The organism is Actinoplanes sp. NPDC051470 (assembly GCF_040682035.1).
GTDB lineage: Bacteria > Actinomycetota > Actinomycetes > Mycobacteriales > Micromonosporaceae > Actinoplanes.
Genome location: NZ_JBFBAA010000022.1, coordinates 58,606 through 169,799 on the forward strand (window position 1 = coordinate 58,606; position 111,194 = coordinate 169,799).

Below are 111,194 nucleotides of genomic sequence, written 5' to 3' on the forward strand. Positions count from 1 at the left end.
GAGCGGGCGACGCGGACGGAGCGGGCGACGCGGACGGAGCGGGCGACGCGGACGGAGCGGGCGACGCGGACGGAGCGGGCGACGCGGACGGAGCGGGCGACGCGGACGGAGCGGGAGACGCGGACGGAGCGGGAGACGCGGCGGATGGCGAAGGCAAGGTCGCGGCGGGCGGCGAAGGGGCGTCGAAGGATCGCGGCGGAGAGGGGTCTGGGGTGGGGAAGAGGGGCGGTGCGCCGGGGATCGTGACCGGGACGGCCGGACCTGCCTCGACGGGACGGTCGTCATCGGGGTCGCCCGAGGCGGAGGAACCTGCGGCCGAGGAATTCCCAGCCGGGCCGGCTGCGGCGCGGGAGTGGCCGGTCGAGTTGCCTGCGGCTGACGCGCCCGCCCCCGCCGACGGGCCGGATGTCGGAGACCCTTGCGCCCGCGAGCCGGATGCCGCCGGGCCGGAGGCCGGAGACCCGGGCACTGACGAGCCGGATGCCGGTGACACGGACGTCGAGGTGGCAGATGCTGGCGAGCCCGCCGTCACGGCGCCGGGCGCGGGCGGCCCGGATGTCGGGGTGGCGGTGGAAGGGGATCCGGCCTTCGCGGGTGAAACGGCCGTGGGCTCCTGGGGCAGGGCGATGCCCGCGGGGAGGGGGCGCACGCGTTCGGCGGCCCAGGTCGGGCGCGGGCCGGCCTCGCCGTCGTCGTCCCAGGAGTGGCGCGGACGGGAGGTGGCGATGCGTGGGCCCGCGGACCCGGGCGCCGCGTGGCGGCCGACGGATTCGGTCGGGAAGAGGTCCTCGCCCGCGTACTCGGCCAGGCCGGCCCGTTCCTGCAGGCGCCGCAGGGGGCCGGGCGCCCACCAGGCCGCGTTGCCGAGGAGGCCCAGGACGGCGGGGACCAGGAGCATGCGGACGACGGTGGCGTCGAGGATCAGGGCCAGGATCATGCCGACGCCGACGAAGCGCATCGTGGTCACCGAGGACAGGGCGAAGGCGCCGGTGACGACGATCAGCAGGACGGCGGCGGCGCTGATCACGCGGCCGGTCCGGGACAGGCCGGTGGTGACCGCCTCGGTGGTGGTGGCGCCCCGGGTGCGGGCCTCGACCATGCGGGAGAGCAGGAAGACCTCGTAGTCGGTGGACAGGCCGAACACCACGGCGGCCATCAGCACCACGATGCCGACCTCGGGTGGCGCCGGGGTCACATTCAGGAGGCCGGCCAGGTGGCCGTCCTGGAAGATCCAGACCAGCACGCCGAAGGTGGCGGCCAGGCTGAGGGCGCTCATCACGACGGCCTTGATCGGCAGCAGGATCGAGCCGAAGGCCAGGAACATCAGCACCAGGGTGGCCCCGGCGAGCAGCCCGATCATCAGCGGCAGGCGGTCGACCGTGGCGTCGAGGCTGTCCACGTTGCGGGCCGTGGCGCCGCCGACCAGCACCGTGGCCCCGGCGGGTGGGGTCAGGTCGCGGATGCCGCGGACGGCGTCGCGGGCGGCCTCACTGAACGGGTCGGTGTCGGCGGGGGTCGCGGTCAGCACGGTCACGCCGTTGGCCGCGCCGGACGGGGTGACCGAGACGACGCCGGGGACCTTGGCCACGGCCTGGGGGAAAGTGCCGGGCTTTCCGCGTACGACGACCTGAATGCCCGCGCTGCTCATGGCCGGGAAGTCGTCGCGCAGGGTCGCCAGGGCCTGCCGGGCCGCCGACGACGCGGGCAGCACCCGTTCGTCGGCCTCGCCGAAGTGCACGCCGCGCACCGGATTGGCCAGCACCAGCAGCCCGGCCACGATCGGCAGCACGAACAGCACCGGCCGCTTGAGCACGATGCCGGCGAGCCGCGCCCACCCGGTTCCGGCCGGGCGATCGCCGCCCCGGAACGAAGCGGGCAGCCGCACCGGAAGTTTGTCGACGCGGGGGCCGAGGGCGGCGAGCAGGGCCGGCAGCAGGGTCAGCGAGAGCAGCGCGGCGAGGCCGACGGCGGCGAGCCCGCCGTACGCCAGGGATTGCAGGAAGCCTTGCGGGAAGAGCAACAGACCGCCGAGCGCGATCATCAGCAGGGTCGCCGAGAACAGCACGGTACGCCCGGCCGTGGCGACGGTCCGGGACACCGCCTCGGCGGGGGAGCGGCCCTGGGCCTGTTCCTCGCGGAAGCGCCCGACCATGAACAGCCCGTAGTCGATGGCCATGCCGAGGCCGAGCAGGCTGGCCACGTTGACGGCGAACGAGTTCACGTCGTGGGTCATGGTGACGGCATGCAGGATGCCCAGCGAGCCGAGCACCGCGCACCCGCCGACCAGCACCGGCAGCGACGCGGCGACCAGCGAGCCGAACAGGAACAGCAGCAGGATCAGCACGATGGGCAGCGAGACGGCCTCGGCCTTGGCCAGGTCGCTGGTGGTGATCTCGCTGGTCGCGTCGCCGAGCACGACCCCGCCGGCGACCTGGACGGTGGCGCCCTCGACGCCGAGGTCGTCCTCGATCTCCCGGTACGCGTCCATCTTCGCCGCGTCACCGTCGCCGGCCAGGGTGAGCATGGCCAGGGCGCTCTTCCGGTCGGCGGACAGCAGAGATGGCGCCTTCTGCTGCCAGTAGCTGACGCTCTTGGTGACGGCCGACGCCGGCAGGTGGCCGAGGCTGTTCTCGACCCGCTGGGCCAGCACCGCGTCGTCGACCGGGCCCTTGGCCGGGGTGTAGATGACCAGCACGTCGCCGCCCTGGGCGCCGAGCGCCTGCTGGGCGACCTCCGCCGCCCGGGCCGACTCGCTGCCGGGGTCGCCGTACCCGCCCTCGACCAGCTTGCCGAACACGCCGAAGCCCCAGACGCCGGCGCCGAGCACCGCGAGCAGCGTGCCGATCAGGACGGGCGCCCGGAACCGGGCCATCGCCCCGCCCCAGGCCTGGAACAGGCTCACCGCAGCGTCGCGGCCTGCAACGCCACACCGCCGCAGCCGTCACCGAAGGTCTCGGTCGTGGTCCAGGTCAGGTTGAGCTTGCCGCCCTGGGCCGATCGGTAGGTGATCTTGAAGACCGCGGTCGCGAAGCCGTCGCCGCGCTCCTCGAGGGTGCCGGCCTCGGTGCTGCCGCCGGTGGACAGCTTGGCCCCGAGCGTGCCCTTGGCCTTCTGCACGCCGACGTAGAGCCGCAGCGTGCGGTCGTCCTTGGCGGCCGGGACCGAGAGCGTGAAGCCGTTGCCCTTGTCGCAGGTGTTGATGCCGACCACGGTGCCGCCGGAGCTGGCCACCGGCGAGCCGTCCTGCCAGCTGAACTGTTCCTTGGCCCGGGTCTGCCGGAACCGGGGCGCGGTCGGCGCGCCCTCGAGGATCTGGAAGTCGCCGTCCTTGGCCCGTTCCAGCGAGAACTTGCCCTCCTGACCCCAGTGCACCCAGTCGCGGTCGCCCTCGTCGGAGAGGTCGACCTTGCCGGGCACCGCGGCCTTGGCGATCGTGACGGCGTTGGGCGGCGGAGCCGGCGGCCGGGTCTTGCGCGCCGGCGGGGTGGTGCTGGGCCGGGCCGGCGACGGGGTGCCGGCCGACGGCGGGTCGCTGGGCAGCGGGATGACCGCCTGATCGGAGGCCGGCGGGATGTCGCCCAGGGCCGGCGGGGGCGGCGCGGGCAGGGCGGTCGGCTCCTTGCCCCGCACCACGCTGTTGATCACGATGCCGAAGGCCACGACGAGCAGGATGCCGGCCACGATGATGGCGGCGGGCATCAGGTATTCGGCCATCGGCCGGCGGCGGCTGTCACGCAGGAGCGCGGCCGGCAGGGCGGCTGAGGGGTGGGGCCGCCGCGGCGCGCTGGTGTCGTCCGGCAACCGATCCTCCTGGTCACTGCTGTGGGGGGAGTCAACGATCTCATCCCGGTGGATGCCGATCCACCCCTGTGAAGGTTATCGGCCACACGGCCGAGGACCAGCATCGGTGGTTCGTCGGAGATCATCGCCGGGTGGCCGAGTAGCGTGTGCGGAGTTTTCGCCGAATCATCCGGACAAGGAGCGCGTGTTCCCCATGACTGATCGAGTCCAGACCACGGCCGGGCGGGGCCGGGCCATAGCGGGAGCGCTCGCCGGTGCCGCCGTGGTGGTCGTGCTGATCGTGGTGTTCTTCGTAGTGCGGGGCAACGACAAGGACGACGACGCCGGTACGCCGGCCGCGGCCCCGGCCGGCGGGGTGTCGGCTCCGGCCGAGCCGCCCGCGGAGCAGCCGTCGCCGCAGCAGGGCCAGCCGTCGGCGCCGCCGGTCGACCCGCGTCTGCAGCAGGAACCGAAGATCACCGCCGGTAAGGGCAAGGTGACCAAGCTCGTCGTGACGCCGCTGGTGCCGGGGCGTGGGCCGCGGGTGAAGGCCGGGCAGCAGCTGACGGTCAACTACGTCGGCGCCACGTTCTCCGACGGCAAGGTGTTCGAGTCGTCGTTCCAGACCGGTCAGACGGCGACGTTCCCGATCGGCACCGGCAACCTGATCCCGGGCTGGGACCAGGGCCTGGTCGGCGTGCCGGTGGGCAGCCGGGTGCAGCTGGACATCCCGTCCGACCTGGCCTACGGCGACAACCCGGGCGGCGGCCGGCCGGGCGGCGACCTGCGCTTCGTGATCGACGTCCTGCAGGCCACCTGACCCAGGCCCAGTGGTGGCCCAGGGCGGCCGGGCTGTCACTTCAGGTCGGCGACGACCAGATCGAGCTGTCGGGGACGGCCCGCGGGGGCGGGCCGTTCCTCGACGGTGTACTTCAGGTCGCGCAGCGCCTCGATCAGGTCGTCCACCGAGGCCGGCGCGGCCCGTTCCAGCGCGAGCGACCGCACCACGCGGCCCTTGGTGGCCTTGTTGAAGTGGCTGACCACCGACCGCCGGGCCACGCCGCCGACGACCTTCTCGTGCAGGACCCGCACCGAGGCGCTGCCCGGTGGCGGCGTCCACATCGCGGCGTAGGCGCCCGAGCGCAGGTCGAGCACCGGCCGGTCGGCGGCGGCTTCGTCCAGCAGCGGCGTCAAGATCTTCTTCCAGTACGGCGTGAGCCCGCCGACGCCCGGCAGCGTGACCCCGGCCGAGCACCGGTACGCCGGGATCCGGTCGGAGAACCGCACCACACCCCACAGCCCGGAGAACACCACCGCGCGCGCCGACAGCCAGTCCCGGGCGTCGGCCGGGAGGCCGGGGAAGGCCAGCGCCTCGTAGAGCACCCCGCTGTACACCTCGGCGGCCGGCGCGGCGGGCGCCGTCGGCAGGCCCGCGTTCCGGGTGACCTCGGCGTGCTGTCCCGCGGTCAGCCCCAGCGTGGCCAGCGACGCGTTCCGGCCGCGGGTGCTGCTCCGGGCGCACATCGCGGCCAGCTTGGCCAGAACGCGGCGACGATGGCGGGCCAGCGACGGCAGCCAGAGCGCGTCGTGGTCGACCGGGTCGCCCGCGGCCGGCGCGGACTTCCCCTCCGAGGGCGGCAGCAGGATCAGCACGCCCGGAATGTTAATTCCCCGGCCGGTCGGCGAGCGCCTCGGCCACGCTGGGATAGACGCCGAGCGACCCGGTCACCCCGACCGTGTCGAGCAACCGGCCCATCCAGGCGCCGGGCGAGGCGAGCCGCAGCCAGCCACCGGCCGCGTCGGCCCGGCGGTGCCCGACCACGAACGCGCTGAGCCCGATCGAGTCGCAGAACTCCACCCCGGACAGGTCGACCACGATCCGCGGGCCGGGCCGGTCGAGCACCCGGTCGAGGGTGGTGGACAGCACCGGGGCGCTGTCCAGGTCGAGGTGCCCGCGCACGGTGACGACGACGGAGTCGTCCGGGTTGCCGATCACCGATACGTGCATCGGGGACGCCTCCTGAGGTTGGTGACCCTCAGTCATTCCCCGGTGAGGGCCGGATCTCACCTCCGGGACGGGTCCGGGTGGCGGGAACGTTCACGGTCGTCCGGACGGTCGCCTGGTCGATCTCGGTGGTGCGGATGGTGAAGGTCAGCTCGTAGGTGCCGGGCAGCGGGAAGGTGAGCGAGCCGAGGGCGTCGTTGCGCCCGGGCAGCGGCAGCATCGGCTGCTTGACCGCCTCGATGCCGGTGGCGCCGGTGTACCGGGTGGTGACCGTCCACTCGGCGGCCTGGATCGGCTTGCCCTCGGGCGTGTAGGTGGAGCCGTGCACGGTGTTGTACTCGCCGATCTCGACCGGGTAGATGTTGTACTGCAGCGTGTAGAGCGGCGAGGTGAGGGTCTGCGAGACGCCGTCGCCGACCGGTTCCCTCGGTTCGCTGTCGCGCGCGTTGCCCGGGGTGGTGCCGACCAGCACGGCGCTCAGGGCCAGGATCGCGGTGGTCGCGCCGAGTTCGATTCCCACGGTACGGATCAGCCGGCCCGGTCCGGCGGCGGGCACGTGCGACTTCCGGACCAGACTTCGCGCGTACGCGGCCACGGCGAGCACCCCGGCCAGGATGGCGGCCTTGGCGATGATCAGCCGTCCGTACCCGGTCTGCCAGAGCGCGGCGGGCGTGCCCACCTGGACCACCGCCTGCACCAGCCCGGCCCCGGCCAGCCAGACCACGGCCAGGGTCGCCCAGCGTGACCAGACCGGCAGGATCACGCCGAGCACCCGCTGGTGCCGCCGGCGCAGCAGGAAGACGGCCAGGGTGACCAGGCCACCGAGCCAGACGGCCATGGCCGCGATATGCACGATGTCGGCCGCGACGATCGCCCCGGACAGCGGCGACACCACGGCGTGCCCGGTCAGCGGCCAGGTGGTCAGGGCGAGCAGCCCCACGACGATGACCGCGGCGCCCCGCACCCGGGTCGCGCCGCCGCGCAGGACCGGGGTGAGCAGGCCGGCGACCACCGCCAGCAGGGCGAGCCGGGTCAGCAGGGTGAGGCCGAAGCTGCCCGCGAGCACCTGGCCGAGCTCGGTGAACGACACGTCCCAGATCGGGGCGCCGCTCTCGTACGGCGCCTGGGTCCAGAGCGCGCCCAGCGTCGACAGCGCGGTCAGGCCCAGCCCGGCGTACACCAGGCGGATGGCGCCCCGCCTCGAACGCCGGCGCGGCCAGAGCAGGGCCAGGAACATCGCCGGGCCGACGGCGAGGGTCAGCCCGGCGTACCCGAGGAACTTGAAGGCCGGGACCGCGGCCGTGACCGAACCGTCGACCCGGCCCGGATCGGTCTCGGCCGGCCGGGCCGACGGCGCGCCGACCGAGAAGACCAGCGCGTTGCCGACCGGGTGGCTGTCGCCCGAGATGATCCGGTAGCTGACCAGGTAGGTGCCGAGCGGCCGGTCGGCCGGGCGCAACGTGATCCGCAGGACCCTGCCGTCGGAGGTGACCGACTCGCTGATCCGCTTGCCGTCCGGGGCGAGGACCTGGGTGCGGGACGGCAGCGCGGTGATCGGCTCGTTGAAGGTCAGCACGATCTCGGCCGGCTGGCTCTTCAGGACCGCGCCGCCCTCGGGGGAGGAGGAGACCAGGCTGGAGTGTGCGCTCGCCGGGGAGGCCGGCAGCAGCAGAACGCCGAGGACGAGCAGCAGCACCCGCGCCGCCCCGCCGAGCACGCGGGTCGCTGTCACACCGGGTAGTTCGTACGGGGCCGGCGAAAGGTTCAACGGCTTACCGTTCCGGGGTGGCGGGTAGGGAGCGACGATACGATCCGGTCAGGTCCACGCTCCCCAGGAGGCCACTCATGTCCGCCCATCCCCGCGCCGGCGAGCCCGCGCAACCCGGTGACCTGATCGACGTCCCGCACGTGGTGTCGGCCTACTACACCGGCCACCCCGATCCGTCCGCCACCGGTGAGCGGGTCGCCTTCGGCACGTCCGGGCACCGCGGGTCGAGCCTGAACACCGCCTTCAACGAGGATCACATCGCCGCGACCAGCCAGGCGATCGTCGAGTACCGCCGCGAGCAGGGCACCGACGGGCCGCTCTACCTGGGCCGGGACACCCACGCGCTGAGCGAGCCGGCGATGGTCACCGCGCTCGAGGTGTTCGCCGCCAACGACGTCACCGTGCGCGTCGACAGCCGGGACAGCTGGACGCCGACGCCGGCCGTGTCGCACGCGATCCTCGCCTACAACCGGGGCCGGAGCTCCGGCCTGGCCGACGGGGTGGTGGTCACGCCGTCGCACAACCCGCCCGCGGACGGCGGCTTCAAGTACAACCCGCCGCACGGCGGACCGGCCGACACCGACGCCACCAGCTGGATCCAGGACCGGGCCAACGAGCTGATCGCCGCCGGGCTGGCCGGGGTCCGCCGGGTGCCGGCCAGCCGGGCGCAGACCTCCGACCTGGTCACCGGGTACGACTTCCGCGGCGAGTACGTCAACGACCTGGGCTCGGTCATCGACCTGGAGGCGATCCGGGCGGCCGGGGTACGCATCGGCGCCGACCCGCTGGGCGGGGCGAGCGTCGAGTACTGGGGCGCGATCGGCGAGCGGTACGGCCTCGACCTGACCGTGGTCAACCCCGAGGTCGACCCGACCTTCCGGTTCATGACGCTGGACTGGGACGGCAAGATCCGGATGGACTGCTCGTCGCCGTACGCGATGGCCTCCCTGGTCGCCCAGAAGGACCGCTTCCAGATCGCCACCGGCAACGACGCCGACGCCGACCGGCACGGCATCGTCACCCCCGACGCCGGCCTGATGAACCCCAACCACTACCTGTCGGTGGCCATCTCCTACCTGTTCCGGGTGCGCACCGGCTGGCCGGCCGGCGCGGCGATCGGCAAGACGCTGGTGTCCTCGTCGATGATCGACCGGGTCGCCGCCGACCTGGGCCGCCGCCTCGACGAGGTGCCGGTCGGCTTCAAGTGGTTCGTGCCCGGGCTGCTGGACGGCTCGGTCGGGTTCGGCGGCGAGGAGAGCGCGGGCGCGTCGTTCCTGCGCCGCGACGGCAGCGTCTGGAGCACCGACAAGGACGGCCTGCTGCTCGACCTGCTCGCCTCCGAGATCCTGGCCACCACCGGCCGCACGCCCAGTGAGCACTACCGCGACCTGGTCGGGAGGTTCGGCGATCCGGCGTACGCCCGGATCGACGCGCCCGCCGGCCGGGAGGAGAAGGCCATCCTGGCCAAGCTCTCGCCCGAGCAGGTGACCGCCAAGGAGCTCGACGGCGAGCCGATCACCCAGGTGCTGACCAGCGCCCCCGGCAACGGCGCGGCGATCGGCGGCCTGAAGGTGGCCACCGGGTCGGGCTGGTTCGCCGCCCGCCCGTCCGGCACCGAGGACGTCTACAAGATCTACGCCGAGTCGTTCAAGGGGCCGGACCACCTGGCCACCATCCAGGAGGAGGCGCGGGCCGTGGTCTCGGCCGCCCTCAAGGGCTGAGCACCTTCCAGCCCCCGTCGACCGGCTCGATCCGGCCCTCCCGGGCGCGCAACCCGGCGGCGATCTCGCCGTCCGGGTCGTCCGGGGCGGGCCGGATCGTGATGTGGACCCGGCCGCCGGTCGCGTCGACGTCCACCTCGGCCGGGCCGGTGTCGGCCGCCAGCAGCAGCTCGACCAGCCGGTAGCCGTCCTTGTGGTCGCCCTTGACGTGCAGGGTCACCTCGCGGCCGTGCGACCGCCACTTCTCGGCCAGCGCGGGCAGGTCGTCGAGGGTGGGCTGAGGCCGCACCGGCTCCTGTGCGCGCCGCAGGTCACGCAGCAGGTCACGCATCGCGGCCAGGGCGGCCCGGGCCCCGGTCTGCACCTCGGCCAGCGACCCCCGCTCGGCGGCGTCGATCATGTCACCGGTGTGCCGGAGCACGGCCTCGCTCAGCCCCTCGGCGATGCGGGCCCGTTCGGCGGTCGCCGCCACCGACGCGTAGTGCGCCGACCAGGCCAGCCACTCCTCCTCGTTGCTGGTGACCCGGGCCCGGCGCCGCCGCACCAGCCAGCCGGTGAGCCAGGCCAGGCCCAGCGGAACGGCCATGACCAGCGCGAACAGGAGGCTGAAGAGGATCAGCAGGATGATCCACGGCGCCTGGCCGGACCCCTGCTGCGGTTCCGCGGCGAAGGCCAGGCCGAACGAGATGCCGGCCGGCGCCACCCCGGCCGGCAGGGCCAGCCAGTCCCGCCGGGGGCGGTGGCCGTACCGGGCGACCGCGTGCACGGCGAGCAGGTCGGCGCCGATCGCGGTGACCGGGATGTAGCCGGACTCGGCGGGCAGCAGCCCGGCCCCGATCGCGGCCGCCCAGAGAGTGCCGGTCCCGGCGACGACGGCCAGCGCCGGCCACGGCCGGGTGCGGCGCAGGGCCAGCGGGAGGGCGTGGATGGCCACGATCGCGGCCATCAGCGCGGCGCCGCCGGGCACGGCCGGGTCGTCGCCGGAGACGTAGTCCTGCACCGCCCAGGCCGGCGGGAGCGCCACCAGGGCGATCAGGATCGCGTCGATGACATGCGCCGACCAGGCCCGGCCGGGCGGGCCGGGCTCAGCTTCGCCGGCGGGGGAGGTCAGGGCCAGGCCGGACAGTGCGGCCGGGGCGGGCAGGGTGGCCCGGACCCGCCAGCCGCCGCCGGGGCGCGGGCCCGCGGTGAGGTCGCCGCCGGCCGATCGGGCCCGGTCGCGCATGCCGGCGATGCCGTGGCCGCCGCCGATCGCCGGGCCGGTCGGTGGCACGGCCGGGGCGTCGTTGTCGACGGTCAGCTCGAGCCCGGCCGGGGTCACGGCGACGACCACCCGGGTGGGCGCGCGGGGCGCGTACCGCAGCGTGTTGGTCAAGGCCTCGCGGGCGATCGCCGGAACCGCGTCGGGCAGCGGAAGCTCGGGGGCGCTCAGCGTGACCGGCTGGCCCGCTTCCTGGAACGAGGCGACCAGGGCGGGCAGCGCGGGCGGGGGCGGGGTCTGCATGATCTCGACCAGGCGGCGCAGGGCCTCGAGCGTCGACCGGCCGGTCCGCGCCGCGTGGTCGAGGGTCTCGGCGATCAGGCCGGCGCTCTGATCGGCGAGCCGCTCGGCCGCCGTGGCCCCGACGACGATCGAGGTCAGGTGATGGGCGGTGATGTCGTGCAGTTCCTGGGTCAGCCGCAGCCGCTCGACCTCGGCGGCCCGCGCGCGGCGCAGCTCGGCCTGCACGAACCGCTCGGCCGCGGCGGCCCGCTCGGCCCGCCACCGGGCATGGCGGCGACCGGCCGCGAGCACGATCAGGTAGACGGTGACGACCAGCGCGATCTCGGCGCCGACCGGCATCTCCTCGGAGCCGTCGAGGATCAGCACCACCGACTGCGCCACCATCATGGCCCCGGTGACCGGCAGCGAGATGCGCGGCGGCCGGCGGGCGGCGACCGAGAACAGGGCGACCAGGTCGGCGAAGGCGATCACGGTGAGGGCGTCGGACGGCAGGCCCCAGGCGCCCGCGGTCAGCGACGCGCTCACGACCACGGTCGCCGCCACCGGATTGGTGCGCCGCCAGAGCAGGGCGACCGCCGCGGCGATGGTGATGGCCAGGACCGCGGCGATCGCGGCGGCCGGCGGGGGTGACCCGCGCAGCACCGGCCAGCCCGGCCAGGCCACCAGTTGCCCGGCGGCCAGCAGCGCAGGCAGGATCCAGACCCAGCGACGGCTCATGATGGCCTCAGGTTATCGGTCCCGGTCCCGCCCCCGGGGCCCTCAGGTGTGCGGGCGGACCAGGCCCAGGTCGTAGGCGACGATCGTGGCCTGCACCCGGTCCCGGACGCCGAGCTTGCCCAGCACCGCGTTGACATGCGCCTTCACCGTGCCGACGGTGATGGCGAGGTGGGCGCCGATCTCGGCGTTGGACAGCCCCCGGGCCACACCGAGGAGCACGTCCCGTTCCCGCGGGGTGAGCGCGTCCAGCCGGGCCGGCTCCGGCGCCGCCCGCGGCGTGTCGTGCGCGAACCGGTCGATCAGCCGCCGCGTGACGGCCGGGCTCAGCATCGCCTCGCCCTCGGCGACCACCCGGACCGCGGCGAGCAGGTCGGCCGGCAACGCGTCCTTGAGCACGAACCCGGCCGCCCCCGCGCGCAGCGCCTCGTAGACGTACGGGTCCTCGTGGAAGGTGGTCAGCACGAGCACCCGCGGCGGGTCGTCGGTGGCGGTCAGCCAGGCGGTGGCGGTCAGCCCGTCCATCCCCGGCATCCGGATGTCCATCAGCACCACGTCGGGCCGGGTGGCCGCGGCCAGGGCCAGCGCGGCCGCACCGTCGGCGGCCTCGCCCACCACGGTCAGGTCATCCTCGGCGTCGACGATGGCGGCGATGCCCGCCCGGACCATCACCTGGTCGTCGACGACGATCACACGGACGGCGATGACGGCACCTCCACGCTCAGCTCGACGGTCAGCCCGCCCGGGATGATAGTGATCCGCCCCCCGCGGGGCCTCGCCGACCTGCTTTTCTTCGGCGCGGTGGCTGGTCCTGCTCCACGCCGTCGTGGTGAGCCGCCTGGCGCCGCGCCGGTGCGGGAACCGGCGCCGGTCCTGGCGTAACGGGCGAAATTCTCAGATCACGCGGTACGGTGCCGAAGGGGAGGGCGTCCAGCCGACAGGGAGCCGTACGCCGAGATGAGCCGTCCTCCGGGCCGCCGCAGCGGTCTCGTCCCGCTCGCCGTGGCGATCGTGAGCACGGTCGCGGCGGCGGTGTGGCTGATGGTGCGCGACGACGCGATAGCCCCCGGCCTGCTCCCGGGCACGTTCGCCTGCCTCGCCGCCGCCTACCTCTGCGGTCGCATCGGCTCCCAGATCAAGGTGTCGCGCCAGGTCCGGGGTTTCTGGCGGCGGCACTCACACGCGGCGTTCTGCCTGTTCCTGTCCTCGTTGCTGGCCGTGGTCGTCTACGGCTCCGACCGGCCCGCGCTGGCGCCGTACCTGTTCGCCGGCCTGGTGCTCGCCGTGGTCATGTCGATGCTCGGCTTCCTGCACCTGCCGCTGGGCGAGCGGTCCGTCCTGGCCGTGGTGCGGGTGCTGCTGGACGGCCTGACCGTCGCGGTGGCCGGCTCGCTGGTCTTCTTCGCCGTCGTCATCGACTACACCGCCCCGGGCGTGACCGAGGCCAACCGGATCGGGATGTCCCTGGTCGGCGTGGGCGGCCTGATCGCGCTGGTGGTGATCGGCCGGGCGGCGGCCGCCCCGGCCGGGCCGGTGGACTCCAAGGCGCTGCGGCTGCTCACCGTCGCCCCGCTGTTCGGCGTGGTGATCGCGGTGCTGCAGATTACCGGCGGGGCGCCGACACGTACGGTGCTGACGGTGCTGGCGCTGCCGGTGGTGGGCACGGCGATCTGCGCCGCGGCGTACCGGCAGATCTGGGTCCTGGGCCGGACCACCGCCGCGCCGGAAGCGGAGAGACCGCGCCGGAACCTGTTCAGCCTGCTGCCGTTCCTGGCCGTGGCCAGCACGGCGGGGCTGCTGGTGCTGCTGTCGGCCCGGGAGATGAACTGGCACCAGCGGCTGGTGATCATCGGCGCGGTGCTGATCGCCGGGTTCGTGGTGCTGCGCCAGCTCACCGGCCTGTACGAGAACCGCCGGGCGCTGCGGGGCATCCGCCGCCAGCAGGACGAGCTGGAACACCTGGCCATGCATGATCCGCTGACCGGCCTGGCCAACCGGGCCCGGTTCGGCACCGTCCTGACCGAGCGGCTGGAGGCGCACCTGCCCGCCGCGGTGCTGCTGATCGACGTCGACGACTTCAAGATGGTCAACGACACCATGGGTCACGCGCTGGGCGACCAGTTGCTGTACGAGGTGGCCCAGCGGCTGCGGCACAGCAGCCGGGCCGAGACCGACGTGCCGGCCCGGCTCGGCGGCGACGAGTTCGCGGTGCTGCTGAGCGCCGACGACGCCGAGTACGCCGAGCAGGCGGCGGCCCGCATCCTGCAGGTGCTGTCGGCGCCGTTCGCGGTCGGCGAGCACCAGCTGCTCGCCCAGGCCAGCATCGGCGTGGCGCTGGCCGGGCCGGGGGACAGCGCCGACGAGGTGCTGCGCAACGCCGACATCGCGATGTACGCGGCCAAGGACGCCGGCAAGGCGGCGTGGGCCCGGTTCGAGCCGCGGATGCGCGCCGACGTGGTCAACCACGCCCGGCTGGGCAGCGAGCTGCACAACGCGATCATCCGGCACGAGCTGTTCCTGCTCTACCAGCCGGTGTTCGACCTGACCACGGGCCGGATGTCGGGCGCCGAGGCGCTGGTGCGCTGGCGGCACCCGGACCGCGGGTTCGTGCCGCCGGTGGAGTTCATCCCGGTCGCCGAGCGGTCCGGGCTGATCATCCCGCTGGGCCGGTTCGTGCTGCGTGAGGCGTGTGCCCAGCTCGCCCGCTGGCAGGCCGAGCTGGGGCCGGTGGCGATCCGGTCGGTCAACGTGAACGTGGCGGCCCGGCAGCTGCGGGACGCCGGGTTCGTCGACGAGGTGTGGTCGGCGCTGGGGGATTCCGGGTTGCGGCCGGAGAACCTGGTGCTGGAGGTGACCGAGTCGTCGGTGCTGGACGGGCGCCGGGTGCGGGAGACCCTCGAGGCGTTGCACGCGATGGGCGTACGGCTGGCCCTGGACGATTTCGGCACCGGGCAGTCGTCGCTGAGCCTGCTGCGGGCGTTCCCGGTGGACGTGCTGAAGCTGGACAAGTCGTTCGTCGACGGGATCAGCGAGGGCGCCGACCGGGGCCGGCTCGCGGTGGCCGCGGCGGTGGCCCAGCTGGCGGAGTACCTGCAGCTGTCGGCGGTGGCCGAGGGCATCGAGACGGAGGCGCAGGCGAACCGGCTTCGGGAGATTGGTTACCGGCTGGGCCAGGGGTACTACCTCGCCCGGCCGATGCCCGCGCACGAGGCGGCCGCGCTGATGGCGGCCGCCCCGGTGGCGCTGAACAACTAGGCGTCTGTCTCGTTGCGGTCGTCGGTGGCCCACATGATGTGGAACGAGCCGTCCTTGTCGACGCGGCGGTAGGTGTGCGCGCCGAAGAAGTCGCGCTGCCCCTGGATCAGGGCGGCCGGGAGGCGCTTGGCCCGCAGCCCGTCGTAGTAGGCCAGCGACGACGCGAAGCCGGGCGCCGGGATGCCCTGCTGGGCGGCCAGCGCGACGACCCGCCGCCAGGCCTCCTGGGCGCCGCTGACGGCGTCGAGGAAGTAGTCGTCGACCAGCAGGGTCGGCAGCGACGGGTTCTTGTCGTAGGCCTGCTTGATGTAGTCGAGGAACTTGGCCCGGATGATGCAGCCGGCCCGCCAGATCTTGGCCATCGCGCCCGGGTCGATCTCCCAGTCGTACTCCTTGCTGGCCGCCTGGATCTGCTGGAAGCCCTGCGCGTACGCGACGATCTTGGACGCGAACAGCGCCTGCTCGATGTCGGCCTGCAGGTCGGCCCCACCGGCCCCGGCGGTCGCCGTCGGTCCGGGCAGCCCGGCCGCCGCCTCGCGCACCGACGCCCCGCCGGACAGCGCGCGGGCGAACACCGACTCGGCGATGCCGCTGATCGGCACGCCCAGGTCGAGCGCCGACTGCACGGTCCAGCGGCCGGTGCCCTTCTGCTCGGCCTGGTCGAGCACGATGTCGACGAACGCGTTTCCGGTGGCCGGGTCGTTCTGCTTGAGCACCTCGGCGGTGATCTCGATCAGGTACGAGCCCAGCCGGCCCTCGTTCCAGCCCTTGAAGATCTCGGCGATCTCGGCCGGCGAGTGTCCGCCGACCTGCCGGAGCAGGTCGTACGCCTCGGCGATGAGCTGCATGTCGGCGTACTCGATGCCGTTGTGCACCATCTTGACGAAGTGGCCGGCGCCGTCCGGGCCGACGTGCACGCAGCACGGCTCCCCGTCGACCTTGGCCGCGATGTCCTCGAGCAGCGGGCCGAGCGACTCGTAGGACTCGACGGGCCCGCCCGGCATGATGCTCGGGCCGTGCAGCGCGCCCTCCTCGCCGCCGGAGACGCCGGCGCCGACGAAGTGCAGGCCCTTCTCGCGCAGCGCCGCCTCGCGCCGCCGGGTGTCCAGGTAGTGGGCGTTGCCCGCGTCGATGAGCATGTCGCCCTCCTCGAGCAGGGGGGCGAACTCGTCGATCACGGCGTCGGTCGGTCCGCCCGCCTTCACCATGATCACCACGCGGCGCGGCCGTTCCAGGCTGGCCACGAACTCCTCGGCGGTCTCGGCCGGAAGGAACTTGCCCTCGTCGCCGTACTGCTCGACCAGTTCCTTGGTCCGGCCGTAGCTCCGGTTGTGCACCGCGACCGTGTGGCCGTGGCGGGCGAAGTTCCGGGCCAGGTTCCGGCCCATCACCGCCAGGCCGGTGACCCCGATCTGCGCCTTGTCCGTCATCTGCACGTTCCTTCCCTAGTCCGTCCCGCTCATTGTTACGCGTTCGCGACCGGCGCAGTTCGATCGGGTCGGATCCCGCGGTTCATCCTCCTCCCTGGTGAGCGAACTGGGGAGGGGACAAGCCGGTCGTGGGGGAAGATCGGCCCGACGGTACGCTGCCACGCATGGCGTCGGCGGGGGGACGGTGGGGCGTGGCCGCGTCCACCAACGGGCCGGCCGAGGGGACACGGCTGCGATGAGGCGTGGCGAGATCTGGACCATAGGCAGCCGGACCGATCTGCGATACCGGGTGCTGGTGCTGTCCGGTGACGCGTACAACGACCGCAAGAACGCGGCGCCCTTCTGCGCGCCCATCGTGCGTCAGCGCGGCGCGACCGAGTTACCGCCGTTCGCCGTGGCCCTCACCGAGCAAGACCCGATCACCGGTGTCGTGGTGGTCAACCGGATGCGCCGGCTGCCCGCGTCGATCGGCGCCGAGCTGCTCGGCATGGTCACCGGCTCGAGCATGGTGCGCCTCAACGAGGCCGTGCGCGACCTCTTCGAGATTTGACTGTTCACCCACCTCTCCGAGTCCCCGATCGGGTGACCTTGATCCCGCATATCCACAGCTGAGAAGGCATGGCGGATGTTCGGGGGATGACGCTTGCCGTTCGTTCCGCGTATGCAGGAACCGGGCGACATGCGACAAGGGGAGGCGATACGTGGGAGCCGCGGCTTCTGCCGAGACGGTGACGGGGCGCCGGGGGGAGGCCACGGTCGACCGGGCGGTCGGGCTGCTGGCCGGCCGGGTCCGCTGCCGGCTGGCCGACGCTCACCGGCACCTGCTGCGGATGGCCGAGGAGCAGAACCGCGACCTGGCCGAGGTGGCCGCCGGCGTGATCAACCTGCTGGACATCCCCGACCTGGCCGAGATGGGCCGGACCCCGCAGCCGAACCTGGTGAGCTTCCCGGCGCCGCCCGGCCTGCCCCGCCGCGACCCGTGGCCGACCGCGGCCCAGCGGATCCTGGACGCCCTGCCCGGGGCGTCGGCCCTGTTCACGCCGGTCCGGGACGCCGAGGGCCGGCTGCTCGACCTGGTCTTCGCCGCGGTCACCCCGGAGGCGGTGGCGCCGGACGGCCGCCGGGGCCGCGAGCTGATCGGCACCACCATGTCGGGCTGGTTCCCGAGGACCATCACCAGCGACCGCTGGAACATCTACGCCGAGGTGCTGGCCACCGGCGATCCGGCCGACGTGCCGCCGTTCCCGTACTTCGACTCGATCTACTCGGTCCGGGCCCACCGGGTGGGCGGCGGGCTGCTGCTGACCTGGTTCCGGCACGAGGACCCCGGCGACTCCGACCGGGTGGACAGCACCGAGCGGCTGGGCAACCTCGGGTGGGGCGAGGCCGACCTGGTCAGCGGGGTGGTGCGCTGGTCGGACCAGCTCTACCGGATCTACGAGCGCGACCCGGCGCTCGGCCCGCTGACCCAGCCCGAGCTGGACGCGATGACGCTGGCCGAGGACCTGCCGCTGCGCACGGCGGCGGAGGAGGCTTTCGCGCGCTTCGAGCGGGTCGATCTGACCCTGCGGGTACGGGTGAACGGCCAGGTGAAACATCTGCGTACGGTGGCCGACGCCGCCCGGGACGCCACCGGCCGCCCGCTGCGCGTGTTCGGCATCGTGCAGGACATCACCGAGCGGGAGACCAGCGCGCAACGCCTGGCCGAGGTCGAGCGGCAGCTCGCCGACCAGCGCCGTGACCTGGCCGCCGAGCACGCCCTGGCGGCCACCCTGCAGCAGATCATCCTGCCGTTGCCGGACGGCCCGCTGACGCTGCCCGGCCTCAAGGTGGCGCTGCGCTACCTCCCGGCCGGGCAGGAGAGCCTGGTCGGCGGCGACTGGTACCACGCGGCCCAGGCCCGGGACGGCTCGGTGCTGCTCGCGGTCGGCGACGTGGCCGGCCACGGCACCCAGGCCGCCACCACGATGGCCCAGCTCCGGCACGCCCTGCGCGCGCTGGCCGTGGTGACCACCGACCCGGCCGTGCTGCTGGGCCACCTGAACCGGCTGACCTGCGAGCTGGAACGCGATCGCCCCGAACTGGCGGCGACCGCCGTGGTGGCCCGCTTCGACCCGATGACCCGGCGGCTGACCTGGGCCCAGGCCGGGCACCCGCCGCCGCTGCTGTGCCGGGACGGCCGCACGACGCCGCTGGCCCGCCCGGCCGGCTGCATGCTGGGCGTGCTCGAGGACGCCGGCTACGCCACCGCCACCCTGGACCTGGCCACCGGCGACGTGCTCCTGCTCTACACCGACGGCCTGGTCGAACATCGCCGCCGCGGCCCCGACGACGGCCTCCGGGCGGTGATGACGGCGATGGACGACGCGGTGCTCACGTCGCCGCAGCGCCCGCTCGAGCAGGTCCTCGACCGCCTGCGCCAGGCCAACCCCGACGACGACACCTGCATCCTGGCCGTCCGAACGGTGACCGGCGAGACCCGCGACCTGCGCCACTACCTGAGCCTGTCCTAGCGGTTGTCCCAGACCTCGATGGCCAGCCGGACCAGGTCGGCGTTGCTGGTGACCGGTTCGCCGCGCGGGCCGGTCAGGGTGTCCTCCAGGCCGATCCGGGTCGGGAGGCCGAGGCGGCCGGCGTGGGCGATCAACGGCCAGCACGCCTCGTCCTCGCCGTGCAGCAGGATGGGGGCCTTCGACGGCGTGAGGCGGGCCAGGATGGCGTCGGCCTTCGACAGGGCGTCGGCCGCCGGGGTGTCGATGATCTCGACGAGGATGCGGTCGACCTGGCCCACCCGGTCGGCCTCGTCGGCCGACCATACGCCGGCCTCGACCTGGACGCCTTTCGCGCGCAGCAGGGCGACCAGGTCGTCGTAACCCGGTTCGCTCACGTTGACCGAGGCGAAGTCGGGCAGCGTGGTCCAGGCGGCGATCAGGTCGTGGCGGTTCGACGGGGCGATCCACCGGCCGGTGGTCACCCCGACCGGGACGCCGGCGGTGCGGGCGGCGGTCACGGCGGCGGCGACGTCGTCGGGGGACAGGGACTCGCGGCCGTCGTCCGCGCGCGGGTGCACGTGGATGGCCTCGGCGCCCGCGGCCACGGCGGAGACGGCGGCCGCGGCGATCTGCGCGGGCGTCGAGGGGACGAACGGCTCCGTGCGCCCGCCGTTGAGACAGGCCTTCAGGCGGCGGATCGTCATGTGGCGGGGCCGGACCAGTCCCAGCGCGGCATGGGCAGAGCGGATGGCACGACGGAGTCCTTCGCGTCGTACCACATGACCTCGGTCGTCGCCCAGACCATGTAGTCGTGCAAGGTCTGGCGCAGCGACGGGTCGGCGGGCAGCTGGGCCACGACGGCCTCGTCGAAGCAGCGGACGAACGCGGCCACCAGCGGGGGCTGCATGCCGTTGCGGGCGTGGATGTCGAGCATGCCGGAGTGGCCGATGCGCTCGGCCGAGTAGACCGGGGGACCGCCCAGCACCTCACCCCAGTACTCGGCCAGGTGGTCGACGTGGTGCGGGTCGGTGGTGTGTGAGAACGGGTGCTCCAGCTCGGGGTCGACGACGCACCGGGCGTGGAAGTCCGCGGCCAGCGCGCGGAAGGCGGCCGCCCCGCCCGCGTACTCGAAGATCGATGGCCTGCTCATCCCGTCAGACTGCCACGGACGGCAGCAGGCCGGGGACCCGTTCGGCGCCCTGCAGGGCGAGTAGCCGGCGCAGTGACGGGCGGGCGCCGACGGTGCGGACCCGGCCGCCGGACTCGCGGGCCACGGTCACCACCTGGCGGCAGCTGGTGGCGTCGGCGAACCGGAGGTCGGTCAGGTCGAGCACCACCTCGGGGGCGGTGGTGTCCTCGAGCAGATGGGCCAGGACGGTGGCGAACGCGTCCCGGTTCGACAGGTCGGCCTCGCCGGACAGCCGCAGCCCGTCGGCGCGGCGGACCATCCGGAGCAGCGGCGACCCGGTGTGCGGGGTGCGTTCGGTGACGGCGGCGGGGTGGGCGCGGGTCAGCTCGCTCAGCCGCGGCTCGGCGAACACCCGGCGGTCGTAGAGGCACAGGGCCATGCCGTAGCCGCCGGCGATGCGCCGGTTGATCTGACGCTCGTAGCGGCCGAGCTGCTCGGCGCCGGGGTCCCGGCGGGCCGCCCAGGCCATGTCGGCGATCGCGCGCAGCCCGGCGTACCCGGATCGCAGGGCTTGTTCGAGGTCGGCGTGGAACGCGCGGTCGGCGGTGTCGGCGTCGAACGCCCCGGCGGCCAGCCAGTCCTCGCCGACCGGCAGCACCCGCAGCCGGCCCGAGGCGATCGCCGCGCGGGTGTCGACGCGTTCCGCCGCGAGTTCGGTGACGGCGTCGGCGGCGCCGGTGCGGTAGACGATCAGATGGTGGTCGCGCAGCCCCGCCCGCACCCAGCCGCCGACCACCCGCCGGCGCTCGCCGTCGTGGGCGAACGTCCAGCAGACATGGTCGCCGGGGCGCATCCGGTCGACCAGCGCGACGTCGGTCATGAGGCACCCTATGGCGCGGAGCACCGTGATCGGCACTGTCCCCACCCGTCCGTGAAAAACCGGTTGACGGGTACGCCCACCGCCGGACATCGTCGGTCCATGACCCGACATTGACGCTTCTACGCCGTCCGCGCGCTGGAGGAAGGCATTGTCTTCTACCCGGTGTACGCGTTGCTGTTCGCGGACGCCGGCCTCACCACGGCCGAGATCTCGTCGCTGTTCGTGATCTGGTCGGTGGTGTCGTTCACGGCCGAGATCCCGTCCGGCGCGTGGGCCGACTCGTGGTCGCGCCGGCGGCTGTACGCGCTCGGCGCGACGCTGACCGCCCTGGGCTACCTGAGCTGGACGCTATGGCCGGCGTACCCCGGTTTCGCCCTGGGTTTCGTGCTGTGGGGACTCGGCGGGGCGCTCGGCTCGGGCACGCTCGAAGCCCTGCTCTACGACTCCTTGGACGACCCTTCCACGTACGCGCGGGTGGCCGGCCGGGGCGGCACGGTCGCCATCCTGTCCATGCTCGTCGCCACGCTGCTGGCCACCCCGGCGTTCCTGCTCGGCGGCTACCTGCTGGTCGGCGTGGTGAGCACGCTGGTCGCGTTCTCGGCCGGGGTGGTGGCGCTCGGCTTCCCGCCGTCCTCGGTCTCCTCATCGGACGACGATCAACTCGGCTATGTCGCCACGTTGAAGGCCGGGCTCCGGCACGCCCGCGGCAAGGCCGTGCGGTTCGCCCTGGTGCCGGCCGCCCTGGTGCCCGGTTTCACCGCGCTGGACGAATACATCCCGCTGGTCACCCGGGCCGCCGGCGTGCCGGTCGCCTACGCCGGGCTCTACTTCGCGGTGCCCGCCCTGTTCATGGCCGTGGGCAGCTCGCTGGCCGGCCGCTGGTCGACGCTCGGGCCGCGCGGTCTCGGCGTCGTGCTGACCGTGGCGTCGGTGCTGCTGGCCGCCGGTGGCTTCAGCCGGCACCCGGCCGGGATGCTGCCGATCGGGGCGGCGTTCGGCCTGCTGCAGTTCGCGATCGTCCTCACCGAGACGCGGCTGCAGGAGGTCACGCCGAGCGCCGTCCGCTCGACGGTCCTCTCGGTGAGCGGCTTCGCCGGCGAGGTGGTGGCGGTCGGGCTCTACGCGTTCTTCGGGCTCGGCGCCGCGTACGCCTCCGTGCCGGTGCTCTTCGCGCTGGTCGGCGTGCCGCTGCTGGCCACGGCGGTGGTGGCGGCGTCGGCCCGCTGACCGGCGCGCTCGTCGTGCCGGGCCATCTCCTCCTGCCGGCCCGGCTCCTCCCGCAGCATCGCGCAGGCCAGCCACGCGTCCGGGATCGCGAACGCGTCGACCAGCGTCGTCAGCTGCGGCCGCAGCTCCTTGAGCAGGCTGTTGACCGTGCCGGTGAGCGCCTTCGACCGGGCCGGGGTGAGCCGCTCGTGCTCCAGGAACCAGCCCTTGCCGGCCTCGATGGTGCTCAGCGCGTACAGGTCGCAGACCCGTGACAGCAGCGCCGCGGCCGCCGGGTCGGCCGCCCGATCGATGCCCGCGACGAACGCCTCCAGCACGACCCGGTCGATGTGCGCGGAGGCGGCCGCGAGCAGGTGGTCCTGGACGTCGTTGACGATGTCGAACGGCCGGTCCTTCTTGGCCTCGGCCCCCTTGCGCAGCCGCCGGATGACGCCGTCCAGGACGTGCTTCTCCCGGTCCTCGAACATCCGGAGCTGCCAGCCGCGGCTGGTGAACGGGCCGTCGTCGCTCCCGCCCGGCGTGGCGTCCACCAGCCGCTGGATCAACGATCGGGCCGCCGTACGCTCCAGCACCATCGCGCGCACCTGGTCGGCGACGAACGTCGCCCGGCCCCACCCGTCGAGCGAGCCGAACGCGTCCCGGTAGCCGGTGAGCAGCCCCTTGGCCACGAGTTGCAGCAGGACCGTGTTGTCGCCCTCGAACGTGGTGAAGACGTCGGTGTCGGCCTTGAGCCCCGGCAGCCGGTTCTCGGCCAGGTAGCCGGCGCCGCCGCAGGCCTCCCGGCAGGTCTGGATGGTCCGGGTGGCGTGCCACGTCTGAGCCGCCTTGAGCGCCGCCGCCCGCGACTCCAGCTCCCGCTGACGCTTCTCGTCGACCGGCTCGTCCGAGGTCTGCACCTCGTGCATGGCGGCGACCAGTTCCTCCTGCGCGAAGGTCAGCGCGTAGGTCCCGGCCAGCGCGATGACCAGCTTGCGCTGGTGGGCCAGGTAGTCGTTGAGGACGATCTCGCGGTCCTGGCCCGGGGCGGTGAACTGGCGGCGGGTCTCGCCGTAGCGGACGGCGATCGTGAGCGCCTCCTTGGTGGCCGCCGACGCGGCGCCGCCGACCGTCACCCGGCCGCGGACGAGCGTGCCCAGCATCGTGAAGAAGCGGCGGGTGTCGTTCTCGATCGGGCTGCGGTAGGTGCCGTCCGGCGCGACCTGGCCGTACCGGTCGAGCAGCATCTCCCGCGGCACCCGCACGTGGTCGAAGGACAGCCGGCCGTTGTCGACCCCGGCCAGTCCCGCCTTCACGCCGTTGTCACCGATCGTGACCCCCCGGTGTGGGGCGCCGTCCTCGTCCCGGATCGGGACCAGGAACGCGTGGACGCCGTGCCGCTCACCCAGGGTGACGAGCTGCGCGAAGACCACCGCGAGGTGGCCGTCCCGGGCGGCGTTGCCGATGTAGTCCTTGCGGGCGGCCTCGTGCGGGGTGTGCAGGTCGAACTCCCCGGTGCCCGGGTCGTAGACGCAGACCGTCCGCAGCCGGTGCACGTCCGAGCCGTGTCCCGTCTCGGTCATCGCGAAGCAGCCCAGCAGATCGGCCGAGATGATCTTCTTCAGGTACGCCTCGTGATGACGCCGGGTGCCCAGCGCCGCCACCGCCCCGCCGAACAGCCCCCACTGCACGCCGGCTTTCACCATCAGCGACAGGTCGAGCTGAGCGAGCATCTCGGCCGACACCACGGCCGCGCCGGGGTCGAAGGCGTCCCGGTCCTCGGTCGGGAACGCGGCCGCGGCGCCGATGTCGGTCGGCAGCTCCCGGATCAGCCGGCCGATCCGCTCCCGCGCCTGTTCGACGGTCTCCCCGGGCACCGCCACGAAGTGATCACCACCGAGCCGGCTCCGAGCCGTCCGCCGAACCCACCCCCACCGCCCGTCCAGCACGTCCCGCAGGCGCCCGGCGTCCACAACATCGCTCATTACTCAAGAGTAACAACGCCGCCGTGGTGACGGACGGTCGCTGCCCGTCTACGGTCTGTCCATGAAGGTCGGTCTGCTCACTGATCAAGCCATCGGCGAGGTCGAGGCGCGCGGCGCCGACGGCCTCGGGTTCGGCACCTACGCCCGGGTTCTGGCCGGCGCCGCGTCCGAGACGCGGGGGCCGTTCACCATCGGCGTCTTCGGCGAGTGGGGGACCGGCAAGACCAGCCTGATGCGCCTGATCGAGCGGGAACTCGACGACAAGCCCGAGATCGTCACGGTCTGGTTCAACGCGTGGCGGTACGAGCAGGAGGAACACCCGATCGTCCCGCTGGTCGGCACGATCGTGCGGTCGCTGGAGACCCACCAGGGATTCGCGACCCGCTTCGGCCAGACCGGGAAGAACCTGGTCCGGTCGTTGCGGGCCATCGCCTACGGCTTCTCGGCCAAGGCCAAGGTGAAGGTGCCCGGTTTCGCCGAGGTCGAGGCCGGGTTCGTCGCCAAGGACATGATCGAGCGGGACGAACGGCTGACCCCCGACCCGCTGCTCGACCGCAGCCTTTACTTCGGAGCGTTCAACAGCCTGGACGAGGTGCGGTTGCGCGGCGACCTCCGGGTCGTCGTGCTCATCGACGATCTCGACCGCTGCTTCCCGGACCAGGCCATCCGGCTGCTGGAGAGCATCAAGCTGGTGCTGGCGCAGCAGGGCTTCATCTTCATCCTCGGCGTGGCCCGCAAGGTGATCGAGGGCTACCTGCAACACCGCTACGCCACCGAGTTCGGCATCGCCGGCTTCAAGGGCGAGCTCTACCTCGACAAGATCGTCCAGCTGCCGTTCCACATCCCGCCGTCGCTGGGACGCATGAACGACTTCTGCCGGATCCTGCTGCGGGACCAGCCACCCGAGATCGCCACCGAGCTGGAACCGGTGCTCCCGGTCGCGGCCGCGGCGCTGGGCGGTAATCCGCGAGCGCTGATCCGGTTCGTCAACAACCTGCTCATCGACCTCGCCATCAGCCAGGAACTGTCGGGCGTCGCGGAGGGCATCCCGGTCCGCTTCTTCGCGGTCTCCCGCTGCCTGGAGCATCGGTGGCCGGACGTGTTCGAGGCGCTGACCGGGTCGGACGAGTTGCCGGCCGAGGTGGCGACCTGGAATCCGGACACCTACGCCGATCGTGCCGGCGAGGGCGCGGGCCCCGCGGCGCTGGTCGCGACGAAACTGCGGCTCGACGCCGACCTGCGCCGCCTGCTGACCGGACGGCAGGGCGTCGACTGGCTGACCGGCCCGGCGCTGCGCAACGCCAGCGTGCGGTTCCTGCTCGATCAGCAGCGCATCTCGACGCTGGACACCTCGGAGGTCCGGGTGCGGCACGACGCTCTGGTCCTGTATCCCGCCGACAAGCGGCGGGAAGCCTTCGACATCGTCAGTGCCCTGTCCGAAGCCGGGTTGAGAGTCGACTTCGCGGAGGACGTCGCCATGGGCGGGGACTGGTCCGAGGTCTTCGGGAAGGCGACCGACGACCCGGCGACTTTCGTGGTCTGCACCAGCGGCATCGCCGGATACAGCGACCAGCAACGCCGGCAGGTCGAACTCCTGATGACCGGCCCGGCACGGGTGATCCCCGTGCTGCTGCCGGACGCCGACCCCGCGCACCTTCCGGCGGCGTGGCGTGAACTGACCTTCGTCAAGGTCTCGCGGGAACGGTTCGACGAGGACATGGACGCCCTCGCGGCCGCGGTCCGGCGGGTGGGCCGCGGCCGGTGAGGGGACGGGGGTCAGGAGGGTAGGCCGCCGACCTGGGTGTTGATCCAGGAGCGGATGGACGGCAGGTCGCCGTAGATGGACGGGGCGGTGGCGCAGGTCGGGTTGTTGTTGCCGGCCCGGCTTGTGGCGCCGATCAGGTTCCAGCGGCCGCTGATCTGGCGGACCTGGGGGCCGCCGGAGTCGCCGTAGCAGGCGCCGGCGTTGCCGTTGGTGTTGTTGGTGCAGATCTCGTAGCCGGCGTTGATGCCGGAGCAGCGGCTGTCGGCGACGATCGAGGTGTCCAGCTCGTTGGCGATCCGCGGCGCCGAGCCGCAGCCGCTCTGCGGGCAGGTCTGGCCCCAGCCGATGATCCGGGTGGCGGTTCCGGTCGCGCCCGAGGTGGTCGGGATCGGCGCCGGCGCGTACGACACGGAGGACGACAGCTCGAACAGCTTGACGTCGATGGTGGGGTTGCTGACCGCCCGGCGGACCGCGACGACGGTGCCGCCGCTGGACCGGTCGACGCTGCCGACCCGCACCGAGCCGGGCGTCGGGCAGTGCTTGGCCGTGACCACCCCGTTCGCCTTGATCAGCGAGGCGGTGCAGCCCGAGCTGTAGACCAGGAACGAGTAGTTCTCGCTGGCCGGTCGGCCGCCGACGACAAGCGGCGTGGGGTCGGCGTTCGCGGCGGCGGGCACGCCGAGCCCGACGGCCACGGTGGCGGCGAGGAGGAGGGTACGCACGAGGATACGCATGCCACGGAGAGTAGCGTTACAGAGACGTTCATCGATACATCCTGAACGATGCCTAACGCCATGCGATGGGTAGGGTCATGCCCGTGCGGGGGAGACGGCTCCATGAGGGTGACCGGGTGCGGCTGGTGTCACCGGCCAGCTTCGCCGACGACGCGTGGGTCGAGCAGGTCGGCGCGGTTCTGGCCGGGTGGGGGCTGAAACCCGAGGTGGGTACGCACGCCCGCGACCGCCACGGGTACATGGCCGGGCGCGACGAGGACCGCCTGGCCGACCTGAACGAGGCGTTCCGCGACCCGGGCGTACGCGCGGTCGTCGCGGTGACCGGCGGGGCGGGCGCCTACCGCATCGTCGACGGCATCGACGCCGAGGCCGTCCGCGCCGACCCGAAGCCGGTGATCGGCTTCAGCGACATCGCCAACCTGCACGTGTGGCTCTGGGCGCAGACCGGCCTGGCGACCATCCACGGCTGCGTCGGCGCCGGCGGCCGCACCGACGCCACCGCCCGCCGGCTGCTCTTCGAGCCCGAACCGATCACCCTGCACGGTTCCGCCCTGGTGGACGGGCGCGCTGAGGGCGTACTCGCCGGCGGCTTCTCCGGCGCGGTCAGCAACTTCATCGGCGCCGGGCTGCCCGGCCTGGACGGCGCCATCCTCTGCCTGGAGGGCGCGCAGGGCGTGCACTTCGACCGGTTCCTCTGGACGCTCGGGCGCAGCGGGCTCCTGGCCGGGATCCGCGGCGTCGCGCTCGGCGACCTCAGCGGCTGCGAGGCCGGCCTGGACGCGGAGGTGGCGCTGGGCATCGTCCGCGACCGGCTGGGCGGGCTGGGCGTGCCGATCCTGAGCGGGCTGCCGTTCGGCCACCGGGCCGACCAGATGTGCTTCGCGCTCGGCGTACCCGGCGTCATCGACACCGAAGCCGGCACCCTGACCACCGGCCCGGCGGTCCACTGATGGAACAGTTCATGGGTACGGGCGAAGCGACGTTCCGGCATCTCGAGTCGTGGCGCCGGCACCGCGTGGGCGGCCATCACGGCGACTCGCCCGGCGTGCTGCCGCTCCGGGTCACCGGCGAGGCGTGGGTGCCCGGGCGCGCCACCGGCCTGCTGCTCGGCGGCGACCTGGCCGCGATCCGGGCGATGATCGGCGCCGGGCTGCCCGACCTGACCGGCGCCATCCTGCTGCTCACCGGCGAACGTACCCTCGGCCTGGGCCAGGTCGACCGCCAGCTGACCCACCTGCGCCGGGCCGGTGTCCTGGCGAGCGTGGCCGGGGTGGCCGTGGGCCGGTTCACGGGCTTCGACGGCTACGCCGACCGGGGCTGGACGCTGACCGACGTGCTGAAGGACCAGCTCGGCGGCCTGCCCGTCCCGGTGGTGGCCGGCCTCCCGCTGGGACCGGGCTGCCCGGCCGTCCCGCTCGGCGTCGAGGCGGTCCTCGATCAGGCCACGCTGACGGTGACGACGTCGCCCAGCGCGAACGGCTCGCCGGTCACCACCTGAGGCGCGGCGAACGCGGCCGCGTCGAGCGTCATGCGCGCCGCGCCGGGCAGCTCGGTCGTGCTGAGCTCCCACGTGCCGGCCGCGGCCAGGGTGACCAGCGCCCCGCCGTCGCGGAAGGTCGCCAGCGTGAGCTGACCGCGGTCCGGCCGGCCGGGCGGTGCCGGGCGGCCGCGGTCGGGCATCGCGTTCAGCCAGGCGTTGTCCGGCATCAGGCGCCGCAGCTCGTGGATGAGGTAGGGGCTGGCCTCCAGCCACCCCTCGGCGAGGCGGCGCAGCGCCCGGTCGCGGCGTCCCCACGGTCGCGTCGCGGCCGACAGCACCGCGTGGCCGGCCCCGGCCAGCGCGGCGCTGATCTCCCCGAGCGGGACCCGGCCGACCTGCTTGGCGTAGCGCACCGAGCGGACCAGCATCATCGCGAACTTCAGGACCAGCGCCGCGTCAACGGCGCCGGCGGAGAGGCGGGCCCGCCGTTCCGGCTCGGGGACGCGCGACGGCCGTTCCACGGGGGTGATCGCATCCGCGGCCCGGCCGGCCGGTGACAGATGCCAGCACGGGTCGTCGACCGAGATCGTGCCGCCCGACCCGGTCAGCAGGCCGCGGGTGCCGACCCGGATCGTTGCCCCGTCGAGGGCGGCGCCGCCGGCGTCGGCGCTGTCCAGCCGGGCCTCGTGAATCTCGGCGAGGCGCAGCGTGACGGTCGCGTCCGGTCGGCCGTCCGGAACGTCGAAGCGCCGCGGCGTGGCCAGCGTGACATGGCCGACGAGCCGTGTCCCGGCCCGCTCGATCAGGAAGCTCCGCAGGGTGGCCTGGTCGAGGGCGTAGTCGCCGGGGCCGGCCAGCGGCTCCGTCGCCGGTCGGACGTGGCCGAGGTGGTCGCGATGGTGCTTGGGCCGGTCCGGGGCCGGGCCGAGGATCCGTTCGCCGACGATGTCGCTCATCCACGCCCGGCGCCCCGGCCCCAGGTCGGCCATCCAGCGCAGGGCGTCCCTGGCCCGCTGTTCCCGCCGCCACGGCGGCGACCACGCGACGTCGAAGAACGGGAAGGTGTTGTTGTCCCAGACGTCCGGTCATCCCGCTGCTCAGCGACCCGGCCCTGGCCACGGCGCGGATCGCCCGGACGGTGGGTGTCGAGGAGGCCGACCTGCCGCCGGAGGTCCTGGCCGAGGCCTTCCTCGCGATCTCCGGTCTCGGCGTCCGGCTCCCGGCCGGCCAGGTCGTCGACTTCTTCCGGCACGGCGCGCAGGCCGGCGACTGAGCCCTACCGCTCCGGATCCCATTCCACCAGCTGGTCGAAGAGGAGCCGGTTGCCGTCCAGCTTCAAGGAGTCCAGCGGGAGCCGGCCGTAGAGGGCGAGGACCAGCTCGTGGGCCGAGCCCTCGGCCGTGGCGTCGGCCGCCTGGCCGGGCCCGGCGAGGCGGAACACCCGGGCGCCGTCGCCGGAGAGCTGGTTGCGCCAGGAGCGGCCCTCGCCGACGTGGTAGTCGACGACCGCGGGCTCGTGCGGCCAGGCGACCGTGGTCGTGCAGAAGGTGGTCAGGAACTCCTCGGCCGCGTCGACGGCGATCGCGTCCGGCAGCGGCTCCGGCGCGCCCACGGTGAGCTGGGCGTCGTACGTGTGCACGGCGATCTCGGCGAGCTGGCGCCGGGCGACGGCGGCGCAGGTCAGCGGCGACTGCGACCGGCCCCACCAGGCCCAGCAGGCCCGATCGGGACCGGCCTCCCGCAGGGCGTCGAGCAGTTGCCGCGTGGATTCGGCCGACCACTCCGCCAGGGCCTCGCTCTCCCGAGGGGCGGCCGGTTCACCCTGCGGTATGACCTTCGCCGTGGCTTGCGGCCCGGCGACGACCGTGGCGGCCCAGGCGCGGCGCCCCTCGCCCAGATGCTTCACCAGGTCGAACAGCGTCCACTCGGGGCAGGTCGGCACCGTCACGTCGAGGCTGGGCGCGGAGGCGACCGCCGCGCGGAAGGCGGCCGACCGGTCGTCGATCGCGCGCAGCAGGTCAGGGAATTCCAGGGTTTGTTCCACTGTGGCTGTCTACCACCAAGGTCAACCAATTTCGCGGCATCTCGGTGGTCTCCGGGCCGAGGGCGTCGGCGGCGCGGGCGGTCAACCGGCTCAGTTCCGCGGTCCTCGTTCGGTCGGCACCAGGACGAGCCGGCGACCTCGCCGGCCTGCACGCGGTGGGGTCGGCCGGCGGATGCCTCACCCGCCCGGGGGACGCGCTGACGACCAGTTGAGCGTCTCGCGGTCGTGCGTCCAGCCGCTGCGCTGGTAGAACGGCACGGCCCGGGCGCTGGAGTGCACCGTCACGTGCTCCAGTTCCAGCCGGCGGGCCTCGTCGAGCACGGCCGACATCAGCTGGGCGCCGATCCCGTGGTCGCGCAGCTCGGGGACGACGAACACCGACTGCACGTCACCGCTGCGCCGCGAGTACTTGTTCGCGGTCGGCACCCGGTCGAGGACGGCCAGCCAGGCCATCCCGACGACCTCGCCGCCGGCCTCGGCCACGAACGCCCGGTGGCCGGGGTGAGTACGCATCCAGTCGGCCAGCGTGGCGACGAACTCGTCCAGGTTGTCGCCCTGGTGGTCGTGGTCCTGGGTGGCCCGCCGCCAGCGCAGCCCGGCCAGGGCGGCCGCGTCGGCGTCGGAGGCCGGGCGCACCGTCACCGCGAGGCCGGTCACGACGCGGCCTGGCGCGAGAGAGCGGCGGGCCAGAGGGCGACGAACGGCTTGACCGCGGGATCCCAGGGCTGGACCCCCTCGACGAAGGCGGCGGCCAGGCCGCGGGTCCTCGGGTCGGTGGAGGTCATCGCGTCCTCCAGGAGGTAGAGGCAGCGCCGCACGAGCTCGGTGTCGCCGGCCCGCCACGCGGCCAGGACGAACGGGGTGACGTCGAGGTCGAGGAAGACGTGCTGGAGGACCTCGCCGTGGGAGGCGATGTGGGCGGCCAGCGCCTCGCGGAGTTCGGGGACCTCGCGGACCAGGGAGCGGATCACGCCCTCGTACGACAGGTCGCGGCTCTCGGCCAGCAGCGCCAGCGTCTCGGGGAACTGGGAGTGCAGCGGGAAGGGGAGCCGGTCGGCGGTGAACCAGCCCAGCTCGTCGAACTTGTGCGGCTCGCCGATGCGGGCGTGGCGGGCGTCCAGGCGGACCGAGAAGACGACCGCGACCCAGTGCGACGGCGGGTCGGTGCGGAGGATGTTGCGTACGCCGCGCTGGGTGATCGACAGCGGCGGGGTGCCGTACTCCTCGGTGACCTCGCGGGTGACCGCCTGCTCGAAGGTCTCGCCGAACTCGATCGCGCCGGCGCCGCAGTCCCAGGCGCCGGGTTCGTCGCGGGCGCCGGCCGAGCGGCGGGCCAGCAGGATGCGGCCGGCGTCGTCGTGGCAGACGAAGACGCAGGAGACGTCGGGCTTCATGGGCGGGTCGCGCTCCCGAGGATGTGCGGGCCGGCCGGGCCACGCGGGCCGGTGGCCGGGAACACGAAGCGGTCGATCGACGTGATCCGGAACCCGGCCGCGGTGATCGCGGCGGCGGTGTCGCGGCCAGTGTGGCAGCCGCCCATCAGCGGCGGCCACAGGGTTTTGTCCATGATCCGTTGCACCCGCCGCAGCGCCCCGGGCTCGGTGGCCGCGACGTGTTCGAAGAAGCGCAGCTCCCCGCCGGGGCGGATCACCCGGTGCAGCGAGGCCAGCGCCGAGGCCTGGGACGGCACCGAGCACAGCACCAGGGCGGTCACGCCGGCGTCGAACGCGGCGTCCGGGCCGGGCAGGGATTCGGCGAGCCCGTCGACCACGGTCACCGGGACCGGCGCGGCCGAGGCGGCGTCGAGGGCCGCCGCGCGCAGGTGGGGCTCGGGTTCGACCGCGACCACCTCGGTCACCGCCGGTGGGTAGCAGGCGAACATCCGGCCGTTACCGGCGCCCACCTCGATCACGCGCCCGCGCAGGCCGGCCACCGCGGCGCGCCGGTGGGCGGCGACACCGTGCTCGTCCATCACGACGCTGGCTCGCTGGTAGAGGCGGGCGAACAGGGGACGTGATCGACTGGCCACGGCTGAAGGGTCTCACGCGCGGGCGAACCCGGCGATCAGGTCGAGGCCGGGGTGGTAGCCGTCGGTGGTGTCCACGTCCAGGGTCGGCACGTCCAGGCTGATCGGGGTCCACGACGCGTCCGGCGGGCGGGACAGGTGGCCCCGGTCGTCGTGGGCGGCCCGGGTCGGTATCGCCAACCGCTGCTCGACGCGGGCCAGGGCGACGACCGGGTCGACGTGGCAGCGGACGATCCGGATCGCGGCCAGGCCGGCCAGCGGGGACAGGATCGGGCGCCACAGCCGGTCCTGGAAGGCGGCCTCGGCGACGACCGTGCAGCCCGCCCGCAGCAGCACGCCGAGGGTGTCGAAGAACGCGTCGTAGGTGCGGCGCATCGTGCGGTCCGGCGTACCCGCGAGGGTCATGCCCTCGCGGATCTCGTCGCGGCAGATCGCGGGACAGCCCACCGCGCGCGCGATCTCGTGGGCCAGGGTGGTCTTGCCGCTGCCGGGTTGCCCGCTCACCACGATCAGGGCGGGCGGGCTCATGCGGTCGAGGATACGTGCTGATCTTGGACGGCTCGCGTGCTGGCCACCCCGAGCACGACGATCGCCGCCCCCAGCGCGGCGACGATCCACCACACGGCGGCGCCGGCCACGAGCGAGCCGAGCACGGCCACGCCCAGAGCGTTCCCGGTGTTGCGGCTGGTCGAGGCGATCGCGGCGGCCACCCCGGCCTGGTGGATCGGCAGGCCGGAGACCGCGGTGTTGGTGATCGGCGAGTTGACGAAGCCGAAACCGATGCCGAACAGCACGAACGCGACGATCAGGAGCGCGGCGGGACTGGTCGCGGTGAGCCGGGTGAGCAGCAGCGCCGACAGGCCGATGAAGACGCCGGCGATCACCAGGGGCGGGCGGGCGCCGCGGGCACCGACCAGGCGGCCGGACAGCGGCGCGCAGACGAAGGTCATCGCGGCCATCGGCAGGATGTACAGGCCGGCGTGCAGAGCGCTGTAGCCGCGTACGTCCTGCAGGTAGATCGTGGTCAGGAAGAGGAAACCGCCGAGCGCGGCGAAGGCGCACACCGCGATGACGGTGGCGCCGGCCAGGGGCGGGCGGCGGAAGAGCCGTACATCGAGAAGTGGATCTTCGCGGGTCAAGGAATGCCGCACGAGGAGAACGAGGGCGAGCGCGGCCACGACGAAACCCGGCCAGAAGCGTTCGATCAGGCCGTACGTGAGCGACGCCAGCACCGTGAGGACAAGCACCTGACCGACCGGGTCTAAGCGCCGTGCTCGTGACGGCGAGGACGGGACGAACACGGCGACCAGCACGATCGCGGCCACCCCGATCGGCACGTTGATCCAGAAGATCGACCGCCAGCCGAACGACGCCACCAGCAGGCCACCGACCACCGGGCCGGCCGCCATGCTCAGCCCGACCACGCCGCCCCACACGCCGATGGCCCGGGCGCGCTCCCGCCGGTCGGTGAACGTGTTTGTGATGATCGACATAGCGACCGGGTTGAGCATCGACCCGCCGACCGCCTGGAGCATGCGGAAGGCGATCAGCCAGCCCAGCGTCGGCGCCACGCCGCACAGCAGCGACCCGGCGGTGAACAGGGCCAGGCCGGTCTGGAAGACGCGGCGCCGGCCGAACCGGTCGGCCAGGGATCCGCCCAGGATGAGCAGGCTCGCGACCACCAGCGTGTAGGCGTCGATCACCCACTGCAACCCCGAGACGTCGGCGTCGAGGTCGGTGCGCAGGCTCGGCAGGGCGATGTTCACGATCGTGACGTCGAGGCCGACGATGAACAGGCTCATGCAGCAGATGGCGAGGATGAGCAGGCGACGTCGCCGGGCGGGTTCAGGCATCACCTGACATAGTGCCAAGGTGTGGAGATGACGAAGATTTGGCCGGGCAATCCATACCCGCTGGGGGCCACCTACGACGGCGGCGGCACCAACTTCGCCCTGTTCTCCGAGGTCGCCGAGCGGGTCGAGCTGTGCCTGTTCGACGAGGACGGCAAGGAGACCCGCGTCGATCTGCCCGAGCGCGAGGCCCTGGTGTGGCACGGCTATCTGCCGCGGATCGAGCCCGGCCAGCGGTACGGCTACCGCGTGCACGGCCGCTACGACCCGGCCGCCGGCCTGCGCTGTGACCCGGGCAAGCTGCTGCTCGACCCGTACGCCAAGGCGATCGACGGGCACATCGAGTGGAACCAGGCGCTGTTCTCGTACCGGTTCGGCGAGCCCGACACCTTCCACGAGGGCGACTCGGCGCCGTACTCGATGCGCTCGGTCGTGGTCAGCCCGTTCTTCGACTGGGCCAACGACCGCCCGTTGCGCGTCCCGATGCACCAGACGGTGATCTACGAGGCCCACGTCAAGGGCATGACGATCGACCACCCGGGTATCCCCGAGGACGTCCGGGGCACCTACTCGGGCCTGGCCCACCCGGTGATGATCGAGCACTTCAAGAAGCTGGGTGTGACCGCGGTCGAGCTGATGCCGGTGCACCAGTTCGTGCACGACAGCGGCCTGATCGAGAAGGGCCTGTCGAACTACTGGGGTTACAACACCATCGGGTTCTTCGCGCCGCACAACGGCTACGCCTCGTTCGGTGGGCGTGGCGGGCAGGTGCAGGAGTTCAAGACGATGGTCAAGGCGCTGCACGCGGCCGGGATCGAGGTGATCCTGGACGTGGTCTACAACCACACCGCCGAGGGCAACCACCTGGGTCCCACGCTGTCGTTCCGCGGGGCCGACAACCCGGCCTACTACCGGCTGGTCGACGAGGACAAGCGCTACTACTACGACACCACCGGCACCGGGAACAGCCTGAACGTGCGGCACCACGAGTCGCTGCGGCTGATCATGGACTCGCTGCGGTACTGGGTCACCGAGATGCACGTCGACGGGTTCCGCTTCGACCTGGCGTCCGCCCTGGCCCGCGAGTTCCACGAGGTGAACCGGCTGGCCGCGTTCTTCGACCTGGTCAATCAGGATCCGGTGGTGTCGCAGGTGAAGCTGATCGCCGAGCCGTGGGACGTCGGCGACGGCGGTTACCAGGTCGGCGGGTTCCCGCCGCTGTGGACCGAGTGGAACGGTAAGTACCGTGACTCGGTCCGCGATTTCTGGCGTGGTGAGCCGTCCAGCCTGGGGGAGTTCGCGTCGCGGTTCGCCGGTTCGTCCGACCTGTACGAGATCGACGGCCGCCGTCCGATCGCGTCGATCAACTTCGTCACCGCCCACGACGGCTTCACCCTGACCGACCTGGTCTCGTACAACGACAAGCACAACGAGGCCAACGGTGAGGAGAACCGGGACGGCGAGAGTCACAACCGGTCGTGGAACTGCGGCGCCGAGGGCCCCAGCGACGACAGTGAGGTCAACAAGCTACGGGAACGGCAGAAACGGAACTTCCTGGCCACGCTGCTGCTCAGCCAGGGCGTGCCGATGGTCTCGCACGGCGACGAGCTCGGGCGGACCCAGGGCGGCAACAACAACGTCTACTGCCAGGACAACGAGATCGCGTGGATGGACTGGGCCGACGCCCGCAACCACGATCTGCTGACCCGGTTCACCGCCAGCGTCGTGAAGCTGCGCAAGGACCATCCGGTGTTCCGGCGGCGGCGGTTCTTCCAGGGCGAACCGGTGCCCGGCACCAAGGTCACCGACATCGCCTGGCTGCGGCGCGACGGCGAGCCGATGACCGAGGCCGACTGGAACGCCCGCGGCGGCATGACGATGACCGTGTTCCTCAACGGCAAGGGCATTCCGGAGCGGGACGCGCTGGGCGAGACGATCAGCGACGACTCGTTCCTGCTGCTGTTCAACCCGCTCGGCGAGGACGTGACGTTCACCCTGCCGCAACGCGCGTACGGCTCGACGTGGGAGATCGTGGTGAGCACGGCCGACCCGATGCTCGCCAACCGGCGGCGGGTCACCAAGGCCGGCGGTGGTCTGCCGGTCGGCGGACACACGATGGTGGTGCTGCGTTGCCGCTACTAGACCTTGATCGTTTCGTACGCGCGCAGGACGGCGGCGTCTTCGGGAAGGCGGTGGCCGAGCTGCGTGCGGGCCGCAAGCGCAGCCACTGGATGTGGTACATCTTCCCGCAGCTGGACGGCTTGGGTTCGAGCCCGACCGCCGGCCGGTACGCCATCTCGGGGCTGGCCGAGGCTCAGGCGTACCTGGCGCACCCGATCCTGGGTCCTCGCCTTCTGGCCGCCGCCTCCGCGGTCCTGGAAGCGTCGCCGGAACGGACCGCCTCCGACATCCTGGGCTATCCGGATGATCTGAAGTTGCGCTCGTCGATGACGTTGTTCGCCGCGGCAGCTGCCGACCCCCGTCCGTTCGAGCAGGTGCTGGAGCGGTTCTACGACGGCCCCGACGAGCGCACCCTCCAGCTGCTCAGTGCGGCACGCCCGTCTTGAACGGGTCGTGGTCGGTGAGCAGCTTGTCGATCCGGGCCTGGTCGACCCGGTTCACCACCGACGAGCTCTCCTGCTGGTCGCGGACCACCTTGGCGAGCGTGAACGACGACGTGACCACGTAGAGCAGGCCGATCGCCAGGAATCCGCGGATCCAGGCGTTGACCGGCAGGTAGGCGATGCCCACCGACACGGCGGTGAGCGCGATGCCGAAGGACGCGACGGCCTGTCCCATGAAGGCGGCGGTCGGCTTGGCGGGCTTGTTCTCCATGCCGGCAGAGGCTTGCCGGTAGTGACGTCGGTGACCTGAGGTTGCGTACTCACTTGAGCTTTGCGGGACGATAACGGCATGGCAGACGTGATCGTCATCGGCGGGGGCATCATCGGGCTGACGGCGGCCGTACGCCTGCAGGGGGCCGGCCTGGCCGTCGAGGTCTGGTCGCCGGGCGGCCCCGACCACACCGTCTCGCTCATCTCGGCCGCGGTCTGGTACCCGTCGTACACCGACTACACCCCGCAGGTGCGGCGGTGGGCCCTGGACGCGTACGACGAGTTCACCCGCCAGGCCGCGGCGTCGGTGCCCGGCGTGCTGCTGCGGCCGACCCGCAACGTCGGCATGCCCGTCGATGACCTGTGGTGGGCGCCGCCCGGCCTGACCGTGACCGGCACCGACTCGGCCGCGTTCGTCGCGCCGATGGCCGAGATGGCCCGCTACCTGCCGTGGCTGTCGGCCCAGGTCCCGGTGGTCCAGCGGTCGGTCGCGTCGCTCGACGAGGCGCTCGCTGAGGCTCCGCTGGTGGTGAATGCCTCCGGCCTGGCCGCGCGAACCCTCGCGGGTGATGACGCGGTGTTTCCCGCGCGGGGTCAGATCGTTCTGGTACGCAATCCCGGCCTCACCGAATCCGTGCGTACGCCCGGCGCCTACGTGCACCCGCGATCGTCGGACGTGGTGCTCGGCGGCACCTTCGAGCCCGGCAACTGGGACCTGACACCGTCGCCGGCGGTCACCGACGGCATCCTGTCCCGGACGGCCGCCCTGGTCCCCGCCGTGGCCGGCCTGCCCGTGATCGGTTCACGCGTCGGCCTGCGGCCCTGCCGGCGCGGTGGTCCCCGGGTCGCCCGCGAGGGCCAGATCATCCACGCGTACGGCCACGGCGGCGCCGGAATGACCCTGTCGTGGGGCTGCGCCGCCGAGGTCGTACGCCTCGCTATCGGCTAATCGTCGTCGTCCCCGCCGTCGTCCCCGTCGTCATCGTCATCGCCCTGGTCGCCGCCGGGGCAACCGGTGAGCGTCAGCAGCGCGACCCCGCCACCGACCGCGAGCAGCGCCCGGCCGAAGAAGGCCCGGCGTCCGAGAGTGTGTTCCTCCGACTCGTCCATGCGCGCATTGTGCCAGGGATCGGGCCGGGTCTACGTTTCTCACATGCCAACTGTCACCACATCGGACGGCGTCGAGATCTTCTACAAGGACTGGGGTTCCGGTCAGCCCATCGTGTTCAGCCACGGGTGGCCGCTCTCCGCCGACGACTGGGACACCCAGCTGCTGTTCTTCCTCCGGCACGGTTTCCGGGTGGTCGCCCACGACCGGCGCGGCCACGGGCGCTCGACCCAGGTCAGCGACGGCCACGACATGGACCACTACGCCGCCGACCTGGCCACCCTCACCACCCACCTCGACCTGCGGGACGCCGTGCACGTCGGCCACTCCACCGGCGGCGGCGAGGTGGCCCGCTACATCGCCCGGCACGGCGAGGGCCGCGTCGCCAAGGGCGCCCTGATCAGCGCGGTGCCGCCGATCATGGTGCAGTCCGCCGCCAACCCCGGCGGCCTGCCCAAGAAGGTCTTCGACGACCTCCAGTCGGCGCTGGCCGCGAACCGCACGGGCTTCTACCGCGACCTGGCGGCCGGCCCGTTCTACGGCTACAACCGCGACGGCGCCGAGCCCTCCGAGGCGATCATCCAGAACTGGTGGCGCCAGGGCATGATGGGCGGCGCCAAGGCCCACTACGACGGCGTCGTGGCGTTCTCACAGACCGACTTCACCGACGACCTCAAGGCCATCACGGTGCCGGTCCTGGTCATGCACGGCGACGACGACCAGATCGTGCCGTACGCCGACTCCGCCCCGCTCTCGGCCGCGCTGCTGCCGCACGGCACGCTCAAGACGTACGCCGGCTTCCCGCACGGCATGCCCACCACCGAGGCCGACACCATCAACGCCGACCTGCTGGCCTTCATCCAGTCCTGACCGCTGCCGGTGAACCCGGCTCACCGTCGCCGCCACGCCTAATCCTTCGGCGCGGCGGCGACCGCCTACGCCGAACATCGCCCCGACTACGCGCGGGCGCCCGTGAGGTGGGCGCTGGAGCACACGCCCGGATCCGCGCGTTCCTGGCGGCCAGGCCGGAGACCGCGTCCGGCGAGTTCACCCTCACGACGCTCACCTGCGTGCTGACCCTCCGGCGTTAGAGGACCCCTCGTCCAGGATGAAAGCTCTGTGTCGTTCTAGAGTGAGACCACCGCAGGCGACAGACTTCACCCAGCGCACTGGCGAGGTTCCTCGCCGTCTTACCGCGTTGGCATCCGCCACACGCAGCCGGCGCGGCCAAAATCACGAATTGAACGCCAATGCAATCGCAGGAGAGTGGGATCCGGTGAGTACGCGGTGGAGATGGTTGCACTGCTCATCACCAAGGCTGCACAGGTAGTCGAGGATGCATCTCTCCGGAGCGCCACGCCATGGCTTTCTCTGGGCTCCTCTGCCTCTAGCCATCTGTGATTCAGCGAGCGCCATCTCCTGCCTCAATGTAAAAGGCAAACGATCTCGGTCCTGAATAGACCACTCGTGGAGAAGCAGTACGAGCTTGCGCAAAAGGTTCTGTTGACCACGTTGCATCATGGCAACGTCAGACCGCTCGATAATGTAACCGCGGGTGATCTGTTTCAGAACCTGAATCTCGTGCCATTTTTCGCTTTGGAGGGCGATGAACGGGCCGGTAGCCCAGAACCGTTCTTTCCGGATCTCGACGGAATTGACGTATCGGTTGATCAGCGCCGAGCAATGATCGCGTGCTGAGGTCGCAGGTAAGCCGTTGTTGTCGGAAGATGATCGCCCCCGTTCCGTCGGGAAGCCACGCTGGAGAGTTGCGGAGACCTCTTCCAGCGCAGATTTGTACAGAGTCTCATCGAAGTAGCCCGGATAGCCTGAATCCAGATCTCGCCAAAGTCTTTCGAACGGAGATTGACCGCTAGGATCAGACTTTTGCCGAGCGTACTTGAGATGCCCTTCTATTTGACTCATGTCAAGTAGGTTTGCATGATAGAAGTCTTCGAGGTCATGAACGGCATACGTAATGTCGTCTGCGATGTCCATGATCGAAGATTCGAGAGTCTGTACGTCGTCCGGAAAACCGGGAGGGAGAAACTCTCTGGCATGTTCTAACTCGTCAATTTCGGCTTTGTAGACACTAAATTTCTTGGACTTGAGCACCTGGGCGGGGGAGTCCTCGTTCTTGTCCGTATTGCCGGTAAACCGCTTCCATGGGTATTTCATCAGTGCAGCTCTGGTCGCGGCGGTGAAATTCATTCCGTCGTAGCCAATGCTGCGCTTCTCCAGTTTGGTCGCGATGCGGATGGTCTGCGCGTTGCCCTCGAAGCCATCAGGCAGATTCAAGACGGTTCTCGCGACATCATCGAGCACCTGTTCGCCAATGTGTCCGAATGGCGCATGGCCCAGATCATGGGCCAAAGAGGCGGCCTCCACCACGTCCGGGTCCACCCCGCCTAGAGCCAAGGCCAACTCTTGGCCGGCGACATCACCAATAATCTGCTCCGCGATGCTGCGCGCCACTTGCGCGACGCGGAGCGAATGGCTCATTCTGTTGTTCAGCAGAGCGCCACCGTCATTTGACGAAACAACCTGCGTTACCCGCCCGAGCCGCAGCCAGCTGGTGGCATAAAGTATGCGATCTCGATCACGTCGAGATTGAGATCGACTTTCAGACCCTTCTTTCGTAGAGCCTGGATAGCGCCTCTTTTCACGGCTCGCCTGCATTCGCGCCACCTCGTCTGAGGATGAAGGCGCGACGGCCCTAGCCGGGCTCGTGCTCATCGCTACAGGTCACTGCTTGCCAGCTCGATCCAAGAACCGGTTCCCGGCGCTACCTGTCGTCCTGTCAACCGAGCCAGAGCAACGCGCACATCATCCTCGCTGACCCCGGTCCGCGCTGTCACGCCGAGTAGGAGATCGTGCAGCCGGAGGCCACCGCCGGCACCGCTCAACACGGCAATAATGGTGTCGCCGATACAGTCGATCGCCTCGTCTTCCTCAAGAAGGCTCACATCGCTCAGAGGTAGCATCGGTTCCCGCCTCTCAAATTCGGCAGCAATCTCGCCGAAGGAACGGTCCACGTCATGGTCCGACGGTTCGCGCCATTCAGAATGCATAGCGCGACTCGGTCGAGTATGAAGCTACCGGCGGATCTTCATTGATGCGGGAAAAAGAGACCAGTATGGAAATACGCCAAAAGGGGATCTGAGTCACTCTTCTTCTCACTGATATCGTAAGTTACAGCACCTCAGCGCCGGCACCTCCCGGGGGAAGGCGCCCAAGCAGGCTAGCCGATGGCAGGGTTCGTGTGATCATCCAGTTGGCTGCTTACGCGAGAGAGAATAGTTACTCACGGGGCCGTCGAGGTTCGTGTTTCATTGTTTTACTTTGCTGCCGGTCCCAAGAGGTTTGTGACCATGACGAACGAGAAAGCCCTACGTGAGGATGACGAACTCCGGGTGTTCGTGGCGGAGGAAGTCATGGTGGGAGATGTCCCAGCCGTAGGCGCCGGCCCGGGGGAACAGCAGCACGTCGCCGATGCGGAGGTGGGTGACGTGGGCGTCGCGGGCGAGGATGTCGCGGGGCGTGCAGAGTTCGCCGGCCACGTCGAGCGCGACGTCGGAGACCGAAGGGCGTGGCCAGTCATAGGGCCACTCGTCGATCGGGACGACCGTGAAGGGGTGGCTGTAGCCCCAGGCGGCGGGCAGGCGGAAGTGGTGGGTGCCGCCGCGGAGCACGGCGAACCAGCGGCCCTGGGTCTGCTTGAGGTCGATGACCTCGGCGGCGTACCAGCCGGCGTCGGCCGCGAGGAAGCGTCCCGGCTCGAGGATCAACTCGACGCCGCGGGGCAGCTCGACGCCGCTGGGCAGTGCGACAGCGTCGGGCGGCGATGAAATGTCGAATTCAAGATCAAAATCGCGCGCGACGTCGCCGCCGCCACCTCCCCCGCCCCTGTGGGTGGGCGGAAATATAGCGCGCGCCTCTGACAGTTCCGCGGCGTTGTCCACAGGCGTGGAGCCGCCCGCCGGCCCGGTCAGCCCGCCGGCGAGCACTGACAGGTCGAACACCTGGTCACCGGTGTAGTCGACGCCCAGCCCGCCGCCCACATTGACGACGCGCAGCTCCAGCCGGTGCTCGTCCGCGGTCGCCACCGACCACTCCAGGGCGGAGCGGATGAAGGCAGCATGCGCCGCCGCGTCCAGGTTGTTGGAGGCGGCGTGCAGGTGAAAGCCCCGAACATCAACCCCACGAGACCGGGCGAGCCGCAGCAGAGAGCCCAATTCCGACGGGTCCACGCCGAACTGGGTCGGGACCCCGGCCATGGCGTGGCTGCCGGAGAGCCCACCGCCGGCCCGGTTGACCCGAATGGCCACCGACGCCCCGCCAGGGACCCGCCGCAGCTCCTGGGCGCTCTCGACGTTGATCAGAGCGCCCGCCCGGGAAGCCGCCGCAAGCAGGTCGTCGGTCTTGGCCGGCCCGCTCACCACCACCCGCCGCGCGCCCACGGAGAGGGCGAGATCCAGCTCGCCCGACGATGCCACATCCACCCCGTCCAGGGCGGAGGCCAGCGTGCGGACCACGGCCGGATGGCTGTTGGCCTTCACGGCGTACAGCAGCGTGGCGTGGGGAAGCGCCGAGCGCAACCGCCCGGCGCGGGCCCGCAGCACGCTCAGGTCGTAGATGTAGCCGCAGCGTGGCCGGCGCAGCGCGCGGACGGCCGCGAGGACGCGCTCAGGCATGCAGCGGGTTCCGTACGGGGATGTAGGCGTCGCCGCCACCGGTCAGACGCATCCGGACCAGGGCCTTGTGCGGGACCGTCGGAGCGGTGAACGCGGCGTGGTCCCGCCGCGCCGCGGGCGAGGAGCCCAGCTGGTCGTAGGTCTCGTCGACCACCCGCCGGACGACCTGCCAGGCGCTTGCCTCATCGACGCCCAGGTGGATGATCAGCTCGCCCAGGTGGGCCTGCAGCGCGGTGTAGCCGATCTTGGCGCGCAGCACCGCCTCGTCGTCGGTGCCGATGACCGAGCCGGGCCACGGGTGCAGGGTGTGCCCGGCGGCGGCCAGGCGGGGCAGGTGCAGGCGCAGCCCGGCGAAGTCGCGCAGCACCAGCCGGGTGGGGGCACCGGCGATGAAGGTGGGCAGGCAGTTCTGCAGGTGGGCCTCGAACGCCACGCCGAGCGCGGTCCAGCGCAGCAGCGGGGGCAGAAGCAGGTTGGCGTACGCGGAGAGCCAGTCCAGCGGGGACCGGCCGTAGGCGGCGAGCAGGTGTGGCAGCTTGGCGGGGATCGCGCCGCCGGGGATGGCGACCTCGCCGTCGGCCAGGCGTCCGGTGAGGCCGTCGCGCAGGATGGCCGACATGTCGCGGCCGGAGCCCGCGGGGACGGCGGCGCCGGCCGTCTCGGCGAGCAGGATGAGGCTCGGTTCGCCGGCGGCCAGCCGGTGCAGCAGGGCCGATACGGCGGGGCCGTTGCGGGTGCTGGCGACGCTGATGCTGCGGCGGGTCGACGTGACCTGGATGTCCAGGGACACCTTGAGGTAGCGGCGGCGGCCGTCGACGCCGGGGGGAAGCAGGAGGGTACGCAGGGCGGCGGTCGGGGTGGCCTCGATGGTGGCGTCGAGGATCCGCAGCGCGCCGGCCCGGATCAGGTCGGCGTACCGCTCGGGCAGGACCGTGTCGCGCTGCCACGGGTGGACCGGCTGGAGGCGGTAGCCGGGCGGGGCCTCGGGCAGGTGCGGGTATGCCTGGAGCAGCGCCGCGCCCAGGTCGTCGCCGAGGTGCCCGTCGTCCCGGACGGCCACGAAGCCGATCTCGGTGGCGCCGGCCTCGAGGTCGTAGGCGAGCACGTCGGTGGTGTCCCAGCCCAGCCGGGTACGCCCGCACGGGTGCAGGTTGTGCCCGGCCACGGCCAGCCGTTCCAGCGCGATGGCCGCCGCGTCGGGGTCGCTCTCCTCAGCAGCGGACGGGCGGGCCATGGCGACGGCCAGGTTGACCACCGCGTTGCGCAGTTCGGCCGCGAAGCCCGGCGCGTCCAGCCCGGCCAGCAGGTCGACCGGGTCGTCGGCGCCGGCCTCGGCGAACTCGACCCGGTCGAACCCGTACGCGACACCCTGCCCGGCGTGCCGGGCCCGCGCGTCGCCGATGTCCTCCCGCACCAGCGCGCCGCGCAGCTTGCGCCCGACGATGCCGGCCGCCGCGGGCAGCGCCGCGGTGAACCCGCTCACCAGTGCCGGCGCGTGTACGGCCAGCGCGGCCTCGGCGTGCCAGGCGGCGACGGCGAGCCGTCCCTCGGTCAGGCTGTGCGTCATCGGGCTCCCGCCATCGGGTTGTCGAGGTGGCACCACAGGTCGTCGAGCGGTTCGGCGGCGAGCCGCATCGCGGTGGTCGCCTTGATCGGCAGCGGCTCGGTCAGCAGCTTGTCCGCGTCGGCGGTCCGGCTGCCCCGGATCGCGTCCGAGATGATCTCCCACAGCCGCTCCGGGTCGGCCGCCAGGTGTCGTTCCAGCAGCGTGACCAGCTGGTAGGCCACGGTGCCGAGCGCCGCCGCGGCCACCTTGGCCCGCAGCTCGCCTGGGTCGTCGCAGGGCAGGTCGCCGATCAGCTCCGGCCCCGTCCGCAGCCGCGTGGGGCTCACCCGCACCCCGCCGAAGTCCCGGTAGAACACCCGCGCCGGCCGCCCGCTCCGCAGCCCGACCAGCGTGTTCTGCCCGTGCGCCTCGAGCGCGACGCCGCGGTCCAGCAGGTGCGTCAGCGGCGGCAGCCAGATCGTGGCCAGAGCGTCGAGCCAGGTGTACGGGTCTCCGCCCGCCCGGGTCACCGCCTGCACGATCAGCGGGGGCGTGCCGGCGCCGAGCGCGCCCAGCGGCACCACGGCCTCGTCGGCGTGTGGTCGCGGCGCCTCCCGGATCAGGTGGGCCATCCGGCGCTGGGCCATCACCTGCCCGGTCGCGGTCTCCCGCAGCACGTGCAGCGTGGGCAGGTCGCGGGCGAGGTCGGTGAGCAGGGCGGACAGGCGCGGGCCGTTGTGGACGGCGGCGGGGGAGACGGTGCGTACGGCGGAGGTCATGCGTACGTCCACAGCGGTCTTGACGTGGGAGCCGCCGTCCGTCGGCGCGAAGGTGCGCAGGGACATCAGCGGTCGCATCGGCCCGGTCTCGCCGGCGTCGCCGAGCCACGGGTGTTCGGCCCGGAGCCGTTCGGCCTGCCACGGGTGGGCGAGCAGCACGGGCGGCCCGTCGCCACGCCAGCGGTCCGGCGGGACGGCCAGTTTCCGCAGCCGGACGGTGACGTGGTGCTCCGGCCCGTACATGAGGACGTCGGTGGTGGTCATGCCTTCGCGGGTGCGGCAGCAGGGGTGCAGCGGGTGCCCGTCCACGACGAGTTGTTCGAGCCGGCCCAGGCCGTCCGGGTTGCCCTCGGCGTCCCGCAGCGTGGTGGGGTCGCCGCCGGTGGGTTGCGCGGCGATGGCCAGCGCCAGGTTGGCGACGCTGTTGTCCAGCTCGGCCACCAGCGCCGCCCCCGGCCACAGCCGCCGCGCCAGGTCGCCCGGCTCGCGGATCGGCACGCCGTCCACGTCCGCGGTGGTGCCGGGCCGGTCGGCGAAGGGCTCGGCGGCCGCCGTGGGAAAGATCACGGTCCGGCCGTCGGCGAAGATCGCCCGGAAGAGACCGTTTCCGGGGTGCGGGCCACGGTCCACGAGAGAGGGGAGGGGTTCGCGGCGCAGGGCCCCCAGCAGGCGGCCGAGGATCGCGGCGTTGGCCCCGTCGACCGCGGCGTCGAAGCGTTCCAGCAGCTCAGGGCGGGAGCGCCGAAGCTCGGAGCGGGTCTGCGCCACATCGGGGATGGGCGTGGGGGGCTGAACCACGTCATCCATTCTCCTAACCCGCGCACCCACTAACATCCTAGGACGGTCTACAGGGTGTGCGCCCGTCGACATCGGGTCACGGCCGTGTGACCCGATGTGCGAGTCTGCGGGGATGGGTGATGCGGTACGGCCGGCGCGGCTGCGCGAGGGCGATCTGGTTGAGCTGGTGTCGCCGTCCGGCGCGGCCGACCGGGCCGTCGTCGAGGTCGCGGTGGGGGTGTTGTCCGGCTGGGGTCTGCGGGTACGGCTGGGCGAGCATGCGCTGGGCCGCCGGCACAGCTACCTGGCCGGCACGGACGAGCAGCGCCTGGCCGACCTCAACACCGCCCTGCGCGATCCCGAGGCGCGGGCGGTCATCTGCGTGCGCGGCGGCTACGGCATGCAGCGCATCGTCGACGGCGTCGACGTCGAGGCGGTGCGCGCCGACCCGAAGCTGGTGATGGGCTTCTCCGACATCACGGCCCTGCACGTGGCCCTGTGGTGCGAGGCCGGGCTGGCGACCGTACACGGACCGACCGCGTCTTCGCTGGCCCGAGGCCTGAACAACCGGACGGCGTCGAGCGCCCGCTCGCTGCTGCTGGAGGGTGCGCCGGCCGCGGTGGCCGCCGACGAGGCGGAGGGCACGTTCGGTGTCCGGGCACCGGGGCGGGCGACCGGCATCCTGCTCGGCGGCAACCTGACCCTGCTGGCCACCGGCGCCGGCGCCCGCCACCGCCCCGACCTGACCGGGGCGATCCTGCTGCTCGAGGACGTGAACGAGGAACCGTACCGGGTCGACCGCTCCCTGGTGCAGCTGAAGCGGGCGGGCTGGCTCGACAACCTGGCCGGTGTGGCGGTCGGCCAGTTCACCGACTGTGGCGAACCGGGCTACGCCGAGCCGTCCGTCGCCGATGTGCTGGCCGAGGAGTTGTGCTCGCTCGGGGTGCCCGTGCTGGGCGGCCTGCCGATCGGCCACGGCGCACAGCAGGTGGCGGTCGGCCTGGGCGTCCCCGCGGTCCTCGACGCCGACGCCGGCACCCTGACCGTCGAGCCGGCGACGGCCTAGCCCCCACTTCCCGGCACGGGATCCGATTCATCGCCCTGTCATTGCCGACCTCACGCATTGCCGACCTCACGGCTCGACTCGGCGATGCGTCCGCTTTGGCCGCGGTCTCCGGGCTCGCCGGCACGACGTCGGCCACGGCGGCGGCTCGGTGTCCCGGAAGCCGCCGTGGATCAGCGTCCGGCGGGCGCCGGACCTCCGTGACGGTGCTGTGACCAGGGCGCGAAGTGCCCTGTGGACAACGACAAACAACGTCACATTCGCGCGCTACATTGGCGCTTGGGGACTAACGTTCGGGAAAGTCACGCTAACCAAGATCAAGCGATAACCATCGATAGTGGTGATCGTTGATGTGGCGTGAGAAGTTTTCTGACTTCCGCCGAAGAGGCAGTCTACGGCCGGTTCACCGGCCCGCCTGAGCGGGCGGTCCTTGAGCGGTTCTTCTTCCTGGACGACGCGGACCGGGACCTGGTCGCGTCCAAGCGCGGTGATCACAACCGATTGGGTTTCAGTCTTCAGCTGGTGACGGTTCGTCATCTGGGCCGGTTTCTGGAGGATCCGCTCGATGTGCCGGGCGTGGTGGTCGACTACGTGGCCTCGCAGATCAAGGTCGCCGACCCGTCGTGCGTGAAGGCGTATCTGGAGCGGAAGCCGACCCGGTTCGAGCATCAGGCGGAGATCTGCGAGGTGTACGGGTACCGCTCGTACCCGTCGGCGAAGGATGGGCTCCTGGCGTGGGTGGGTGATCAGGCGTGGGCCACCGGGGACGGGCCCAAGGCGTTGTTCTACTCGGCGGTGGCCCGGTTGCGGGCCGAGCTGGTGTTACTGCCCGGGGTGACGATGCTGCGTGATGACGTGGCCGGTGCCCGGAAGGCGGCCGAGACCCGGTTGTACGCGGCGCTGGCGGGGGTGGTCACCGCGGAGCAGGCCGGTGACCTGGAGCAGATCCTGCGGGTGCCGGAGGGCCAGCGCCGGTCGCAGTTGGATTTGTGGCGGCGTGGGCCGACCAACCCGACCGGGCGGGGCCTGGTGAAGTCTCTGGACCGGGTGGCGCAGATCGCGGGGCTGCACCTGGGCTCGGTGGACGTAGCCGGCACTGGTGTGCCGACGCGCCGGTTGATCGAGCTGGCCCGGATGGGTTTCGAGGCGAAGGCGCCGAAGCTGGCGGCGTTGACGTATCACCGGCAGATCGCGACGTTGCTGGCGACGGTGCGGTGGCTGGAGGTCACCGCGACCGATGACGCGCTGGAACTGTTCGACGTGTTCATGGCCGGTGAGCTGATCGGGCGGGCGGGCGCAGCTCGGACAAGAAGCTGAAGCGTTCGCACGGGCAGGCCCGGTATGCCGGGGTGCTGTCGGCGGCGATTGCGGTGCTGTTCGAGGCGGAGACCTGGGGCGAGGCTGTGCCCCTCGCCGTAGTGTGGGACGCAATCGAGACAGCGGTGGGGTCGCGGGCGAAGCTGCGTACCGCGATGGAGTCGGTAAAGGAGTTTCTCCCGCCCACCGACGCCGCGCCAGACGGTGAGTGGCGGGCGCAGGTGGTGGAGCGATTCAACACGGTGCGCGGGTTCGTGCGGTTGTTGTGCCAGGTGGTCAGTTTCGGGGCGACCGCCGAGGCGGTGCGGGTGGTCAACGCGATGCGGGACCTGCCGGCGCTGATCGACGCCGGCGACACGGTCCGGGTGCCCAAGGGGTGGCTGGACGCCCGGAAGGTCGACATCGGCCTGGTGCCGCGGGGCTGGTGGAACCAGCTGGTGTTCCCGAAGGGGCGGCCTGATGGGTGCGTGGATCGCAACGCCTACGTGTTCTGCGTGCTGGAGCTGTTCCACACCGGGCTGAAACGTCGCGACATCTTCGCCCGGGTGTCCGACCGGTTCGCCGACCCGCGGGCGCGGCTGCTGGCCGACGACGCGTGGGACGCGGTGAAAGGCCCGGTCCTGTCGGCGCTGCTGCTGCCGGAGGATCCCGAGCAGCTGCTGGAGGCCCATGCCGTGCTCGATCCACACCCGCACCGTCTCGGCCCATGACGTGATCCGCATGCTGCAACGCGACGGACGGCCGACCCAGCTCGGTGAGGCGTTCGGCATGTATGGGCGGATCTTCAAGACCCGGCACGTGCTTACCTTCACTGATGACCCTGCCTATCGGCGGGAGATGAAGGGGATGCGCAACCTCAACGAGGGCCGCCACGAACTCGGCCGGCACCTGTTCCACGGCCGCAAGGGCGAGGTGTACCGGGCGTACAGAGACGGGCAGGAGAATCAACTCGGCGGGCTCGGGCTCGTGTTGAACTGCGTGACTTTGTGGAATACCGCCTTTCTGGACCGGGCGTTGGGCGAGCTGCGCGGGCAGGGCTACCCGGTCCTCGATGCCGACGTGGCCCGGCTGTCGGCGTACACGCGCCGGCGCATCAACGTCCATGGCCACTACTCGTTTCGGCTGCCGGACCTCGGCGGCTCCTGGCGGCCGCTACGCGATCCCGACCAGCGTGACCCCGACGAGCGGGACTGATCGGGCCCTGGCCGCGACGGCTGCCCGCTCACCGCTGCTGGGGCTTAACCAGCCCCGGTCGCTGTTACTTGCTTGACCTCACGTGACGCCGACGTATCGCGGGGGTCACCCTACGAGTTGTCCGTGACGGGGCGCCGGCGTCGACACGAGGCAACGTTCAGTTCAGTGCAGTGCTCTGGTCTGGTCGTGTCCTGGGGTGGGTGGGCCGTCGCGCAGGACGCTCCAGCCGAGCATGCCGGTGAGTCCTTCGAGCCGGTCGCCGACGGTGATGCCGTCGTCGGTGAGGTGGCAGGCGTACATGGCGTTGTCGTGGCGGCTGTTGCGCATCTTCAGGACGTTGAGGACCCGGCCGATGTCGGCGTGGTGCTCGATGTAGCGCAGCTGGATCACGTTGTGGAACAGGAACATGAGCCCGTCCAGGGGGTCCTGCAGCGGTCCGAACGTCCGGGTCTCGCTGGTGACCCAGAGGGAGGCGCCGGCGGCCCGGACGATCCCGACGAGGCTGCGCAGGTAGGCGGGGAACCGGTTGGCCTCCCGCGCCGCGTGGACCATTTCGGCCAGGCTGTCGATCACGATCCGGCTGGTCGTGCCGTCGGCGAGGCCGTGGCGGATCACGGAGGCCAGCACGTCGAGGTCGAGGTTACCCATTGGCACGTGCGAGATCACCAGCTGGCCGTCGGTGCGGGCGGTGTCGAAGTCCCACCCGAACTTGTCCGCCATGCCGACCAACTGGTCCGCGGTGTCCTGGAAGGTGATGTAGAGACACCGTTCCCCACGGGTAAGGCCTTCGGCGATGAAGCCGAGACAGCCGATGGTCTTACCCGCGCCGGACGGTCCGAGGACCAGGGTGGCGTCGGTTTGCGGCATGCCACCGCCCATCAACGCGTCCAGGCCGGCGATCCCGGAAGGGATCCGTCCGGTCTGCGGTGGCACGTCTTCCGGCAGGAACGACTCGATGCGGGGGTACACCTGGAAACCGTCGGCGGTGATCTGCACCGTGTGGGTGCCGCCGAGGTGGGTAGCGGCACGCATCTTCATCACCCGCAGGCCCCGCCGGTCGATCGGCTCGCGAGCCTTGTGCGTCAGCTCGATGATGCCGTCGGCGAGGGAGAACTCCACGCCGCTGCGCATCTCCTTGGGGGTGTACTCACCCAGCAGCAGCAGTACCGCCCCGCTGTGTGCGACGCGGCTGGTCAGGTCGTAGAGCGCCATCCGCAGGGCGTGGTCGCTGACGAAGTCCCGCAGCATCTTGGTGCTGTCGATCACCACCAGCACCGGCTTGTCGTCGAAGGCCTTGCGGACCACCTCGTCGATCAGCGGTTCGAGGTCTTTCGTAACGGTGTCGCGCAGCATGTCGCCGAGGTGCACGAACTCGACCTTCGGCCCCAGCGACTCAGGGTCGAAGAACTCGAATCCTCGTAGGTGCTCGACAAGTTTGGAATGCGGCTCCGATAGCGTCGTGTAGTAGACGGCTTTGTGCTCGGTGGTGGCGTTGGCGAAACAGATCTGCTGCGCCAGGATCGTCTTACCCGTACCCGGCGGGCCGGCCAGGACCATCACCGAGCCCGGTTCCAGTCCACCACCGAGGATCAGGTCCAGGTCCGCCAGCCCCGTCGACAGCCGCTTCACCTCGTGCCACGTCCTTCCTGGAGCAGGCCTTCGGCCACCGCGAGTATTTCCTTGGACCGATAGGGCTTGGCCAGCGCGGCGTCGGCGTCGGCCGCCAGCTGCCAGTCCCCGCTGACCGACAGGATCGGAATCGCCGCGGTCGCCGGGTCGGCCCGCAACGCCCGGATGAGTTCGACGCCGTCCATCACCGGCATCATGATGTCGGTGACCACCAGATCCGGTGGCGACTCGTGCACCAGGGCCAGAGCGGCGGCACCGTTACCTGCCTCGGTGACCTCGTGACCGGCACGCGTGAAGACCCGCCGCAACACGAACCGCAGATCCGGCTCATCCTCGACCACCAAAATCCTGCCCACCGAACCATCCGTTCGCCCAGCAGCCTCCGCAGCCCCCGACCGCAGCGAGGATATACCGACATAAAGGCCCCGCCACGGACCTACGGTCCGCCGCGCCGTGGCGCGTCAGACGCGGGTCGGGAGTCTTCCCGTTCGCCAAGAGCCCCGAGCATCCAAAGCTCGATGGCGCAGGAGTCGGGCGCTCTCGCAAACGTTCAGTTGCGAGAGTTCTGCAAGAGACCTGGAGGTGACCGCGTTTCCGCAGGTCGCCATTCGCAAAAGGCCTCTCAGAACTCCGGCATTGTGCGAGACACTTTTGAGAGACTTGGGACATGAACCTGACACCCGATCGGGCCGCCCTTGCGGTCGAACGGCACGGCTGCCCGAACTGCGGTGCACCCGTCGGCAGCGCCTGCCGCACCCGGGGCGGCAAGACCACCGCGAAGTACCACACCGCACGCTTCGTCCTGGCGCCCGCGCTGCGCGAGGAACTCGACGTGCCGGTGCCCGCCGACCGCAGACCCGGCAAGGCGTGGAAGCAGGGTCCGGGGCTCGCAGTGGTCCCCGCGCCACGGACCGAGCGGGCAGTGCGGATCGGGTACGCCCGCACGTCGACGGCCCGCCAAGAGCTGGCGAGTCAGCTCGAAGTGCTGCGCCGCGCGGAGTGCCACAAGATCTTCTCCGAGCAGATCAGCACCCGGGTCAAGGTCCGGCCCGAGCTGGAGAAAGCGCTCGCGCTGGCCCATCAGTTCAAACAGGCCGCGCCCGAGACCCCGGTGATCGTCACCGTCCACGAACTCAAGCGCCTCGCCCGCAACGCGGCCGAGCTGATGACCCTGTCGGGCGACCTACAGGCCGGCGGCATCCAGCTCGAACTTCTCACCGGCCCGCTCAGCGGCGTCTACGACCCCAACGGCATGGGCGCCATGTTCTTCGCCGTGCTCGCCGTCGCCGGGCAGATCGAACGCAACTACATCCGGGAGAAGACCCTCGAAGGCCAGGTCGCAGCAGCCGCCAAGGGCAATCACGGCGGCCGACCGAAAGTGATCGACGACGACACGCTCACCTTCGCCCTCGCGTTGAAGGCCAAGGGCGTGCCCGTCCCGGACATCGCGAAGAAGCTCACCATCAAGACCGGCAAGAACGCGGGCAGCCCTCCGTCTGTGGCCTCGCTCTACCGAGCCTTCGCGGAAGCGGAAGCCCAGCGGGCCACCTCCGACGACGGCGTGGCGCTGCGGCCCAAGCCCGCCCGGATCCGACAGGCCGACGAACCAGAGACGCCCCGCGGAAGCCGCTCTTCGTGAGCGCTTGCAGGAGCAGGTTCTCCAGCGTCGCGCGGGCGGAGCTCAGCTTCCCGGCCGCCGGCGCTACCGGTAGATCGGAAGCCGGGTGCGCAGGCCCTGCACGAACAGGGCCTGCAGTTGGGCCAGGTCAACCGGGCGTCACCAAGAGTCCGCTAACCCCAAGATCACCCTTAGCGTGACTATCCCGAACGTTAGTCCCCAAGAGCCTACATTCACGCCACCCAGAGGGGTGGCGGCGCGGCGCGACCGATTCAAGATCGACTTCGGCCGCGGGCGTGCCGACGTGCGATCCGGGCGCCCGGGGTACGCATCGGCGCCGACCCGGTCCGGGTCGACAGGCTTGGCAAGGATGCCCAGCTCAGGCGCGCTCTGCGATCAGGCTCCCGGCCTTGTTGGGCGCGGCCGGAGGCAGGGATGACTACACCCACATCGGTAGCGAGGACGGGTTGATCCCGTGGCCTATCCTTCCGGCCGCGGCGAAGATCACGATTCGCCCGGGTGACGCCCTGTTTCGCCGAGAAAGGTCGACCTCGATGTCCGGCATCAACGCGGTGATTCCCACCGTGCCCGTTCTCGTGCCTCTGGTCGGACTCCTCATGGTGGCGGCGGCGCTGTGGCACCGCCGTCGCGCGGAGTTCGCGTTCACCCGCCTCGGCACGGTGTGGCTGGTCACCTGGCTGGTGGCGGCCACGGCGTGCATCGCCGTGCTCCCGGTGCGGGTCGGCACCGGTGGCCTCGGTGATCCCGACCCGGTTCCGGTGCTGCTGCCGTTTCTGGCGATACCTCTGTTCGGGGCCGCGTGGTGGCTGCGGCGCCGCGGTGAGCGCTCCTTCGTCCGCCTCGTCGTCACCTGGCTCCTCACCTGGTACACGGCCGCCGTCATCAGCCTGACCCTGCTGCCGATGCAGATCCAGACCGGCGACTTCGCCAATCACACGCCCTGGCAGGAGAAGGGCATCCATCTGAATCCGTTCGTGCATGACGTGACCCCGGTCAACTTCGCGTTCAACATCCTCATGACCGTTCCGTTGGGTCTGCTGTTGCCGATTGCGATCCGCCGGCGTGGCGTGGTGGTCGCGGCTCTTCTCGGTCTGGCGTTCAGCGCATCCATCGAGATCGTTCAGGCGGTGACCAACATCGTGTTCAGCAGTGGACGCTCCGCCGACGTGTACGACCTGATCGCCAACACGGTGGGCGCCCTCATCGGCGTCGGGCTGCTTCGCATCCTGGACAGCGCCGGCGCGACCCGATGGCTTGATGCGGACCAGCCGGCTCAGGCGGAACGGGCGCCGAACCAGAGGGTGATGGGGTCGTCCAGGGCCCGCTGATCATCCACGATCCGGGCCACGCGGCCGTCGGGACACGGCGAACCGTGACCGACCGGATGTCCGCGCGCGCTCACCGGATATGGGAGTCGGTCGCCACCTTGAACTCCGGAGGGCGACAGGGTCATTCATCCTAGGATGGTCTACGGGATGTGCGCCGCGTGGCAGCAGCCGAGAAACCAACCCCAAAGCAAAAAGGAATCAACGACCCCCTGTGATTTTGGTCCGGGCCAGCGGATCGAATGTGGATCTGGCTCGGATCCCGTCCCGCCCGGTGTAGTGAGGGAGGGGCGGACGCCTAGGCAGGGAGGGCTTGTGGTTGAGGTCGGGTTGGCGGAGGTCCGGGACGCGGCGGAGCGGATTCGCGGGGTTGCGCATCGGACGCCGGTGGTGACGTCGCGGACGTTGGACGCGCGTGTGGGCGCCTCGGTGTTTCTGAAGTGCGAGAACCTGCAGCGGGTGGGGGCGTTCAAGTTCCGGGGGGCGTACAACGCGGTGTCGCGGTTGTCGCCGGAGCAGTTGGGGCGGGGGATCGCGGCGTTCTCGTCGGGGAACCATGCTCAGGCGGTGGCGCTGGCGGCTCGGGAGCTGGGGTCGTCGGCGGTGATCGTGATGCCGGAGGACACGCCGGCGTCGAAGCTGGACGCGGTTCGGGGGTACGGGGCGGAGGTCGTGTTCTACGACCGGTACACGGGGGATCGGGAGGCGCTGGGCCGGCAGCTGGCGGCTGATCGGGGGCTGGCGTTGATTCCGCCGTACGAGCATCCGGATGTGATCGCCGGTCAGGGGACGGCGGCGCTGGAGTTGTTCGAGGTGGTGCCGGATCTGGATGTGCTGGTGGTGCCGGTCGGTGGGGGCGGGCTGATCGCGGGGTCGGCGACGGCGGCAAAGGGGCTGCGGCCGGCGGTGCGGGTGGTGGGGGTCGAGCCGGAGGCGGGTGATGACACGCGGCGGTCGCTCGCGAAGGGTGAGCGGGTGACGATTCCGGTGCCGCGGACGATCGCGGACGGGCAGGCGGCGAGCGTTCCGGGGGAGCTGACGTTTGCGATCAACCGGCGGCTGGTGGATGAGATCGTGCTGGTGTCGGATGACGAGTTGCGGGAGGGGTTGCGGTTCGCGTTCGACCGGGTGAAGACGGTGCTGGAGCCGAGTGGGGCGTCGGGGCTGGCGGCGTTGCTGGCGAAGCGGGTGGAGGTGCCGGCCGGGTCGAAGGTGGGGGTGATCCTGTCGGGCGGGAATGTGGGCTGGGCGCGGTTCGGTGAGCTGGTGGCGCCTGGTGGTGCTGCTCAGGGCTGAGCGCCGACGGCGGCCGGGCCGGGTTGGAGAGGAGCGGGCGCGTGGCGTCAGCTTTGTGGCGGCGGCGCCCGGTGGGATCGGGTAGGAGGGTGAGTGGGCACGGGCGTGGAGGCGTCGCCGGAGGCGAGCCGACCCTCGGCGGGAGCTGCGGTCTGTACCACCCGCTGAGCTACGACCCCTGCTTTTGACTTGCGTGAGACCTGACGGCGGTGCGAGGGTCGGGGTATGTGATGACAGCCCGGCGTGTGCGTGTGTGTTCCCCCGTCGGTCTGTCTCGTCCTGGAGGACGTCTCGTGTTGAAAGCGGTGTCGCTGGGCTGTGCCCACGATGGCGATCTGCTCTTCTCCGGCTTTGATCTGGTGCTCGGTGATGGTGATCGGGTCGGGGTGGTGGGGCCGAACGGGGCGGGTAAGTCGACGTTGCTGCGGGCCCTGGCCGGGGAGATCAAGCCCACGGTGGGTTCGGTCGCGTCGCGGAAGGTCGCGCTGGTGCCTCAGCAGGTTCCCGATCCGGCGGGTACGGCCGGAGCGTTCCTCGCCTCGGGTCTGGGTGAGGCCGGTGTGGTGGCGGCGCGGGTGCGGGCCGGTGACGCTGGTCCGGGGTTGCTGGAGCGGTATGAGGCGCTGGAGGCGTGGGACGCGGAGACGCGGATCGAGCAGGTGCGTCAGCGGCTGGGGCTGGCCGGGATCGAGGACGGCCGGCGGCTGGGGGAGGTGAGCGGCGGGGAGCAGGCGCGGTTGTTGCTGGCGCGGGCGCTGCTGACCGAGCCGGATGTGCTGTTGCTGGATGAGCCCACGAACCATCTGGACGCGGACGGCGCCGCGTGGTTGCAGTCGTGGCTGGCGGGGTTCCCGGGTGGGGTGCTGGCGGTCAGTCATGATCGGGCGTTCCTGGACGCGGTGGTGTCGCGGGTGGTGGAGCTGGACGGGATCCATGAGGTGCCGCAGGATTTCCCGGGTGGGGGTTATACGCCGTACCGGGTGGAGAAGGAGCGGCGGTGGCGGCGGTGGCTGCTGGATTTCGAGGCGCAGGAGAAGGATCGGGTGCGCTGGGAGCAGGACATCGAGCTGACCAGGCGGCAGGCGCTGGGTGTGGAGCTGACGGTGCGGTCGGGGGTGGAGGCGCCTCATCTTCGGCGGATCGCGAAGAAGGTGGCGCGGAAGGCGAAGGTGCGGGAGCGGCGGTTGCGGCGGCAGATGGAGTCGTTGCGGTGGGTGGATGAGCCGCGGCGGCGGCCGCCTCTGACGCTGGCGTTCCCGGAGGATGGCGGTGACCGGGACGATGAGGTGTTGCCGGGGGTGAAGCGCGGGGAGCGGATCTGGGTGACCGGGCGCAACGGGTCGGGGAAGACGACGTTGTTGAACCGGTTGGCTTCGGAGAGCACCGCGATTCTGCCGCAGACGGCGGACGGGCTGCCGTTCCGCATGACCATGATCGACTATTTCCGGTCGCAGGTTCCGGTGTACGTCGACGATGCCGAGCGGTTGCTGCTGGGGCATCAGTTCGATGAGGACATGTGGGATTCGCCGCTGGGGACGTTGTCGGCGGGGGAGGTGCGGCGGTTGCTGCTGGCGGTGATCGTGAACCGGCCGGAGCGGGTGCTGCTGCTGGACGAGCCGACGAATTTCCTCGATTTCGACGCCCTGGAGGTGTTGGAGGAGGCGTTGCGGCGTTATCGGGGGACGTTGCTGGTGGTCACCCACGATCGGTATTTCGCGTCGGCGGTCGGCTTGTCGCGGGAATGGCACGTGGGTTCCTGAGAAGATCGGCGGGTGAACATCGTCCCCCGTCAGGCCGGGCCGCTCGCGGCTGTGTCCAGTGCCGAGCAGGTGACCGAGGCGTGGCTGGCGAACCGGCGGTTGTCGGAGCACACGCGGTCGGCGTACCGGCGGGATGTGGCGTCGTGGCTGGCCTGGTGTGCGGGGCGGGAGTTGGAGCCGTTGCGGGCGTCGTTCCTGGATGTGAACGCGTACGCGCGGGAGATCGAGTCGTCGGGGTTGTCGGCGGCGTCGGTGGCGCGGAAGTTGTCGGGGTTGTCGAGCTGGTACACGTTCCTGGCGAAGCTGGGTGCGGTGCCGGCGAATCCGGTGGCGGGCGCGGATCGGCCGCCGGTGGACCGGGATCATTCGGCGACGGTGGGGTTGTCGCCGGAGGAGGTCGACGCGTTGCTGGCGGCGGCCGACCGGGACGGGGCGCGGTCGCGGGCGTTGCTGACGGTGCTGGCGGATCTGGGGTTGCGGGTTTCCGAGCTGATCGGCCTGGACGTCGATGATGTGGGGTTCGAGCGGGGGCATCGCAGTGTGCGGTTCGTCGGTAAGGGCGGGCGGGCGCGGCGGCGGGTGCTGACGTCGTCGGCGGGTGTGGCGCTGGACGGTTATCTGGGTGGGCGGGCCGAGGGGCCGTTGTTCATGACGTCGACCGGGAACCGGTTGGATCGGCATGCGGTGTTCCGGTTGGTGCGGCGGCTGGCGCGGGAGGCGGGGATCGAGTCGTGGGAGCGGTTGTCGCCGCATTCGTTGCGGCACGCGTTCGCGACGGCGGCCCGGTCGTACGGGGTGCCGCTGGAGGATGTGCAGGATGCGATGGGTCACGCGGATCCGCGGACGACGCGGCGGTACGACCGTGACCGGCACAACCTGGATCGTGACCCGGCGTACACGATCGCGGCGGCGCGGGCCAGGCGCGAAGGCGGTGAGGCCGGGGCATATCCTCGTACGCCGGGTGGATCACGGACGGGGTGAGGCTTGAACATCGTCGAAGCGGTGCTGCTGGGTGCGATCGAAGGGGTGACGGAGTTCCTTCCGATCTCGAGCACCGGCCATCTGACCATCGCGGAGAAGTTGCTGGGTTATCGGATCGACGACCCGGACATCACCGCGTTCACGGCGATCATCCAGTCGGGTGCGGTGCTGGCCACGGTGATCTTCCTGCGTAAGGATCTGTCGCGGATCATCGCGGCGTGGGTGAAGGGTTTGTTCTCGTCGTCCGGGCGGGAGAGTCCGGACTGGCGGTACGGGTGGGCGATCATCCTGGGGTCGATCCCGATCGGCATCATCGGGTTGTTGTTCCAGGACACGATCGAGACGACGTTGCGGAGCCTGTGGTTCGTGGCCGGGGCGCTGATCCTGTGGTCGGGGGCGATGTGGTTCGCCGATCATGCGGCCACCCAGGTGCGGCACGAGGACGATGTGACGTGGAAGGACACGTTGATCATCGGCGTGGTGCAGTCGTTGTCCTTGATCCCGGGCATCTCCCGGTCGGGGGCGACGATGTCGGCGGGTCTGCTGCGTGACCTCGACCGGGTGACGGTGACGAAGCTGTCGTTCTTCCTGTCCATCCCGGCGTTGCTGGCGGCGTCGGTGCTGCAGACGGCGACCGAGTACGACAATATCGCCAGCGGGGTGGGCTGGGTGAACACGCTGGTGGCGCTGGTGGTGTCGTTCATCGTCGGCTATCTGGCGGTGGCGTGGCTGTTGAAGTTCATCGCGAAGCACTCGTACAAGGTGTTCATCGCGTACCGGATCGTGCTGGGCTCGTTGCTGATGGTGCTGCTGGCGACGAACACCATCGAACCGCAGTGATCTCGCCGGCCGGCCGGGCCCTCGACCATGTGCGGTCGCTGGGCCTGGCCGGTGAGGTGCCGGCGTGTGTGCCGGCGGCGTCGGTGACGGTGAGTTTCCACCCGGACCGGTTGCTGGCGGACGGTGCGACGGTGGCGGAGCGGCTGGCCGCCGAGGGTGTGTACCGCGGCCAGTTCGAGACGCGGATCTCCAACGGCGGGCTGACCGCGTTCCCCGGCGGTGACCGGGACGTGTGGGAGCAGCGGCTGTTCGGCGGGGCGTACGCGGGTCTGGTCGTGGGCCGGCCGATCTACGGGGCGCTGAACCTGGCCGGGCATCCGGACGGCGGGTCGCCGAGGTTCGGCAGCTGCTATCTGCGGCTGGAGCCGGCGGTGTCGCGGCGGGCCACGTTCAGTCACGGCGACAGTTTCACGCAGCCGACGGTGGTCGGCACGATCGACACGTTCGCCGGCGTCTGGCGGGCGCTGCTCGACTCGGTGGCGTCGTCCGGCCGGGCGCTCGGGCTGGCCGCCGCGTCACCGTCGTCGTGGGTGGCCGCGCTGGGTGAGCCGCGCACGGCTTCCGGCCGGGCCTTGGACGACTATGTCGAGGCGCAGGTCCACGGCGGGTTGGCGCTGGCCGGCGCGGTCCAGGCCGTCGTGGCCGACCCGTCCTTCCGGGGTACGCCGACCGGGGCGCTGCTGTCCCGCCTGGCGCCGCGGCTGGAGTTCCACCCGGGTTTTGTGCTCGCCCCGGACGAGTTCCCGGCCGGCCTGCGGACGGACGTCACTCCCGAGGTGGCGGCGTTCGTGGCGGCCCGGTTCGGGGTTCCGTTCCTGGACGCCGAGGTGGTGGGCCGGGCGGCGCGGTCGGTGGTCCGCGACCCGGCGGCGTGGTCGGTGTTCGGCCCGGCGGCCGAGGTGCTGCAGGAGTTGAAGTACGTGTGGCACATCCTGGTCCTGCGCGGCCGCCCTGCCTGACCAGTCAGGGCATCAGCCGGTCACCCGCGGGCGTCCAGGGCGGCGCGGACGAGTTCGATCGCCTGGTCGTCGCCGATGCCCAGGGCGGTGACGGCGGCGACGTAGGTCTGGGCGGCGGACAGGGCGCGGGCGGGGGTGCGGGCGGCCAGGGCGGTGATCACGGTGCCGGCGCGGCCGCGGGTTTCGACCAGGCCGGCCTGCTCGAGTTCGCGGTAGGCGCGGGCCACCGTGTTGGCGGCCAGGCCGAGGTCGGTGGCGAGGGTGCGTACCGGTGGGAGTTTGTGCCCGGCGGGGTAGGCGCCGGTGGCGGCCAGGGTGGCGATGGCCAGGCGGACCTGCTCGTACGGCGGGACGGGTGAGTCGTGGTCGATGTGGATGCCGGTCACAGGGTCCTCGGCGGGGTGTTGCCGGCGGCGATGATGGCCCGGCGGATGGGGACGAGGGCGAGCAGGACGGCGCCGACGACGAAGAAGATCACCAGGGAGACGATGCCGAGGCGGTAGCTGGCGGTGAGCTGGAAGACCAGGCCGAACAGCAGCGGGCCGAGCCAGCTGGTGCCCTTGTCGCTGATCTCGTAGAAGCCGTAGTACTCGCCTTCCTTGCCGGCGGGGATGAGCTGGGCGAACAGGCTGCGGGACAGGGCTTGGCTGCCGCCCAGGACCAGGCCGATGGCGGCGCCGAGGATCATGAACTGGACGGGTTCGCGTTCGGGGATGAAGTACGCCGCGACGACCACGCCCAGCCACAGCACCAGGCTGAACAGGACGGTGTTGCGGGCGCCGACGCGGGCGGCGATGGCTCCGAGCAGCAGGGCGCCGCCGAACGCCAGGAACTGCACGATCAGGATGGTGATGATCAGGGTGGACTGTTCGAGGTGCAGCTCTTCGGTGCCGAACTGGCTGGCCAGGGCGATGACGGTCTGGATGCCGTCGTTGTAGACCAGGTAGGCGAGCAGGAAGAACAGGGTCAGGGGGTACGCCCGGATGCCGCGGATGGTGCGGCCGAGCTGCCGGAACCCGTCGGTGAGGACGTTGCCCCGGCCGGCGCCGGACTCCTCGCTGGGGTGTTCTTTGAGCCAGAGCAGGGGCAGCAGGGTGAACAGTCCCCACCAGACGCCGGCCGACACGATGCACCAGCGGGCCAGGTCGAGGGTGCGCTGCGGGTCGCCGTCGACGCTCATGGTCTGCACGACGACCAGGTTCAGGGCGAGCAGCAGGCCGCCGCCGAGGTAGCCGAGGGCCCAGCCGCGGGAGGACACCTTGTCGCGGTCGTCGGGGCCGGCCAGGCGGGGCAGGAACGAGTTGTAGACGACGATGGACGCGCCGCCGGAGATGTTGGCGATCAGGAACAGCAGCCCGCCGAGCAGGTAGCGGTCGCCGGTGACGAAGGCCATCGCGACGGTGGCGGCGGCGCCGGTGAACGCGGTCGCGGCCAGCAGCGGTTTCTTGTGGGCGGCGCGGTCGGCGACGGCGCCCATCACCGGCAGGACGAAGATGGTGAGGAAGACCGACAGCGACACTAGGTACGGGTAGTAGGAGCCGGCGGCGATCGAGAGGCCGAGCGGGTGTACGCGTCCGGAGCACTCGTCGGCGCCCAACCGGCAGCCGGCGGCGAGTTCGGTGACCGTGGTGAGGAACGGCCCGAGGAACACCGTGATGACGGTGGTGGAGAACGCCGAGTTCGCCCAGTCGTAGAAGTACCAGCCGGTGCGTTCCCGCCGGGTGGACGGCGGGGTGACGGTCGTGGACAAGTGCCCTCCCGGGGGCGCCGCGCGGTCGAGTGCCGCGCAGATCATCGCACCCTAGGCGGGAGGGCCGGTTTCGCCCGGCCGGTAGTACTCCGCGAGGGCCGCGGTGGCTGGATCCTCGGAGTTGGCGAGGGTGGCCCAGGGGTCGGCGCCGGGCGGGAGGTCCTCGGCGGCGTACTCGGCCAGCTCGGCCGGGTCCTGGGCGGGCATCCGGTCGATCATGGCGTGGTCGACGATCCCGGCGTGGGCCAGGCCGAGGCTGCTGGTGTCGATCCACGGCCAGCCGTCGACCGGTTCGGGCAGCGCCCCGACGTCGAGCATCGGCGGGAACACCTCGGCGGCGGCGTCCTCGGCGGGCGGCGCGTCGTCGAGGATCTGGTGGGCGTCCGGCTGCTCGCCGAACTCTTCCTCGGCCGCCGGCAGATGCGCGTGGTCGTCCCAGGCGGCGTCGTCGTGGTGCGGCGGATCGTCGTCCGGGATGTGCCAGGCGTCGTCCTGAGGTTCCGGCAGGGCGGTGTCCTCCGGCTGGGCGCTCAGATCGTCGTCGGCGTGTTCGAAGCCCTGGTGGCCGTCGGGGTGGTGGTCCGGCCATTCGTGCTCGCTCATGACTCCTCCTTCGGGGCCGGCGTCAGCGCCGCTGCCCTGGTCAGGACCTCGTCGACCTGTTTGATCCGGGTTCGTACGGTGTCGCGTTCCTGCTGGGCGCCGGCCCGGCGGCGGGCCCGGCCGGCGGCGTCGGTGGCCGCGGCGGCGTCGATGTCGGCGATGTGCTGGTCGAGTTCCCGCAGCCGCCGTTCGACCGCGTCGTCGACGGCCACCGACAGGGCGTACTGCAGGTCGGTGAACCGGTAGGAGATCTCGTCGGACAGTGCCGCCCGGGCCTCGGCGAGCACGTCGCGCAGCCAGATCCGGGCCTGCTGCCGGTCGGTCTGCACCCGCCTCCGGTACAGCACGTAGGCGCCGGCGGCCAGGCCCAGCCCGACCCCGGCGAGCGGGATCAGCAGCCCGCCGGCGGCCAGCCCGCCGGCGCCGAGCACGGACGCGCCCAGCATGGCGCCGCGGCCGGCCATGAACGCGATCCCGCCGGCCGACAGGGCGATCAGCATGTTGTCGGCGGACCCGTCGCGGGGCGGCGCCGACTCCAGGGTGTGCCGCAGGGCGGCGTTGACCTGGGCCAGCATCTGGTCGAGTTCGCCGCCGTCGAACACCTCGGCCAGGACGGTCTCGCCGACCTGCCGGAAGGTGCCCTGCAGGTCGTGTGACAGGGCGACCGCGACGGCCTGCAGCTCGGCGTCGAGTTCCTGCGGCAGTGCGGCCAGGGTGTCGCGGCGGGACGCGTCGATGCGGGCGGTGACGTCCTGTTGCACGGCGGCGACGCGGGTGCGGAGCTTGCCGACGACCTCGACGCGGGCGCGCTGGGTCTCGCTGGACAGCAGCAGGGTCCAGTGGCGGGACTCGGTGCGTTTGCGGGCGGCCAGGGCGGCGCGGTCCGCCCGTACCCTCGCCTGCTGTTCGGGGTCGGCCTCGGCCGCGGTGACCCTGGCCTGGGCGGCGGTTTCGAGGCGGGCCAGTTCGCCGCGGGCGGTGCGCAGCACGTTGGCCAGCTGCAGCTGGTGGCCGCGGCCGGCCAGGTCGACCAGGGCGTGCTGGAGCCCGGCGATCTGCGACGCGTCGACCAGGGCGGCCTGGTCGGCGGCGGGCCGGTCGACGGCGAGTTCGGCCAGGCGGGCGGAGACCGGGAACCACGGCGCGGCGGCGAACCGGGGGGCGTGGGCGCGCAGCAGGGCCTGGTTGTCGTCGCGGATGCGCCGCCAGCCCGGGTAGGCGTCGACCTTGGTCAGGGCGAACACCACGTTGTTGACGCGTTCGCTGGCGGCGATCAGGAAGGTCAGCTCGGGGCGGGACAGCGGCGCGGACGCGTCGGCGACGAACAGCAGGGCGGTGGCCCGGTCGACGGCGTCCAGGGCGACGGCGGTGTGGGCGGGGTCGAGGCCGCCGACGCCGGGGGTGTCGAGCAGGCTCACGTACTGCAGCAGCCGGGCCGGGTGGCTGACCTCGATGCGGCGGGCCCGCTGCTCGCCGGTGGCCCACGCGGCCAGGTCGTCGACCTCGACGGTCTCGCCGCCGGGCAGCACCGCCCGGGCGGCCGGGTCGCCCGGGGTGAAGTGCAGGTAGGTGTTGGTGGCCACGGCGGCGTCGACGGGGGACAGGCCGGGCACCCCGAGCAGGGCGTTGAGCAGGGAGCTCTTGCCGCGTTTGGTCTCGCCGACGAGCACGATCGACGGGCGGGTGACCCGGGTGCGGCGCAGGTCGGCCAGCTCGGCGCCGGCGTCGGGGTCGTGCTTGCGCACGTAGGCCAGGACGGCCTCGACCGTGCGTTCCAGGTCGGCGGCGAGCCCGGTCACGGCCGCACCTGCTTGCTGAGCAGGTAGAAGCCGCGGTGGGCGATCTGCGCGACGCGGGACTGGGCGGGCCCGGCGCCGGCCACGGCGAAGACCCGCCACCGGTTGGCGGCCTGCACCGCGGCGTCGGCCAGGGTGTCCTCCGACGCCTCGGGCAGCTGCAGGATCCACCGCGGGTCGTCGGAGGTGGCCAGGCGGGTCAGTTCCCGTTCCCATTCGGCCGGCAGCGCCACCTCGCCGGTGGCCACCCGCTGGGCGGCGGAGATGACCCGCAGCCGGTGGTAGTCGGGTTCCCGCAGGACCCGTTCGACGGCGTCGCGGACGGCCTCCCGGTCGCCCGGCGACCGGGTGAGCCCGGCCAGGCGTTCCAGCCGGGCCAGGGCCCAGCCGGCCTTGATCGCGTCGGAGCGCCACCGGAACGCGTCCTGCAGGGTGTGCCGCAGCCGCGGGAACCCGGAGACCTCCAGCAGCCGCCGCAGCAGCTCGGAGGCGGGCAGGGCCGGGTCGGCGCGCAGCTGGGCGATGGCGAAGCCGATGCCGTACAGGTCGAGCAGGGTCAGCAGCCGTTCGCGCCGCTCGGCGGGCACGCCGGCCGGGCGGGACCGGAACAGGTCGGCCGAGGCCAGCATGACCGCCAGGTCGTCCGAGCCGGCCAGGCCGCGCAGGGCGTCGACGTCGGCGGTGGTGAGCCGGCCGGCCTCGGCGGTCTCGGCCAGCAGCCCGGCCACCGGGACCACCTCGCTGACCGTGCGGGCCAGCAGCCGTCCTTGATCGGCGGCCAGCGGTGCCGCCACCGGCCACGGGTCGCCGGCCCCGCCGACCAGGGTGTCGACCTTGCCGAACACGCCCAGCGCGTTGATCGGGCTGGACGACAGCCGCGCCGACGCCGCCCGGAACGCCTCCAGCGCGCGCACGTCGTCGGCCCGCACCGCCTGGGTGAACACGTAGACGACGGCCTCGGCGGCGGCGACCTCGCCGGTGGAGTCGGCGTCGATGTCCAGGTCGAACGGCGCCGTCGACGTTCCCACGGCCTCGGCCGCCCGCTCGGAGATCCGGGTGTCGTTCGACGCCAGGCCGGGCGTGTCGACGACGGTCAGGTCGCGCAGTTTTTCGCTGGTCAGGGTCACGTCCACGTAGGCGACGCGGGCGCCCGGCACACCGAGGCGCTGCGGGATCATGCCGTCCTCGTCCAGCGGCAGGCTCGTGCGGGAGCCGTCGCGGCACACCACGTCGACCCGGTCGGCCGGCCCGTACCGGAACCGGGTGACCACCCGGGTGCACTCGCCGACCGCCGTCGGGGCGACCCGCCGCCCGATCAACGCGTTGACGAGTGTCGACTTTCCGGCTTTCAGACGCCCGGCGATGGCCACCCGCAACGGCTCGTGGAGGCGCCCGCCGACGTGTCGTACCTGCCCAGCGACCTCCGGGCCGACACCTGCGACGATCTCGTCACACAGGGTGGCCAGGCGGGCGGATAGCGGTCCGGTCACGACGACTCGTCAGCCGAGCACACTGTCAGCAACAATGGCACAACTGTGGCGGGGGTGGTCCACACGCTCAACCGATCGCCTTTCTTACAGGAGTGGCCGGCGGCAGGGCGGGAACGCCCTGACCGCAGCACAGCCTACGAGGGGCGGCGAGCCGGGGGATCCCGTGTTCGTGCCACGACGGGGGAGGAGACAGGGTTGGCGGACCCTCAGGACCTGGCGGGCGACGCCGTCGCCGGTCTGCGCGCACCCGGCCTGGTGATCATCGCCGGGCCGCCGGGGGCGGGCCGCACCACCCACCTGCGCGCGGCCGCGGCGACCATGCCCGGGCCGGTGTTCGCCGGGGGCGGCCTGGCCATGCTGCGGACCGTGCCCGCCCTCGCGCTGTCCCGCGCCGTCCGCGCCCGCCTGCCCGGGCACGACGTGCACCTGCTGGCCGAGGCGGTCCGGTCCCGGGTCAAGGGCGGCCTGCTGGTGCTCGACGACCTGCAGTACGCCGACCCGGCCACCCTGGCCGCGCTGCCGCTGATCGCCCGGCACTGCCGGGTCCTGGCCGCGCTGCGCACCCCCCACCGCGTCGACCCGGCCGTGCTCGCGTCCGCGACCCGGCTCGACGTGCCACCCCTGGACCGGGCGGCCGCCACCGACCTGGCCCGCCGCGCCGGGGGGCAGCTCGACGAGCCGGCCCTGGCCGCGGTGGTCGACCGGGCCGGCGGCAACCCCCTCGCGATCTCGGCGCTGGCCCGGCAGGCCGGCGCGGGCCGCGGCGCGCCGGCGGCCGACATCGACCAGGTGGCGTACGCGATCGCGACCGCCCTGGCCGACCTGCCCCGGCCCGCCCGCACCGCCCTGGCCGCGCTCGGCCTGCTCGGCCGCCCCGCGCCGGCCGCCCTGCTCGGGCCCGGCGCGTCCGACCTGGTCACCGCCGGCCTGGTCGGGGACGCCGGCGACGGCCTGGTACCCACCTCCACCTACGTGGCCGAGACCGCGGCCGGGCTGCTCGACGCCGAGGCCCGCACCGACCTGCACCGCCGCCTGGCCGAACTCACCCCGCCGGCCGAGGCCGCCCGCCACCTGGCCGCCGCCGGCGACCCGGCCGGCGCGTTCCGGCGGGCCCTCGCCGCGGCCGACGCGACCGCCGGGGGCGACCGGGCCGAACTGCTGCTGTTCGCCTGCGACCTCCCGGTCGCCATCGATCCCCGGGTACGGGTGGCCGCCGCCGACGCCGCGCTCACCGCCGGCCGGCCCCGCGCCGCGGCCGCCGTGCTCGACACCGGCGAACCCCTCGGGGTCGACGCCGACGCGCTCCGCGGCGAGGCCCTGCTCCAGGCCGGGCTGCCCGCCCGGGCCCGCGACGCCGTCCGGCGGATCCCCGACGACGCCCCCGCCGGGGTGCTCGCCGCCCGCGACCGGGTGCTGCTGCTGGCCGACCTCGCCCTCGACCCGCCCGCCGCCCTCGACCGCGCCGGAGCCCTGGCCGCCACCGCGTCTCCGGGCCTGGCCGCCGCGGTCGCCGCCGTGCACGCCGTGCACCGCACCGACGGGTGGGCCACCGCGCTGGCCGCCGCCGCGGCCGACCTCGCCGACCGGCCCGCCGCCCGCGCCGCCGCGTGGCAGCTGGTGGAAACGCTCGCCGCCGACGGGCGGCTCACCGAGTCGGCGGCCGCCGCCCGCACCGCCGCCCAGACCTGCCGGGCCGACCTGGCCTACGGCTGGGAGACCCGGTTCCTGGCCGCCGCCGACTGGGCCCTGGCGTTGCACGGCGCGCCTCCGCTCGGCCCTGGGAACGCTCCCGGCGACCCCGACGAGGTGCAGCGCCGCGCCGCCAACCTCGCCGACCGGTCCCTGCCCGACGACGCCCGCGCCTACGCCACCGCCGCGGTGGCCCTGGTCGAGGCCGACACCGGCCTGCTCGCCGCGGCCCGCGCCCGCCTCGGCGACGCCCCCGACCATCCGGCCACCGGCTGGGTGTCCCGGGAGGCCGCCTGGCTCGACGGGCAACCCGACCGGGCCACGGCCGACCCCGGCGGTCAGGGCCTGCTGGGCGGGCTGGCCGCGATCACGTCCCGCTGGGCCGGGCACGACCTCGGCGCCCGCGACGCCCCGCCCATCCCCGAACACGTGCCCGCCGCGGCCCGCCGCACCCTGCTCGCCTGGGCCACCGGCACCGGGTTCGCCGCCGCCGCCGACGCCTGGACCCCGACCGCCCTGCGCGAACAGATCCGCTGCCTGCTCGCCGCCGGCCTGCACGAGACCACCCCCGGCCGGGCCGTCGACGCGCTGCTGACCGCCGAGAAACTCGCCGACGCGGCCGGGCTGACCGTCCTCGCCGGCCGGGCCCGCCGCGGCCTGCGCCGGCACAACGTGCAACGCGACGTGCGCAGCCCCCGCTCCGGCAGCAAACTCACCAACCGCGAGGCCGACGTGCTGCGCCTGGTCGCGGCGGGCGAACCGACCCGCCGGATAGCCGGGCAGCTGGGCATCTCGGCCGAGACCGTCGACACCCACATCCGCGCCGGCATGCGCAAGCTGGGCGCCCGGACCCGTACCGAAGCGGCCGCTCTCGCCTTCGCGAACGACCTAGGGGAGGTCAGCAGGTGACGCGACAGCCCGACGCGCCCCGCCACGTGGTGGCCTCCGGGGCCGACGCCGACGCCGTGCTGCGGCGCATGGTCCGCGACGGCTGGCAGGCCCAGGAGGGGTTCGCCCTGCCGCAACAGGCGTGGGACGCCCCCGACCGGCTCATCCTGCACGGCCGGATCACCGACCAGGACACCCTGCAACTCTGTGTGCTCGCCGCCGCCCGCGGCGCCGGCATCGTCGCGATCTGCGACGGCGAATCCCCCCTGGGCCGGGCCCTGGTCGACGACCTCACCCGGCTCGGCCCCGTGCAGCACGGCCCCGGCCCCGAACCCGGCGACGCGATCGCCGACCTCGTACCCGAACAACGCGCCCTGCTCGACCGCCTGGCCGCCGGCGACACCATCGCCGCGGCCGCCGCCGCCGAATACCTCAGCCTGCGCACCGCCAACCGCCGCATCGCCGAGGCCCGCGCCCTGTTCGGGGTCCGCACCACCCGCGAGGCCGTCCTGGCCTACCTGCGCCAGCGCGCCCAGCAGCGATGACGCCCGGTGCCTGACCGCGCCGGCTTCACCGAGGCCACCGAGCCGTTCCGGCGAGAGCTGTTCGCCCACTGCTACCGCATGCTCGGCTCAGACCGCTGGGCCGGGTCGACGCCGGGCAGACGGTGCTGATCCAGGCCGCGCCGTCGATCTTCGGTGCGGTGATGGGTGAGCTGTCCGGCCTCCTCGCGGCCGGGGTGCTGGGCCCCGGCCGGCCCACCACGTATCCGCTCGCCGACGGCCGCGAGGCGCTGAGCGCCCTGGCCGCGCGGTCCACGGCCGGCAAGCTGGCCCTGCGGCCCTGACCGGCGGCGCTCACCCGGCCGACGCGATCCCGGCGAAACGGGCGGCCAGCCGCGCGAACGCGTCGGTCAGCTCGGCGGGGGAGACGACCTCGATGCCGGCGTCGAAGCGGGCGAACGCGGCGGCCAGGCTGGGCCACGACCAGGAACCGTCGGTGAGCCGGCACCGCCCGTCGTCGAGCGCCTCGACGATGCCGTCACGGGTGTAGCGGGCCACCTCGGCGGCGGGCCGGTCCAGGATCACCGTGCCCCGGCACGGCCACCGGCCCGACCCGTCCGGTGAGCCACGGAAGACGCCGGTGACGAAGGTGGCCACGTCGCCGCCGGGCAGCTCCCGCGGGGCGAAACGCGGCCCGTTCGGGGTGCGCAGGGCCATCCGGTCGGCGCGGAACGTCCGCCAGCCGGCCTGGTCGAGATCCCAGGCGACCACGTACCAGCGGCCGTCCCAGGTCACCACGTGATGGGGCTCGGCCCGGCGGGGCGGGCGATCCGGGCCGGCGCCGTAGCCGAACCGCAGAACCTCACGGGCGTGCACGGCGGCGCTGACCGCCAGCAGCACCTCACCGTCGACACCGGCCGCCGCCGCCGGGCCGCGGGGCCGTTCGACCGCCGTGACCTGAAGGGCGTTCACCCGGTGCCGCAACCGCGACGGCATCACCTGCCGCACCGTGTGCAGCGCCCGCGCGGCCGCCTCCCCGGTCCCGTTGCCCGGGGTGGTGGCCGCGATCTGCAACGCCACGGTCAGCGCGACGGCCTGCTCGTCGTCGAACAGCAACGGCGGCAGCTCGGTGCCCGCGCCGAGCCGGTAACCGCCGTCCGGGCCCTTCACCGCGTTGATGGGGTAGCCCAGCTCCCGCAGCCGATCCACATCCCGCCGCACCGTGCGGAGGCTGATGCCGAGCCGCTCGGCGAGCAGCATCCCCGGCCAGTCCCGCCGCGTCTGCAGCAACGACAACAGCGCCAGCAGTCGGGCGGAAGTCTTCGGCACGACCCGATCCTGCCCCACGTAGGTGTCAGTCCCTGGCACCTACCGCCGACCGGAGCAGATCACGGTGATCGCGGGTCCAGTCATGGGCGGCACGAACCACGTCCACCGTCCCCAGCTCACGGAGCCGGACCATCGCGGGCTCCCCGGCCCCGGCCGCGGCCTCGATGCCACGCCAGCACCGGTCCTGCCACCACAGCACCGTGTCGATCAGGGCGGACCGGTCGGCCAGGCCGTAGGCGTCGGCGATGACCCGCACCAGCCGGCCCGCCGCCGCGGCGTCCGCGACACCGGGGCCCAGCCCCACGTACTGCCAGCACACGTGGGCCACGTCGTGGATCCGCTCGCCCGGCCCGGCGATGTCCCAGTCGATGAACGCCACCGGGAGCAGCCGCCCGCCCGTCTCCCGGTAGACCGTGTTCCTCGGCGACAGGTCGTTGTGGCACACCACCTCGTGACGGCCGGCGAGCTCCGTACCCGCGGTCAGGTCGTGGAACCGGCGCACCAGCCTGGCCACCGCGGCCAGGCCCCGTTCCGACCGGATCGACGGCGGCTCGTCCTTCGGGCGCCACGGCACGACCCCGTCGACGAAAGCGAGCACCTCGCGGCCCCGGTCATCGGTTCCCAGGAACCGCGGCGCGCCGTCCCACCCGTGCTCCTCGAAGTGGCGCAGCAGCCCGCGGACGAACTCCGGATCGCGCGGCGGCGGCTTGCGCACCGTGCCGCCGGCCAGCACCGCGTCGCTGACAAAACCCCCGGGCAACGGCTGTTCCGACTCGTACGGCTGCGGCACCCGGACACCGTACCGCCGGGCCCGGCCCCGGAAAATCCGATGGACGCCGATCACTATGATTCGGCCCCGTGGAAGCTCTGCTGATCAACGGCACCGTGGGGTCGGGCAAGACGTCCACGGCCGACGCGCTCGGTGACCTGCTGGCCGGCGACGAGGTGCCACACGCGGTCATCGACATGGACTGGCTCCGGCGGGCGTGGCCCAGCCCGCCCGGCGACCCGTTCCGCAGCGACCTGGCGCTGCGGAACCTGGCCGCCGTCGCCGCGAACTTCCGCGAGGCCGGAGCACGACGCCTCGTGGTGGCGGGCGTCATCGAGGAGCGGGACGAACGCGACGACTACCAGGCGGCCCTGGGCCTGCCGCTGCGGGTGTGCCGGCTGCGGGTCGACCTGGCCACCGTCCGCGACCGGCTGATCCGCCGGCACACCGGCGACGACGCGGGGCTGCGCTGGCACCTGGACCGGTCGGGAGAGCTCGACGCGATTCTCGAACGGGCCGGCACCGAGGACTTCGTCGTCGACGCCGGTGACCGCCCGGTCGCCGGCGTCGCGGCGGCGATCAGGAAGGCGGCGGGCTGGTGACCATGGACTGGGTCGAGGAGTTCTACTCGCGGACCGGCGCCTGGTGGGGCGGGGCGGAAGCCGTGGTCAGCGACGACGACCGGGAACGCGCCGGCCGCATCCGCGCCCACACCGGCGACGGGCCACGCAAGGTGCTCGAGCTCGGATCGGGCTACGGCGGCGCGGCCGTCGCCACCGCCCTGGCCGGGCACGACGTCACCGCGGTCGAGCTCGGCGCCCGCGCCGACCACACCCCGCGCCTGGCCGGCGAGAACGGGGTCCGGGTGACGCTGGTGCGCGGCGACTTCTACACCACCGACCCGGGCGGCCCGTTCGACGTCGTCGCCTACTGGGACGGCTTCGGCGTCGGCGCCGACGACGACCAGCGGCGCCTGCTCACCCGCATCGCCGGCTGGCTGACACCCGGCGGCGTCGCCCTGATCGACGTCTACAACCCGTTCGACTGGGCCGCCCAGCACGGCGTCCGCGAGCACCGCGACGCCCGGCCCGGCGACGGCTACCCGCACGAGCTGGACCGGCTGTTCACCTTCGACCAGCGCGCCTGCGTCGCCACCGACACCTGGTGGGAGACCGCCCGCCCGGACCGGCGTTACAGCCAGCGGCTGCGCTGCTACACCCCGGCCGACCTGGCCCTGCTGCTCACCGGCACCGGACTGACCCTGCACGGCACCCACCACGACGACGATGACAGCTGGAGCTACCTGGCCGTCATGGGCGCCGCCGCACCCTAGTCATGTCCACCGGCCGGGTCCGGTCCACGAACGCCGGCGTGCGCATCTCACCGGCCCGCAACGGCGCCAGCGCCGCGTCGATGCCCTCCACGATCAGCCGCGTCGCCCGCTGCACCTGAGCCCCCGACGGGCCGGACACCCCGGACAGGTCGACCGGCTCCCCGAACCGCACCTGAACCACCGGGCGACGCGTCACCGCGTACGCCAAAGAACGCAGCAGGCGGCGCGGAGCCACATACGGCATCACGGCGTGGGTGCCCCACTGCGCCACCGGCACCACCGGCGCCCCGGACAACGCCGCCATCCGCGCCACCCCGGTCTTCCCACGCTCCGGCCACATCCACGGATCCAGCCCGATGCGCCCCTCCGGATACACCAGCACCGTCGAGTTCGCCTTCAACGCCGCCGCGGCCGCCGGCAACGCCTCGGCCACCCGCGCCGTACGCCGATCGACCCGGATGTGCCCGCACGCCCGCATGATCGACCCCAGCACCGGCGCCCGGAACACCCCACCGGTCGCCATGAACCGCGGCGCCACGCCCGCCCGCGCACACGCCGCCATCATCACCACCGGGTCGATCGGGCTCACATGATTGACCGCCAGGATCACCGGACCCACCGGCGCCGGCCCCGACACCCGCAACCGGCACAACGGAAACACCAGCGCCCGCGCGAAATGCAGCAGGAACCGCCACAACAGCGGCGCCCGCCAGACCGGCTCGCTCACCCCGCGTCGCGCAGCTCCGCGAGCCGCGACTCGATCTCGGCCAGCTGCGCCCGCAACCGGTCCGCCTCCTGCTCGGCCTCCTTACGCTCGGCCGACACGATCAGCTCGACCGCCTCCTGCACACCCGGCACATCCACCAGCGACACCATCCGCATCGCCTCAACCGGCTTGATCACATAAGGCTTCGCCAGCACCTTCGCCCCCTGCGCGGCCGACACCAGCCACTCACCCTCGGCGTACGCCAACGTCACCGTCAGACCCGCCGGGGCCTTCGCCTTGGCCGCCCGCGTCGCCTTCCGCGGAGCCGGAACCGTCTCAGTCACCACCTCAGCTTCCCGCGCCGGAGCGGGCGGGTCGGGCCGACGCGCGGGCGCCTCCTGCAGAATCGGCGGCCCCTGCGGGCCGGCCGGCTCGGGAGCCTTCTTCCGCGGCGCCGGCGTCGCACCCTTCGGCGCGATCCCCAGATCGGCGGGGGAGAACGGCAACTCGTCGCGCCCGAACTTCACCACCACATAGTCATCCGACTCCGCCGGATCGGTCAGCCCCACCACCTGACCCAGCTGACCCGCGATCTGCCCCGCCGACTCGGTGAACACCACCTTCGGCTTCCGGCCCGCCGCCAGCCCCTCACGGACCACCCGGACATCGTCCTCCGACAGACCCATACCGCCTCCAGTTTCGTACGCCTGTTCCAACGCGCTATGTTCTACCACCCGGCTACGACAAACCCGGGGACCGGGCCGTCACGCAGTACTCGCGCCCCGCCGGATCCCGCAACGTCGTCCACTGACCGGGCACCCGCCGCACCACCGAAGCGCCCAGCCCCACATGCCGCGCCACCGTCGCCGCCACATCCTCGGCGGCGAAATCCAGATGCATACCGGCCGCCGGCCCGCCCGTACGCTGCATCAACACCCGAAGCGCAAGCCCCTCACCGCGCTCCAGCGGGGGAGCGGTACACCGACAGACCCCCCTCGGCGAACACCAGCCGCCCGCCCGGCGGAACCACCGGAGACCCGTGCAGATCCAGATGACACGACGCCGGCCCGGGGGAGGAGGTCACCTGCACCCGCAGATAAGCATCCCCATCAGCCGGAACCAGCGTCGCGAACCGCCCACCACCGCGCCGCGCCGACAACGACGACCCGGTCACCGCACACCAGAAATCCTCCGCCGACCGATCCTGCGCATCGAGAAACCCGGTCAGCCACCGCACCCCGCCCATGCCACCCTCTCCGTCGTGAAGATGCACGCCGGACAAGCCGACATCCCCGCCACCACCGTCGCCGCGCTCGTCGCCCACCAGCTCCCGCACTGGCGCGACCGGCCCATCACCCCGGTCACCTCACACGGCACCGTCAACGCCCTCTACCGCCTCGGCGACGACATCGTCCTCCGCTTCCCCCTGCAGCCCGTCACCCACCCCGAACCGCTGCGCCGCGAACAGGACCACGCCCGCCGCCTGCAACCCCACGTCCCGGTCGCCCTCCCCACGCCACTCGCGCTCGGCGAGCCAGGGGAGGGGTACGAAGGCTACTGGACCGCGTACACCTGGATCGACGGACGCACCGCGACCACCCACGACATCGACCCCACCCACCTGGCCGAGGTCGTCCGAGCGATCCACCGCGTCGACACCAAGGGGGAGACCTGGAACGGCCACTCCCGCGGCGGCCCGCTCCACCGCCAGGACGAATGGGTACGCCACAGCCTCGACCGGAGCCGCCACCTCACCGACACCGCCCGCCTCGCCGACATCTGGCGGACCAGCCTGGCCGCCGCCGCCCACCCCGGACCCGACGTCTGGATCCACGCCGACCTGATGCCCGGCAACCTGATCGTCCGCGACCACCACCTGCACGCCGTCATCGACCTCGGCGCCGTCTGCGCCGGCGACCCCGCCGTCGACCACATGCCCGCTTGGAATCTCTTCGACCACGCCGAGCGTCGAACCTTCCGCGACGCGCTCGGCGCCGACGACGACGCCTGGCACCGCGGCCGCGGCTGGGCCGTGGTCCAGGCCATCGGCGCCCTCTGGTACTACGCCGACACGAACCCCGTCATGGCCGCCACCAGCCGTACCACCCTGAACGCGCTCCTGGAGCGGTAAAAGATCGACCATCGTCCAGGTCGATAATGTATATTATGTCAACCTGCTCTCGGGAGCGGCCCCCTGAGGCACACTGACCGCATGGCGATCGATCACGAAGCGGCCGAACGCGGCGACAAACGCCTGGAGGCCCTGGCCGACCCCTACCTGCAGCGCCCCGGCGTCGACTGGGGCCGCATGTTCTCCACCATCGGCCTGCGCGTCCGCGGCAAGATCTTCGGCCTCGTCAACCACGCCGGCAACCTCATGGTCAAGATCCCCGCCACCCGAGCCGACACCCTCGAATCCACCGGCGCCGCCACCCGCATGACCATGGCCGGCAAGATCATGCGCGAATGGGTCGAAATGCCCTACGACGCCGGCGAGGAAGCCTGGCGCACCCTCCTCGACGAGGCCTACACCTACCTGGAAGAGATAACACCGAGGTCGTAGCCGGGCGGTCGGTACAGACCGCAGCTCCCGCCGAGGGTCGGCTCGCCTCCGGCGACGCCTCCACACCCGTGCCCACTCACCCTCCCGCGCGATCCCACCCCGTCCCGCCGCCGGTGTCATACCGCCTCGCTACCACCCCGACCGGCCGCCGGCCCTGGGACTGCCCTACGCCGCGATCGCCGACCCCGAGAACACCTGACCGGCGGGCAACCGCCACCACGCTCGCGCCGAACTCACCTGACCGGCAAGGCGGGCGCCGACCAGAGGCTGCCCCAGAACGCTCGCTACGCCTCGGCTTATCTGATCCAAGGCCCGTCGGCCCCCAGTGCCGACAAACCCAGGATGCCGAACGGGCCGCCGTGGTGAACGCGCGCGCAGTCGACGGCGAGCCGAAGTCGATCTTGATTTCCGCGCGCGCACCGCCACCGCCCCCACCCCTCTGGGTGGGCGTGACTGTAGCCCGCAAATGTGACGTTCTCGATCGTTATCCACAGGCGCGCACAAGCGCCACCTCACTTAACGCAAAGTAGCCACCCGACGACAAGACAAATTCGAGCGCCAGTACTGGCAGTAAAGCGCACAAATAGTGCATAATATGTCTTATGCAGCAGGAACCGGTCATCACGCTCGTCGAGGAGTTCCTAGCCGCCCGCGCGGTCCGCAAGCCGTCCGTGCACACGCTTCAGGCGTACCGCCGCGATCTCACCCTGGTCCTCGCCCACCTGCCGAACGTGAATCGGATTGACGACCTCTCCCCCCGCCTGCTCCGTTCGGGTTTCGCGAAGTTCGCCGCCACCCGCGCCCCCGCTTCCGTCTACCGGGCCTGGTCGAGCTGGAACGCGTTCTTCACATTCCTGGTGACCGAGGGCGTGGTGGCGGGCAACCCGATGTCGGCGGTCGACAAGCCGCGGGTGGCGCTGCCCTCCCCCAAGCCGTTGCGTGGCGAGGACACCCCGGAGCAGTTGCTCACCGCGGTGGCCGTCCCGGATCAGCGTCAGCGCAACCCGTGGCCGGAGCGGGACCTGGTGGTGATCGCGCTGGCGTTGTGTGCGGGGCTGCGGTTGTCCGAGCTGCTGGGGCTGCGGACGGGAAGCTTCGTGGGGCGCCCGGGTGAGCGGCGGGTCGAGGTGGCCGGTAAGGGTGGCCGGCCGCGTACGGTGCCGATCGAGCCGGAGCTGGACGCTGTGATCGAGGCGTACCTGGCGAGCCGCGCCTTGAGGGCCACCCGCACCGAGAAAGCCCTGTTGGTGGACCACGAGGGCGAGGCGCTGAAGCGGGGCGGGTTGCAGTATCTGGTGTCGTCGGCCTACCGGCGGGCGGGTGTCAACGATCGGGTCCCCCGCGGTGCTCAGCTGCATGCTTTGCGTCATACGTTCGCGACGCGGCTGGCTGAGGACGGGGCGAACGCGTCGGAGATCATGCGGTTGCTGGGGCACGCGTCCTTGACCACGTCGCAGAACTACATCGAGGTGACGGCGGCGCAGCAGCGCGCGGCCGTCCGGGCGAACCGGACGAACCGCGCGCTGAACGGGCTGACGGGAAAAGCAACGGGCTGACCGGAAAAGCAACAGGCTGACTGGTAAAGCGATGGGCTGACCGGTAAGAGCAGGGCCCTGAGCTACGCGACCGCGAGCTTGACCTCGATGTTCCCGCGGGTGGCGTTGCTGTAGGGGCAGACCTGGTGGGCCTGCTCGAGCAGTTCCTGGGCCTTGGCCGGGTCGACGTTGGGCAGTTCGGCCTCGATGGCGGCGTTGAGGATGAAGCCGGGGGTGCCGTCGGGCTTGGGGCCGATGCCGACGTCGACGGTGATGGCGGTGTCGGTGAGGTCGACGTTGTGCTTGCGGGCGACGAGTTTGAGGGCGCCGTGGAAGCAGGCGGCGTAGCCGGCGGCGAAGAGCTGTTCGGGGTTGGTGAGAGCGCCGCCGGGTCCGCCCATCTCCTTGGGCACGGCCAGGTCGAGGTCGAGGACGCCGTCGCTGGATCGGGTGTGTCCGGAGCGGCCGTCGCCGGTGGCGGTGGCGGATGCGGTGTAGAGCGCGGACATGGGTGCCCCTTTCAGATGGTGAGGGTGCGTGCGGAACTGCTGATGCGGCTCAGCAGGTGGTGCAGCAGGGTGGCTTCGTCGAGGGTGATGCCGAGGTCGCCGAGGGCGCAGGCCAGCCGGTGCGGAAGGTCGCGGGCGCGTTCCTTCAACGAGTCGCCGAGTGAGGTGCTGGTGATGGTCACGGTGCGTTCGTCGGTGGTGCCGCGGGTGCGGGTGACCAGGCCGGCGGTTTCGAGGCGCTTGAGGAGGGGCGAGAGGGTGCCGCTGTCGAGGCGCAGGGCGTCGCCGAGGTCGCGGACGGTGACGCTCCCCCGCTTCCAGATGACGACCAGGGCGATGAACTGGGGGTAGGTGAGGCCGAGGTCGTCGAGGGCCGGACGGTAGGCCGAGGTGATGGCGCGGGAGGCGTTGTAGAGCTCGAAGCAGAGCATCTGTTCCAGTCCGGTGTCGGCCACGCCGGAAACGATAGCCCACAATCAAGTTGTGCACAACCAAAGAGCGATTTGGGTACGGCGGCCACTCCGTGTGATCATGCCTTGGTGCCAGAAGTACGTTTTGTGCAGCTCTCCCCCGCTGCCATGACCGCCCTGATCCACGGTGACCTGGTGGCCGCCGGCGCCGCCGCCGGAACGCCGCTGTCGCAGTTCCTGGCCGACGAGGCCTGGCTGTGGCGGGTGCGGCGCGACGACATCAGCAAGAACCCGGCGGCCGCCGAATGGGTGGCGCGGGCGGCGCTGGACGCGGAGACCGGCCAGGTGGTCGGGCACGGCGGCTTCCACGGTCCGCCGGACGAGAACGGGACCGTGGAGATCGCGTACTCGGTGGATCCGGCCTTCTGGCGGCGGGGTTACGCGACCGCGATGGCCCGGTCGCTGATCGCCCGGGCCGCGCGCGACGACCGGGTACGTGCGGTGCGGGCCAGCGTCCGCCCGGACAACCGGGGCTCCCTGGCGACGATCGCGAAGTTCGGCTTCCGCAAGATCGGTGAGCAGTGGGACCCGGAGGACGGCCTGGAGCATGTCTTCCTGAAGACCCTGGACGACTAGGGACCCGGTCTCAGAGGCAGGCGTCAGAGGCCGGGCTGCCGCACGTTGACCAGCAGCGGGCGGTGGTCGGAGATGCCGGCGTGCGGGTTGCGCACGTCGACGACCTCGCCGAGCCGGCCGCCGCCGCGCGGGTCGAGCAGGATGTGGTCGAGCTGCGCCTTCGGCGAGGGGCTGGGGTACGTGGGGAGCTTGGCCAGGCTCCGCCAGCCGGTGAACGCTCGGACCGGCCCGCCGGGCATGTTCAGGTCGCCGATCAGCAGCCGGGGCGCGGGTAGCGCGCGCAGGGCGCGGACGGCGTGGCGGAGCTGGCGGACGTTCCAGCCGGGCACGAACGACAGGTGGGTGTTGCCGACGGTGAGCGGGCCGGCGGGGGTGTCGATGACGGCGGCGATCAGCACCCGGGGCTCGTCCTTGAGCAGGATGGGGCCGCGGCCGGGGATCCAGACCGGGGAGCGGACCGGGGCGCCGGGCAGCCGGGTGATCTGCCATTGGCTCACCGGCCAGCGGCTGATCAGGGCGATGCCGTAGAGGGGGTGGGCGTCGTCCTCCTCGCTGCGCCAGGGCCGCCAGGTCTCCCCCGGGGTGCCGGCGACCGCGGCGGCGAAGCGGTGGGTGGGTGCGCCGAGGGCCTCGGCGGCGATGGCGGTGAGGTCGAGCAGGCCGCTGCGGGGCTGGGCGCGGTCGACCTCCTGGAGGGCGAGGATGTCGGCGTCGAGGTCGGCGACCGAGGCGGCGACGCGTTCGGCGTGCACCTCGCCGTCGCTGAGGGATCGCCCGTTCAGCAGGTTGAAGGTCGCGACGCGCACGGGTGCGACACTATCGGCGGCGGTGATCGCGAAGATCACGGGTGGTATGAATGCCCCATGAGCGACGACCTGAGCGGCCTGATCGCCCGGCTGGAGGAGCAGGAGCAGCGGCTCGTCCTGCCCCGCTTCGAGCACGCGGACGCGTGGTCGCTGGGCTCGCTGCTGGTGGAGCTGGCGACCGGGCGGGGGCTGCCGGTGACGATCGACATCCGGCGGGGTCGTCAGCAGCTGTTCCACGCGGCGCTGGCCGGGACGGTGGCCGACAACGACGAGTGGATCGCCCGGAAGGTGCGGGTGGTGGAGCGCTACGGGGCGTCGTCGTTCCTGGTCGGCCGGCGGCTGGCCGCCAAGGGTCAGGACCTGGACGCCGGCATGGGTGTTGATCCGGCCGAGTACGCCGCGCATGGTGGCGCGTTCCCGGTGCGGGTGCCCGGTGCGGGGGTGGTGGGTGTGGTGACGGTGTCGGGTCTGCCTCAGGCCGACGACCACGCGCTGGTGGTCGAGGCGTTCGAGGAGTGGCTCAGGCGGCGCGGGTGATCTGCACGCCGGTGATGTCGGTGACGGCCAGGCGCGAGGCCATGGTGCTGCGGCCGGCGATCTGGGCGGCGTAGGCGGCGCGGCGGCGGGCGACCACGCCGTCCTTGCCGGTGGCGTGTTCCTGCTGCTCCATGTGCGTGGCCAGGCCGTTCTTGAGCAGGGCGAGGGCTTCGGTACGCAGCTGCGAGACGCGTGACTCGGTGACGCCCAGCTCGGCGGCGACCTCGGACAACGGCCGCTCCTGCAGGAACGACGCCTCGACGACGAAGCGCAGGCGCTCCGGCAGCACGGCGACGGCGTCGTGCAGGTAGCCGATGCGCTCGCGGTGCAGCAGCATCTCCTCGGGGTTGAGGGACGACTCGGTGACCATGTCCTCGGCGGTGCCGGTGGTGAAGCCCTGCAGGGACAGCACGGCGGCGCGCTGCACGTCGTCGTCGGCGGCGACGAGCTCGCTGACACCGACGCCGAGCAGTTCGGCCAGCTCGGGCTGGGTCGGGGTGCGGCCGAGCTTGGCGCTCAGCTCCTGGCGGGCGGTCTCGGCGCGGCGGGCGCGGGAGCGGACCGAGCGGGTGGCCCAGTCCATCGAGCGCAGCTCGTCGAGCATGGCGCCGCGGACGCGCATGGCGGCGAAGCGGCCGAACGGGATGCCCCGGGTCTGGTCGAAGCCCTGGGCGGCGGTGACCAGCGCGGCGTAGCCGGCCGAGGCGAGGTCGTCGCGGTGCACGTGGGCCGGCACCTTGAAGAGCATCTCGCGGACCATGTGCCCGACCAGCGCCATGTTGTCGCGGATCAGGCTCTCCTGGGCGCGGGTGACGGTGTTGGCTGCGGTCATGGCTGGTTCCCCCTCGTCGTCGTCGCCGCTTACCGGCTGACAGGAGGGAACTTTTCGTTGCGGAGGGTGCAGCTAGTGGTCACTCACGGTTGCTGACTGGTTGTAACCAAAAAAGCGGGTCAGAACTTCTTCAGCTGAGCAACCAGCCGTTATCGAGGGCCAGGCGGACGGCTTCGGCGCGGGTCCGGGCGCCGGTCTTGCCGATCGCCGACGACAGGTGGTTGCGCACCGTGCCCTCGGACAGCGACAGGTCCCGGGCGATGTCGGCCGCCGTGCCGCCGTCGCGGGCCGCGCGCAGCACGTCGGTCTCCCGCTCGGTCAGCGGCGAGTCGCCCTGGGCCAGGGACTGGGCGGCCAGCGCGGGGTCGACCACCCGCAGGCCCTCGTGGACCCGGCGCACCGCGTCGGCCAGCTGCCGGGCCGGGGTGTCCTTCACGATGAACCCGCTGGCCCCGGCGGCCATCGCCTGTCTCAGGTAGCCGGCCCGCCCGAACGTGGTCACCATCAGCACCCGGCAGCCCGGGGCGGCGGTGCGCAGGGCCCGGGCCGCGGCCACGCCGTCCAGGCCGGGCATCTCCACGTCCAGCAGCGCCACGTCGGCGCCCTGGGCCAGCGCGGCGTCGACCACCTCGTCGCCGCGGCCGACCTCGGCCACCACCTTCAGGTCGGGCTCCATGTCCAGCAGAGCCGCCATCGCGCCCCGGACCAGGGCCTGATCGTCGGCGAGGAGCAGACGGATCATGAGGGCACCTCCACCCGTACCCGGAAGCCGGGTCTGTCCTCGCGGGCGCCCACGGTGAGCGTCCCGCCCAGCTGTTCGGCCCGCCGGCGCAGGCCGGGAAGGCCCTGCCCGTCGGACGCGGGATGGACCGGGCCCACCCCGTCGTCGAGGATCTCCACGCTGTCCGGGCCGAGCCGCACCTCGGCCCGGGTGGCCTTGGCGTGCCGGACGATGTTGGTGACCGCCTCCCGGATCGTCCAGGCGAACAGCTCCCGCACCCGGGTCGGCACCTCGTCGGCCGCACCCGGCAGCGCGGCGTCGACGTTGGCGGCGGCCAGGGCCTCCCGGGCGGCGGCGATCTCCCCGGGCAGCGAGATGCCGCGTACCCCCAGGGCGGTGGAGCGGACGTCGGCGAGCGCGTCGCGGGCCAGGCTCTCCAGGTCGCGCAGCTCGGAGCGGGCCTTGTCCAGGTCGACGTCGAGCAGCCGCTGGGCCAGCTCGGCCTTCACGGTCACCACGGTCAGCGAGTGGCCCAGGATGTCGTGCAGGTCGCGGGCGATGCGGTTGCGTTCGTTCTGCACGGCCAGCTCGGCCAGTTCCTCCTGGGTGGCGGCCAGCCGGCGCTGCCGTTCGGCCGCCAGCCGGATCCCGTAGCTGGCCAGGCCGCCGAGCAGCGCGGCCAGCCCGTACCCGTTGTCCTCCCAGCCGGTGGTCAGCCGGGCCAGCAGTTCCGTGCCGACCACCAGGACCACGACGAACGGCCCGCCCTGGGCGATCGGCAGGGCCATCGCCGCGGTGGCGGCGATGTAGGTGATGCAGGGCAGGGCGTGGAAGCCGGCGGCCGGGATCTGCAGCGCGAACAGCGCCAGCATGGCCAGCAGCACCAGCCAGGCCCGGGTCGTGATCCGCCGGCCGCCGGCCCAGACCGCGCCGGTGCTGTCGTGCTCGCTCAGGCGCAGCCGGCGCAGCAGGGAGACGCCGCCCAGGTAGGCCGCCGCGAACCCGGCCAGGGCGGCCAGGCCCAGGTCACGGGCCCAGCCGTCCGGGCTTCGCCACAACGCGGTGAGGTTCTCGTTGAGGTAGAACAACCACGCGGCCGCGAAGATCCAGCCGTGCCGCCAAGGCCTCATGGATGTGAACCTAGTACCCGATCAGACCCGGGCGGTGTCGCGGCGGAACCGCCAGATCGCGCCGCCGGCGAACACCGCGGTCCAGGCGATCACGTTGAGCGCGGCGATCCACAGGTTCCCGTCGTGCACGAGCGGGTAGCGGGCGATCTCGCCGACGCCGTACACCGGGGTGAACTTGGCGATCGTGGCGAAGGTGTGGCCGAAGGTGTCGACCGGGGCGAACAGCCCGCCCGCGAAGGACAGCACGGCCAGGGCCGGCCCGAGGATCTGCATGACGTTCTCGCTGGGCAGCAGGTATCCCATGAACAACCCGAACGCCCCGAACACCAGGGAGCACACCCAGGCCAGCAGGCCGCACTCGATCCAGGCGTGCAGGGGCAGCTCGGCGCCGGCGAAGGCGCCGACCACCATGGCGACGGTCACCGAGATCGCGCCGATGACCATCGCCAGGCTCAGCTTGGTGGCGATGTAGGCGATCGGCTTGAGCGGGGTCAGCCGCAGCTGCCGCGACCAGCCGGCCGCGCGTTCCAGCGACACCATCGCGCCGCCGCTGGTGGCGGCCAGCATGGCGCCGTACACGGCCATGCTGACCAGGATGTACCCGGTGACGTTGCCCTCGCCGGCGCGCTGGGTCCTCAGGTCGCCGCTGGTGCCGAAGAGCAGGAAGAACACCGCCGGCAGGATCAACGTGAAGATCACCGTGCGGCGGTTGCGGGCCATCCGGCGCAGCTCGAGCGCCAGCAGCCGGGGCGAGAAGCCGCCCAGGGCGGGCAGCGAACGCTCTTGCACAACAGTCATGACGACGCCTCCTCGGAGGTCAGGGTGAGGAACGCCTCTTCCAGGTTGCGGGAGGTGATCTCCAGGTCCCGGGCGGCGGTCTCGGTCAGCAGGTGCCGCGCGACCGGGTCGGTGTCCTTGGCCTGCACGTGGATCTGGTCGCCGCGCACCTCGGCGGTCTCCACCCCGGGCAGCGCCAGCAGCTGCTCGCGGGTCGCGCCGGGCAGGGTCGCGCGCAGCGTGCGCCCGGCGGCCAGGGCTTTCACCTCGGCCGCGGTGCCGTCGGCGACCACCCGGCCGCGGCGGACGAAGACGATCCGGTCGGCGTACGCGTCGGCCTCGTCCAGGTAGTGGGTGGCGAAGATGACGGTTCGCCCGCCGCTCGCGTCCTGGCGGATGGCCTGCCAGAAGTCGTGCCGGCCGGAGACGTCCATGCCGGTGGTCGGCTCGTCCAGGATCAGCAGCTCGGGGTCGGGCAGCAGGGCCATCGCGAACCGCAGGCGCTGCTGCTCGCCGCCGGAGCACTTGCCGACCAGCCGCTTGCCGATCTCGGTCAGGCCGGCGCGGTCCAGCGCGGCGTCGACGTCGGCGCGGCCCCGGCCGAACAGCACCGCGGTCAGCCGTACCGTCTCCTCGACGGTGTAGTCCTTGAGCAGGCCGCCGGTCTGCATGACGGCGGAGACGAGACCGAGCGCCACCGCGTCCTGCGGCGCGCGCCCGTAGACGCTGACCCGGCCCGAGTCCGGGCGGGACAGGCCGAGCAGCATGTCGATGGTGGTCGTCTTGCCGGCCCCGTTCGGTCCGAGCAGCGCCACCACCTCACCGGGGCGGATGGTCAGGTTCACCCCGTCGACCGCGGTGACCGCCCCGTATCGTTTGACGACGCCGTCCATGTCGACGGCCCGAGCAACCGGTGTTGCCGTAATGGTCATGCCCTCACTGTGGAACGTGACGCGCGCCCGGAAGAGGGTCACGCGTCACGTCCCACCCATGACAAATGTCAGTTCTGCTCGTCGACCTTGTCCGGGCCCCGCACGCCGAGGGTGTGCAGCGGCCCGTCGTCGGTCTCCTCGGCCAGCAGCGCCAGCACCAGGTGGCCGGAGCCGACGCCCTCCTGGCCCAGCCGCAGCGCCTCCCGGAACGACAGCTCCAGGACCTTCTTGGCGTGCGCGTCGAACGGGATGAGCGCGGGCAGGTCGTCCACCCGGCCGGGCACGGTGATCTGCTCACGGGTGACGCCGGCCGCGGCCAGCAGCCCGCCGCCCTGCGAACCCGGGTCGGCCAGCAGCGCGAGGATGAGGTGGGCGGGCACGATTTCGGCGTGCCCGCCCTTCCGGGCCTCCTCCTGCGCGCCGACCACGGCGCGGCGGGCCGCGTCGGAGTACCGGCTGAACTGCTGGGCCGGGTCGACGTCCTTGGCGACGAACCGTTTCTGCGCCGCCTGCTTGGACACGCCCATGCTGGCGCCGATCTCGGTCCAGGACGCGCCGGAGCGGCGGGCCTGGTCGACGAAGTGCCCGATCAGATGGTCGGCCAGGTCGCCGAGGTGGTCGCCGAGGATGACGGCGCCGGACAGCCGCTCCAGCGGCGATTCGTGGTTGGTGCTGACGGCCGTGATCAGGTCGTCCAGCCGTACCGGAGGATGGGTCTGGGTCATGCCGTCAACCATAGGTTGACGAAACATCGGCGTCAACCCGAAGTTGACGGCGCCCAGTGGTCGAACGACGCCTCCACCACGCCCTCACCGCGGGTCACCCCCGGCACCAGCCGGCGCAGGTCGACCACCCGGGCCGCCGGCACGTGGGCCGACACCACACAGATCGGCCCCTCGAACGACGTCGCCAGCGGCACCCCGCGCACCTGGCCCACCACCGGCAGCACCGCGGTCAGCGTGTCCGCCGGGACCTCCAGCCGCACCGCGTCCACCGGCTCACACACCCGCGTCCCCGCGTCCCGCAACGCCGCCGCCAGCACCAGCGGCGTCAGGTTGCGGAAGTCGCCGGCCGTGCTCGACATGCTCTTGTCGAACGTGGCGTGGCTGTGCGACTGCCGCGCCCAGTAACCCGCGTGCGTCATGAAGATCGCCACGTCGGTCACCGCCCAGCCGTGCGGCCCCCGTTCCAGGGCCTTCGGGATCGTCTCCTCGACCGCGCGGAAGAACGAGTACGGCATCGACCCCAGCTCCACCTCCAGCCCGAACGTCACCCCGGCCCCCGGCGGCAACGGCTCCACCCGCAGGCCCACGGTGGCCAGATACGGATTCGGGTCAACGGCGATCATCCGGTACGCCGCTCCGCTCCCGGCCGGCCGCTCGATGCAGATCGTCGAGGTGTCCCGGAAGGTGACCGCGATCCCGTACTCCTCGGCCAGGGTCGCCTCGATCACCTCCTTCTGCACCTCGCCGTAGAGCGACACCGTGTCGTCGGCCCGCAACCCGATCAGCGGATCCTGCTCGGCCAGCTGGGCCAGCGCCTGATGCAGCGCCGTCCGGTCCCGGTCGTCGACCGGCTCGACCACCGCGGACAACGTGGGCGGAGAGAACGAACGTTCCTTCTCTCCGCCGGGAAGGGGAACGACGCCGACCGGGTCGCCGATCCGCGCCCGGGACAGGCCTCTGGCCACCGCGATCTGCCCGGCCCCGACCTCAGCCGCGCCGTTTACGCCGAACACGTCCAGGCCGGTGACCCGGTCCTCGCCGACCCGCTCCCGCACCCGCAGGACACCGCCGAACATCCGGACGTAGGCGAGTTTCTCCCCGGACGGGCCGCGCTCCACCTTGAACACCGTCCCCGACCGCGCCCCGCCCGGGTCACCGCCGGCCGCGGGCAGCAGCGTGACGATGCCGTCGATCAGCTCATCGACGCCGGCGCCGGTGATCGCCGAGCCGAAGAAGACCGGGTGCACGGCGCCGGCCCGGGTCTGCTCGCACAGAGCCGGCCACAGATCCGGGGCGGCGCCGCCGTTCACGAACGCTTCCAGCAGGGCGTCGTCGTGCTCGGCGAGCACGTCCAGCGGCGGGTCGATCGCGGTCACGCTCGCTTCCCGCGTACCCAACGCCTTGACCGCCGTGACCGGCACCCCGGCCGGAGTGAGCCGCTGAGCGATCTCCCGCAGCAGATCGTCGTCGCGCGCGCCGCGCCGGTCGACCTTGTTCACGAAGATCAGGTACGGCAGGCCGAGCCGGTGCAGCGTGCGGGCCAGCACCCGGGTCTGCGCCTGCACCCCCTCGACGGCCGACACCACCAGCACCACACCGTCGAGCACGCCGAGAACCCGCTCCACCTCGGCGATGAAGTCGGGGTGACCGGGCGTGTCGATCAGGTTGACGCTCGTGTCGCCAAGGCGGAACGACACCACCGCGGCCTTGATGGTGATGCCGCGGCGACGTTCCAGGGCGAGCGAGTCGGTGCGGGTGCTGCCCGCGTCGACGCTGCCGATCTCGTCGATGACACCGGCGGCGTGCAGCAGCCGCTCGGTGAGGCTGGTCTTACCGGCGTCGACGTGCGCGAGGATGCCGAGGTTGAGCGAAGTCAAGCGAACAGTCCCTGTCGTAGGCGGAGATACCTTCCGGGGTAGACAGAGAAGTCGCTCGCATGACAGCGATGGTTGCCCGGCCACCATCGGCCGGGCAACCCATTTACGCGCCGCGCTCGGCCGCGGAGCGCTCCACGCAGAACTCGTTGCCGGCCGGGTCGGTCAACGTCACCCATCCGGTGCCGTCCGGCTTGCGGTGGTCCTCGAACAGCTTGGCGCCCAGCGCGATCAGCCGGTCCACCTCCTCGTCGCGGGTGCCACCCGGCTGCACGTCCAGGTGGACCCGGTTCTTGATGGTCTTGGCCTCGGGCACCCGGACGAACAGCAGCCCCGGCGCGCCCTCGACCATCGCCTCGTCGTCGCCGGGCTCGTCGTCGGCGCCCAGCGGCGACCCCACCACCTGGCTCCAGAACCGCGCCAGCTCGTACGGCTCGTAGGGCGGCGCGACGTCGATCGTGATGTGACGAACCACAGAAGTCATACCGGCCATTGTGTCGCCGGACGGTTCAGCGGATGAACCGGACCTCGGGAAACGCCGGGCTGGGCCGCTCGAGCAGCCGCTGCCGGCGGCCACGCAGGTGCAGATCGAAGAACGCGAGGGGGTACGCCTGCTGGATGCGCGTGGCGCGGCCCGCGTCGAGAGTGCCGATCCACTCGATCAGCTCCTCGTCGCTCATCCCGGTGATCCTCGCCAGCTGCGTGAGCAGCGTCGGATTGTCACAGTAGGAACCGTGCGCCGCCCCGCACGCGTGCATGGTCAGCCGCCACCCGCGCAGCAGCGACCACAGGGTGTCGACCGGCTCCGTGCCGCGGACGGACTCCGCGGTCATCAGCATGAACGGCCGGTCGATGGCCGTGGGCCGCGGCTGCGACTCCATCGGGCCGTCCAGGCTGAGCCCCGCCCGTACCCGCCGGTCGATGTTCATCACCAGCGCGGCCGAGGTCCCGCCCTTCGACCAGCCGGCGATGCCGACCCGGCGCAGATCCAGCGCCGCGGCCGAGACCGGGCCGAGGGCCAGGTCCTCGACGCGGTCGAGCACGAGCACCATGTCGTGGGCCGAGTCCCACGGCGTGAACGACCCCTCGTCCGGCACGGAGAGCCGGCCGCCGGGGAACTCGGTGTAGGCGTCGCCGGTGTGATCCACCGTGACCACCACATAGCCGTGGCTGACCAGCTCCTGCACCATGGTCGTGGCCTCACCGCGGTGACCGTCGTTGCCGTGCGAGTAGAGGATCACCGGGTGCCGGCCGGCCGCGACCGGAGCACCGAGCCGGCCGGCCGTGACCGGCGCCAGCGCGACATTCTGGTCGAACCCGACGGCTCCCAGCAGGGCCCGGGTCGGCGCCGGGAGCAGCCACTCGGCCCGCCGCCGATGCGAGACCCGGGCCGGATACCAGACACTGGCCATCAGCTCACGGGCGCCGGTCAGGTGCCACGGCACGACGCCGATCGGGTGCGGCCCGGTCGGCCGGGGCAGCCGGAGCCGCGGCGGCGCGGCCAGCGCGGGCCCGGCGCCCAGCGGCACCGCCGCCCCGGCGGCCAGCGCGGCGGCAAGCAGGCTTCGACGGGTGATCATCGGTCCTCCCGGGTGGTCTCGACACGCGCGATCAGTTGCTTGAGCTGGCCGATCTCCTCGGCCAGGGCGGCGTCGCCGGCGCCGGTCAGGGTGATCCAGGTGCGGCCGCGTCTGCCCTCGTAACCCTTCTCCAGGTTCACCAGGCCGGCCGCCTCCAGCACGCTCAGGTGCTTCGACAGGTTCCCGGCGGTCAGGTCGAGCTGCGTACGCAGATAGCCGAACTCCACCTTACGAGCCTCGTGCGCGATGGTCAGGATGCCCAGCCGCACCCGCTGGTGCACCACCTCGTCGAGGCCGTTGGCCGGGTGGGCTTCGGACGCCGGGGTCGGCGCGGTCATCGCCGCCGCCGGGCGACCGCGAACCCGATCCCGCCGAGCAGCAGGACGGTGCCGTTGATGATCTGCTGAGGCAGGAACTCGGTGCGGATGTTCGAGTGCATCTGCCAGCCGAAGTCGACCGGCACCAGCGCCACCGCCAGGTAGGCGAGCGTGAACACCAGCAGGGCCACGTTGCGTTCCAGCCAGGCCAGCACCAGCAGCGCCAGCCCGATGACGCCCCACGGCGCGATCAGCCGGTCGAGGAACAGCACCCAGCCCGGCGTCGGGTCCAGCGACACGGGCGGGTCGGGCAGGTTGGCCCGCACCACGAACCACGTCACCGTGAACAGCACGGTCAGGACCGCGCCGGTGATCACGTACGGCATGACGCGAGCGCCCACCCCCCGCGTGCGGGCGACCCGGACATAAAGAAGGGCGATGATCGCGTACGCGATCAGCAGCGCCACCGGCCAGAAGAACAGCACGCCCTGGCGGTCGAACGAGCACGACCCGCTCGGGTCGTTGTTGACGCAGTCCACCTTCATGCCGAACACGTCGAAGGGGATCGCCAGGAACGTCACGCCCGCCAGCACCAGCAACGCGACCCAGGTCACGCGCTGATCGAGACGGACCTTGCGCGCGAGGTCGCGCGTGTCAGCCAGCAGCCGGCGGGGATCCCCGCCGGCCGGAACCGAATCAGTGGTCATGCCAATAGGTTTCCACAGCAAACCGATTGGCGCTAGTGCGGCTCGTAAACTGGATCGCATGTCGTGGACCGCGGACCAGCTCGACCTGATCGGCCGCAGCGACGAGCTGGAGATCCTCACCCGCCGCTGGACCCCGATCTGGGCGGTCACCACCGGCGGCCAGGTCTACGTGCGCACCTGGCACGCCCGCGACACCGGCTGGTACGGCCACGCCGTGCGCACCGGCCGGGCCCGCATCCGGGTCCCCGGCCTGGAGACCGACGTGACGGTGGCGGCCACGACCGAACGCCGCGCCGAGATCGACGGCGCCTACCGCGACAAGTACGCCCGCTACGGCACCGGCGCCGTCGGCCCGATGGTGGCCGACGCGGCCGCCGCCTCGACGCTGCTCCTGAGTCCCGCCGGCGCGGCCGGCGCGAGGTGACGCGCCGGCGTGCCGGAAAATCGACCCGTGACGACGACTCCTTCCCCCTCCCTGCACTACTACGTGGTCCACGACCGGGCCGGCGAACCGGACGGGTTGCTGGCCGAGGAGTTTCTGCTCGCCGTCGACCACTCCTCCGCGGGGCTGTTGAGCGGCTTCTGGAGCCGGCGAGAGAGCGGCTGGCGCGACGGCGCGGACACCAGCCGGCGCCTGCGCCTCGACGCCGACCTGCGGGCCCGGGTGGTCACGGTCGGCCGGGAGGCGGCGGCGGAGCTCCATCGAAGCGTGTGTGGTGTCGATCTGCCGGATGAGGCCGCGTTGCGGGCGTGCTTCGGCGACCTTCCTGCTCCGTCGCCGCCCCCTCTGCGTCTGAGCGGGCCGGAAGCCACCCCGGGATTCCGCGAGACCCGCGTCTATCGGATCCTGTTCGTCAACGAGCTGACCGGGGACCGCCTTGAGGCGCTCAGCAGCGCGTGGCAGATGCCGGTCACCGGCGACCTTGCCGATCCCGAGGTTCGAGTCCTGGGCGCGGTGCGTCGCCAGGTGGCCGGTGACGCCTTCCGCTGGGATCTGCGCCGAGTCGCCGCCGGCGCCGCATGGGGCCTGGACGTGACCTGCGATCTGGCGGGCGAACGCGACGAGGCGGTCGGCGTGCTGCTGTCCGGCCTGACGTCGCAGATGCGGCAGCAGGGGCTGATCCCCGTCACCATCGACCGATTCCGCTGAGGCGTTCAGCCCACCGCGTCCCCCGCACTCACGCGAGACACGCGTCACGGCCCGGGGAATCGCCTGGCTCGCGGGCCGCCACGCCGTCCCGGTGTCGCGGTTGGGGACCACGTCGCTCGTACCCAACGAATCAAGGGTGATCGCTGTCCAGGCCCGATGTCAGCGGTCGGCGAGCTCCCGCCCGGCGGTCACGGCGGCCTCGTGCGCGGCCTTCTTGAGCAGCTCGGCGGCCTCCAGGAACGGATCCATGGCCGGGGTGACGCCGGCCAGGGTCAGCTCCCGCTCGATCAGCGTCAGCTCGGCGCCCCACACGTCCTCGACGATGCGGCGCAGGTACGCGGTGTTGTGGTCCCAGCCCTCACGGGGCGTGCCCGGGCCGTAGCCTCCGCCCCTGGTGGTCAGCACGATCGCCGGGCGGCCGTCGAGCAGCCGCTCGCTGGGCGACTCGGCGCCGGCCAGGACCAGGTCGACCCAGGTCTTCACGTGCTGCGAGACGCCCCAGTTGTAGAGCGGCAGGGCGAGGATCGCGGCGTCGGCGTCGCGCAGCTCGGCGGCCACCGTACGGGCCAGGTTCTGCGCCGTGCGCTGCTCGTCGGTCTTCGACCCGTCGGGGGTGAAGTTGGCGCCGATCGCGGTGGCCCAGGCGTCGGACGGCAGCGGCTCGGTGCCCAGGTGGCGGCGGACGAAGGTGGTGTCCGCCCGGACGGCGGTGAACTCGGCCTCGGCGAGGTCGGCGAGCTCGCTGCTGGCCGAGCGGGGACCCTGGATGCTGGCGTCGATACGCAGAACGGACATCGGTGGTTACTCCCACGGATAGGGGGCTTGAATGTTCAATCCCAGAGTGCTCCTGTCTGCGTTGAATGTTCAAGTCCCCCGTAGAATGACCTCTGTGACGAGTCCCACCCAGCGGGTCGAATGGCTGACCGACGACGAACGCCACGCCTGGATGATGCTGGCGGGCGTCCTGATGAACCTGCCCCCGGCGATCGACGCCCAGCTCAAACGCGACTCCGGGCTCAACTTCTTCGAGTACTCGATCCTGGTCGCGCTGTCCCGCCCGATGAACCGCACCCTGCAGATGTCGATGCTGGCCCAGACCGCCGGCGGCTCCCTGTCCCGGCTGTCGCACGCGGTCAGCCGGATGGAGAAGCAGGGCTGGGTCCGCCGCCGGGTGAACAACGACGCCGAGGTCCGCTGCGTCGAGGCCGTGCTCACCGACGAGGGCATGGAACTGCTGCGCTCGGCCGCGCCCGGGCACGTCACCGAGGCCCGCCGCCTGGTCTTCGACGCGCTCAGCCCCGAGCAGGTCGGCCAGCTCTTCGAGATCGGCCGGGCCCTGCTCGGCCAGGCCAACCCGGACGGCTGCGGGGCGATGGAACGAGTGATCGCCGAAGGTTACTGAGCAAGCATGTCGAGATCGCGTGGACAGCTTCGTCCCTGGGGTGTCAGACCGAGAGATCGAGAGGACCACGACATGAAGTACCTGCTGATCGTCGACTACCGGCCCGGCGTCGACGACACCCCGATGGAGCAGTGGAAACCGGCCGAGGTGCAGGCGCACATGGACTACTACCAGGCGCTGAACAAGCAACTGCTGGAGAACGGCGAGCTCGTCGGCGGCTTCGCCCTGCGGCCGCCGGACACCGCGAAGACCGTCACCTCCGACGGCCGGACGCCCGACGTGGTCACCGACGGCATCTACCCCGAGACCAAGGAGATCCTGGCCGGCTTCCAGACCGTCGACGTGGAGTCCGAGGAACGCGCGATCGAGATCGCCAAGCTCGTCTCCCAGGTCCCCGGCCCCGGCGGCGTCCCGCTCGGCCAGCCGATCGTCGTGCGCCAGGTGATGCACGAGTTCGCCGAGGAATGAGCGACGCCACGATCGAGGACCTGCTGCGTACGAACGCGCCGCAGGTCCTCGCGGTCCTCGCCCGCCGCTACGGCGACTTCGCGGCCGCCGAGGACGCCACCCAGGAAGCGCTGATCGCCGCCGCGAAACACTGGCCGGCCGACGGCGTGCCGGACAACCCGCGCGGCTGGCTCATCCAGACCGGCGCCCGCAAGCTGCTCGACCAGATCCGCAACGAGCAGGCCCGCCGCCGCCGCGAAGACCTGGCCGCCGTCAACGACCTGCCCGGCGTTCCCGTCCAGCACGACGACACGCTGACCCTGCTGCTCATGTGCTGCCACCCCGCGCTCACCCCGGCGTCGGCGATCGCGCTGACCCTGCGCGCGGTCGGCGGGCTGAGCACGGCCGAGATCGCCCGCGCGTTCCTCGTCCCCGAGACCACCATGGGCCAGCGCATCAGCCGCGCCAAACAACGGGTCAAGGACACCGGCGCGGTCTTCGCCGAACCCGCGGCCGAGGAGCGGGAGGCCCGGCTGCGGCAGGTCCGGCACGTGCTCTACCTAATCTTCAACGAGGGGTACGCGGCCAGCACCGGAACCGCCGTCCACCGCGCCGACCTCGCCGCCGAGGCCATCCGCCTGGCCCGCCTGCTCCCGCCCGACGCCGAATCGGGCGGCCTGCTCGCCCTGATGCTGCTCACCGACGCCCGCCGCCCGGCCCGCACCGACGCCTCCGGCGGCCTGGTCCCGCTCGACGAACAGGACCGCAGCCGCTGGGACCGGGCCCGCATCGCCGAGGGCACCGCGCTGCTCAACCGCGTCGCCGGCACCGCCGCCCCGGGCGAATACCAGGTCCAGGCCGCCATCGCCGCCCTGCACGACCGCGCCCCCACCGCCGAGGACACCGACTGGCCCCAGATCGAGGCCCTGTACTCGATGCTCGACGACACCAACCCGGTCGTCGCCCTCAACCGGGCCATCGCCGCCGCCATGATCCACGGCCCGCAGCATGGCCTCGACCTGATCGCGGGCCTGACCCTGCCCGGCCACCGCCTCGCCGCCGCCCGCGCCCACCTGCACGAACGGGCCGGGCACCGGGACGCCGCCCTGGCCCACTACAAGCAGGCGGCCGAGCTGGCGACCAGCATCGCCGAGCGCGACTACCTGATCCTGCGCGCGTCCCGCCTGCGCCACCAGAACTAGCAGCGCAGCCGCGGCCAGGCACCCATCGGGCCCACCGTAATCAACCACGCTCGATAAAGTCGCCCCATGCCGACCTACACCGGCGCCGACGGGGCGCACCTGCACTTCGACGACACCCAGCCCGGCTCGGCCGAACCGGTCATCGTGCTGGCCGGCGGCGCCGCGCTCGACCCCGGCTATCTCGGCGACCTGGGCGGCCTCTCGGTCCGGCTGATCATCCCCCACCTGCGCGGCACGGGCTCGTCACCGCTCTCCGGCGACGCCTCCTTCTGGGGCCAGGCTTCGGATGTCGAGGCCCTGCGGGTGCGGCTCGGGCTCGAGCGGGTGGTCCTGCTGGGCCATTCGGCGGGTACGCGGCTCGCGCTCGCCTACGCCGTGCAGTACCCCGACCGGGTCAGCGCCCTGGTGCTGGTCACACCACCGGCCTGGCACCTGGTCGACGTACCCGAAGACATGCCCGGCCTGATCGCCGCCCGCGCCGGCGACGACGTGTTCGCCGCGGCGCTCGCCCACCGCGAAGCCGGGCCCCGCTCGCCGGAGGACTTCCAGGACTGGACGCTGCGCACCGCGCCGGTCGCCTACGCCGCATGGGGGCCGGCCGAGCAGGCCCACGCCGCCGGCATGATCGCGAACTACCCCGCCAACCGGGCCTACTTCAGCGTCGACGCGCCCGACGACTGGGCCACCAGGCTCGCCGCCGTGACCGCGCCGGTGCTGGTCGTGGCCGGCGCCCACGACTGCTCGACGGGCGCGGCCCAGCCGGTGGCCCTGGCCGACCTGTTCCCCCACGGTGAAGCCGTGACCATCGACAAGTCCGGCCACTTCCCGTGGGTCGAACAGCCCGCCTCGTTCCGGGCCGCCGTCGACCCGTGGCTGCAACGCGCCGTCACCGCGTCCTGGTACTGGGACTTCGGCGTCCGCCAGGCCCGCGGCGAATCGCCCACCTACGAGCGGCTGTCCTACGCCGTGGCCGCCGACCCGACGGTGCTCGACCTGCTCACCTCGCTGCCCGAACCCAAACGGCAACCCAACCTGCTGTACGGCGTGGTCCGCCTGCTCGGCGGCCCGGTCGACGAGGTGGCCGAATTCCGCGACTTCGTGGTCACCCACTGGGACAAGATCGCCGCCGAGATGCGTACCCGGGCGACCCAGACCAACGAGGCCGGCCGCACCGCCCTGCTGCTGCCCCTGCTCGCCGCGCTGCCCCAGCCGATCGCCCTGATCGAGGTCGGCGCCTCCGCCGGCCTCAACCTCTACCCCGACCGGTACGCCTACCAGTACAACGACGAACCCGTCATCGGCGCCGGCGCCCCACTGCTCACCTGCGCCGCCACCGGCCTGACCCCGCCCACCACCCGGCCCGACGTGGTCTGGCGCGCCGGCCTCGACCTCAACCCCCTCGACGTCACCGACCCCGCCGACGTGGCCTGGCTCGACGCCCTGATCTGGCCCGAACACGCCGACCGCCGCGCCCGTCTGCAAGCCGCCGTCGAGGTGGCCCGGGCCGACCCACCCCATCTGACAAGAGGTGACCTGCTCACCGACCTGCCCGCCCTGGTGTCCCAGGCCCCCGCCGGCGCCACCGTGGTCGTCCTCCACTCGGCGGTGCTCTACCAGGTCCCCCAGCCGGCCCGCGACCGTTTCCTGGCCCTGGTCCGCTCCCTGCCCGTCCGCTGGATCTCCATCGAGTCCACCGGCACCCTGCCCTTCGACGACCTGCCCGCCGGCCCCGACAACCTGGCCTACAACGTGCTCGCCCTCGACGGCCGCGCCGTCGCCTGGACCCACGGCCACGGCCGCGCGCTCACCTGGTTCGGTCCCGCCCCCGAGGTCATCGCAGCCGCGGCAGCACCGCCGGCCGGCCCGCCGGCCGCTCCCGCGCCACGGGGTCGCTGACCAGCTCCACCGCCCACATGGAGAGCTCGGCGCGGTCGGCGGGCTCGTGCCGGCGCGCGGACCATGGTCGACGCGAGCGGGCGCGGTCACCGCGGCAAGATCGGCAGCGAGGTCGTCACCGCACTCTCCAGAACCTCCAACAAGAAGAGCCACGCCCTGGTGTCCGGAACCCGCTCATCGGCCCACCGCCGCCGCGTCGCCTCGTCCCCGGGCAGCAGCAGGGTCCCGATCGCCGTCCGCGCCTCCTCGACGTCCACCGTTCTCCCCGCCTGTGGATAGTTCACAACCCCGCCACATCCAAGCGCTACATTCCCGACCCACCCATCCGGGGCGGGGGTGGCGGCGGACACGCGTGTCGATCTTGAAATTTCGCCACGCCGATGACACTGCCGACGCGCTGGTCACGGCCGTCGTCGAGTGCCTCGGCCGGCTCGGTGTCACTCCGGCGATCCGCCAGACGCCGCGGCAGCCGGAGCACCCAGGCAGAGCTGGTGATTACCGTCGGGCGCGGAGACATCCCGGCCGTACCCTCGACGACGGGGCCCTGAGCCGAACTGGCCGGGCGGTCGGCGGCTGGTGGAACCGCGAGGACGATGCCGGCCCCGGCCGCCCGGGGCCGCCCGGGCCGGCATCGACGCCAAGGTCACCACCAAGAACAGCTGACCGCTAGAGTGCGGCGTCATGGCCGAGGGGCAGATCAATCCGGGCAGCGGCCGGCGGGTACGGGCGACGTACATCGTCATCGGCGCCGGCACGCTGATCGCGACGGCGTTCATGTTCTCGCTCCCGGTCTACTTCTCCGCCACCGATCCCGCCGACGCGTCGCCGTCCATTGTGGTTCTGGGCATCGCGGTCGCCGCGGTCACGCTGGCGTTCCTGCTGGCGGCGGCGGGCCAGGGCGTGCTGGCGGTCGGGAACGACCGGGTGGACCTGCCGCGGGTACGCGCCTCGGCCCGCCTCGCCCGGATCGGCGGCTACATCGGCTGGTGTGGCACGCCGACGCCTCTGGTGCTGGGCACGCTTCTGTACTTCGTCGCCGACGACGGTTTCGGTGTCATGCTCGGCCTGATCTGCACCGTCTGCTGCCTGATCCCGGCCTGGGTCAGCGACACCACGTTCCGCCTGGCGACCCGTCTGTCACACGCCCGCCCGACATGACCAGCACCCGGTCGGCGATGCGGATCGTGGACGGCCGGTGGGCGATGATCAGGGCGGTACGCCCGGCCAGCACGGTCCGCATGGCGTCGTGGATCTGCCGCTCGGCCGGGATGTCGAGCGAGGACGTCGCCTCGTCGAGGATCACCACCGACGGGTCGGCGACCAGCACCCGGGCCAGCGCGAGCAGCTGCCGTTGCCCGGCCGACAGGCGACCGCCGCCCCCGGCCAGGCGGGTGTCGTAGCCGTCGGGCAGGCCGGTGACGAACCGGTCGGCGCCGACGGCGGTCGCGGCCGCCTCGACGCCGGCCCGGCCGACCCCGGGACGGCCGAGGGCGATGTTCTCGGCCACGGTCGCGGTGAACAGGAACGCCTCCTGGAGCATCATCACCACGTTGCCGCGGAGGTCGGCGGTGGCCAGGTCGCGCAGATCGGCCTCGTCCAGCAGGACCCGGCCGCCGGTCGGGTCGTAGAGCCGGGCCACCAGCTTGACCAGCGTGGACTTGCCGGATCCGGTGGCGCCGACGAGCGCGACGGTCTGCCCGGCCGGAATCACCAGGTCGAGCCCGGGCAGCACGGCCGGGCCGTCGCGGTAGCCGAAGCGGACCCGGTCGAACCGCACCGTGCGACCCCGCTGCCCGGCGGGACGTTCCGGCAACCGGGCCGGGTGGATGGGGTCCTGGACGGTGGGTCGTCGGTCCAGGATGCCGGCGATCGCGCGCAGGGACGCCGAGGCCGACTGGTACGCGTCCAGCACCCCGCCGAGCCGGAGCGGTTCGTCGTAGAGACGGCGCAGGTTCAGCACCACCGCGGCGAACACGCCCAGCTCGACTCCGCCGGCGGCGACCCGGTAGGCGCCCCACAGCACCAGTCCGGCGACGGCGACGTTGGCGACCAGCCGGGAGGCGGTGACGTAGCGGGCCATCTCCAGGCCGGCCCCGCCGTTGAGGCGCTCGTGGTCGCCGTTGAGGCCGGCGAAGGCCGTACCGTTGGCCCTCTCCTGTCGCAGGGCCTGGACGGCGCGGATCCCGGCGAACGTCTCGGCGGCCTTGGCGGTGACCGCGGCGAGGGCCTCCGACCGGCGGGTGTAGACCGGCGCCGAGCGACGCCGGAAGGTACGCATCGTCGCGTAGAGCGGCACGATGACGGCCAGCGCCGCCGCGCCCACCGGCGCGTCCAGGTAGAGCAGGGTGGCGGTGATGGTCACGGTGGACAGGCCCGCCGTCACGATCTGCCCCGCGCTGCCGTCCAGCAGCTCGCGCAGGGCGTCGACGTCGCTGGTGGCGCGTGAGGTGAGCCGCCCCGAGGTGTAGCGCTCGTGAAAATCAAGATCAAGATCCTGCGCGTGTACGAAGATCAGGCACCGGAGGTCGGCCAGCACATCCTGGCCGACGCGGACCGAGAGCCGGACGAACCCGTACTGGGCGGCCCCGGACACCGCCGCACACAACAGGTACCCGGCCGCGACGGCGACCAGCGGGCCGGCGTCATGCGTGCGCAGGGCCGGCACGGCCCGATCGAAGGCGTACGCCACCAGCAACGGCCCGGCCAGCAGCGCGCCCTGCCGCATCAGCAGGACGGCCGCGGCCACCCCGACGCGCCGGGCGTGCGGCCTCAGCAGGGACCCGAGCAGCGCCCGCGCCGTCACCGCCCCGCCACCGGCGTCATCAGGGCCGCGTACTCGGCGTTGGTCCTCAGCAGCTCGGCATGACTTCCGGTGGCGGCGATCCGGCCGCCGGACAGCAGCGCCACCCGGTCGGCGAGCAGCACGGTCGACGGCCGGTGGGCCACGATCAGGGCCGTCGTGGTGGCCAGCACCCGGCGGAGCGCGGCCTCGATCAGCGCCTCGGTGCCGAGGTCGAGGGCCGAGAGCGGATCGTCGAGGACGAGCAGACGAGGCCGGGCGGCGACCGCGCGGGCCAGGGCCAGCCGTTGCCGCTGCCCGCCCGACAGGGTCAGTCCCTGTTCGCCGAGCTGGGTGTCGGCGCCATCCGGCAACGCGTGCACGAACTCGTCGGCCCGAGCGATGCGCAGCGCCCGCTCGAGCTCGGCCCGGTCGGGTGTGCCCGTACCCATCAGAACGTTGTCGGCGACGGTGCCCGTGAACAGGGTGGGTTCCTGGAACGCGACGGCGACCAGCCCGCGCAGCCGGTCGCGGGGCATGGTGGCGATGTCGGTCCCGTCGAGGGTGATCCGCCCCGAGTCCGGCTCGAACAGGCGCGGCACCAGCGCCACCACGGTGCTCTTGCCGCTGCCCGTGGCACCGACCAGGGCCACGCTCTCGCCCGGCTCGATCCGCAGGCTGAACCCGTCGAGCGTGGCCGGACCGCCGGCGTGGCGGAACCCGATCCGGTCGAACACCAGCCCCGCCGGCGACCGGTCCTCGCGCTGCGGAGGCCCGTCCCGTGGTGGGTCGGCGGCCGCGGGCGTGTCCATGACCTCCAGGTAGCGATCGGCCGCGGCGGCCGCCTCGGAACCGGCCGCGAGCAGCCCGCCGGTGGAGTCCACCGACGGTTTCACCGCCAGGGCGATGGCCACGACCGCCAGCAGCGTCCCCGCCGACACCGTGCCCTCGGCCACCCGCACCACGCCCAGCACCAGCGCCGCTGCCATGGCGACGTCGGGCAGCACGGACAACAGCATCGACACCAGCGCCAGCCGACGAGCCTGGCCCAGCTCGGTCTCCCGGAGCCGGCCGGCCAGCCGCCGGAACCGGCGCGCCTGCTCACGGTGGAGCCCCAGCCCTTTGACGACCCGAATCCCCAGAATCGACTCCCGCACGGCGGTGGCCACCTCACCACCCTGGTCCTGCGCCCGCCGAGCCTCCGCGGCATAGCGGGCCTCCAGCCGGGCGCCCACCACCAGCAGCACCGGGACCGGCGCCAGCAGCACCAGACCCAGCAGCCAGTGCTGAGCCGGCAGAAGCACCGCCCCGACCACCAGCGTCACCGCGTTGACCACCAGGAACGGCAACGCCCCGGCCAGAAACCCGTGCAGCAGCCGCAGGTCGGTCGTGGCCCGCGACAACAGCTGCCCGGACGACCACTTCTCGTGTACGCCCACCGGCAACCGCTGCACCCGCCGATACAGCGCCTGCCGCATCTCCGCTTCGACCCCGGCCAGCGGACGCGCCACCTGCCACCGCCGCACCCCGAAGATCCCGGCCTCGGCCACCCCGAGCACCAGCAGCACCCCACCGCCCAGCCACACCCCGCGCGGTTCCCGGTGCGCCACCGGCCCGTCCGCGATCCACTTCAGCACCAGCGGCATGACCAGCCCCAGAACCGACGCGACCGCGGACAGAACAGTCGCCGCGCCCAGGCGCCCACCAACCGGCCGCACCCACGGCCACAGCCGCCCCAGCGACCGCACCACCGACCGAGCACCCATGATCCGCATCAGCCGCACACGCTAGAAGCCGCCGCCCTCCGGCACACCCCAATAACCTCGTAGCCGGCTCCTGGCGTGGAGACATGGAGGCATGGCGGAACAGCGTGAACTGAAGGACTTCGCCGGGGAGGCAGGCCTGCTCAAGTCCTGTCGCCCATGCCTGGACCTCGCCGTGACAACCAACCGCCGCCGCCGGGAACGGATTCTTCTATGTGCCGGCCGCAACGCCGCAATCGGACACTTCCGCGACAGCGAAGCCACCCTGCTCGCCGCGGTCTCTGTAGAACGCCATCCGAACGTCAGTAAAAGCGTCATCTGATGTCAGTAGCGCTCGGGTGGTTTAACGAGAAGTCACGGCGGTGTCCAGGGGCGACCATGGGGCCTCCAATCGCAGCATGCTGATCCGTAGGACGGTACTGGTGCGGCTTGCACGTGCGATACCGACGCGCTGAGCTACCCGGTACGTGGGTGCGGATGCACCGCACCCACGGGCCAGCATCCAGACTCAGGGACGTTCGATGCCGTCGAACGTGTTCAGGACTTGGACCGCATGGGCGGTGGGGTCGTAGGGCGGGTTGCCGATGCCTTTCGTGGTGGGCTCCGCTGCCACCGCGTCCCACATGTCGTTGATGTTCCCCTCGGCGAGTGCGAGGACGGTGTCGCGGACAAAGGTGTCGCGGACGATCTGCTCGTCGCTGGCGTCGAGGCGTTCCTGTCCAACTATGCCGAACATCTCCGTGCCATGTACCGCGTGCGCCCCTTCGACCGACCCCACCGATAACAGGTGCGCGTTTCCGCCGGCTGCGGCGTGTGCGAGCGCGCCACGGACCTGTGGCAGGGTGAAGGAGAAGTCGGTGAGCAATGCCCCGCGGGCCTCGACGGGGGTGCGCCCATCTACGTCGTACGCGGCGACGATCTTCCGGGCGCGGCTGCGTGGGATGCGGTTCCGGGCGGCGAATTCCTCGACCAGGTCGTCGATGCTGCCGGGGTCGAATTCATCGGTCTTGTTCAGGACCCACCAGTCGGTCTCGTGAGTGGTGCTGCTGAAGAGGATGTCGACGTCTCGGTGCCGTCCGGACTCGAGGACCTTCAGGGGATGATCGGCGAGGATGCCGTTCGGCTGGGTCCGGTCGTCGACGATGGCGATGACGTCGTTGTCGACCCCGTGCGCTGCGCCAGGGTCTGATGATTGCGTTTTGCTCATCGTCTCGGCGAGCAGCTTTGCGTCGATGTTCAGCAACTGCTGGGGATCGTCTTGCACCCCGAGCGCGGTGAGGACCGCCAGCGCGCGCTCTTCTGCCCCCCACGCCGGCACCTGGCGTGACGGCATGCCGGAGAATGCGGCGAGGTGGTGGTAGAGGCCGTCGGCCGAGGGGGCGGCAAGCAGGCTGAGGGCGGAGAAGGCGCCGGCGCTGTTGCCCGTGACGGTGACGTTGCCGGGGTCGCCGCCGAATCGGGTGATGTTCTCCCGCACCCACCGCAGAGCGGTGATGATGTCCTGCAGGCCGAGGTTCGTGGCCTCTTCGAGTGCACCGCCATATTGGGAGAGGGACAGCCATCCGAACGGGCCGAGCCGATAGTTCAGGGAGGCCCCGACAGCTCGTCCGGTCGCGGCGAGGCCGGACGCGTTCGAGGTGGTCTGTGTGTTCGCGCCCAGCACCCACCCGCCGCCGAAGATGTAGACGACCACGGGCAACGGCTCGTCACCTGAGTCTTCGGGGGCCCAGACGTTGAGGTTCAGGCAGTCCTCGCTGAAGCCGTTGTCGGCTTCGAGCCAGCTGGTGTCCCCGGCCTGGAGCGGTGCGGGACCCTCCTGGTCGTAGGGCAGGTCGGGGTTGAACGGCACGAGGGTGGGACTGTGGAAGCGTTCTGCGGTGGCGTAGGGGATGCCGAGCCAGGAGCGGACGGCGTGGGATTCGGACATGTGGTGAGCCTTTCGAACGGTGGTCAATTGTCTTCGGGCGTACAGGGCGGCGTCGGGGTCAGAGCCCCGCATGGATTTGTGGAGCGCGGAGATAACGCTTGGGTGGCGGGGAGATCGAGGACGGAGAATGAGCTGTATCCGTCTGTGAACAGGAACATGGGGTTTTCCTAGCGGTGGGGGCATTTGGTGGGGTCGACGCCGCTGCGGCGTTGGAGCCGGCCATCCGCGGGTGTCAGTCGAGGACCACGACGTGTTTGCCCGGGGTGCGGCCGGCCGCCAGGTCGGTGTGGGCCTGAGGGATCTGGCCGAGGCCGTGGTAGACCTTCGCGATGGCGGGCTTGAGGCGGCCTTCGGTGATGGACCGCAGTTGGTGGTCGAAGGCGGCGGGTGGCAGGTCTTTGGCGGCGCCGCCGTAGACGGTGAGGCGGACGCCGATGGGGATGACGGCGAACGCGTTGAAGTCGGGGATGATCCACTGGTCGGCGAGCGAGCCGGTGAAGCAGCCGGTGCCGCCGGGGCGGACCGCGCGCAGGGTGTCGGGCAGAGCCTGTCCGCCGACCAGTTCCAGGGCGGCATCCACGCCACCGGGATACAGCTCCCGTACGCGGTCGGCGATCTTTCCGTCGTCGGTGATCGGGTGGTCCACGCCGTGGTCGCGCAGCACCTGGGCGCGCTCGGCGCGGCGGGTGGTGGACAGCACGGTGGCGCCCAGTTCCTTGGCCAGTGCGGCTGCGGACAGGCCGACGGTGGAGGTTCCGCCGCGGATCAGCAGTGTCTGGCCCGGCTGGAGGTCGAGTCCGGTGGTGAGGGAGCCGTAGGCGGTCTGGAACATCTCCGGCAGTGCGCCGACGGTCTCCCAGGGCAAGTCGGTGTCGAAGGGGATGAGCTGGTCGACCGGAACCAGGGTGTACTCGGCGTAGCTGCCGTCGAAGGCGCGGCCCATGCCGCCCATCATGGTGGCTACCTTCTGGCCGGGCTTGAGGTCACTGCCGTCCGGGACGGCGTCGATGATGCCGACGCCCTCGATGCCGAGGATGCGAGGGAAGGAGAAGTCCGCGCTGGACTGGCCCTTCGTGCTGGTGACCTCGGATTCGTTGACGCCGAAGGCTTTGATCCGGATGCGGACCCAGCCGGGGCGCACGTCGGGGACGGGTACGTCGGTGACGGTGAGCCGATCGGGGGTGACGGGACCGGTGAGGCGGATGGCGTGCATGGTCGACGGCATGGCGGTGTCTTCTTCCAGTGGTCGGGGACGAGCTCGTGAGGCGGCCGGTCCTGGCTCAGCCGCGGGTGTCCGGGTGGCGCCGCTGGGCACGTAGCCGGGCCCAGTGCTTGAGCCGGCGGCCGATCTCGGCCTCGTGGCCGTGCTCGGTGGGCCGGTAGTAGGTCTCGCGGTCCATGTTCTGGGGGAAGTAGTCGGCGCCGGAGAAGCCGTCGGGGGCGTCCGGGTCGTACTGGTAGTCCTTGCCGTAGCCGAGGTCCTTCATCAGCCGGGTGGGTGCGTTGAGGATGTGCGGCGGCGGCATCAGGGAACCGGTGCGACGGGCGCTCCTGCCCGCGGCGCCGAAACCGCGGTACACGGCAATGGACTTCGGGGCGGTGGCCAGGTAGACGACGGCCTGGGCGAGGGCGAGTTCACCCTCGGGCGAGCCGAGCCGCTCGTACACGTCCCACGCGACGAGCGTCTGGTGGATGGCCTGCGGGTCGGCCATGCCGACGTCCTCATTCGCGAAGCGGACCAGGCGGCGGGCGACGAACAGCGGATCCTCACCGCCCTCCAGCATCCGGGCCAGCCAATACAAGGCGGCGTCCGGGTCGCAGCCGCGCATCGCCTTGTGCAGTGCGGAGATCAGGTTGTAGTGGCCCTCCTGGGCCTTGTCGTACAGCGGGGCGCGCCGCTGTACCTGCCGGGCGAGTCCGGCCGCGTCCAGCGGGCCGGTGTCCGTGGGGAGGGCCTGGAGCTGTTCGGCCATGTTCAGCAGGTAGCGGCCGTCCCCGTCGGCCATGGCGAGCAGGGCCTGGCGGGCTTCGCCGGTCAGCGGGAGGGCCTGGCCGGTCAGCTCTTCGGCGCGGGCCGTGAGCGCCTGAAGGGCCTGCTCGTCGAGGCGTTTGAGGACGAAGACCTGGCTGCGCGACAGGAGCGCGCCGTTCAGTTCGAAGCTCGGGTTCTCGGTGGTCGCGCCGACCAGCACGACCGTGCCGTCCTCCACGTACGGCAGGAAGCTGTCCTGCTGGGCGCGGTTGAAGCGATGGATCTCGTCCACGAACAAGAGCGTCCTCTGGCCCCGGGCCCGGCGCTGCTCGGCGTCGCGGAACACCCGGCGCAGGTCCGCGACGCCCGAGAAGGTCGCCGACAGCGGGGCGAATACCAGACCGGCGGCATCGGCGAGGAGACGGGCGATGGTGGTCTTCCCGCAGCCCGGCGGCCCCCACAGGACCATCGACACCAGGTGCTGCCTCTGCACCATCCGCCCGATCGGCGCCTCATCGGCCAGCAGGTGCTCCTGGCCGACCACCTGGCCAAGGGTGCGCGGGCGCAGCCGGTCGGCGAGAGGACGGGAGAGCTCGTCGATGGCCGGCCCGGTGGTGTCGGTCATACCGGTGCCGCCGAGGGCGGGACCGTCGCTGTCGAACAGGGAGAGCGCGGGTTCGGAGTGATCCATGGGGCAAGGCTTTCCTGAGTTGAGGGTGGTCGAGCGCCGGTGCGGGCGGTCAGCTGCGCGGCACGGCGCCGAGTGCCAGGTCGTAGGAGTCGGTGACCAGGTCCTCGACCAGGGCCGCGGTGATACCCCGGTCGGCACCCACGGAGATCCAGTGCGTCTTGTCGAGATAGCGTCCGGCGGTGATCGACGGGCACTCGTCCTGCAACCGCCGCCCGTGTTCCGGCTCCGCCTTGACCGTGATGATCCGCTCACCGGGATCGTCCGTGACGATCAGGAAGACCTTCCCGCCGACCTTGTAGACGTCCAACTTCTCGGTGAAGGGGCGACTGCTGTCGGAGCCGGGCAGCGCCTCGGCCGCGCGGCGTGCCGTCTGCTGCAGCCGGAGCCCGGTGAGGGTCATCGCGGAGCCTGGTCTGCCTGTGCGTACGTTGCCGGGTCCACCGGCTGCTGCGCTTTCGGGAGCCCCGCGACCACCAGCCGGTAGGAGTCAGTCACCAGCTCCTCGACCAGGGCGCGGTCGAGGGAGTCGCCGCCGTGCAGGGTGATCCAGTGCTGCTTGTTCATGTGGTAGCCGGGGGTGATCTCGGCGTGCTGCTCGCGCAGCGCCGCCGCCTCGTCGGGGGCGGACTTGAGGATCACCAACGGCTCCCCGGTGACGTCGGTCATCAGCATGAAGACCTTGCCGCGCACCTTGCGCACGTCCCAGTCCGGGCCGAAGGGGTGCTCCAGCGCGGTACCGGGCAGGCCCTCGGCGCACTCGGCGGCCATCTGCTGCAGCTTCTTGCCGTTCATGGATGTTCAGCTCCTTGCTTCGCGTACGACGAGACCCCACCATCGGCAGGCCCCCTGTTCCGTTTCCCAGCTGGTCTTTCGCAGGCGCTCATACGAGGATTCCCGCTGCTTGCGGCGTACGGGCACATCCACGGTCTGGCGGCGCCTCACGGTCAGGAGGCGATCTTCTCCGTCACGGTCTGGGAGAACGCCCAGTTGGAGTGCACGATGCGCCACTGGCCGTCGATCAGGCGGTAGCCGTGGGTGGCGTTCCAGGCGCGGTGCTGCTTCTCCTTGCCGTCCTCGTCGAGAACGAAGGTCTTCAGGTTGTAGCCCAGGACAGCGAAGTCGCCGCTGTCACCGACGTGGACCTGCGGATTGAGGTACTCGCTGCGCACGATGTGCGGGTCGGAGTAGATCGAGTCGATCCACTCGACGACCTTGTCCCGCCCGACCACGACGTTCTCCAGGATCGGGTCGAAGTAGCTGACCTCCTCCGCGAACCCGTCGAGGTAGCCGCGGTTGTCGCCGGCGCTCCACCGCTCGTTGAAGGACTTCTCCAGCTCGATGATGGTCTTGCTGATCTCTTCCTTACTGACGCTCATGCCATGTCCCTTTCACAGGTGCTGTGGCCAGCCGGATCCGCCGGGCGTGTGCCTGCCTAGGCCAGGCGCCGACCGCCCGACTGTCCGGGGCTCACCAGCCATGATTCCCCTGGTTTTGGCATATCTGGCGGTAGGCTGCGGACACATGATGGTCAGCAGCAGACAGACGGGCAGAGCCGAAGTATCCGCCCCTCCCGCAGGAGCACCCATCCCCCTGTACGACTTCCAACCCCCGGTCGGCACCCCGTACGGCCTGGAAGTCACCACCATCGAGGACTTCTTCGCCAACCACGACGCCTGGCCGTGGAGCCCGCCTCACCCCTGCCGGGCCACCTTCCACTACCTCATCCACGTGACGTCTGGTGTGCTGCACCACGACGTCGACCACATCACCCGCACCGTCACCCAAGGCCAGTGGCTGTGGGTGCGCCCCGGACACACCCTGTGCTTTCACCCGCCGGGCACCGCCAGGGGCCCCTTCATCCTGTTCGAGCCGACCGTCCTGCGGGCCGAGACGGTCCGCCTGCTCGCCCCCGTCACCTCGCACGACGCACCCGCCGTCCTGACCCCGCACCCCGACGACGCCCACTGGGCCGAGCGCACCGCCCTCCAACTCCTCGACGAACACCGCGCCCTGGGCCGGCGCCCCCTCGACCTCCACCACGCCCTGCGCCGCAGCTTGCTGGAGGCACTGCTGCTCCGCCTCGCCCACAGTCCCAGCGCCACCACCCTGCCGCCCGCCGCCCCCGATCGTCGTGCCACGGTCTACCGGCGTTTCCTCGACGCACTGGAACTGCACTTCCGCGAGCAGCACCGGGTGGACGACTACGCCCGTCTGCTCGGCTGCTCGGTCCGCACCCTCACCCGCGCCGCACAGGACGCCACCGGCACTGGAGCGCGGCAGGTGATCGACGAGCGACGCCTCCTCGAAGCCCGCCGCCTCCTCGGCCCTGCCCGCTGGACAGCCCGCGCCGTCGCCGCCCACCTGGTCTTTCCCGACGCCGCCGACTTCGGCCGCTTCTTCCGCAACCACACCGGCCTCACCCCCGCCGCCTATGCGGCACGGGCAGACCAGCAGGAAAGCAGCTCCAGCCCGGGGCATTGAGAAGCCGATCCGAGCGCCCCCTCCGCCACCGGTTCGACGTCGGCATGGGGCCGCCCGCCGTCCACGGTGGACCGCTACGACGAGTTGCTGGTCACCACGACCCGAACGCAACAAGGAACGAGGAGATCCTGGGCTCCAACGGCAAGGTGGTCGGTGTCCGGCTGAAGAACGTGCAGTCCGGCGAGGCCAAGGTGCTCGACGTCACCGGCGTGTTCGTGGCGATCGGGCATGACCCGCGCAGTGAGCTGTTCAAGGGTCAGGTCGAGCTTGACGACGAGGGCTACGTGAAGGTGCAGTCGTCCAGTACCCGGACCAACGTCGTCGGCGTGTTCGCAGCCGGTGACCTGGTCGATCACACGTACCGGCAGGCGATCACCGCCTCCGGCACCGGGTGTGCCGCGGCGTTGGACGCCGAGCGCTTCATCGCTTCGTTCCTCGCCACCTGACCCTCAGCTCGGCGGGCGGACGCGGACGTGTTCGCCCCGCCGAGCTGGGTGGCTTTGTCCCGCAGTCGCGGCGGCGAGGGGGCGCTGGCGCTGGCTAGCGCTTACCGGCCGGTCTGTTACCCAACTGCCGGATTGTTTCCAGGCCACCCTGGGCGACGCCGATGGGTTCGTCATCCATCGGGGGACATCCATTGACCTGCGCGAGCCTCGCCGGTTGGGATGGGAGTCGATGCCGGTTCCCGCGGGACGGAGGCACTGTTGACGCCCTCCAGAGATGTTTCGCTACACGCGTCCGGGACTGTCTCGCGTTGCTCGTCGTCCGCGGGTGGTGACGACGCTCATGGTCGCTGAGCCAGTCGGATCCGCGCGGCCGCCTGCTGGCGGGACGGATGGGTACCTGCGGATCGTCGCGGTCGTCGCCTCCTATCCGGCTTTGCCGGCCGGTGACGGGTCCGGGCGGCACGTGCGGGGGCTCACGGTGTCGTGGCTGCTGGCTGCCCGATCGGCGAACACGCGCAAGGCCCATGGCCATGACCTGAAGGTCTTCCTGCAGTGGTGTCAGCAGCGCCTCGTCGATCCGCTGTCCGCCCGGCCGTCAGATGTTGTCGGCTTCAGCGTCTGGCGTTCCTTGCATGGTTCCGGGAACCGGTGCGCGAAGGACACCACCGTCGCCCGGGCGCTGGCGTCCATCTCGAGTTGGTACGCCTATCTCGTGAAGGCCGGCGCGGTGGTCAGCAATCCGGTGGCGAGCACACCGCGGCCCCGCGTCGATGCCCTTCCCGAGCGGGGTGGTCGCCATCGAGGACCTCGTCCCGCTTGCGATCGGCGTCGCAGCGGTCAAGCGCTATGCCGAGGAGTTCCTCGGCCCCGCCGAGGCAGCCAAGCTGGCCCATCTGCGCACCAGAGACGTGAACTTCGAGGGCTGCTCAGGCACCCACGACGCGCCGGAACGGGCCGCAGCAGCCAAACTCGAAGGCTTCCACCTGGACAAGGTCGGCTTTGCCCGCAGCGTCCTGGAGGCGGCAGCCGACGACGAGACACTCACCGAGGCAGCGGAGACGATGGAAGCCAACTTCCGTGTTCTGTTCCGCGTCCTCGGGCGCCGGCAACGCCAGGCCATGCGCGAGGTCACGACCGAGAAGACCAGCCCAACGCCCTCAAGGAGCAGGCGATGATCCTGCTCGAAGAGGTCGAAGCCGTGCTCGACAACTCCGTCGACGCGGAAGCACTGAGGAGCCAGATCCGGACCACGCGACGCGACTTCGAGCTCGACGACGACCCGACGAAACCGATCGACGACTACAACGCCTTCCGTGACGCACTGGAGGAACTGGTGTACCGCGAGGTCAACGAGGTCCAAGAGCGCTGACCAGATAGCAGGCTCGAGACCCGCCATCCTCCGCCGAGCACAGAACTGCTTGCTTCTCTGCTCACCGCTACAGGCCGACCCCTGCGAGTGGGTTGGCCTGCCAGCGGTCGACGTCGTCGATGTAGCCGAGCAGGGTTGCGGAGCCGTCCTTCCAGCCGCCGGCGCGGGCGATGCGCAGCGGGTCGGCGCCGGTGCGGTAGGTCTCGGTGGCGAAGCCGCGCCGTAGCGAGTGCCCTGACCAGGCTGCCTTCGGGTCCAGACCGGCGGCCGTTGCGGTGCGGGCCACGACCAGGGCGACGGCCTGGCCGGTGAGCCGGCCGTCGCTGCTGCCGCGGCCAGTAGGAGTGCGGCCGAGACCGCCGTGCCGGTCGATGCGTACGAACAGTGGACCTAAGCTGCGGTCATAGTCGGCGAGCGAGGCCAGCCACGTCTGGGCCGTGCGCACCGGGCAGGTCACTGAATGCGCGCCGTACGGCAGGGCGGCGGTCCGGCCCAGGGAGTCGCGGTCGGTCTTGGACGTGCGGATCTCGACCTGTACGCCTTCGGCGGTGAAGTTCAGGTCGGCGATGTCGAGAGCGGCCAGTTCACTGCGTCGGGTGCCGAGGGCAAAGCCGAGTACCAGCAATGCGGTGTCGCGGATCCCGACCAGGCTGTTGCGGTCCAGGGCGTCGGTCATGGCCCGCAGCGCGACGATGGTAACCGGGGCGGCCTTGCGAACGCGCACGCCCGTGCCGGTGGTGGCCCGCTCGCGGCGGTAGCTGCGTAGCAACTGCCGCGGGCCTTCGGTCTGCAAGCCGCCGGCACCGGCGGCGCGGTGCGCGGCGGTGATCGCGGCGAGGGCCCGCTCGATGGTGGCGGGCGCGCGGTCGGCGTCGGCCAGGGCGCTGACGTACTCGGTGACGATCACGTGCAGATCGCCGTGCCGCTGGAGCAGTTGCCGCATCGCGTCCGCGAGCCGCTCGTCGTCGGAGCGGTCCGCTACGGCGAGCAGGTTCCGGTCGGCGCACCAGGAGAGGAAGCGGCGCAGGTCGCCGGTGTAGGCGCGGCGGGTGTTGTCGGGCATGGCCCGGCGCAGCCGGTCCCGGGTGCTCGCCGACAACTCCACCGCGCCGGCGACGGACGCATCCGCGGACGCCGGAACGTGATCGACGCTCGCGTCTGGATCAGCCGGATTCTCTATCACGATACGCAACATTATCGGGAATCAGCACCGCCGCGCCGCCACGTCACCCGGCGGCGTTCCACCATCCGACGCCCCGACCCCGATACGTGACCAGCCGGTCACTGACATTCGATGGCGCAGCCACTGACGTTTCGTGGCGTTCCTACTGACATTCAGCGGCGCAAACCACTGACGACCTGGTGTCGCTCAACAGTCTCCGACCTGCGCAAGTCTTAGCCATTTCCTACCCGCGCATGGGGAAACCACATAACTGTCATTATGGTGCGTCGTCTTTTTGTCCGTTTCTTGGATTACCGGATTACTGATATTGGCAATCCGATAATGCGGACGTGCTGGTGTCCTTCCGCGTAAAGCTGCGTTCGTTCGCTTGAAGATGGACGGTTCGGGGCCGGTTGGCTCCAGTCCAATCAGCAAGATCGGTCCGGGTCCGGATGCCTCCGGCGAGGCGGATCTGGCCGAGCAGGCGGCGGACGAGTGCCCGGTGGCCGGTCCGAGGTGGGCTGAGGCGCCGGTTTCCTGTGTCAGGCGATCTCGCGGCGAGCCCGGTTCTCCAGCATCCCGGTCAGCATCGCCCATTCCTGGGCGTAGTACCGGGTCAGCGCGGCGACCGCAGGCAGGCAGTGCGAGGGGATCGAGTCGATGACCCGCTCCCCCATCGCCAGCACCGGGCCCCGTTGCAGCAGCCGCAGCAGGTCCCGGCCCTGGGTACGGTAGATGAGCGACGGGTCCTGCCGCAGGTTCTGCAGGATGTGCTCCGGCTCGGGGTCCTCGCGTTCGGCGCGGGCTGCGACTGCCGCGCGCACCGCCAGCGACCGCGTCTTCTCCGGTTCGGGCGCGGTGTGTGCGAATGCCTGCACCTCGGTCACCACCGGCGCCAGAACGCCACCCGATACCTCAGCGCGCATGCTGTCGCGGACCTTGCGAACGGTGCCGGGCGACACACCCGCTTCCCGCGCGATCTCTCGCAATGGGGCGTCTGGGTGGGCATCGAGCAGCTCGCGGGCGACGCGCCGGCCCGGTCCGCTGTCCACGGGGCGGCTCTTGCCGTCCAGCCCGATCCGCCGCTCCGGCTCGCCCGCATCGAACTGGACGCGGAACGCGCTGATCGTCTTCCCGGACAGTCCGCAGGCCCGGCCCAGCGCCCGGTCCGACCACTGCGGGAAGAGCGTCATCATCCGGGCGGCGGCGGCCTTCCGGTCGGACAGCGACAGGGGCAGTCCGTGGCCGATGTTCGCCGCCACGGACTGCACGAACGCGGCGTGGTCGCTCAGGTCCACCAGCCGGGCGTGGATGCTGGTGTCGCCCCGCAGCTTCGCGGCCTTGACCCGGTGGACGCCGTCGATCACGCGCATCGTGCTGCGCTGTACCACGATCGGAGGCAGCTCGCCATCCCAGTCGGCGAGTGCTCGCACATGGTCCTCGTTGATCCCGGCGACGCGGATGTAGGCCCCGGGCCTCAGCTGGTTCAGCGGCAGCTCCACCGCCGGCGCCTTACCGGCTCCGGATGACCAGTCCACCTCGGTAGTCACGGTCATA

At 71.9% G+C, this 111,194-nt stretch carries 112 protein-coding genes and 4 pseudogenes; 50 read left to right on the plus strand and 66 right to left on the minus strand.

The genetic code is table 11. The features are described from left to right. Both AB0M54_RS31860 and AB0M54_RS31865 read right to left on the minus strand, forming a co-directional pair. The coding region (locus tag AB0M54_RS31860) for an MMPL family transporter (RefSeq protein WP_364475396.1) at positions 1-2,902 on the minus strand (2,902 nt) is incomplete at its 3' end. Further along, positions 2,899-3,801: a hypothetical protein gene (locus AB0M54_RS31865; RefSeq protein ID WP_364475398.1), complete on the minus strand. Its 903-nt coding sequence runs from the start codon at positions 3,799-3,801 to the stop codon at positions 2,899-2,901. The genes AB0M54_RS31865 and AB0M54_RS31860, both read right to left, overlap by 4 nt. A 193-nt stretch (positions 3,802-3,994) precedes the next feature. Here AB0M54_RS31865 and AB0M54_RS31870 point away from each other — a divergent pair, with 193 nt between their 5' ends. Continuing rightward, complete coding sequence (locus AB0M54_RS31870; protein WP_364322989.1) at positions 3,995-4,600, plus strand: FKBP-type peptidyl-prolyl cis-trans isomerase; 606 nt, start codon at positions 3,995-3,997, stop codon at positions 4,598-4,600. Between the two features lie 35 nt (positions 4,601-4,635). Here the strand turns inward: AB0M54_RS31870 and yaaA are convergent, their stop codons facing one another. The 3 genes from yaaA to AB0M54_RS31885 are packed head-to-tail and all read right to left on the minus strand — an operon-like array spanning position 4,636 to position 7,517. After that, positions 4,636-5,433 (minus strand): peroxide stress protein YaaA, encoded by a 798-nt coding sequence (yaaA, locus tag AB0M54_RS31875; protein ID WP_364475400.1) that lies wholly within the window; start codon positions 5,431-5,433, stop codon positions 4,636-4,638. A gap of 10 nt (positions 5,434-5,443) precedes the next feature. Beyond that, positions 5,444-5,788 (minus strand): STAS domain-containing protein, encoded by a 345-nt coding sequence (locus AB0M54_RS31880; protein WP_364322993.1) that lies wholly within the window; start codon positions 5,786-5,788, stop codon positions 5,444-5,446. Positions 5,789-5,816: 28 nt separating this feature from the next. Continuing rightward, positions 5,817-7,517: a copper resistance protein CopC gene (locus tag AB0M54_RS31885; protein ID WP_364475402.1), complete on the minus strand. Its 1,701-nt coding sequence runs from the start codon at positions 7,515-7,517 to the stop codon at positions 5,817-5,819. 113 nt (positions 7,518-7,630) lie between these two features. Between AB0M54_RS31885 and pgm the strand changes: the two genes are divergently transcribed. Next, positions 7,631-9,274, plus strand: coding sequence for a phosphoglucomutase (alpha-D-glucose-1,6-bisphosphate-dependent) (gene pgm / locus AB0M54_RS31890; RefSeq protein ID WP_364475404.1), 1,644 nt, complete (start codon positions 7,631-7,633; stop codon positions 9,272-9,274). Here pgm and AB0M54_RS31895 read toward each other — a convergent pair. After that, positions 9,264-11,495 (minus strand): histidine kinase, encoded by a 2,232-nt coding sequence (locus AB0M54_RS31895; protein WP_364475406.1) that lies wholly within the window; start codon positions 11,493-11,495, stop codon positions 9,264-9,266. The genes pgm and AB0M54_RS31895 overlap by 11 nt on opposite strands. A gap of 42 nt (positions 11,496-11,537) precedes the next feature. After that, the gene (locus AB0M54_RS31900) at positions 11,538-12,185 is read right to left on the minus strand and encodes a response regulator transcription factor (protein WP_364475408.1); all 648 of its coding nucleotides are present in this window, start codon (positions 12,183-12,185) and stop codon (positions 11,538-11,540) included. Between the two features lie 264 nt (positions 12,186-12,449). Between AB0M54_RS31900 and AB0M54_RS31905 the strand changes: the two genes are divergently transcribed. After that, positions 12,450-14,747, plus strand: coding sequence for an EAL domain-containing protein (locus AB0M54_RS31905; RefSeq protein ID WP_364323005.1), 2,298 nt, complete (start codon positions 12,450-12,452; stop codon positions 14,745-14,747). Here AB0M54_RS31905 and gndA read toward each other — a convergent pair. After that, positions 14,744-16,177, minus strand: a complete 1,434-nt coding sequence (gene gndA, locus AB0M54_RS31910) for an NADP-dependent phosphogluconate dehydrogenase (RefSeq protein ID WP_364323007.1) — start codon at positions 16,175-16,177, stop codon at positions 14,744-14,746. The two genes, AB0M54_RS31905 and gndA, sit on opposite strands and share 4 nt — an antisense overlap. A 235-nt stretch (positions 16,178-16,412) precedes the next feature. Here gndA and AB0M54_RS31915 point away from each other — a divergent pair, with 235 nt between their 5' ends. Then, complete coding sequence (locus AB0M54_RS31915) at positions 16,413-16,727, plus strand: type II toxin-antitoxin system PemK/MazF family toxin (RefSeq protein ID WP_364323010.1); 315 nt, start codon at positions 16,413-16,415, stop codon at positions 16,725-16,727. A 151-nt stretch (positions 16,728-16,878) separates the two neighbouring features. Then, positions 16,879-18,690: a SpoIIE family protein phosphatase gene (locus AB0M54_RS31920; protein ID WP_364475410.1), complete on the plus strand. Its 1,812-nt coding sequence runs from the start codon at positions 16,879-16,881 to the stop codon at positions 18,688-18,690. Here AB0M54_RS31920 and AB0M54_RS31925 read toward each other — a convergent pair. Genes AB0M54_RS31925 through AB0M54_RS31935 form a run of 3 tightly spaced genes read right to left on the minus strand, consistent with a single transcriptional unit; the run spans position 18,687 to position 20,678 of the window. Next, complete coding sequence (locus tag AB0M54_RS31925) at positions 18,687-19,373, minus strand: 3-keto-5-aminohexanoate cleavage protein (RefSeq protein WP_364323014.1); 687 nt, start codon at positions 19,371-19,373, stop codon at positions 18,687-18,689. The genes AB0M54_RS31920 and AB0M54_RS31925 overlap by 4 nt on opposite strands. Further along, positions 19,370-19,819 carry an oxidoreductase gene (locus tag AB0M54_RS31930; RefSeq protein ID WP_364475412.1) on the minus strand — a complete coding sequence of 150 codons (450 nt, stop codon included), beginning with the start codon at positions 19,817-19,819 and terminating at the stop codon, positions 19,370-19,372. Before AB0M54_RS31930 ends, AB0M54_RS31925 begins: the two co-directional genes overlap by 4 nt. A 4-nt stretch (positions 19,820-19,823) precedes the next feature. After that, complete coding sequence (locus AB0M54_RS31935; RefSeq protein ID WP_364475414.1) at positions 19,824-20,678, minus strand: MEDS domain-containing protein; 855 nt, start codon at positions 20,676-20,678, stop codon at positions 19,824-19,826. A 162-nt stretch (positions 20,679-20,840) separates the two neighbouring features. Here AB0M54_RS31935 and AB0M54_RS31940 point away from each other — a divergent pair, with 162 nt between their 5' ends. Then, positions 20,841-21,905: an MFS transporter gene (locus tag AB0M54_RS31940; RefSeq protein WP_364475416.1), complete on the plus strand. Its 1,065-nt coding sequence runs from the start codon at positions 20,841-20,843 to the stop codon at positions 21,903-21,905. Here AB0M54_RS31940 and AB0M54_RS31945 read toward each other — a convergent pair. Continuing rightward, a complete protein-coding gene (locus AB0M54_RS31945) occupies positions 21,797-23,866 on the minus strand; it encodes an acyl-CoA dehydrogenase (protein ID WP_364475418.1) in 2,070 nt (689 codons plus the stop codon). The two genes, AB0M54_RS31940 and AB0M54_RS31945, sit on opposite strands and share 109 nt — an antisense overlap. A 61-nt stretch (positions 23,867-23,927) precedes the next feature. On the opposite strand from AB0M54_RS31945, the gene AB0M54_RS31950 reads away from it, so the two are divergent. Further along, positions 23,928-25,631: a P-loop NTPase fold protein gene (locus AB0M54_RS31950; RefSeq protein WP_364323027.1), complete on the plus strand. Its 1,704-nt coding sequence runs from the start codon at positions 23,928-23,930 to the stop codon at positions 25,629-25,631. Between the two features lie 11 nt (positions 25,632-25,642). On the opposite strand, the gene AB0M54_RS31955 is transcribed toward AB0M54_RS31950, so the two are convergent. After that, positions 25,643-26,365, minus strand: a complete 723-nt coding sequence (locus AB0M54_RS31955) for a trypsin-like serine protease (RefSeq protein ID WP_364475419.1) — start codon at positions 26,363-26,365, stop codon at positions 25,643-25,645. Between the two features lie 83 nt (positions 26,366-26,448). On the opposite strand from AB0M54_RS31955, the gene AB0M54_RS31960 reads away from it, so the two are divergent. After that, positions 26,449-27,315: an LD-carboxypeptidase gene (locus AB0M54_RS31960; RefSeq protein WP_364475421.1), complete on the plus strand. Its 867-nt coding sequence runs from the start codon at positions 26,449-26,451 to the stop codon at positions 27,313-27,315. A gap of 11 nt (positions 27,316-27,326) precedes the next feature. Then, the gene (locus AB0M54_RS31965) at positions 27,327-27,863 is read left to right on the plus strand and encodes a hypothetical protein (protein WP_364323036.1); all 537 of its coding nucleotides are present in this window, start codon (positions 27,327-27,329) and stop codon (positions 27,861-27,863) included. Here AB0M54_RS31965 and AB0M54_RS31970 read toward each other — a convergent pair. Beyond that, positions 27,803-28,834 (minus strand): hypothetical protein, encoded by a 1,032-nt coding sequence (locus AB0M54_RS31970; RefSeq protein ID WP_364475423.1) that lies wholly within the window; start codon positions 28,832-28,834, stop codon positions 27,803-27,805. The two genes, AB0M54_RS31965 and AB0M54_RS31970, sit on opposite strands and share 61 nt — an antisense overlap. A 149-nt stretch (positions 28,835-28,983) precedes the next feature. Here AB0M54_RS31970 and AB0M54_RS31975 point away from each other — a divergent pair, with 149 nt between their 5' ends. Then, positions 28,984-29,118 carry a hypothetical protein gene (locus AB0M54_RS31975; RefSeq protein WP_364475425.1) on the plus strand — a complete coding sequence of 45 codons (135 nt, stop codon included), beginning with the start codon at positions 28,984-28,986 and terminating at the stop codon, positions 29,116-29,118. A gap of 3 nt (positions 29,119-29,121) precedes the next feature. Here the strand turns inward: AB0M54_RS31975 and AB0M54_RS31980 are convergent, their stop codons facing one another. The 6 genes from AB0M54_RS31980 to AB0M54_RS32005 all read right to left on the minus strand — a co-directional run bounded on the left by AB0M54_RS31980 (position 29,122) and on the right by AB0M54_RS32005 (position 33,768). Further along, a complete protein-coding gene (locus AB0M54_RS31980) occupies positions 29,122-29,889 on the minus strand; it encodes a maleylpyruvate isomerase family mycothiol-dependent enzyme (RefSeq protein ID WP_364323043.1) in 768 nt (255 codons plus the stop codon). Positions 29,890-30,066: 177 nt separating this feature from the next. Beyond that, a complete protein-coding gene (locus AB0M54_RS31985) occupies positions 30,067-30,546 on the minus strand; it encodes a GNAT family N-acetyltransferase (RefSeq protein ID WP_364323045.1) in 480 nt (159 codons plus the stop codon). Beyond that, positions 30,543-31,283: an NUDIX domain-containing protein gene (locus AB0M54_RS31990; RefSeq protein ID WP_364323047.1), complete on the minus strand. Its 741-nt coding sequence runs from the start codon at positions 31,281-31,283 to the stop codon at positions 30,543-30,545. The genes AB0M54_RS31985 and AB0M54_RS31990 overlap by 4 nt, the downstream gene beginning before the upstream one ends. Then, the gene (locus AB0M54_RS31995; RefSeq protein ID WP_364475427.1) at positions 31,280-31,918 is read right to left on the minus strand and encodes a methyltransferase domain-containing protein; all 639 of its coding nucleotides are present in this window, start codon (positions 31,916-31,918) and stop codon (positions 31,280-31,282) included. The genes AB0M54_RS31990 and AB0M54_RS31995 overlap by 4 nt, the downstream gene beginning before the upstream one ends. Before the next feature lie 12 nt (positions 31,919-31,930). Beyond that, the gene (locus AB0M54_RS32000) at positions 31,931-32,443 is read right to left on the minus strand and encodes an AAA family ATPase (protein WP_364475429.1); all 513 of its coding nucleotides are present in this window, start codon (positions 32,441-32,443) and stop codon (positions 31,931-31,933) included. After that, positions 32,440-33,768, minus strand: a complete 1,329-nt coding sequence (locus tag AB0M54_RS32005; RefSeq protein ID WP_364475431.1) for an MFS transporter — start codon at positions 33,766-33,768, stop codon at positions 32,440-32,442. Before AB0M54_RS32005 ends, AB0M54_RS32000 begins: the two co-directional genes overlap by 4 nt. Positions 33,769-33,795: 27 nt before the next feature. Here AB0M54_RS32005 and glgX point away from each other — a divergent pair, with 27 nt between their 5' ends. Beyond that, complete coding sequence (gene glgX, locus AB0M54_RS32010; protein ID WP_364475433.1) at positions 33,796-35,907, plus strand: glycogen debranching protein GlgX; 2,112 nt, start codon at positions 33,796-33,798, stop codon at positions 35,905-35,907. After that, positions 35,895-36,332 carry a DUF1810 domain-containing protein gene (locus AB0M54_RS32015; protein WP_364475435.1) on the plus strand — a complete coding sequence of 146 codons (438 nt, stop codon included), beginning with the start codon at positions 35,895-35,897 and terminating at the stop codon, positions 36,330-36,332. Before glgX ends, AB0M54_RS32015 begins: the two co-directional genes overlap by 13 nt. Here the strand turns inward: AB0M54_RS32015 and AB0M54_RS32020 are convergent. Continuing rightward, positions 36,310-36,600 (minus strand): YiaA/YiaB family inner membrane protein, encoded by a 291-nt coding sequence (locus tag AB0M54_RS32020; protein ID WP_364323060.1) that lies wholly within the window; start codon positions 36,598-36,600, stop codon positions 36,310-36,312. The genes AB0M54_RS32015 and AB0M54_RS32020 overlap by 23 nt on opposite strands. 78 nt (positions 36,601-36,678) lie before the next feature. On the opposite strand from AB0M54_RS32020, the gene AB0M54_RS32025 reads away from it, so the two are divergent. Beyond that, the gene (locus AB0M54_RS32025; protein ID WP_364475437.1) at positions 36,679-37,548 is read left to right on the plus strand and encodes an FAD-dependent oxidoreductase; all 870 of its coding nucleotides are present in this window, start codon (positions 36,679-36,681) and stop codon (positions 37,546-37,548) included. Here the strand turns inward: AB0M54_RS32025 and AB0M54_RS32030 are convergent. After that, a complete protein-coding gene (locus AB0M54_RS32030; protein ID WP_364475439.1) occupies positions 37,545-37,709 on the minus strand; it encodes a hypothetical protein in 165 nt (54 codons plus the stop codon). The genes AB0M54_RS32025 and AB0M54_RS32030 overlap by 4 nt on opposite strands. Positions 37,710-37,752: 43 nt before the next feature. Between AB0M54_RS32030 and AB0M54_RS32035 the strand changes: the two genes are divergently transcribed. Further along, entirely contained in the window at positions 37,753-38,577 is an 825-nt protein-coding gene (locus tag AB0M54_RS32035; RefSeq protein WP_364475441.1) for an alpha/beta hydrolase, read from the plus strand. Positions 38,578-38,940: 363 nt separating this feature from the next. Here AB0M54_RS32035 and dgt read toward each other — a convergent pair whose 3' ends face one another. The 5 genes from dgt to AB0M54_RS32060 form a co-directional block, all read right to left on the minus strand. Next, complete coding sequence (gene dgt, locus AB0M54_RS32040) at positions 38,941-40,383, minus strand: dGTP triphosphohydrolase (protein WP_364475443.1); 1,443 nt, start codon at positions 40,381-40,383, stop codon at positions 38,941-38,943. A 59-nt stretch (positions 40,384-40,442) separates the two neighbouring features. Then, the gene (locus AB0M54_RS32045; protein ID WP_364323076.1) at positions 40,443-40,739 is read right to left on the minus strand and encodes a hypothetical protein; all 297 of its coding nucleotides are present in this window, start codon (positions 40,737-40,739) and stop codon (positions 40,443-40,445) included. A 354-nt stretch (positions 40,740-41,093) separates the two neighbouring features. Further along, positions 41,094-42,398, minus strand: a complete 1,305-nt coding sequence (locus AB0M54_RS32050; RefSeq protein ID WP_364475445.1) for a type III PLP-dependent enzyme — start codon at positions 42,396-42,398, stop codon at positions 41,094-41,096. Next, the gene (locus tag AB0M54_RS32055; protein WP_364475447.1) at positions 42,391-43,965 is read right to left on the minus strand and encodes an IucA/IucC family protein; all 1,575 of its coding nucleotides are present in this window, start codon (positions 43,963-43,965) and stop codon (positions 42,391-42,393) included. Before AB0M54_RS32055 ends, AB0M54_RS32050 begins: the two co-directional genes overlap by 8 nt. After that, complete coding sequence (locus tag AB0M54_RS32060; protein ID WP_364475449.1) at positions 43,962-45,521, minus strand: IucA/IucC family protein; 1,560 nt, start codon at positions 45,519-45,521, stop codon at positions 43,962-43,964. The genes AB0M54_RS32055 and AB0M54_RS32060 overlap by 4 nt, the downstream gene beginning before the upstream one ends. Before the next feature lie 112 nt (positions 45,522-45,633). On the opposite strand from AB0M54_RS32060, the gene AB0M54_RS32065 reads away from it, so the two are divergent. The 4 genes from AB0M54_RS32065 to AB0M54_RS32080 all read left to right on the plus strand — a co-directional run bounded on the left by AB0M54_RS32065 (position 45,634) and on the right by AB0M54_RS32080 (position 49,074). After that, entirely contained in the window at positions 45,634-46,566 is a 933-nt protein-coding gene (locus AB0M54_RS32065) for an LD-carboxypeptidase (protein ID WP_364475451.1), read from the plus strand. Positions 46,567-46,920: 354 nt separating this feature from the next. Continuing rightward, a complete protein-coding gene (locus AB0M54_RS32070; RefSeq protein WP_364475453.1) occupies positions 46,921-47,880 on the plus strand; it encodes a DUF4158 domain-containing protein in 960 nt (319 codons plus the stop codon). A gap of 155 nt (positions 47,881-48,035) precedes the next feature. Beyond that, positions 48,036-48,590, plus strand: a complete 555-nt coding sequence (locus tag AB0M54_RS32075; protein WP_364475455.1) for a hypothetical protein — start codon at positions 48,036-48,038, stop codon at positions 48,588-48,590. 10 nt (positions 48,591-48,600) lie between these two features. Beyond that, positions 48,601-49,074, plus strand: a complete 474-nt coding sequence (locus AB0M54_RS32080; protein ID WP_364475534.1) for a Tn3 family transposase — start codon at positions 48,601-48,603, stop codon at positions 49,072-49,074. Positions 49,075-49,236: 162 nt separating this feature from the next. Here AB0M54_RS32080 and AB0M54_RS32085 read toward each other — a convergent pair whose 3' ends face one another. After that, on the minus strand, positions 49,237-50,703 hold the full coding sequence (locus tag AB0M54_RS32085) for an ATPase domain-containing protein (protein ID WP_364323093.1): 1,467 nt from the start codon (positions 50,701-50,703) through the stop codon (positions 49,237-49,239). Continuing rightward, positions 50,700-51,059: a response regulator gene (locus AB0M54_RS32090; protein WP_364323095.1), complete on the minus strand. Its 360-nt coding sequence runs from the start codon at positions 51,057-51,059 to the stop codon at positions 50,700-50,702. Before AB0M54_RS32090 ends, AB0M54_RS32085 begins: the two co-directional genes overlap by 4 nt. Before the next feature lie 311 nt (positions 51,060-51,370). Between AB0M54_RS32090 and AB0M54_RS32095 the strand changes: the two genes are divergently transcribed. The 7 genes from AB0M54_RS32095 (at position 51,371) to AB0M54_RS32125 (ending at position 59,503) form a co-directional block, all read left to right on the plus strand. Further along, complete coding sequence (locus AB0M54_RS32095) at positions 51,371-52,342, plus strand: recombinase family protein (RefSeq protein ID WP_364475457.1); 972 nt, start codon at positions 51,371-51,373, stop codon at positions 52,340-52,342. A gap of 389 nt (positions 52,343-52,731) precedes the next feature. After that, positions 52,732-53,670 (plus strand): VanZ family protein, encoded by a 939-nt coding sequence (locus AB0M54_RS32100; protein WP_364475459.1) that lies wholly within the window; start codon positions 52,732-52,734, stop codon positions 53,668-53,670. A 312-nt stretch (positions 53,671-53,982) separates the two neighbouring features. Beyond that, positions 53,983-54,963, plus strand: a complete 981-nt coding sequence (locus tag AB0M54_RS32105) for a pyridoxal-phosphate dependent enzyme (protein ID WP_364475461.1) — start codon at positions 53,983-53,985, stop codon at positions 54,961-54,963. A gap of 293 nt (positions 54,964-55,256) precedes the next feature. Further along, positions 55,257-56,723: an ABC-F family ATP-binding cassette domain-containing protein gene (locus AB0M54_RS32110; RefSeq protein ID WP_364475463.1), complete on the plus strand. Its 1,467-nt coding sequence runs from the start codon at positions 55,257-55,259 to the stop codon at positions 56,721-56,723. Between the two features lie 18 nt (positions 56,724-56,741). Then, a complete protein-coding gene (locus tag AB0M54_RS32115; RefSeq protein WP_364475536.1) occupies positions 56,742-57,704 on the plus strand; it encodes a tyrosine-type recombinase/integrase in 963 nt (320 codons plus the stop codon). A gap of 3 nt (positions 57,705-57,707) precedes the next feature. After that, positions 57,708-58,544, plus strand: a complete 837-nt coding sequence (locus AB0M54_RS32120) for an undecaprenyl-diphosphate phosphatase (RefSeq protein ID WP_364323107.1) — start codon at positions 57,708-57,710, stop codon at positions 58,542-58,544. Beyond that, positions 58,541-59,503: a DUF3626 domain-containing protein gene (locus AB0M54_RS32125; protein WP_364475465.1), complete on the plus strand. Its 963-nt coding sequence runs from the start codon at positions 58,541-58,543 to the stop codon at positions 59,501-59,503. Before AB0M54_RS32120 ends, AB0M54_RS32125 begins: the two co-directional genes overlap by 4 nt. A gap of 20 nt (positions 59,504-59,523) precedes the next feature. Here the strand turns inward: AB0M54_RS32125 and AB0M54_RS32130 are convergent, their stop codons facing one another. Genes AB0M54_RS32130 through AB0M54_RS32150 form a run of 5 tightly spaced genes read right to left on the minus strand, consistent with a single transcriptional unit; the run spans position 59,524 to position 65,142 of the window. Continuing rightward, positions 59,524-59,889 (minus strand): GntR family transcriptional regulator, encoded by a 366-nt coding sequence (locus tag AB0M54_RS32130; RefSeq protein WP_364323110.1) that lies wholly within the window; start codon positions 59,887-59,889, stop codon positions 59,524-59,526. After that, the gene (locus AB0M54_RS32135; RefSeq protein WP_364475467.1) at positions 59,886-61,253 is read right to left on the minus strand and encodes an MFS transporter; all 1,368 of its coding nucleotides are present in this window, start codon (positions 61,251-61,253) and stop codon (positions 59,886-59,888) included. The genes AB0M54_RS32130 and AB0M54_RS32135 overlap by 4 nt, the downstream gene beginning before the upstream one ends. 51 nt (positions 61,254-61,304) lie before the next feature. Next, complete coding sequence (locus AB0M54_RS32140; protein ID WP_364475469.1) at positions 61,305-61,856, minus strand: hypothetical protein; 552 nt, start codon at positions 61,854-61,856, stop codon at positions 61,305-61,307. Further along, positions 61,853-63,655 carry a dynamin family protein gene (locus AB0M54_RS32145; RefSeq protein WP_364475471.1) on the minus strand — a complete coding sequence of 601 codons (1,803 nt, stop codon included), beginning with the start codon at positions 63,653-63,655 and terminating at the stop codon, positions 61,853-61,855. Before AB0M54_RS32145 ends, AB0M54_RS32140 begins: the two co-directional genes overlap by 4 nt. After that, positions 63,652-65,142 carry a dynamin family protein gene (locus tag AB0M54_RS32150; RefSeq protein WP_364475473.1) on the minus strand — a complete coding sequence of 497 codons (1,491 nt, stop codon included), beginning with the start codon at positions 65,140-65,142 and terminating at the stop codon, positions 63,652-63,654. The genes AB0M54_RS32145 and AB0M54_RS32150 overlap by 4 nt, the downstream gene beginning before the upstream one ends. A 195-nt stretch (positions 65,143-65,337) precedes the next feature. Between AB0M54_RS32150 and AB0M54_RS32155 the strand changes: the two genes are divergently transcribed. The 4 genes from AB0M54_RS32155 to AB0M54_RS32170 are packed head-to-tail and all read left to right on the plus strand — an operon-like array spanning position 65,338 to position 68,566. Continuing rightward, positions 65,338-67,740 carry a LuxR C-terminal-related transcriptional regulator gene (locus AB0M54_RS32155; protein WP_364475475.1) on the plus strand — a complete coding sequence of 801 codons (2,403 nt, stop codon included), beginning with the start codon at positions 65,338-65,340 and terminating at the stop codon, positions 67,738-67,740. After that, positions 67,737-68,264, plus strand: coding sequence for a LuxR family transcriptional regulator (locus AB0M54_RS32160; RefSeq protein ID WP_364323117.1), 528 nt, complete (start codon positions 67,737-67,739; stop codon positions 68,262-68,264). Before AB0M54_RS32155 ends, AB0M54_RS32160 begins: the two co-directional genes overlap by 4 nt. Positions 68,265-68,270: 6 nt before the next feature. Continuing rightward, the gene (locus tag AB0M54_RS32165; RefSeq protein ID WP_364475477.1) at positions 68,271-68,393 is read left to right on the plus strand and encodes a hypothetical protein; all 123 of its coding nucleotides are present in this window, start codon (positions 68,271-68,273) and stop codon (positions 68,391-68,393) included. Further along, a complete protein-coding gene (locus AB0M54_RS32170; protein WP_364475479.1) occupies positions 68,387-68,566 on the plus strand; it encodes a hypothetical protein in 180 nt (59 codons plus the stop codon). The genes AB0M54_RS32165 and AB0M54_RS32170 overlap by 7 nt, the downstream gene beginning before the upstream one ends. A gap of 10 nt (positions 68,567-68,576) precedes the next feature. Here the strand turns inward: AB0M54_RS32170 and AB0M54_RS32175 are convergent, their stop codons facing one another. Both AB0M54_RS32175 and AB0M54_RS32180 read right to left on the minus strand, forming a co-directional pair. Beyond that, a complete protein-coding gene (locus AB0M54_RS32175) occupies positions 68,577-69,551 on the minus strand; it encodes a WYL domain-containing protein (protein ID WP_364475481.1) in 975 nt (324 codons plus the stop codon). Positions 69,552-69,576: 25 nt separating this feature from the next. Beyond that, positions 69,577-70,341, minus strand: coding sequence for a phosphotransferase (locus AB0M54_RS32180; protein WP_364475483.1), 765 nt, complete (start codon positions 70,339-70,341; stop codon positions 69,577-69,579). Between the two features lie 68 nt (positions 70,342-70,409). Here AB0M54_RS32180 and AB0M54_RS32185 point away from each other — a divergent pair, with 68 nt between their 5' ends. Together AB0M54_RS32185 and AB0M54_RS32190 are read left to right on the plus strand one after the other, a co-directional pair. Further along, positions 70,410-70,922 (plus strand): hypothetical protein, encoded by a 513-nt coding sequence (locus AB0M54_RS32185; RefSeq protein WP_364323128.1) that lies wholly within the window; start codon positions 70,410-70,412, stop codon positions 70,920-70,922. Between the two features lie 2 nt (positions 70,923-70,924). Further along, a complete protein-coding gene (locus tag AB0M54_RS32190) occupies positions 70,925-71,653 on the plus strand; it encodes a class I SAM-dependent methyltransferase (RefSeq protein WP_364475538.1) in 729 nt (242 codons plus the stop codon). Here the strand turns inward: AB0M54_RS32190 and AB0M54_RS32195 are convergent. From AB0M54_RS32195 to AB0M54_RS32210, 4 genes are read right to left on the minus strand one after another with little or no spacing between them, the layout of a single operon-like run. Next, a complete protein-coding gene (locus AB0M54_RS32195) occupies positions 71,631-72,380 on the minus strand; it encodes a lysophospholipid acyltransferase family protein (RefSeq protein ID WP_364323130.1) in 750 nt (249 codons plus the stop codon). The two genes, AB0M54_RS32190 and AB0M54_RS32195, sit on opposite strands and share 23 nt — an antisense overlap. Continuing rightward, complete coding sequence (locus tag AB0M54_RS32200) at positions 72,377-73,045, minus strand: hypothetical protein (RefSeq protein ID WP_364323132.1); 669 nt, start codon at positions 73,043-73,045, stop codon at positions 72,377-72,379. The genes AB0M54_RS32195 and AB0M54_RS32200 overlap by 4 nt, the downstream gene beginning before the upstream one ends. Positions 73,046-73,097: 52 nt before the next feature. Continuing rightward, positions 73,098-73,412: a VOC family protein gene (locus AB0M54_RS32205; RefSeq protein WP_364475540.1), complete on the minus strand. Its 315-nt coding sequence runs from the start codon at positions 73,410-73,412 to the stop codon at positions 73,098-73,100. Then, on the minus strand, positions 73,312-73,605 hold the full coding sequence (locus AB0M54_RS32210; RefSeq protein WP_364475485.1) for a hypothetical protein: 294 nt from the start codon (positions 73,603-73,605) through the stop codon (positions 73,312-73,314). The genes AB0M54_RS32205 and AB0M54_RS32210 overlap by 101 nt, the downstream gene beginning before the upstream one ends. A 21-nt stretch (positions 73,606-73,626) precedes the next feature. On the opposite strand from AB0M54_RS32210, the gene AB0M54_RS32215 reads away from it, so the two are divergent. From AB0M54_RS32215 to AB0M54_RS32225, 3 genes are all read left to right on the plus strand, one after another. Next, entirely contained in the window at positions 73,627-74,490 is an 864-nt protein-coding gene (locus tag AB0M54_RS32215; RefSeq protein ID WP_364475542.1) for an aminoglycoside phosphotransferase family protein, read from the plus strand. A gap of 81 nt (positions 74,491-74,571) precedes the next feature. Then, a complete protein-coding gene (locus AB0M54_RS32220; RefSeq protein ID WP_364475487.1) occupies positions 74,572-74,922 on the plus strand; it encodes a TfoX/Sxy family protein in 351 nt (116 codons plus the stop codon). A gap of 602 nt (positions 74,923-75,524) precedes the next feature. Continuing rightward, on the plus strand, positions 75,525-76,478 hold the full coding sequence (locus tag AB0M54_RS32225; RefSeq protein ID WP_364323138.1) for a tyrosine-type recombinase/integrase: 954 nt from the start codon (positions 75,525-75,527) through the stop codon (positions 76,476-76,478). A gap of 62 nt (positions 76,479-76,540) precedes the next feature. On the opposite strand, the gene AB0M54_RS32230 is transcribed toward AB0M54_RS32225, so the two are convergent. Beyond that, positions 76,541-76,966, minus strand: coding sequence for an organic hydroperoxide resistance protein (locus AB0M54_RS32230; protein ID WP_364323141.1), 426 nt, complete (start codon positions 76,964-76,966; stop codon positions 76,541-76,543). 11 nt (positions 76,967-76,977) lie between these two features. Then, positions 76,978-77,421 (minus strand): MarR family transcriptional regulator, encoded by a 444-nt coding sequence (locus AB0M54_RS32235; RefSeq protein ID WP_364323143.1) that lies wholly within the window; start codon positions 77,419-77,421, stop codon positions 76,978-76,980. Between the two features lie 84 nt (positions 77,422-77,505). Between AB0M54_RS32235 and AB0M54_RS32240 the strand changes: the two genes are divergently transcribed. Further along, positions 77,506-78,012 carry a GNAT family protein gene (locus AB0M54_RS32240; protein WP_364323145.1) on the plus strand — a complete coding sequence of 169 codons (507 nt, stop codon included), beginning with the start codon at positions 77,506-77,508 and terminating at the stop codon, positions 78,010-78,012. A gap of 23 nt (positions 78,013-78,035) precedes the next feature. Here AB0M54_RS32240 and AB0M54_RS32245 read toward each other — a convergent pair whose 3' ends face one another. Continuing rightward, on the minus strand, positions 78,036-78,818 hold the full coding sequence (locus AB0M54_RS32245) for an endonuclease/exonuclease/phosphatase family protein (RefSeq protein ID WP_364323148.1): 783 nt from the start codon (positions 78,816-78,818) through the stop codon (positions 78,036-78,038). Between the two features lie 57 nt (positions 78,819-78,875). Here AB0M54_RS32245 and AB0M54_RS32250 point away from each other — a divergent pair, with 57 nt between their 5' ends. Next, on the plus strand, positions 78,876-79,355 hold the full coding sequence (locus AB0M54_RS32250; RefSeq protein ID WP_364323150.1) for a heme-degrading domain-containing protein: 480 nt from the start codon (positions 78,876-78,878) through the stop codon (positions 79,353-79,355). Here the strand turns inward: AB0M54_RS32250 and AB0M54_RS32255 are convergent. The 11 genes from AB0M54_RS32255 to AB0M54_RS32305 form a co-directional block, all read right to left on the minus strand. Next, complete coding sequence (locus tag AB0M54_RS32255) at positions 79,339-80,187, minus strand: sigma-70 family RNA polymerase sigma factor (RefSeq protein ID WP_364323152.1); 849 nt, start codon at positions 80,185-80,187, stop codon at positions 79,339-79,341. The two genes, AB0M54_RS32250 and AB0M54_RS32255, sit on opposite strands and share 17 nt — an antisense overlap. A gap of 130 nt (positions 80,188-80,317) precedes the next feature. Beyond that, a complete protein-coding gene (locus AB0M54_RS32260) occupies positions 80,318-80,929 on the minus strand; it encodes a response regulator transcription factor (protein WP_364475489.1) in 612 nt (203 codons plus the stop codon). Beyond that, complete coding sequence (locus AB0M54_RS32265; protein ID WP_364475491.1) at positions 80,926-82,038, minus strand: sensor histidine kinase; 1,113 nt, start codon at positions 82,036-82,038, stop codon at positions 80,926-80,928. Before AB0M54_RS32265 ends, AB0M54_RS32260 begins: the two co-directional genes overlap by 4 nt. 21 nt (positions 82,039-82,059) lie before the next feature. Then, the gene (locus tag AB0M54_RS32270; protein WP_364323159.1) at positions 82,060-82,836 is read right to left on the minus strand and encodes an ABC transporter permease; all 777 of its coding nucleotides are present in this window, start codon (positions 82,834-82,836) and stop codon (positions 82,060-82,062) included. After that, positions 82,833-83,747 carry an ABC transporter ATP-binding protein gene (locus AB0M54_RS32275; RefSeq protein WP_364323161.1) on the minus strand — a complete coding sequence of 305 codons (915 nt, stop codon included), beginning with the start codon at positions 83,745-83,747 and terminating at the stop codon, positions 82,833-82,835. The genes AB0M54_RS32270 and AB0M54_RS32275 overlap by 4 nt, the downstream gene beginning before the upstream one ends. A gap of 68 nt (positions 83,748-83,815) precedes the next feature. Further along, a complete protein-coding gene (locus AB0M54_RS32280) occupies positions 83,816-84,472 on the minus strand; it encodes a Clp protease N-terminal domain-containing protein (RefSeq protein WP_364475493.1) in 657 nt (218 codons plus the stop codon). Between the two features lie 32 nt (positions 84,473-84,504). Further along, positions 84,505-86,349: a translation factor GTPase family protein gene (locus AB0M54_RS32285; RefSeq protein ID WP_364475495.1), complete on the minus strand. Its 1,845-nt coding sequence runs from the start codon at positions 86,347-86,349 to the stop codon at positions 84,505-84,507. A gap of 103 nt (positions 86,350-86,452) precedes the next feature. Further along, the gene (locus tag AB0M54_RS32290) at positions 86,453-86,830 is read right to left on the minus strand and encodes a VOC family protein (RefSeq protein WP_364323167.1); all 378 of its coding nucleotides are present in this window, start codon (positions 86,828-86,830) and stop codon (positions 86,453-86,455) included. 25 nt (positions 86,831-86,855) lie between these two features. Continuing rightward, the gene (locus tag AB0M54_RS32295; protein ID WP_364475497.1) at positions 86,856-87,926 is read right to left on the minus strand and encodes an acetylhydrolase; all 1,071 of its coding nucleotides are present in this window, start codon (positions 87,924-87,926) and stop codon (positions 86,856-86,858) included. Beyond that, positions 87,923-88,264: a transcriptional regulator gene (locus AB0M54_RS32300; RefSeq protein WP_364475499.1), complete on the minus strand. Its 342-nt coding sequence runs from the start codon at positions 88,262-88,264 to the stop codon at positions 87,923-87,925. Before AB0M54_RS32300 ends, AB0M54_RS32295 begins: the two co-directional genes overlap by 4 nt. Next, on the minus strand, positions 88,261-88,950 hold the full coding sequence (locus AB0M54_RS32305; protein ID WP_364323173.1) for a hypothetical protein: 690 nt from the start codon (positions 88,948-88,950) through the stop codon (positions 88,261-88,263). Before AB0M54_RS32305 ends, AB0M54_RS32300 begins: the two co-directional genes overlap by 4 nt. Positions 88,951-89,008: 58 nt before the next feature. Between AB0M54_RS32305 and AB0M54_RS32310 the strand changes: the two genes are divergently transcribed. After that, a complete protein-coding gene (locus tag AB0M54_RS32310) occupies positions 89,009-89,374 on the plus strand; it encodes a DUF2255 family protein (protein ID WP_364475501.1) in 366 nt (121 codons plus the stop codon). A 27-nt stretch (positions 89,375-89,401) separates the two neighbouring features. Then, complete coding sequence (locus AB0M54_RS32315; protein WP_364475503.1) at positions 89,402-90,100, plus strand: hypothetical protein; 699 nt, start codon at positions 89,402-89,404, stop codon at positions 90,098-90,100. Positions 90,101-90,259: 159 nt separating this feature from the next. Here AB0M54_RS32315 and AB0M54_RS32320 read toward each other — a convergent pair whose 3' ends face one another. After that, complete coding sequence (locus tag AB0M54_RS32320; protein WP_364475505.1) at positions 90,260-90,895, minus strand: NAD(P)H-dependent oxidoreductase; 636 nt, start codon at positions 90,893-90,895, stop codon at positions 90,260-90,262. Positions 90,896-90,989: 94 nt separating this feature from the next. On the opposite strand from AB0M54_RS32320, the gene AB0M54_RS32325 reads away from it, so the two are divergent. From AB0M54_RS32325 to AB0M54_RS32345, 5 genes and pseudogenes are all read left to right on the plus strand, one after another. Beyond that, positions 90,990-91,502: a MarR family transcriptional regulator gene (locus tag AB0M54_RS32325; RefSeq protein ID WP_364323182.1), complete on the plus strand. Its 513-nt coding sequence runs from the start codon at positions 90,990-90,992 to the stop codon at positions 91,500-91,502. Between the two features lie 72 nt (positions 91,503-91,574). Continuing rightward, a complete protein-coding gene (locus AB0M54_RS32330) occupies positions 91,575-91,970 on the plus strand; it encodes a YciI family protein (RefSeq protein ID WP_364323184.1) in 396 nt (131 codons plus the stop codon). Next, positions 91,967-93,151, plus strand: coding sequence for a DUF6596 domain-containing protein (locus tag AB0M54_RS32335; protein ID WP_364475507.1), 1,185 nt, complete (start codon positions 91,967-91,969; stop codon positions 93,149-93,151). The genes AB0M54_RS32330 and AB0M54_RS32335 overlap by 4 nt, the downstream gene beginning before the upstream one ends. 66 nt (positions 93,152-93,217) lie before the next feature. Continuing rightward, a pseudogene (locus AB0M54_RS32340) lies at positions 93,218-93,997 on the plus strand (alpha/beta hydrolase); the annotation flags it as partial. 27 nt (positions 93,998-94,024) lie between these two features. Beyond that, positions 94,025-94,969 (plus strand): annotated as a pseudogene (locus tag AB0M54_RS32345) (DUF2332 domain-containing protein); the annotation flags it as partial. Positions 94,970-95,133: 164 nt separating this feature from the next. Here the strand turns inward: AB0M54_RS32345 and AB0M54_RS32350 are convergent. After that, complete coding sequence (locus tag AB0M54_RS32350) at positions 95,134-95,304, minus strand: hypothetical protein (RefSeq protein WP_364323189.1); 171 nt, start codon at positions 95,302-95,304, stop codon at positions 95,134-95,136. A 424-nt stretch (positions 95,305-95,728) separates the two neighbouring features. Between AB0M54_RS32350 and AB0M54_RS32355 the strand changes: the two genes are divergently transcribed. Beyond that, the gene (locus AB0M54_RS32355; protein ID WP_364475509.1) at positions 95,729-96,205 is read left to right on the plus strand and encodes a hypothetical protein; all 477 of its coding nucleotides are present in this window, start codon (positions 95,729-95,731) and stop codon (positions 96,203-96,205) included. On the opposite strand, the gene AB0M54_RS32360 is transcribed toward AB0M54_RS32355, so the two are convergent. Together AB0M54_RS32360 and AB0M54_RS32365 are read right to left on the minus strand one after the other, a co-directional pair. Continuing rightward, positions 96,150-97,850 carry an ABC transporter ATP-binding protein gene (locus tag AB0M54_RS32360; RefSeq protein ID WP_364475511.1) on the minus strand — a complete coding sequence of 567 codons (1,701 nt, stop codon included), beginning with the start codon at positions 97,848-97,850 and terminating at the stop codon, positions 96,150-96,152. The two genes, AB0M54_RS32355 and AB0M54_RS32360, sit on opposite strands and share 56 nt — an antisense overlap. After that, positions 97,847-99,601: an ABC transporter ATP-binding protein gene (locus AB0M54_RS32365; RefSeq protein WP_364475513.1), complete on the minus strand. Its 1,755-nt coding sequence runs from the start codon at positions 99,599-99,601 to the stop codon at positions 97,847-97,849. The genes AB0M54_RS32360 and AB0M54_RS32365 overlap by 4 nt, the downstream gene beginning before the upstream one ends. Positions 99,602-99,683: 82 nt before the next feature. On the opposite strand from AB0M54_RS32365, the gene AB0M54_RS32370 reads away from it, so the two are divergent. Next, positions 99,684-99,911: a hypothetical protein gene (locus AB0M54_RS32370; RefSeq protein ID WP_364475515.1), complete on the plus strand. Its 228-nt coding sequence runs from the start codon at positions 99,684-99,686 to the stop codon at positions 99,909-99,911. 186 nt (positions 99,912-100,097) lie between these two features. Here the strand turns inward: AB0M54_RS32370 and AB0M54_RS32375 are convergent, their stop codons facing one another. From AB0M54_RS32375 to AB0M54_RS32400, 6 genes are all read right to left on the minus strand, one after another. Further along, entirely contained in the window at positions 100,098-101,516 is a 1,419-nt protein-coding gene (locus AB0M54_RS32375) for a carboxylesterase family protein (RefSeq protein ID WP_364475517.1), read from the minus strand. A gap of 232 nt (positions 101,517-101,748) precedes the next feature. Beyond that, positions 101,749-102,741 (minus strand): zinc-binding dehydrogenase, encoded by a 993-nt coding sequence (locus AB0M54_RS32380; protein ID WP_364475519.1) that lies wholly within the window; start codon positions 102,739-102,741, stop codon positions 101,749-101,751. Positions 102,742-102,796: 55 nt separating this feature from the next. Then, positions 102,797-104,179, minus strand: a complete 1,383-nt coding sequence (locus AB0M54_RS32385; RefSeq protein WP_364475521.1) for a replication-associated recombination protein A — start codon at positions 104,177-104,179, stop codon at positions 102,797-102,799. Positions 104,180-104,228: 49 nt separating this feature from the next. Continuing rightward, positions 104,229-104,579, minus strand: coding sequence for an MmcQ/YjbR family DNA-binding protein (locus AB0M54_RS32390; RefSeq protein ID WP_364475523.1), 351 nt, complete (start codon positions 104,577-104,579; stop codon positions 104,229-104,231). After that, on the minus strand, positions 104,576-104,971 hold the full coding sequence (locus AB0M54_RS32395; RefSeq protein ID WP_364475525.1) for an MmcQ/YjbR family DNA-binding protein: 396 nt from the start codon (positions 104,969-104,971) through the stop codon (positions 104,576-104,578). Before AB0M54_RS32395 ends, AB0M54_RS32390 begins: the two co-directional genes overlap by 4 nt. A gap of 152 nt (positions 104,972-105,123) precedes the next feature. After that, positions 105,124-105,555, minus strand: a complete 432-nt coding sequence (locus AB0M54_RS32400) for a nuclear transport factor 2 family protein (RefSeq protein WP_364475527.1) — start codon at positions 105,553-105,555, stop codon at positions 105,124-105,126. A gap of 145 nt (positions 105,556-105,700) precedes the next feature. Here AB0M54_RS32400 and AB0M54_RS32405 point away from each other — a divergent pair, with 145 nt between their 5' ends. The 5 genes and pseudogenes from AB0M54_RS32405 to AB0M54_RS32425 all read left to right on the plus strand — a co-directional run bounded on the left by AB0M54_RS32405 (position 105,701) and on the right by AB0M54_RS32425 (position 108,475). Continuing rightward, positions 105,701-106,660, plus strand: coding sequence for an AraC family transcriptional regulator (locus tag AB0M54_RS32405; RefSeq protein ID WP_364475528.1), 960 nt, complete (start codon positions 105,701-105,703; stop codon positions 106,658-106,660). A 119-nt stretch (positions 106,661-106,779) separates the two neighbouring features. Next, a pseudogene (locus AB0M54_RS32410) lies at positions 106,780-107,106 on the plus strand (FAD-dependent oxidoreductase); the annotation flags it as partial. A gap of 340 nt (positions 107,107-107,446) precedes the next feature. After that, positions 107,447-107,818, plus strand: a pseudogene (locus AB0M54_RS32415) (site-specific integrase); the annotation flags it as partial. 76 nt (positions 107,819-107,894) lie between these two features. After that, on the plus strand, positions 107,895-108,281 hold the full coding sequence (locus AB0M54_RS32420; protein WP_364475544.1) for a hypothetical protein: 387 nt from the start codon (positions 107,895-107,897) through the stop codon (positions 108,279-108,281). Beyond that, positions 108,278-108,475: a hypothetical protein gene (locus tag AB0M54_RS32425; RefSeq protein WP_364475546.1), complete on the plus strand. Its 198-nt coding sequence runs from the start codon at positions 108,278-108,280 to the stop codon at positions 108,473-108,475. The genes AB0M54_RS32420 and AB0M54_RS32425 overlap by 4 nt, the downstream gene beginning before the upstream one ends. Before the next feature lie 67 nt (positions 108,476-108,542). Here AB0M54_RS32425 and AB0M54_RS32430 read toward each other — a convergent pair whose 3' ends face one another. After that, a complete protein-coding gene (locus tag AB0M54_RS32430; RefSeq protein WP_364475530.1) occupies positions 108,543-109,658 on the minus strand; it encodes a site-specific integrase in 1,116 nt (371 codons plus the stop codon). Positions 109,659-110,179: 521 nt separating this feature from the next. Further along, the coding region (locus AB0M54_RS32435; protein ID WP_364475532.1) for a ParB/RepB/Spo0J family partition protein at positions 110,180-111,194 on the minus strand (1,015 nt) is incomplete at its 5' end.

Coding starts and splice junctions, on each gene's coding strand:
- AB0M54_RS31870 (WP_364322989.1), top strand. CDS start 3,995: ATGACTGATCGAGTCCAGACCACGGCCGGGCGGGGCCGGGCCATAGCG.
- AB0M54_RS31880 (WP_364322993.1), bottom strand. CDS start 5,788: ATGCACGTATCGGTGATCGGCAACCCGGACGACTCCGTCGTCGTCACC.
- pgm (WP_364475404.1), top strand. CDS start 7,631: ATGTCCGCCCATCCCCGCGCCGGCGAGCCCGCGCAACCCGGTGACCTG.
- AB0M54_RS31895 (WP_364475406.1), bottom strand. CDS start 11,495: ATGAGCCGTCGCTGGGTCTGGATCCTGCCTGCGCTGCTGGCCGCCGGG.
- AB0M54_RS31905 (WP_364323005.1), top strand. CDS start 12,450: ATGAGCCGTCCTCCGGGCCGCCGCAGCGGTCTCGTCCCGCTCGCCGTG.
- gndA (WP_364323007.1), bottom strand. CDS start 16,177: ATGACGGACAAGGCGCAGATCGGGGTCACCGGCCTGGCGGTGATGGGC.
- AB0M54_RS31915 (WP_364323010.1), top strand. CDS start 16,413: ATGAGGCGTGGCGAGATCTGGACCATAGGCAGCCGGACCGATCTGCGA.
- AB0M54_RS31925 (WP_364323014.1), bottom strand. CDS start 19,373: ATGACGATCCGCCGCCTGAAGGCCTGTCTCAACGGCGGGCGCACGGAG.
- AB0M54_RS31930 (WP_364475412.1), bottom strand. CDS start 19,819: ATGAGCAGGCCATCGATCTTCGAGTACGCGGGCGGGGCGGCCGCCTTC.
- AB0M54_RS31935 (WP_364475414.1), bottom strand. CDS start 20,678: ATGACCGACGTCGCGCTGGTCGACCGGATGCGCCCCGGCGACCATGTC.
- AB0M54_RS31945 (WP_364475418.1), bottom strand. CDS start 23,866: ATGAGCGATGTTGTGGACGCCGGGCGCCTGCGGGACGTGCTGGACGGG.
- AB0M54_RS31950 (WP_364323027.1), top strand. CDS start 23,928: ATGAAGGTCGGTCTGCTCACTGATCAAGCCATCGGCGAGGTCGAGGCG.
- AB0M54_RS31955 (WP_364475419.1), bottom strand. CDS start 26,365: ATGCGTATCCTCGTGCGTACCCTCCTCCTCGCCGCCACCGTGGCCGTC.
- AB0M54_RS31965 (WP_364323036.1), top strand. CDS start 27,327: ATGGGTACGGGCGAAGCGACGTTCCGGCATCTCGAGTCGTGGCGCCGG.
- AB0M54_RS31970 (WP_364475423.1), bottom strand. CDS start 28,834: ATGGCCGACCTGGGGCCGGGGCGCCGGGCGTGGATGAGCGACATCGTC.
- AB0M54_RS31990 (WP_364323047.1), bottom strand. CDS start 31,283: ATGAAGCCCGACGTCTCCTGCGTCTTCGTCTGCCACGACGACGCCGGC.
- AB0M54_RS32000 (WP_364475429.1), bottom strand. CDS start 32,443: ATGAGCCCGCCCGCCCTGATCGTGGTGAGCGGGCAACCCGGCAGCGGC.
- AB0M54_RS32005 (WP_364475431.1), bottom strand. CDS start 33,768: ATGCCTGAACCCGCCCGGCGACGTCGCCTGCTCATCCTCGCCATCTGC.
- glgX (WP_364475433.1), top strand. CDS start 33,796: ATGACGAAGATTTGGCCGGGCAATCCATACCCGCTGGGGGCCACCTAC.
- AB0M54_RS32020 (WP_364323060.1), bottom strand. CDS start 36,600: ATGGAGAACAAGCCCGCCAAGCCGACCGCCGCCTTCATGGGACAGGCC.
- AB0M54_RS32025 (WP_364475437.1), top strand. CDS start 36,679: ATGGCAGACGTGATCGTCATCGGCGGGGGCATCATCGGGCTGACGGCG.
- AB0M54_RS32030 (WP_364475439.1), bottom strand. CDS start 37,709: ATGGACGAGTCGGAGGAACACACTCTCGGACGCCGGGCCTTCTTCGGC.
- AB0M54_RS32035 (WP_364475441.1), top strand. CDS start 37,753: ATGCCAACTGTCACCACATCGGACGGCGTCGAGATCTTCTACAAGGAC.
- dgt (WP_364475443.1), bottom strand. CDS start 40,383: ATGCAGGCGAGCCGTGAAAAGAGGCGCTATCCAGGCTCTACGAAAGAA.
- AB0M54_RS32050 (WP_364475445.1), bottom strand. CDS start 42,398: ATGCCTGAGCGCGTCCTCGCGGCCGTCCGCGCGCTGCGCCGGCCACGC.
- AB0M54_RS32055 (WP_364475447.1), bottom strand. CDS start 43,965: ATGACGCACAGCCTGACCGAGGGACGGCTCGCCGTCGCCGCCTGGCAC.
- AB0M54_RS32065 (WP_364475451.1), top strand. CDS start 45,634: ATGGGTGATGCGGTACGGCCGGCGCGGCTGCGCGAGGGCGATCTGGTT.
- AB0M54_RS32075 (WP_364475455.1), top strand. CDS start 48,036: ATGGAGTCGGTAAAGGAGTTTCTCCCGCCCACCGACGCCGCGCCAGAC.
- AB0M54_RS32080 (WP_364475534.1), top strand. CDS start 48,601: ATGCTGCAACGCGACGGACGGCCGACCCAGCTCGGTGAGGCGTTCGGC.
- AB0M54_RS32095 (WP_364475457.1), top strand. CDS start 51,371: ATGAACCTGACACCCGATCGGGCCGCCCTTGCGGTCGAACGGCACGGC.
- AB0M54_RS32140 (WP_364475469.1), bottom strand. CDS start 61,856: ATGAGCGAGCACGAATGGCCGGACCACCACCCCGACGGCCACCAGGGC.
- AB0M54_RS32190 (WP_364475538.1), top strand. CDS start 70,925: ATGGACTGGGTCGAGGAGTTCTACTCGCGGACCGGCGCCTGGTGGGGC.
- AB0M54_RS32200 (WP_364323132.1), bottom strand. CDS start 73,045: ATGGGTCTGTCGGAGGACGATGTCCGGGTGGTCCGTGAGGGGCTGGCG.
- AB0M54_RS32210 (WP_364475485.1), bottom strand. CDS start 73,605: ATGGGCGGGGTGCGGTGGCTGACCGGGTTTCTCGATGCGCAGGATCGG.
- AB0M54_RS32215 (WP_364475542.1), top strand. CDS start 73,627: ATGCACGCCGGACAAGCCGACATCCCCGCCACCACCGTCGCCGCGCTC.
- AB0M54_RS32220 (WP_364475487.1), top strand. CDS start 74,572: ATGGCGATCGATCACGAAGCGGCCGAACGCGGCGACAAACGCCTGGAG.
- AB0M54_RS32225 (WP_364323138.1), top strand. CDS start 75,525: ATGCAGCAGGAACCGGTCATCACGCTCGTCGAGGAGTTCCTAGCCGCC.
- AB0M54_RS32230 (WP_364323141.1), bottom strand. CDS start 76,966: ATGTCCGCGCTCTACACCGCATCCGCCACCGCCACCGGCGACGGCCGC.
- AB0M54_RS32250 (WP_364323150.1), top strand. CDS start 78,876: ATGAGCGACGACCTGAGCGGCCTGATCGCCCGGCTGGAGGAGCAGGAG.
- AB0M54_RS32255 (WP_364323152.1), bottom strand. CDS start 80,187: ATGACCGCAGCCAACACCGTCACCCGCGCCCAGGAGAGCCTGATCCGC.
- AB0M54_RS32260 (WP_364475489.1), bottom strand. CDS start 80,929: ATGATCCGTCTGCTCCTCGCCGACGATCAGGCCCTGGTCCGGGGCGCG.
- AB0M54_RS32265 (WP_364475491.1), bottom strand. CDS start 82,038: ATGAGGCCTTGGCGGCACGGCTGGATCTTCGCGGCCGCGTGGTTGTTC.
- AB0M54_RS32270 (WP_364323159.1), bottom strand. CDS start 82,836: ATGACTGTTGTGCAAGAGCGTTCGCTGCCCGCCCTGGGCGGCTTCTCG.
- AB0M54_RS32275 (WP_364323161.1), bottom strand. CDS start 83,747: ATGACCATTACGGCAACACCGGTTGCTCGGGCCGTCGACATGGACGGC.
- AB0M54_RS32280 (WP_364475493.1), bottom strand. CDS start 84,472: ATGACCCAGACCCATCCTCCGGTACGGCTGGACGACCTGATCACGGCC.
- AB0M54_RS32290 (WP_364323167.1), bottom strand. CDS start 86,830: ATGACTTCTGTGGTTCGTCACATCACGATCGACGTCGCGCCGCCCTAC.
- AB0M54_RS32295 (WP_364475497.1), bottom strand. CDS start 87,926: ATGATCACCCGTCGAAGCCTGCTTGCCGCCGCGCTGGCCGCCGGGGCG.
- AB0M54_RS32300 (WP_364475499.1), bottom strand. CDS start 88,264: ATGACCGCGCCGACCCCGGCGTCCGAAGCCCACCCGGCCAACGGCCTC.
- AB0M54_RS32305 (WP_364323173.1), bottom strand. CDS start 88,950: ATGACCACTGATTCGGTTCCGGCCGGCGGGGATCCCCGCCGGCTGCTG.
- AB0M54_RS32310 (WP_364475501.1), top strand. CDS start 89,009: ATGTCGTGGACCGCGGACCAGCTCGACCTGATCGGCCGCAGCGACGAG.
- AB0M54_RS32320 (WP_364475505.1), bottom strand. CDS start 90,895: ATGTCCGTTCTGCGTATCGACGCCAGCATCCAGGGTCCCCGCTCGGCC.
- AB0M54_RS32330 (WP_364323184.1), top strand. CDS start 91,575: ATGAAGTACCTGCTGATCGTCGACTACCGGCCCGGCGTCGACGACACC.
- AB0M54_RS32335 (WP_364475507.1), top strand. CDS start 91,967: ATGAGCGACGCCACGATCGAGGACCTGCTGCGTACGAACGCGCCGCAG.
- AB0M54_RS32355 (WP_364475509.1), top strand. CDS start 95,729: ATGGCCGAGGGGCAGATCAATCCGGGCAGCGGCCGGCGGGTACGGGCG.
- AB0M54_RS32365 (WP_364475513.1), bottom strand. CDS start 99,601: ATGCGGATCATGGGTGCTCGGTCGGTGGTGCGGTCGCTGGGGCGGCTG.
- AB0M54_RS32370 (WP_364475515.1), top strand. CDS start 99,684: ATGGCGGAACAGCGTGAACTGAAGGACTTCGCCGGGGAGGCAGGCCTG.
- AB0M54_RS32375 (WP_364475517.1), bottom strand. CDS start 101,516: ATGTCCGAATCCCACGCCGTCCGCTCCTGGCTCGGCATCCCCTACGCC.
- AB0M54_RS32380 (WP_364475519.1), bottom strand. CDS start 102,741: ATGCCGTCGACCATGCACGCCATCCGCCTCACCGGTCCCGTCACCCCC.
- AB0M54_RS32385 (WP_364475521.1), bottom strand. CDS start 104,179: ATGGATCACTCCGAACCCGCGCTCTCCCTGTTCGACAGCGACGGTCCC.
- AB0M54_RS32390 (WP_364475523.1), bottom strand. CDS start 104,579: ATGACCCTCACCGGGCTCCGGCTGCAGCAGACGGCACGCCGCGCGGCC.
- AB0M54_RS32395 (WP_364475525.1), bottom strand. CDS start 104,971: ATGAACGGCAAGAAGCTGCAGCAGATGGCCGCCGAGTGCGCCGAGGGC.
- AB0M54_RS32400 (WP_364475527.1), bottom strand. CDS start 105,555: ATGAGCGTCAGTAAGGAAGAGATCAGCAAGACCATCATCGAGCTGGAG.
- AB0M54_RS32405 (WP_364475528.1), top strand. CDS start 105,701: ATGATGGTCAGCAGCAGACAGACGGGCAGAGCCGAAGTATCCGCCCCT.
- AB0M54_RS32425 (WP_364475546.1), top strand. CDS start 108,278: ATGATCCTGCTCGAAGAGGTCGAAGCCGTGCTCGACAACTCCGTCGAC.